General features: G+C 37.9%; 107 protein-coding genes and 3 riboswitches (2 of these 110 cut by a window edge). Of the genes, 31 read left to right on the plus strand and 76 right to left on the minus strand.

Annotated elements, in window-relative coordinates:
- From ACW0TQ_RS02050 to ACW0TQ_RS02060, 3 genes are all read left to right on the plus strand, one after another.
- Positions 1-546 carry the 3' portion of an ABC transporter substrate-binding protein gene (locus ACW0TQ_RS02050; RefSeq protein ID WP_455725290.1) on the plus strand. 453 nt of this gene lie to the left of the window's left edge, so 546 of the gene's 999 nt are visible here — the last part of the coding sequence; its start codon lies beyond the left edge, outside the window; its stop codon occupies positions 544-546.
- Positions 547-602: 56 nt separating this feature from the next.
- Entirely contained in the window at positions 603-2102 is a 1500-nt protein-coding gene (locus ACW0TQ_RS02055) for a sugar ABC transporter ATP-binding protein (protein ID WP_455725291.1), read from the plus strand.
- Between the two features lie 90 nt (positions 2103-2192).
- Positions 2193-3239, plus strand: coding sequence for an ABC transporter permease (locus tag ACW0TQ_RS02060; RefSeq protein WP_042531830.1), 1047 nt, complete (start codon positions 2193-2195; stop codon positions 3237-3239).
- Between the two features lie 44 nt (positions 3240-3283).
- On the opposite strand, the gene ACW0TQ_RS02065 is transcribed toward ACW0TQ_RS02060, so the two are convergent.
- Both ACW0TQ_RS02065 and ACW0TQ_RS02070 read right to left on the minus strand, forming a co-directional pair.
- Positions 3284-5098 (minus strand): methyl-accepting chemotaxis protein, encoded by a 1815-nt coding sequence (locus ACW0TQ_RS02065; protein ID WP_042531828.1) that lies wholly within the window; start codon positions 5096-5098, stop codon positions 3284-3286.
- Positions 5082-7157 (minus strand): efflux RND transporter permease subunit, encoded by a 2076-nt coding sequence (locus tag ACW0TQ_RS02070; protein WP_175297030.1) that lies wholly within the window; start codon positions 7155-7157, stop codon positions 5082-5084. The genes ACW0TQ_RS02065 and ACW0TQ_RS02070 overlap by 17 nt, the downstream gene beginning before the upstream one ends.
- Before the next feature lie 169 nt (positions 7158-7326).
- Here ACW0TQ_RS02070 and ACW0TQ_RS02075 point away from each other — a divergent pair, with 169 nt between their 5' ends.
- Both ACW0TQ_RS02075 and ACW0TQ_RS02080 read left to right on the plus strand, forming a co-directional pair.
- Positions 7327-7881, plus strand: a complete 555-nt coding sequence (locus ACW0TQ_RS02075) for a TetR/AcrR family transcriptional regulator (protein ID WP_042531824.1) — start codon at positions 7327-7329, stop codon at positions 7879-7881.
- Between the two features lie 693 nt (positions 7882-8574).
- Positions 8575-9564, plus strand: a complete 990-nt coding sequence (locus ACW0TQ_RS02080; RefSeq protein WP_455725292.1) for an Rpn family recombination-promoting nuclease/putative transposase — start codon at positions 8575-8577, stop codon at positions 9562-9564.
- 356 nt (positions 9565-9920) lie between these two features.
- Here ACW0TQ_RS02080 and ACW0TQ_RS02085 read toward each other — a convergent pair whose 3' ends face one another.
- Positions 9921-10706 (minus strand): SDR family NAD(P)-dependent oxidoreductase, encoded by a 786-nt coding sequence (locus tag ACW0TQ_RS02085; protein WP_042531821.1) that lies wholly within the window; start codon positions 10704-10706, stop codon positions 9921-9923.
- A 272-nt stretch (positions 10707-10978) separates the two neighbouring features.
- Between ACW0TQ_RS02085 and ACW0TQ_RS02090 the strand changes: the two genes are divergently transcribed.
- A complete protein-coding gene (locus ACW0TQ_RS02090; protein WP_042531819.1) occupies positions 10979-11752 on the plus strand; it encodes an acetoin reductase in 774 nt (257 codons plus the stop codon).
- 73 nt (positions 11753-11825) lie between these two features.
- Here the strand turns inward: ACW0TQ_RS02090 and ACW0TQ_RS02095 are convergent, their stop codons facing one another.
- The 5 genes from ACW0TQ_RS02095 to ACW0TQ_RS02115 form a co-directional block, all read right to left on the minus strand.
- Positions 11826-12149, minus strand: a complete 324-nt coding sequence (locus tag ACW0TQ_RS02095; RefSeq protein WP_042531817.1) for a hypothetical protein — start codon at positions 12147-12149, stop codon at positions 11826-11828.
- Between the two features lie 62 nt (positions 12150-12211).
- On the minus strand, positions 12212-12796 hold the full coding sequence (locus tag ACW0TQ_RS02100) for a histidine phosphatase family protein (RefSeq protein ID WP_193062879.1): 585 nt from the start codon (positions 12794-12796) through the stop codon (positions 12212-12214).
- Between the two features lie 194 nt (positions 12797-12990).
- Positions 12991-14097: a 5-methyltetrahydropteroyltriglutamate--homocysteine S-methyltransferase gene (locus tag ACW0TQ_RS02105; protein ID WP_455725293.1), complete on the minus strand. Its 1107-nt coding sequence runs from the start codon at positions 14095-14097 to the stop codon at positions 12991-12993.
- 35 nt (positions 14098-14132) lie between these two features.
- Positions 14133-14882, minus strand: coding sequence for a cyclase family protein (locus ACW0TQ_RS02110; protein WP_455725294.1), 750 nt, complete (start codon positions 14880-14882; stop codon positions 14133-14135).
- Between the two features lie 26 nt (positions 14883-14908).
- Positions 14909-15961 carry a homocysteine S-methyltransferase family protein gene (locus ACW0TQ_RS02115; protein ID WP_042531808.1) on the minus strand — a complete coding sequence of 351 codons (1053 nt, stop codon included), beginning with the start codon at positions 15959-15961 and terminating at the stop codon, positions 14909-14911.
- A gap of 117 nt (positions 15962-16078) precedes the next feature.
- Positions 16079-16179: riboswitch (SAM riboswitch) on the minus strand.
- Between the two features lie 394 nt (positions 16180-16573).
- Here ACW0TQ_RS02115 and ACW0TQ_RS02120 point away from each other — a divergent pair.
- Positions 16574-16876: a hypothetical protein gene (locus ACW0TQ_RS02120; protein WP_042531806.1), complete on the plus strand. Its 303-nt coding sequence runs from the start codon at positions 16574-16576 to the stop codon at positions 16874-16876.
- A 278-nt stretch (positions 16877-17154) separates the two neighbouring features.
- Here the strand turns inward: ACW0TQ_RS02120 and ACW0TQ_RS02125 are convergent, their stop codons facing one another.
- The 4 genes from ACW0TQ_RS02125 to ACW0TQ_RS02140 all read right to left on the minus strand — a co-directional run bounded on the left by ACW0TQ_RS02125 (position 17155) and on the right by ACW0TQ_RS02140 (position 19898).
- Positions 17155-18018, minus strand: a complete 864-nt coding sequence (locus ACW0TQ_RS02125) for a YitT family protein (RefSeq protein ID WP_042531800.1) — start codon at positions 18016-18018, stop codon at positions 17155-17157.
- 180 nt (positions 18019-18198) lie between these two features.
- A complete protein-coding gene (locus tag ACW0TQ_RS02130; RefSeq protein WP_042531798.1) occupies positions 18199-18624 on the minus strand; it encodes a GNAT family N-acetyltransferase in 426 nt (141 codons plus the stop codon).
- 34 nt (positions 18625-18658) lie between these two features.
- Positions 18659-19306, minus strand: a complete 648-nt coding sequence (locus tag ACW0TQ_RS02135; protein ID WP_212928668.1) for a phosphoribulokinase — start codon at positions 19304-19306, stop codon at positions 18659-18661.
- A gap of 67 nt (positions 19307-19373) precedes the next feature.
- Positions 19374-19898, minus strand: coding sequence for a GNAT family N-acetyltransferase (locus ACW0TQ_RS02140; protein ID WP_042531794.1), 525 nt, complete (start codon positions 19896-19898; stop codon positions 19374-19376).
- Between the two features lie 176 nt (positions 19899-20074).
- Between ACW0TQ_RS02140 and ACW0TQ_RS02145 the strand changes: the two genes are divergently transcribed.
- Complete coding sequence (locus ACW0TQ_RS02145) at positions 20075-20290, plus strand: zinc ribbon domain-containing protein (protein ID WP_042531791.1); 216 nt, start codon at positions 20075-20077, stop codon at positions 20288-20290.
- A 234-nt stretch (positions 20291-20524) separates the two neighbouring features.
- A complete protein-coding gene (locus ACW0TQ_RS02150) occupies positions 20525-21757 on the plus strand; it encodes a CynX/NimT family MFS transporter (RefSeq protein ID WP_455725295.1) in 1233 nt (410 codons plus the stop codon).
- Positions 21758-21954: 197 nt separating this feature from the next.
- Here the strand turns inward: ACW0TQ_RS02150 and ACW0TQ_RS02155 are convergent, their stop codons facing one another.
- Both ACW0TQ_RS02155 and ACW0TQ_RS02160 read right to left on the minus strand, forming a co-directional pair.
- Positions 21955-23886, minus strand: coding sequence for a fructose-bisphosphatase class III (locus ACW0TQ_RS02155; protein WP_042531788.1), 1932 nt, complete (start codon positions 23884-23886; stop codon positions 21955-21957).
- Between the two features lie 101 nt (positions 23887-23987).
- Complete coding sequence (locus ACW0TQ_RS02160) at positions 23988-24827, minus strand: AraC family transcriptional regulator (RefSeq protein ID WP_455725296.1); 840 nt, start codon at positions 24825-24827, stop codon at positions 23988-23990.
- A gap of 221 nt (positions 24828-25048) precedes the next feature.
- On the opposite strand from ACW0TQ_RS02160, the gene ACW0TQ_RS02165 reads away from it, so the two are divergent.
- From ACW0TQ_RS02165 to ACW0TQ_RS02175, 3 genes are all read left to right on the plus strand, one after another.
- Positions 25049-26188: a Gfo/Idh/MocA family protein gene (locus tag ACW0TQ_RS02165; protein ID WP_455725297.1), complete on the plus strand. Its 1140-nt coding sequence runs from the start codon at positions 25049-25051 to the stop codon at positions 26186-26188.
- Positions 26189-26338: 150 nt separating this feature from the next.
- Positions 26339-27226 carry a TIM barrel protein gene (locus ACW0TQ_RS02170; RefSeq protein ID WP_368901551.1) on the plus strand — a complete coding sequence of 296 codons (888 nt, stop codon included), beginning with the start codon at positions 26339-26341 and terminating at the stop codon, positions 27224-27226.
- Between the two features lie 107 nt (positions 27227-27333).
- Entirely contained in the window at positions 27334-28758 is a 1425-nt protein-coding gene (locus ACW0TQ_RS02175; protein WP_042531779.1) for a sugar porter family MFS transporter, read from the plus strand.
- Positions 28759-28822: 64 nt separating this feature from the next.
- Here the strand turns inward: ACW0TQ_RS02175 and ACW0TQ_RS02180 are convergent, their stop codons facing one another.
- The 9 genes from ACW0TQ_RS02180 to ACW0TQ_RS02220 all read right to left on the minus strand — a co-directional run bounded on the left by ACW0TQ_RS02180 (position 28823) and on the right by ACW0TQ_RS02220 (position 37915).
- Positions 28823-30415, minus strand: a complete 1593-nt coding sequence (locus ACW0TQ_RS02180) for a solute:sodium symporter family transporter (protein ID WP_042531777.1) — start codon at positions 30413-30415, stop codon at positions 28823-28825.
- A 34-nt stretch (positions 30416-30449) separates the two neighbouring features.
- Positions 30450-31469, minus strand: coding sequence for a Gfo/Idh/MocA family oxidoreductase (locus ACW0TQ_RS02185; protein ID WP_368901552.1), 1020 nt, complete (start codon positions 31467-31469; stop codon positions 30450-30452).
- 236 nt (positions 31470-31705) lie between these two features.
- On the minus strand, positions 31706-32011 hold the full coding sequence (locus tag ACW0TQ_RS02190; protein WP_193062877.1) for a PTS sugar transporter subunit IIA: 306 nt from the start codon (positions 32009-32011) through the stop codon (positions 31706-31708).
- A 2-nt stretch (positions 32012-32013) separates the two neighbouring features.
- On the minus strand, positions 32014-32310 hold the full coding sequence (locus ACW0TQ_RS02195) for a PTS sugar transporter subunit IIB (RefSeq protein ID WP_193062876.1): 297 nt from the start codon (positions 32308-32310) through the stop codon (positions 32014-32016).
- Between the two features lie 183 nt (positions 32311-32493).
- Complete coding sequence (locus tag ACW0TQ_RS02200; protein ID WP_193062874.1) at positions 32494-33249, minus strand: DeoR/GlpR family DNA-binding transcription regulator; 756 nt, start codon at positions 33247-33249, stop codon at positions 32494-32496.
- A 25-nt stretch (positions 33250-33274) separates the two neighbouring features.
- A complete protein-coding gene (locus tag ACW0TQ_RS02205) occupies positions 33275-34285 on the minus strand; it encodes a LacI family DNA-binding transcriptional regulator (protein ID WP_455725298.1) in 1011 nt (336 codons plus the stop codon).
- A gap of 272 nt (positions 34286-34557) precedes the next feature.
- Positions 34558-35970, minus strand: a complete 1413-nt coding sequence (gene xylE, locus ACW0TQ_RS02210; protein ID WP_042531766.1) for a D-xylose transporter XylE — start codon at positions 35968-35970, stop codon at positions 34558-34560.
- 89 nt (positions 35971-36059) lie between these two features.
- Positions 36060-36872, minus strand: a complete 813-nt coding sequence (locus tag ACW0TQ_RS02215) for a sugar phosphate isomerase/epimerase family protein (protein WP_256705666.1) — start codon at positions 36870-36872, stop codon at positions 36060-36062.
- A complete protein-coding gene (locus ACW0TQ_RS02220; RefSeq protein ID WP_042531762.1) occupies positions 36872-37915 on the minus strand; it encodes a Gfo/Idh/MocA family oxidoreductase in 1044 nt (347 codons plus the stop codon). The genes ACW0TQ_RS02215 and ACW0TQ_RS02220 overlap by 1 nt, the downstream gene beginning before the upstream one ends.
- 446 nt (positions 37916-38361) lie before the next feature.
- Here ACW0TQ_RS02220 and ACW0TQ_RS02225 point away from each other — a divergent pair, with 446 nt between their 5' ends.
- The 9 genes from ACW0TQ_RS02225 (at position 38362) to iolG (ACW0TQ_RS02265) (ending at position 47993) form a co-directional block, all read left to right on the plus strand.
- Complete coding sequence (locus ACW0TQ_RS02225) at positions 38362-39174, plus strand: DeoR/GlpR family DNA-binding transcription regulator (protein ID WP_256705664.1); 813 nt, start codon at positions 38362-38364, stop codon at positions 39172-39174.
- Between the two features lie 2 nt (positions 39175-39176).
- Positions 39177-39566, plus strand: coding sequence for a tautomerase family protein (locus ACW0TQ_RS02230; protein ID WP_042531760.1), 390 nt, complete (start codon positions 39177-39179; stop codon positions 39564-39566).
- Positions 39567-39651: 85 nt separating this feature from the next.
- On the plus strand, positions 39652-41109 hold the full coding sequence (locus ACW0TQ_RS02235) for a CoA-acylating methylmalonate-semialdehyde dehydrogenase (protein WP_042531759.1): 1458 nt from the start codon (positions 39652-39654) through the stop codon (positions 41107-41109).
- Between the two features lie 93 nt (positions 41110-41202).
- Positions 41203-42021: a 5-deoxy-glucuronate isomerase gene (gene iolB / locus ACW0TQ_RS02240; RefSeq protein WP_256705663.1), complete on the plus strand. Its 819-nt coding sequence runs from the start codon at positions 41203-41205 to the stop codon at positions 42019-42021.
- Between the two features lie 97 nt (positions 42022-42118).
- A complete protein-coding gene (gene iolC, locus ACW0TQ_RS02245; RefSeq protein ID WP_289584973.1) occupies positions 42119-43099 on the plus strand; it encodes a 5-dehydro-2-deoxygluconokinase in 981 nt (326 codons plus the stop codon).
- A gap of 29 nt (positions 43100-43128) precedes the next feature.
- Positions 43129-45045, plus strand: coding sequence for a 3D-(3,5/4)-trihydroxycyclohexane-1,2-dione acylhydrolase (decyclizing) (gene iolD, locus ACW0TQ_RS02250; RefSeq protein WP_289584972.1), 1917 nt, complete (start codon positions 43129-43131; stop codon positions 45043-45045).
- Positions 45046-45067: 22 nt separating this feature from the next.
- Positions 45068-45970: a myo-inosose-2 dehydratase gene (iolE, locus tag ACW0TQ_RS02255; RefSeq protein WP_455725362.1), complete on the plus strand. Its 903-nt coding sequence runs from the start codon at positions 45068-45070 to the stop codon at positions 45968-45970.
- A gap of 93 nt (positions 45971-46063) precedes the next feature.
- Entirely contained in the window at positions 46064-46921 is an 858-nt protein-coding gene (fba, locus tag ACW0TQ_RS02260; RefSeq protein ID WP_193062864.1) for a class II fructose-1,6-bisphosphate aldolase, read from the plus strand.
- A 61-nt stretch (positions 46922-46982) separates the two neighbouring features.
- Complete coding sequence (gene iolG, locus ACW0TQ_RS02265; protein ID WP_042531747.1) at positions 46983-47993, plus strand: inositol 2-dehydrogenase; 1011 nt, start codon at positions 46983-46985, stop codon at positions 47991-47993.
- Positions 47994-48152: 159 nt separating this feature from the next.
- On the opposite strand, the gene ACW0TQ_RS02270 is transcribed toward iolG (ACW0TQ_RS02265), so the two are convergent.
- The 25 genes from ACW0TQ_RS02270 to ACW0TQ_RS02390 all read right to left on the minus strand — a co-directional run bounded on the left by ACW0TQ_RS02270 (position 48153) and on the right by ACW0TQ_RS02390 (position 75128).
- Positions 48153-48335, minus strand: a complete 183-nt coding sequence (locus tag ACW0TQ_RS02270; protein ID WP_368901554.1) for a transposase — start codon at positions 48333-48335, stop codon at positions 48153-48155.
- Positions 48253-48603, minus strand: a complete 351-nt coding sequence (locus ACW0TQ_RS02275; protein WP_368901564.1) for a transposase — start codon at positions 48601-48603, stop codon at positions 48253-48255. Before ACW0TQ_RS02275 ends, ACW0TQ_RS02270 begins: the two co-directional genes overlap by 83 nt.
- The gene (locus ACW0TQ_RS02280; protein ID WP_341172528.1) at positions 48510-48956 is read right to left on the minus strand and encodes a transposase; all 447 of its coding nucleotides are present in this window, start codon (positions 48954-48956) and stop codon (positions 48510-48512) included. Before ACW0TQ_RS02280 ends, ACW0TQ_RS02275 begins: the two co-directional genes overlap by 94 nt.
- Positions 48957-49241: 285 nt before the next feature.
- Positions 49242-50255 (minus strand): ABC transporter substrate-binding protein, encoded by a 1014-nt coding sequence (locus tag ACW0TQ_RS02285; protein WP_455725299.1) that lies wholly within the window; start codon positions 50253-50255, stop codon positions 49242-49244.
- A 1-nt stretch (position 50256) separates the two neighbouring features.
- Positions 50257-50997 (minus strand): ABC transporter permease, encoded by a 741-nt coding sequence (locus tag ACW0TQ_RS02290; RefSeq protein WP_455725300.1) that lies wholly within the window; start codon positions 50995-50997, stop codon positions 50257-50259.
- Positions 50998-51000: 3 nt separating this feature from the next.
- On the minus strand, positions 51001-51774 hold the full coding sequence (locus ACW0TQ_RS02295) for an ABC transporter ATP-binding protein (RefSeq protein ID WP_256705655.1): 774 nt from the start codon (positions 51772-51774) through the stop codon (positions 51001-51003).
- Positions 51775-51917: 143 nt separating this feature from the next.
- A riboswitch (TPP riboswitch) is annotated at positions 51918-52027 on the minus strand.
- Between the two features lie 104 nt (positions 52028-52131).
- Positions 52132-52232, minus strand: a riboswitch (TPP riboswitch).
- Positions 52233-52882: 650 nt separating this feature from the next.
- Positions 52883-54250 carry an alanine/glycine:cation symporter family protein gene (locus ACW0TQ_RS02300; RefSeq protein WP_212928718.1) on the minus strand — a complete coding sequence of 456 codons (1368 nt, stop codon included), beginning with the start codon at positions 54248-54250 and terminating at the stop codon, positions 52883-52885.
- A 227-nt stretch (positions 54251-54477) separates the two neighbouring features.
- The gene (locus ACW0TQ_RS02305; protein WP_042531699.1) at positions 54478-55410 is read right to left on the minus strand and encodes a TIM barrel protein; all 933 of its coding nucleotides are present in this window, start codon (positions 55408-55410) and stop codon (positions 54478-54480) included.
- A gap of 37 nt (positions 55411-55447) precedes the next feature.
- Positions 55448-56659, minus strand: a complete 1212-nt coding sequence (locus ACW0TQ_RS02310) for an MFS transporter (RefSeq protein WP_368901557.1) — start codon at positions 56657-56659, stop codon at positions 55448-55450.
- Positions 56660-57018: 359 nt separating this feature from the next.
- Positions 57019-57960, minus strand: a complete 942-nt coding sequence (locus ACW0TQ_RS02315) for a sugar phosphate isomerase/epimerase family protein (protein WP_193062917.1) — start codon at positions 57958-57960, stop codon at positions 57019-57021.
- A 229-nt stretch (positions 57961-58189) separates the two neighbouring features.
- Positions 58190-59386, minus strand: a complete 1197-nt coding sequence (locus tag ACW0TQ_RS02320) for a Gfo/Idh/MocA family protein (RefSeq protein WP_455725301.1) — start codon at positions 59384-59386, stop codon at positions 58190-58192.
- Positions 59387-59424: 38 nt separating this feature from the next.
- Positions 59425-60945: a sugar porter family MFS transporter gene (locus tag ACW0TQ_RS02325; protein ID WP_455725302.1), complete on the minus strand. Its 1521-nt coding sequence runs from the start codon at positions 60943-60945 to the stop codon at positions 59425-59427.
- A 107-nt stretch (positions 60946-61052) separates the two neighbouring features.
- On the minus strand, positions 61053-61916 hold the full coding sequence (locus tag ACW0TQ_RS02330; protein WP_455725303.1) for a sugar phosphate isomerase/epimerase family protein: 864 nt from the start codon (positions 61914-61916) through the stop codon (positions 61053-61055).
- 53 nt (positions 61917-61969) lie between these two features.
- Entirely contained in the window at positions 61970-63001 is a 1032-nt protein-coding gene (gene iolG / locus ACW0TQ_RS02335; RefSeq protein ID WP_212928687.1) for a bifunctional inositol 2-dehydrogenase/D-chiro-inositol 1-dehydrogenase, read from the minus strand.
- Between the two features lie 616 nt (positions 63002-63617).
- Complete coding sequence (locus tag ACW0TQ_RS02340) at positions 63618-64532, minus strand: helix-turn-helix domain-containing protein (protein ID WP_212928688.1); 915 nt, start codon at positions 64530-64532, stop codon at positions 63618-63620.
- 215 nt (positions 64533-64747) lie between these two features.
- Entirely contained in the window at positions 64748-65689 is a 942-nt protein-coding gene (locus tag ACW0TQ_RS02345; protein WP_212928689.1) for an aldo/keto reductase, read from the minus strand.
- 18 nt (positions 65690-65707) lie between these two features.
- Positions 65708-66541 (minus strand): sugar phosphate isomerase/epimerase family protein, encoded by an 834-nt coding sequence (locus ACW0TQ_RS02350; protein WP_212928690.1) that lies wholly within the window; start codon positions 66539-66541, stop codon positions 65708-65710.
- 412 nt (positions 66542-66953) lie between these two features.
- A complete protein-coding gene (locus tag ACW0TQ_RS02355) occupies positions 66954-67739 on the minus strand; it encodes a sugar phosphate isomerase/epimerase family protein (protein ID WP_246528993.1) in 786 nt (261 codons plus the stop codon).
- A 56-nt stretch (positions 67740-67795) separates the two neighbouring features.
- On the minus strand, positions 67796-68749 hold the full coding sequence (locus ACW0TQ_RS02360; RefSeq protein WP_212928691.1) for an aldo/keto reductase: 954 nt from the start codon (positions 68747-68749) through the stop codon (positions 67796-67798).
- A 24-nt stretch (positions 68750-68773) separates the two neighbouring features.
- Positions 68774-69499, minus strand: a complete 726-nt coding sequence (locus tag ACW0TQ_RS02365) for a glucosamine-6-phosphate deaminase (protein ID WP_212928692.1) — start codon at positions 69497-69499, stop codon at positions 68774-68776.
- 154 nt (positions 69500-69653) lie between these two features.
- Entirely contained in the window at positions 69654-70979 is a 1326-nt protein-coding gene (locus ACW0TQ_RS02370) for a PTS sugar transporter subunit IIC (protein WP_289584954.1), read from the minus strand.
- Positions 70980-70991: 12 nt separating this feature from the next.
- Entirely contained in the window at positions 70992-71336 is a 345-nt protein-coding gene (locus ACW0TQ_RS02375) for a PTS sugar transporter subunit IIB (RefSeq protein WP_212928694.1), read from the minus strand.
- Positions 71326-71670 (minus strand): PTS sugar transporter subunit IIA, encoded by a 345-nt coding sequence (locus ACW0TQ_RS02380; RefSeq protein ID WP_212928695.1) that lies wholly within the window; start codon positions 71668-71670, stop codon positions 71326-71328. Before ACW0TQ_RS02380 ends, ACW0TQ_RS02375 begins: the two co-directional genes overlap by 11 nt.
- A 15-nt stretch (positions 71671-71685) precedes the next feature.
- Complete coding sequence (locus tag ACW0TQ_RS02385; protein ID WP_212928696.1) at positions 71686-73707, minus strand: BglG family transcription antiterminator; 2022 nt, start codon at positions 73705-73707, stop codon at positions 71686-71688.
- Between the two features lie 539 nt (positions 73708-74246).
- A complete protein-coding gene (locus ACW0TQ_RS02390; RefSeq protein WP_212928697.1) occupies positions 74247-75128 on the minus strand; it encodes an aldose 1-epimerase family protein in 882 nt (293 codons plus the stop codon).
- 636 nt (positions 75129-75764) lie between these two features.
- Between ACW0TQ_RS02390 and ACW0TQ_RS02395 the strand changes: the two genes are divergently transcribed.
- The 6 genes from ACW0TQ_RS02395 to ACW0TQ_RS02420 are packed head-to-tail and all read left to right on the plus strand — an operon-like array spanning position 75765 to position 80928.
- Positions 75765-76562 carry an SDR family oxidoreductase gene (locus ACW0TQ_RS02395; protein WP_212928698.1) on the plus strand — a complete coding sequence of 266 codons (798 nt, stop codon included), beginning with the start codon at positions 75765-75767 and terminating at the stop codon, positions 76560-76562.
- Positions 76563-76589: 27 nt separating this feature from the next.
- A complete protein-coding gene (locus ACW0TQ_RS02400) occupies positions 76590-78473 on the plus strand; it encodes a BglG family transcription antiterminator (RefSeq protein ID WP_212928699.1) in 1884 nt (627 codons plus the stop codon).
- 3 nt (positions 78474-78476) lie between these two features.
- Entirely contained in the window at positions 78477-78950 is a 474-nt protein-coding gene (locus ACW0TQ_RS02405; RefSeq protein WP_212928700.1) for a transcriptional regulator GutM, read from the plus strand.
- Positions 78934-79485, plus strand: a complete 552-nt coding sequence (srlA, locus tag ACW0TQ_RS02410) for a PTS glucitol/sorbitol transporter subunit IIC (protein ID WP_212928701.1) — start codon at positions 78934-78936, stop codon at positions 79483-79485. The genes ACW0TQ_RS02405 and srlA overlap by 17 nt, the downstream gene beginning before the upstream one ends.
- 10 nt (positions 79486-79495) lie before the next feature.
- Entirely contained in the window at positions 79496-80530 is a 1035-nt protein-coding gene (gene srlE, locus ACW0TQ_RS02415) for a PTS glucitol/sorbitol transporter subunit IIB (RefSeq protein ID WP_212928702.1), read from the plus strand.
- Positions 80531-80574: 44 nt separating this feature from the next.
- Entirely contained in the window at positions 80575-80928 is a 354-nt protein-coding gene (locus tag ACW0TQ_RS02420; RefSeq protein WP_212928703.1) for a PTS glucitol/sorbitol transporter subunit IIA, read from the plus strand.
- Positions 80929-80999: 71 nt separating this feature from the next.
- Here ACW0TQ_RS02420 and ACW0TQ_RS02425 read toward each other — a convergent pair whose 3' ends face one another.
- Positions 81000-81221, minus strand: coding sequence for a hypothetical protein (locus tag ACW0TQ_RS02425; protein ID WP_212928704.1), 222 nt, complete (start codon positions 81219-81221; stop codon positions 81000-81002).
- Positions 81222-81783: 562 nt separating this feature from the next.
- On the opposite strand from ACW0TQ_RS02425, the gene ACW0TQ_RS02430 reads away from it, so the two are divergent.
- Positions 81784-82608, plus strand: a complete 825-nt coding sequence (locus tag ACW0TQ_RS02430; protein WP_212928705.1) for a Cof-type HAD-IIB family hydrolase — start codon at positions 81784-81786, stop codon at positions 82606-82608.
- Positions 82609-83032: 424 nt separating this feature from the next.
- Here the strand turns inward: ACW0TQ_RS02430 and ACW0TQ_RS02435 are convergent, their stop codons facing one another.
- From ACW0TQ_RS02435 to ACW0TQ_RS02565, 27 genes are all read right to left on the minus strand, one after another.
- Complete coding sequence (locus ACW0TQ_RS02435) at positions 83033-84118, minus strand: PTS fructose transporter subunit IIC (protein ID WP_246528994.1); 1086 nt, start codon at positions 84116-84118, stop codon at positions 83033-83035.
- Positions 84119-84126: 8 nt separating this feature from the next.
- Positions 84127-84447 (minus strand): PTS fructose transporter subunit IIB, encoded by a 321-nt coding sequence (locus tag ACW0TQ_RS02440; protein ID WP_212928707.1) that lies wholly within the window; start codon positions 84445-84447, stop codon positions 84127-84129.
- A gap of 54 nt (positions 84448-84501) precedes the next feature.
- The gene (locus ACW0TQ_RS02445; RefSeq protein ID WP_246528995.1) at positions 84502-84972 is read right to left on the minus strand and encodes a PTS sugar transporter subunit IIA; all 471 of its coding nucleotides are present in this window, start codon (positions 84970-84972) and stop codon (positions 84502-84504) included.
- A 54-nt stretch (positions 84973-85026) separates the two neighbouring features.
- Entirely contained in the window at positions 85027-85905 is an 879-nt protein-coding gene (locus tag ACW0TQ_RS02450; RefSeq protein ID WP_289584948.1) for a ketose-bisphosphate aldolase, read from the minus strand.
- Between the two features lie 18 nt (positions 85906-85923).
- The gene (locus ACW0TQ_RS02455; protein ID WP_212928709.1) at positions 85924-87783 is read right to left on the minus strand and encodes a BglG family transcription antiterminator; all 1860 of its coding nucleotides are present in this window, start codon (positions 87781-87783) and stop codon (positions 85924-85926) included.
- Positions 87784-88340: 557 nt separating this feature from the next.
- Positions 88341-89030 carry a D-allulose 6-phosphate 3-epimerase gene (gene alsE / locus ACW0TQ_RS02460; RefSeq protein ID WP_212928710.1) on the minus strand — a complete coding sequence of 230 codons (690 nt, stop codon included), beginning with the start codon at positions 89028-89030 and terminating at the stop codon, positions 88341-88343.
- 105 nt (positions 89031-89135) lie between these two features.
- Positions 89136-90239, minus strand: a complete 1104-nt coding sequence (locus ACW0TQ_RS02465) for a PTS fructose transporter subunit IIC (RefSeq protein ID WP_212928711.1) — start codon at positions 90237-90239, stop codon at positions 89136-89138.
- Positions 90240-90271: 32 nt separating this feature from the next.
- Positions 90272-90580 (minus strand): PTS fructose transporter subunit IIB, encoded by a 309-nt coding sequence (locus tag ACW0TQ_RS02470; RefSeq protein ID WP_212928712.1) that lies wholly within the window; start codon positions 90578-90580, stop codon positions 90272-90274.
- 18 nt (positions 90581-90598) lie between these two features.
- Positions 90599-91051, minus strand: a complete 453-nt coding sequence (locus tag ACW0TQ_RS02475; protein ID WP_212928713.1) for a fructose PTS transporter subunit IIA — start codon at positions 91049-91051, stop codon at positions 90599-90601.
- A 26-nt stretch (positions 91052-91077) separates the two neighbouring features.
- On the minus strand, positions 91078-91395 hold the full coding sequence (locus ACW0TQ_RS02480; RefSeq protein WP_212928714.1) for a PTS fructose transporter subunit IIB: 318 nt from the start codon (positions 91393-91395) through the stop codon (positions 91078-91080).
- A 13-nt stretch (positions 91396-91408) separates the two neighbouring features.
- Positions 91409-91849 carry a PTS sugar transporter subunit IIA gene (locus ACW0TQ_RS02485; protein WP_212928715.1) on the minus strand — a complete coding sequence of 147 codons (441 nt, stop codon included), beginning with the start codon at positions 91847-91849 and terminating at the stop codon, positions 91409-91411.
- Entirely contained in the window at positions 91839-93332 is a 1494-nt protein-coding gene (locus ACW0TQ_RS02490; RefSeq protein WP_256705627.1) for a BglG family transcription antiterminator, read from the minus strand. Before ACW0TQ_RS02490 ends, ACW0TQ_RS02485 begins: the two co-directional genes overlap by 11 nt.
- A 532-nt stretch (positions 93333-93864) precedes the next feature.
- A complete protein-coding gene (locus ACW0TQ_RS02495; RefSeq protein ID WP_455725304.1) occupies positions 93865-94668 on the minus strand; it encodes an inositol monophosphatase family protein in 804 nt (267 codons plus the stop codon).
- A gap of 49 nt (positions 94669-94717) precedes the next feature.
- On the minus strand, positions 94718-95527 hold the full coding sequence (locus ACW0TQ_RS02500; RefSeq protein WP_455725305.1) for a Cof-type HAD-IIB family hydrolase: 810 nt from the start codon (positions 95525-95527) through the stop codon (positions 94718-94720).
- A gap of 395 nt (positions 95528-95922) precedes the next feature.
- Positions 95923-96729, minus strand: a complete 807-nt coding sequence (locus ACW0TQ_RS02505; protein WP_042535964.1) for a histidinol-phosphatase — start codon at positions 96727-96729, stop codon at positions 95923-95925.
- Positions 96730-96753: 24 nt separating this feature from the next.
- Positions 96754-97755 carry an extracellular solute-binding protein gene (locus ACW0TQ_RS02510; RefSeq protein ID WP_042531672.1) on the minus strand — a complete coding sequence of 334 codons (1002 nt, stop codon included), beginning with the start codon at positions 97753-97755 and terminating at the stop codon, positions 96754-96756.
- A 28-nt stretch (positions 97756-97783) separates the two neighbouring features.
- Positions 97784-98863 carry an ABC transporter ATP-binding protein gene (locus tag ACW0TQ_RS02515; RefSeq protein ID WP_193062808.1) on the minus strand — a complete coding sequence of 360 codons (1080 nt, stop codon included), beginning with the start codon at positions 98861-98863 and terminating at the stop codon, positions 97784-97786.
- Positions 98864-98882: 19 nt separating this feature from the next.
- Positions 98883-100586 (minus strand): ABC transporter permease, encoded by a 1704-nt coding sequence (locus ACW0TQ_RS02520; protein ID WP_193062806.1) that lies wholly within the window; start codon positions 100584-100586, stop codon positions 98883-98885.
- Between the two features lie 68 nt (positions 100587-100654).
- Entirely contained in the window at positions 100655-101692 is a 1038-nt protein-coding gene (locus ACW0TQ_RS02525; RefSeq protein WP_193062804.1) for an ABC transporter substrate-binding protein, read from the minus strand.
- A 250-nt stretch (positions 101693-101942) separates the two neighbouring features.
- A complete protein-coding gene (locus ACW0TQ_RS02530) occupies positions 101943-102989 on the minus strand; it encodes an ABC transporter substrate-binding protein (RefSeq protein ID WP_226894745.1) in 1047 nt (348 codons plus the stop codon).
- A 288-nt stretch (positions 102990-103277) separates the two neighbouring features.
- Positions 103278-104315 (minus strand): ABC transporter substrate-binding protein, encoded by a 1038-nt coding sequence (locus tag ACW0TQ_RS02535; RefSeq protein ID WP_193062802.1) that lies wholly within the window; start codon positions 104313-104315, stop codon positions 103278-103280.
- Positions 104316-104347: 32 nt separating this feature from the next.
- A complete protein-coding gene (locus ACW0TQ_RS02540) occupies positions 104348-105130 on the minus strand; it encodes an HAD family hydrolase (protein ID WP_212929454.1) in 783 nt (260 codons plus the stop codon).
- A 236-nt stretch (positions 105131-105366) separates the two neighbouring features.
- Positions 105367-106401: an ABC transporter substrate-binding protein gene (locus tag ACW0TQ_RS02545; RefSeq protein ID WP_042531660.1), complete on the minus strand. Its 1035-nt coding sequence runs from the start codon at positions 106399-106401 to the stop codon at positions 105367-105369.
- 424 nt (positions 106402-106825) lie between these two features.
- Complete coding sequence (gene ulaA / locus ACW0TQ_RS02550; protein ID WP_052484965.1) at positions 106826-108085, minus strand: PTS ascorbate transporter subunit IIC; 1260 nt, start codon at positions 108083-108085, stop codon at positions 106826-106828.
- Positions 108082-108378, minus strand: coding sequence for a PTS sugar transporter subunit IIB (locus ACW0TQ_RS02555; protein WP_193062798.1), 297 nt, complete (start codon positions 108376-108378; stop codon positions 108082-108084). The genes ulaA and ACW0TQ_RS02555 overlap by 4 nt, the downstream gene beginning before the upstream one ends.
- Positions 108375-110468, minus strand: coding sequence for a BglG family transcription antiterminator (locus ACW0TQ_RS02560; protein WP_212929453.1), 2094 nt, complete (start codon positions 110466-110468; stop codon positions 108375-108377). Before ACW0TQ_RS02560 ends, ACW0TQ_RS02555 begins: the two co-directional genes overlap by 4 nt.
- A gap of 415 nt (positions 110469-110883) precedes the next feature.
- Positions 110884-112179, minus strand: a complete 1296-nt coding sequence (locus tag ACW0TQ_RS02565) for a uracil/xanthine transporter (protein WP_212929452.1) — start codon at positions 112177-112179, stop codon at positions 110884-110886.
- Positions 112180-112439: 260 nt separating this feature from the next.
- On the opposite strand from ACW0TQ_RS02565, the gene ACW0TQ_RS02570 reads away from it, so the two are divergent.
- The 3 genes from ACW0TQ_RS02570 to ACW0TQ_RS02580 form a co-directional block, all read left to right on the plus strand.
- On the plus strand, positions 112440-113327 hold the full coding sequence (locus tag ACW0TQ_RS02570; protein WP_455725306.1) for an AraC family transcriptional regulator: 888 nt from the start codon (positions 112440-112442) through the stop codon (positions 113325-113327).
- Positions 113328-113555: 228 nt separating this feature from the next.
- Positions 113556-114854, plus strand: a complete 1299-nt coding sequence (gene melA / locus ACW0TQ_RS02575; protein ID WP_042531649.1) for an alpha-glucosidase/alpha-galactosidase — start codon at positions 113556-113558, stop codon at positions 114852-114854.
- Positions 114855-115051: 197 nt separating this feature from the next.
- Positions 115052-115343, plus strand: the 5' end (the start) of a protein-coding gene (locus tag ACW0TQ_RS02580; protein WP_042531647.1) for a LacI family DNA-binding transcriptional regulator. 755 nt of this gene lie beyond the right edge of the window; only the first 292 of its 1047 coding nucleotides appear in the window; the start codon lies at positions 115052-115054; its stop codon lies beyond the right edge, outside the window.

Raw genomic sequence — 115343 nt, forward strand, 5'->3', positions numbered from 1 at the left:
GAAGATATGGGTATCCAGGGAGCGAATTACATTGTAGATAAAATTGGTGAGGAAGGGAATGTTGTTGTACTGGAAGTGCCTTCGTCCGGTTCTGTATCCGAGTTACGGACCAAAGGCTTCGAGGAAACCATGGCAGAAATTGCTCCAGATATGAATCTGATGACGTATGCAACAGAATTCACCAGAGAGGATGGTTTAGCTGACTTCGCTGATGTTCTGACTTCTGTTGAGGATATTGATGCCGTTTATTCGATTGATGATGAAACCTCTGTCGGTGTCTTACAAGCTATTCAAGAAGCTGGAAGAACAGACATTCAAGTCGTCACAGGCGGCGGTGGCATGCAGGAATATTTTGAAATGATGCCAGAAAACGAAGATATCTGGATTCAATCCGCATTATACAGCCCTGTTATGGTAAAAGATGCTGTTGACATTGCGATAGACGTGCTCAACGGAGAAGACGTGGAGGAAGAAACCATCATTCCAACTACTGTCGTTGACCGGGATAACTACGAAGAATTCTTAGATGAAAATTCACCATATTAAGCAGAGGGGAGCAGGAAAGTCTGCTCCCTTTCCATCCATTTCTCAGAGGTGATGACATGCTTGTGGAGTTAAGAAATATCCAAAAGTCCTTTGGCAAAAATCATGTTCTAAAAGACGTTTCCCTTTCTATTAAAGCAGGAGAAATTTGTGCATTGCTTGGAGAAAATGGAGCGGGGAAATCAACCCTGATGAACATCTTAGGCGGTATTCATCAGCCTGATAAAGGCAAGCTTTATATAAACGGGGCCGAGGTAAATCTGACCGGTCCGGAGCAATCTATTAATATGGGAATTTCTTTTATCCATCAGGAGCTGAACTTAATTAATGATCTGCCCATCTATGAAAATATGTTTTTAGAAAGAGATTATAAAAAGGGATTCAAGCGCGTACAGCATCAAAAAATGATTCAAGAAACAAAGGAGATATTTGAACGCATGCATGTAGACCTTGACCCCCGCATGCTGGTCAAAGAGTTAGATTCTTCCTATAAACAAATTATTGAAATCTGTCGCGCGATTTCGATGAATGCTTCTGTCATTATCATGGATGAACCAACAACATCGCTTACCGATTCTGAAATCGAACGTGTATTTACGATGATGCGGCGTTTACGCGATCAACAGGTTGGCATTATTTTTATCTCTCATAAGTTAAAAGAAGTCATTGAGGCTTGTGACACATATGCCGTACTCCGGGATGGCAGGCTTGTTTCTGAAGGACAGGTCAGTGATGTAACCACAAAGGAGCTTGCCCGCTTTATGGTCGGCTATGATGTCCGGACAGATCAACTGGTCCAGCAGCGTGACCGCGGTGAAGAAATCCTGCGTGCAGAAAAATTTACGTATAATGCTGCTTTTTCCGATATTACTTTTTCCATTCATCAGAGAGAGGTTGTCGGATTCACCGGTCTTTTAGGGGACGGACGCAGTGAGCTGTTTCAATCCATTTTTGGCGCAAATGATATTTCATCGGGCAAGCTGTTCCTTTACGGCAAAGAAATTAATATCCATACCACGATGGACGCTGTTAAAAACGGAATTGCCTACCTTCCAAGAAACAGAAAGGAAAACGCCATTATTAAAGATATGAACATTCTCGAAAATAGCGCCATTGCTTCTTGGAAGAGACATGCCAAATGGGGAATCATCCAGCATTCCATCCATCAAGAGAAGCTGGCTGCACTTCAAAAACAGCTGAAGATACGGATGACTGATTCCTCAAACAGTATTCTGAATCTCTCTGGAGGAAATCAGCAGAAGGTCGTTTTAGCTAAATGGCTTTCCACAGATCCCCGTATTTTGATTTTAGATAACCCGACACAAGGGGTAGATGTTGGAGCGAAGGAAGATATCTATGATATTATCCTTCGTTTAGCTGATGAAGGGATTGGGGTTATTATTCTTTCCAGTGAAGCAAATGAAATATTAAGGCTTTGCAATCGGACGTATGTCATGTACCACGGACAGCTGCAAGGAGAATTAAAAGGAGAAGCAATGAACGAACAAGCAATAATGGAGCTGGCTACAGGCGGAGATGCTTTTATTTCAACGTCTTAATGGACTGTCCGCCATCACTTAGGCGATAAGTAACAGGTATCCCGCAGGTTGCAGCTTCTTTTTATCCGGGATCGAAAAGGGGTGTACCTTTTGACAGAGAAAAATATCAATTACTTTCACCAGTTTATCCTTTGGTTCAAGAATCGATGGTCTACTAGTCCATTGTTTAGTATTTTTATTGCGTTCATCGTAATGGTTATCTTACAAACGATTGTATTAGGCTTTGATTATCCTTCATTTGGAGAATGGTTTACGTCTTGGACTAATAACTGGATCAATATTTTACGAAACAATGCCAGTGTAGCAATTGTCGCACTGGGAATGACGTTTGTTATTATGACAGGCGGAATCGATTTAGCTGTTGGTGCAACGCTTGTAGCAACTGGCGCATTGACAATGACATTGCTTGATATTGGAGCAAACGGTTTTTTTAATGCGATTGGAATCACAGGCTGGACAGCTATTTTCATTACAATCATTGTTGTGATTCTTTTTGGATATTTGCTTGGTTCCTTAATTGGCGTAACTGTTACACGGGGAATGGTTCCTCCTTTTATAGCCACCTTAGGAGCGATGATGGTCTTCCGCAGTGTCACACAGCATTTCATGCAAGGAGCTGCACCGCGTGTACCGCCAGAATTTTTACAAATTGCCAATTTCAAAATCGGGAACTATATGATTATGCCCATCATCTACTGGATTTTGATTGCTGCTGTTATGTATTATATTTCCAAGCGCACCATCTTTGGCCGGCAGATTATTGCGGTTGGCTCCAATGAAAGAGCTGCCAGACTATCCGGAATTAACGTGAAGCAGGTTAAGTACCGGGTTTATGCGCTTTCCGGAATACTTGTAGCCATTGCTGCAATCATTCAAGTTTCTCGAATCGGCTCGATGGATTTTGCCGGTTCAGGACGGGGAATGGAAATGGACGCTATCGCTGCCGCTGTTGTCGGAGGTACAAGTATGATGGGCGGAAGAGGATTTATCCTCGGAACGGTTTATGGAATGTTGATTATTGCTGTGCTGAACAACCTGCTCAATCTCTTCGGGGTTCCTCCATTACTGCGGGATGCATTTAAAGGGATGATTGTCATTGCAGCTGTTCTGTTGCAGCGGAAGGAAAAAACCGCATGAGTCATTTCATGCGGTTTCTTTATCATTAAAATATTGAAATCCTCTTAAAACAAATTCAATAACCTATCCCAAAACCCTTCGTTCTCTTCCTCTTCTTCTGTCTCTTCGGTATCCTCTTCCGGCTGAATACTGTCTGTTTGAATCACAAATTGAACAGAATTTGTGATCTCATCATTTTCTCCCGATACGAAGGATACAGGATCAAAATCAGATTTATCATATTGTGAAATCATCTCATCAATTTCTTCCTGCATCTCATCAGGGATACTTTCAGTGGCATCATATAATTCACTGGTTCCATCCTGTAATTCATCTGCTCCGTTCGCAAGTTCATTGGAACCGGATGCCGATTCACTAATTCCATTATGAATATCAGCATAGGAAGTACTGAGCTCATTTACGCCATTGGTATAAGAAACCAGACCTTCATGGAACTGATTATAATTTTCAGCCATGGTATCTACACTTGTAATAAATTCATCCAGTCCTTCATCGATATCAATTTGGCCGACAGATTGCTCTAATTCATCGGAAAACGTACGGATATTGCTGGCAATGTCACTGGCAGAAGTTTGAAATTCAGATAATGCCGGCTCCACCGCATCAAATGATTCTACGGATTCATAGTAGACAGCTAATGCACCTTGGGCAGCTTCATAGGTGCCAACTAATTCATCAACAACCGCCGGATCTACTGCTTCACTATCATATAATGCTTGAAAATCCTCTTCTGTTAAGGTGGCTTCTGGGATGCCCTCCATAGCTGTCTGCAATGCTTCTTTCGCATCTCCATAGCCTGTTGACAGCGAATCTAATTCGTCAGCCAATGCTTCCATTCCTGCAGCCATATCTGATGCAGCTTCTGTCATCCCGCTTAACTGCTCTATTCCATCTATCCCTGTAATTTGGCCAACTTCTTCCTGTACGGTTTGAAAAGCATTATTGATTTCTTCCGATGCACCTGTTAATTCACCGCTGGAATTATTTAACTCATTTAAACCGTTCTGAAATTCAGAAGACCCATTCTCTAATTCACTTAATCCGCCAGACAGCCCGCTGATTCCATCACCAAGCTCACCTACTCCCTGGTTGATTTCACCAATGGCATCGGTTAAGCTCTGAAACTCCTCTGTGAGCGCATCTGTATCCGGACCGTCTACAGAAACAGAAGACGGCAGGCCGGAGATTTCCATTCCTTCTAATTCAAATTGATCGGTATCTGCTTGAATCGTCAGCGTCTCTTCTTCTCCCGGCATCACCGTAAATGCCACCTGCCTATTTTTCCCGGCATTGGCTATCGTTGCATCCTCCGCTTCAATATTATAAAAGTAATCGGTATTCAGCGCCTGTGATATTTGCAGCATATAGTTATCAAAGAAAGCAGTTTCTGTTTCTGCATTCTCTTCTACCTTTATTTCGATTTCTACCTGTCCGGATTCCCCAATAACCGTTTGCGGATCTACTTCTTCCCCGTCTAAATAATAGGAGATGGTGAATTTCCAGGGCAGCTCTTTGGAAAGGTCTCCTTGATAATAAAACGTATCTGAAGCCGCGTCCATACGGATTGTATCTCCGTCCTGTTCTATTTCACTCGTATCTGTTAAATTCTTGATAGATTCATAGTTTCCGAAATCCTCAATAACACCTGATTTATTCAATTCAAACGCATTTACGACATAGATATTTTCTAATGCGCCGCCTGCTTCTAAATTCGCATAAATAACCTCGTTCTTTTCCTCAATTTCCGCATCTCCCTCAGACGCAGAATCCTCAGAAGCCCCCTCTGCAAGAGCTGTATTCATAAACGGAATAAAGAACAGAGCTAAAGCGAGCCAGATCCATTTAATTGTTGTCCTCATGTTTTTCCTCCTTGCGAAACTTCATTCCTAATGATGTCTTTTGAAGCAATGTATCCCCATATACAAGCAATGCAGGCAGTAAGGTGATAACCAGAATAAATGCCAAGAGCGCACCTCTCCCCAGCAGCAAGCCGATAGACCCGACAACCGGATTAGATGATGTCATCCATAAAACAAATCCGACGATGGATAGAATCGATGCAGAAACAGCAATGGAGAAAATCTTATCATCCAATGTCATTTTTATTGCCTTCCATTTCGGCATATATCTTCTGTAATTTTTATATGTCTCCGTTAATAATATGGCATAATCCACCGTTGCTGCCAGCTGAACCGTACTGACAATTAAATAACCGATAAAGACAAGCGGTGTTCCTGTAAAATAAGGAATAGCTAAGTTTATCCATACGGCTGCTTGGATAACCAGTAGTAAAATAATCGGGAAAGAAATCGATCGGAAATTAACCAAAATCACAATCCCTACCCCAAGAATGGTTAAAATATTTACAAGCTGATTATCCTGGGACACAATATTCTTCATATCATACAGAGACGCACTTTCACCTAAGGTCAGCGCCTCCTCTCCATAATAAGCGGAAGCAATTTCCCGTATATCTTCTATCACTGCAAAAGGAAGGTCTCCTTCTGTTCCAGCTTCCGTATTAATAATAATCCGGCTGTAATGATCGGAAAGAAATTGCTCTGTCGCCTCTTCCTCTAAAAAGTCCTGCGGAATAACACTGCCGACCATGGTTGCATAGCTGATAACCGAGGAAACATGATTTACATTGTCCAGGACCTGAACCATTTCCTCCTCTTTCCCTATATCATTATTAGGAATAAGCAACACAACGGAAGTCGATTCTCCAAAAACTTCTTCAATCTGTCTCACATCAGTTCCTAGCCGGGTATCCTCCGGCGGTTCTCCCATCCCGTAGGTAAAGGTCGTGCTGCTCTGCGCCATAAAGCTGGGAACAAGAAGCAGCAGCACCAGAATAAGAACAGGAAGTCTTAATTTCAAGAGCTTCTTCCCGACTCCCTCAAAACGAGTCGGAACAAACGCACGATGCTGCGTCCGGTCAATCCAGCGATAAAACACAAGTGTAAAGGCTGGCAGAAAGACAATCACACTGATAAAGCTTAAAATAATTCCTTTAACTAAGTTCAACCCCAGATCGGAACCAATCTCAAAACGCATAAACATCAATGCCATAAAGCCAAAAATAGTTGTAAAAGCACTTGTGCTGATAACCGGCCATGATTCTTTAATAGCTGATTTCATTGCTTCTTCCGGTTTGTAATTTTTATTCCTGTAATCCTGAAAGCTATGCAGAAGAAAAATAGCATAATCCAAGGAGACTGCAAGCTGCAATATTGGTGCAACCGCTTGGGTAACAAAAGAAATCTCGCCGATAAATATGTTCGTCCCCAGGTTAATTAATACAGATACCCCAATGGCTGTCAGGAAAAATACCGGCTCCACCCATGAGCTGGTAGACAAGATAAGAATAATGATAATAATTGGAACAAGCAAGGCCGCCGCGTACATGCTCTCTGTCCCTGTCATTTCCTGTTCTGTTGCTGTATTGACAGCCTCCCCGGAAACGGCATTTCCCTCACCAATCAAGTCATAAATAGCATTGGTGGCCTCTACCTCTTTTTCATTGGCAATCGTGACAGAAAAAAGGGCATTTTCATCCTTATAGTATGTCTCCACTGTATCCGTGTCAGTTACTTCAATCGGTGTCCGAATATCAACAACATCATCCAGCCAGAGAACCTCTGTAATCCCATTTATCTCTTCCAGAGCATGTTTATACTCCATCGCTTCCTGAATCGAGACATCTCCTATCATGACCCTGGCATTTGCAATACCGCTTGAAAATTCCTCCTCCATCACCTCTAAAGCCTGCGTAGATTCTGCATCATCCGGTAAATAATCCTGCATATTGTAATTCACATCAACAAACAGAATCCCCGCTAAAGAAAGGATCATAAGTATGATAAAAAGTGTTACCACTGTCTTTTTAAAACGAATAATTAAATTTGCCACTGTCATTCCCCATTACCTTGCTGATTTCATTCATATAATCTATTATTATAACTACACACTGTCAGTTAGACAACAAACAGTTGTTTAAAATATGTACGTTTCGCAACAAATAATCATTATCTGTTGGATAACAGATAGAATTTCATATTTTGTTCATAAAAGGAGTTTATTTATCATGGCACAAAAACTAGATCGCAGAAAACGTTATACAAGGATGGCTCTTAAAAATGGGCTGATGGAGCTTTTAAAAGAAAAACCAATTTCTTCGATTACAATTAAAGAAATTTGTGAGCAGGCTGATATCAACCGTTCCACATTTTACAGCCACTATGCCGATCAATATGATTTACTGACCAATATTGAGGACGAAATTATCGATGAATTAAATCAGGCACTGCTTCAGTATGACTACACGCAGGAAAAAGAAGCGCTGGCGATGTTAAATTATTTACTCAAATATGTGTACAGCCGTCATGAGCATTTTCGGATTCTGTTCAGCGAACACGGCAATAAAAGATTCACACATAAAGTCATGTTCGCCGCACAAACGCATATTATGAATGACTTTAACGGACCAGAACATAAAATGAGCGAAACCGCTGCAAAGTATATGACAATCTATTCTATCAGCGGGAGTATTACGGTAATTGAATACTGGCTGGAAAATGGAATGAAGGAGTCACCGGATGAAATGGCAAGAATTATTACGGAAATAAGTAAGCCTTGTTGAATTCAGGGAAAGTCAAACACTTTCACTAAGCTTCTTCCATTGTACGATAACATCGAAACTTGTCCATTTTCACACCAAGAACAAACGATTAAATAAGGATCAACACCAAAATCTATGGTTGGAAAATATAATTAAATGTGATAAAAGCAACTAGCTAGCGGAGAAAATACACGGAGACTCCTATGGGAAAGCGCAATGGTCTTCGGTGGGGCGAGTAATCGCAAAAGCTCTTCGATGGGACGAGTAATCGCTGTCCCAGTCCCAGTGGGAAGACCCCGCAGAAAAAAAGCGAACTTCTTTTTTTCTACCCGCAGGGCATAAGTGCGACTATGCTTCTGTCTGCGCCTGACGGCTTGCCAATCAGCAAGTCTTCTTTAAAGGAGATGAGCTTGGGGCCCATGGAAAGCGTAGTGTATTTCCGTAGCGGTCGCTTACAGCAAATTTATATCTACTATGTCACCCATAGATTTTGGTGAAGAGCCTTAAATGATCATTTTTCGTTCTGTATAAAAAAACATAAAAAATGCAATATGAACATCCTGTTGTCATTGAAAAAGGCACAAACCTAAGTTAAAACGTCATTTATACAGCAGATTTTCACGCAGGAAATCCTATTTTACCGTTTTGCATCCCCCACTCATAGCCGCTATGATTAAAAGCAAATTTAATATTACCTGGGGGTGTGATAAAATAATGATAACCACAGTAAAAGAAAATACCGACAGCTACGATGCAAAGGATACGGATTATGACGGGCTTTGGAAAAATTTGATTGAAGAACTGTTTCAAGAATTTATGGAATTTTTCGCACCCGAGTTATACCCGGAAATTGATTTTGAAAAAGGAGCAGATTTCCCGAATATAGAACTTCTTCAATTTGTAATTAATTCAAGAAAAGGCAGAAAATATTCAGATAGGTTAGCCAAAGTGACGCTGAAGAACGGGGAAGAAAAATACGTCTTCGTCCATATTGAAGTGCAGGCTATTGGAGAGCAAGACTTTGCTGAACGCATGTTTAAGTACTTTTATCGAATCTATGACAAATATAAGCATCCGATTTATTCCATCGCCCTCTTGACGGATGCAAGTCATCAGCATTATGAAGATACGTTTCGTTATTCTTTCTACGGAACAGAATTAACTTATTTATACAATGTCTATCGTTTTTACGGAAAAGATAAGGAGAAGCTGAAAAAATCTGATAATCCATTCGCTTTAGCGGTACTTGCAGGAATCTATGTTAGTGAAAACGCCGGCAGAACAAAGAAAGACGACGAAGAAAAGTTCCAATTTAAACAGCAGCTTATCAGTATGGCACTCGAAAAATATTCGCACCGTGACACCTATCTGTCAGCCCTATTGTATTTTATCGATTATATCCTGCAGGTCCCAGCGGAATTACAGGAAAAGCTGTATGAATCATTACCAATCGCAGAAAACGAAAAGGAGGAAGGAAAATTCATGGGAATGGAAAAATTGAGAGATACCCCGACGTTTGGAAGACTGTTTAGAGAAATCGAGGAAGAGGCGACAAAAAAGGGCTTAGAAAAAGGGATGGAGGAAGCGGAACGGAATTTTGCCAAAAAGCTTTTAGACAGGAACTATTCAGATGAAGAAATATCCGAATTAACAGGTCTCGAGCTTAAGGACGTAAGCGAACTCCGAAAATCGCTTGAAAATTAATGTAAGGGTAAAACGAGCAGCTCTTTTGTTTCTATTTTTATACAGAGGTAAGTTTAAACTTACCTCTGTATAAGTGTAACTGAGGTTGTTATTTAAAGGCTGGGTGATAACCCATTTTCAAAATAACAGCTTTGGTTACATAAAACGAAACTTCACTCAGTGGGAGTTTTTCGACGCACAAATGTTTCCGATGGGGCGAGTAATCGCAGTCCCAGGATGTGCTAGCGCAGACGTCGCGAACTTACTCTGTTTCCTTAGTTCCCCACTGAGTGTTAGTCGAGTGATTCAGGGAGTTAGCGTCCGTTATCTCCCGCCTAAATAAATTTATTTTTACGCTTTATTTTGAGGCGGGAGTTTTACGGACGGTTCTCCGTGATAAATTTGCTTAAATCCGGATAACCTGTCACTGCCCAGCCACCATCTACAAGTAAGCTGGCTCCATTCACGTAGGAGGCTTCCTCGCTGACAAGGAACAACGCTGGACCTGCTATTTCTTTCGGGTCCCCGGCTCTTTCCATTGGGATACGCTCCAAATAAGCTTCATTGATTGCATCAACGTCTGTTAAGCCGGAGGTTAACGGCGTCGATACAAGCCCAGGCAGAATGGCATTGACACGAATATTGTGCTTGGACATTTCAAGCGCAGCATTTTTTGTAAGCATCTCCACACCAGCTTTCGCAGAGGAATAAGCTGCTCCGTAATGCATTGGAACATGCGCGTTTAAAGATGAAACATTGACAATTGCTCCACCGCCATGCTCTTTCATATATTTTGCTTCATGTTTTAAAGATAGGAAGACACCTTTTAAACACAAGTCAACAGTGAAATTCCAATCCTCCTCCGGCTGATCAATAATTGCTCCTGATTTCGATGCACCAGCTACATTAAAAGCTATATCCAATCCGCCAAATGCTTCTACCGTCTTGTTAACAAGGTTTTTAATATCCTCTTCTTTGGTTACATTGGTGACGACACCAAGCAGCTCCCCTTTATGCTGCTGTTCCAGCTCTTTCAGCTTTTCTTCATTTAAATCCGCTACACCTACTTTTGCCCCAGCTTCCAGCAAGTTCTGTACCATCGCATAGCCAATTCCTGAAGCGCCTCCAGTTACAATTGCAACTTTACCTGCTAATGTTGTCATACTTACTTCCTCCTTTTCTTTCTACCTTAAGCATACGCTTTTGTTTTATTATTTCAAAGTTTGCAGCTTTTAAACTTCAATTTATCGTTACATTTTAGGTGTATAAATAATCACTGAAAAATTACCTCTTAAAAGGAAACATCTTTCTAAAGATTTCCCAAAAACTTTTTCTAATTATGCATGTTTTAAACTCCTTAAAAGAGGAATAGTATAACTAGATGCAAAAAACTACATCTAATTATTTAAAGTAAATTTATTTGGAGGTCTTTTCTATGTCAAAAGTGGCAATTATTACAGGTTCTGCAGGCGGTTTAGGAAAAGGTATCGCAAAACGTCTTGGTGAAGATGGTTTCAAAATCGTTCTGCATGATATTAATAAAGAGATGCTGGACAGTACATTAAAAGAATTTAAAGATGCCGGTGTAGATTCCATTGCCGTTGTCGGAGATGTGTCTAAACGAGAGGACCAATTTAATCTTGTCAAAGAAGCTGTAGATGCTTTTGGACAGCTGGATGTTTTTGTGAACAATGCTGGAGTTGATGTTGTTTCTCCATTCCTTGAAATTGACGAAAATCAGCTGAATAAAACATTTTCAGTAAACGTAAATGGTACAGTATTTGGTACACAGGCTGCTGCGGATCAATTTATTAAACAGGATACAAAAGGGAAAGTCATTAATGCATGCAGTATCGCCGGGCATGAATCCTATGAAATGCTGGGTACTTACTCTGCAACTAAACACGCGGTCCGTTCTTTCACGCATTCCGCTTCAAAAGAGCTTGCACCATATAACATTCGTGTCAATGCATACTGCCCAGGTGTTGCAGGTACAGCAATGTGGGATCGTATCGATGAAGAAATGGTGAAATACTATGACAATATGGAACGTGGAGACGCTTATAAGCAATTTGTTGACGGCATCTCCTTAGGTCGTTCTCAAGAGCCGGAGGATGTCGCTAACCTTGTATCCTTCTTAGCTTCAGATGATTCCGACTATATTACCGGACAAGCTATTATCACAGATGGCGGAATTGTGTATAGATAATAGAGGTCAGCATTGAAAGCATTAAATGTATATAAAAAGCAGCCGTATCTGATCTAGATATGGCTGCTTTTAACTACTCAAGGATAGGAATAAAATACATAACAGGATAATCACTCGGGTGGATATCATGGATGATTTTCTTTACCTTTTCAATCTGGTGAATCATACAACGAAACTCCGCCTTATAGAGAGTTTGAAAAAATTCGCTTTCTATCGGCAAAGCCATTTCCAAAGAAGCTAACTCCAAAGGACGGGAATAGTGATTGTATTTTGTATAAGAAAGTACGTTATCCTGATTGCCGTAGTGCAGAAACCCATGTTCATGAAGCTGCTCCCGCAAACTGCTGATATATTCCTCTGCAATCAGCACCTCTACCTTCACAAAATTCATTTTCATCCATATCCCCCCTTTTTTGAACATCTCTCTAATTTAAATTGATACGTTTTTTATCGCAATGATTACTCATTTACAGGCGTAAGATGGTCTGTATTATTATAATCAACCACACGCCATTCCCCTTTTTCACAAGTAAATTTTGTAATCGATGTATTTTGGAGAAAGGTAACCCCTGTACCCAGCTCTCCTTTTGAAATCACAGACAACAGACTATTGATTAATGCGCCATGGGAAACGATAAGAACACGTTCGTCCGGATATCTCACGCACACTTCCTCTAATCCTTTTATCCCTCTCTGCTTTAAATCTTCAAACGTCTCCACATTCGGGATAGCCTCACGATCAGGGAAATAACGATTTCTATCCTCTATCGTCATCCCCTCCGCATCTCCATAAGACCGCTCTACAAAAGCCCTCATTTCATGAAGCGGCAGCTGCAGTTTCTGATTAATAATTTCTGCTGTTACCTTTGCACGAGCTAAGGGACTGGTAATTAATACAGTCGGTTCAAATTGCATTGCAGCCGCGCAGCAAACTCCCGCTTGCGATTTTCCCGTTTCATTTAAAGGGATATCTGTCTTGCCTTGAATTCTTTTTTCTTTATTCCAATTTGTTTCTCCGTGGCGTATCATACAAATCTCTGTCAAAGTCATTTCCCCACTTTCGAACTATTTTTCCAGTTACCCCTATTCTAGCACTATTTCTATCTTTATATCTATTAAGTTGTGCTTGGTTGGCATGAAAAAACAGGCTCAAGGGTTCCAATCTCCCTCAGCCTGTTTGGTTGTTTATTTATTTTCCATACAATGTGATAACGCATTTTTCTTTATAAACGTGTTTTTTATTCTCCCCATATTTCTTTAGCCGTATCCACGATATATTTCAGCTTGTTCCATTGCTCTTCCTCTGTTAACAGATTCCCATGATGGGTCGATGCAAAGCCGCATTGCGGGCTGATGCATAGCTGATCTTTTGGAACATACTGCGACGCTTCTTCAATTCTTGCTTTAATATTTGCTTTATCTTCTAATTCCCCATGCTTTGAAGTAAATACACCCAATACTACACGCGGTCCGCCATTTGGAATGTAATCCAGCGGTTCAAAACCGCCAGAGCGGTCATCATCATATTCCAAGAAGAAACCATCTACTTTTTCTTTGGCAAATAAAGTAGGGGCTATTTTTGCATAGCTTCCTTCAAATGCCCATTTCGAACGATAATTTCCACGACAAAGATGCGTGGTAATCGTCAAATCTTCTGGTTTGTCTTCCAACACGCTGTTTAGTACATACAGTGCCAAGTCAATAAAATACTGACGGTCCTTTCCATCTTCCGTTGTCGGGAAATTCTCTACATTTAACCCCGCAATATACACATCATCCAGCTGAAGGTAGCGGCATCCCGCATCATAAAAAGCTTTGATTGCATCACGATAGGTTTGGATGACATCCTCTGCATATTCTGCAATACTTGGATAAACCTCGGGATTTACAATTCCTTTCCCAAATAATTGATTCGGACTTGGAATCGTTTGTTTGGCAATCGCACGGTCTCCGACGATTTCTTTGAATTCCACAAACTCCTTAACATGCGGGTGATCCGGATTAAAGGAAACCTTTCCTGTGACACGCACATTATAGCGTTCTGTTTCTTCTCCAACAAATTGAAATCCTGTATCCGGCACATATCCTTCCACACCGTTTAGATGCTCTTGAAAATCCGTATGCCAAAAGCGGCGTCTGAATTCCCCGTCCGTAACAGCGCTTAAGCCGACTTCAATCTGCTTATCTACGATACGTTTGATTTCTTCTGTTTCAATCTGATGAAGATCCGCTTTGGAAATAGCTCCTTCTTGAAAGTTCTTTCTAGCTTGATGAATCCGTTCCGGCCGCAATAAACTTCCGACATGGTCTGCACGAAATGGTGCTTTCACTGCTGTTTTTGTCATGTTATTCCTTCTCCCTTTTTGGTAGATAGTATTTATTATGGCAAAATGGCAAACGATCGAACTGGAAAACCGCTTGCTTTTTCAGGCTTGGGACTAATATTGAAAATCACAGCTCCTTTTGCCGGCAATTGATCCAGATTCGTCAGCAGCTCTACTTGAAAAGTATCCTGCTCTAATACATAATACTCGCCGATCAATGAACCATTTTTTCTGGCATCCACAGCCGCATCCGTGTCAAACGTTTCATGACCCACTGCTTTAATCTGTCTTTCTTCAAATAAGAACTTCAGAGCATCGAGCCCCCATCCGGGTAAATGACTGTCTCCATTCTCATCCTTATTCTCAAATGCACCTTTATCCGGCCAGCGCTTGCTCCAATCTGTCCGTAACGCGACAAATGTACCCGCTTCAACCTTTCCATGCACCTCTTCAAAAGCTAAAATGTCCTCCACCGTTAAAATATAATTATGGTTTTCTCCGGCTGCTTCTGATTTATCAATCACAACGATTGGGAGGACAACTTCTTTTAAATCCAGCTCCTCTAAATAGCGCTGATCACGAACAAAATGAATAGGTGCATCAATATGTGTGCCATATTGTCCGGAAACACTGAACTGCTGTGCGAAAAACCCGTCATCATGCGTATATAATGTTTCAAACTCGGCATCTTTAAATGCGGCAAAATGCGGCGAATTAGGACCGAATGTATGTGTTAAATCTACCCATGTTTTTGATTTTAGTGTTTCTAACGCGTGTAAGATTTCATTTTCTTTGGTAACTGTCATGATAAGCCGCCTCCCAATATATTGTTTTACGCTTTTGTTTTGTAATCTGTGATATGATCCTGCAATGTTTCATCTTCACCAAATAAAAAGTGTTTATGCATATCTGGAGAATAAATTGAATTAATTGTTTCGATGCCGACAGCTTCCGCAACCGCACGCAGCATTGCCGGTGAAGCTCCACAGCATAAACCGATATAATTCACGCCGATGCTATGTGCTTGTTTCGCCCATTCTGCCAGCTCATAGCGGTTATGATATAGCGGATCCAGAGAAGTCGGGAAGGTTGTTTCCGTTGGTAAATGACAGCTGCACCCTCCATCCGGCAAGTTAAAGAAGGTTGGATTCTCTTCTGTTGTCCGGTATGGAATCGGCAGTGCTCCAACATACCCGTCTACTTTGTCACGAATCTTTTCTAAATACGGCTGCATCGTGTCCGGCCCCCGGAAACAGTTCATCCCAACAACCAAGGCGCCGTTATCCTCTAAAATCTTACATGACTCTTCCACTGTGTAACCATCACGTAAAATGTTTTCACCCATTAATCCCAAGGTAATAACTGCCGGTAAATCATATTTTTTAATTTCCTCTAAAGCAATCAATGCTTCTTCATGGTAATAAAAAGTTTCTCCGTTAATATAGTCAACATCCTCATCCTTACACCATGAAACCATTTCATTAAACATCGCTCTGACTTTATCCTTGGATTCCTGATCTTCCGGATTAAAAATATTGGTGTTCGATATATTTCCTGCAACCAGAGCTTCCTCTGTCGGATGTTCCTTTGCTACTTCCTTCGCTAATTTAATAGCATTTCTATTTAGAGGCTCTAATAAGTCCTCTTTACCGATAATGCGCATTTTTTCTCGGTGTGCGTTGTATGTAAAGGCAAGCACTACATCGGAACCTGCTTTCATGTAATCACGATAAACTGCCTTTAGCGTTTCCGGGTTATCCAGCGCTACTTCGGGTACAAAGGAGCCCGCCTGCAAATACCCTCTGCGCTCCAATTCAAATAAATATCCTTCCCCTGCAATAACTGTTCCTTGCTTTAATCGCTCTTCCAAACTTCTTTTCGCCATCGTTCCATTCCTCCTGTAAGCTTTTAATTATTTGGTTCGCTGCGGATAAGTCGATATAGACACGAAAAAACCTCTTCTTTCAGAAAGAAGAGGTTTTGAGTACGATATCAATGTCTCTTCTTATCTGCTAGCTAACGCTACTGGAATTGGCACAGTTCTTTTATAAGTCTGTTGCCGAGGCTTCGAAGGGCCAGTCCCTCCACCTCTCTGGATAAGAAAATGTATTGCTATTTATTTGTTGTAGATAACTATATATCTATTTGAATTCCATGTCAATAAGAAATTTTAAAAATATTTCAGCGGTTTTTGAATCGGTTTGAATGAATCTTGTAAATATCTCATATCATAGAGAGAAGTTCCAAACACGCACGGCTTTATATCTCTAAGCAGATGTTTAAATTCCGTAAAAAAAAGGAATGTTAATTTCATGGAGAAAAATTCATAAAATGTTCAAAAAGTATAGACACACCCGAAAAATAAGCATATAATACAAATTAATTCTAAAACATGTAGACATTATATTGAATTTATTCTTCATTATTGGTATAATTAATTCTTTCGCTTTAAGAAATCGAATCAAAAAATATATTTATCATACGGAAGGGGGCGTAGATGTTGAATAGATATTTGATGATTGCTTTAATGATTATCCTTTTGCCAATGACACAATTATTCCCAGGTGTACATCACAGCTACGTTCTCACCGATCATGAAATACTGATTGATTCCCAATCGTCACCTGATTTAGGCGTTGGCGGAAATGACCAGCAAGATAAATCATTTATAGCAAGTCCAGGTTTAGTCATTACCTTATTCTTATTAGGCAGTCTCTGTTTATTCACTACGATTGTGCGGGTCAACCGTACGAAACAGCTGCTGACACCTGTTTTCTATCAATCCAATTTCGTGGTTTAAGCCTCTTTTAATAAAAAAATTAAAAATTAAAAGAGGAGGCAAAAACTATGATGATTTTCAGATTAATTGTTATTGGGTTCTTTTCACTGACTGCATTGTCCGTTTTCACTTATCAAGGTGTTGAGGTATTTCATGCAGTTGCGGATATATTCAGAGCAAAATCATAAGCTATCGTGTACCCCTTCGTACAATAAGCTTTTTCACCCTATACTAATCAAAAGGCAGCCAATGAAATGGATTCATTGGCTGCCTTTTTTGATTTAAGAGAAGTCGATGCTTTATTTAAAATTACCGCCGCGTACTTCTGACACATCATAGACAGTTACAAATGAAGTGGCATCGATATCTTGAATCGTTTCTTTCATTTTACTTTCTTCCAGTCGTGTAATCACACATTTAATTTGTTTAAATTCCTTTTTGGAGTAGCCGCCTTCTACATGCTGTAATGTACAGGCACGTCCCAGCCGGTCGCCAATTTCTTTCATCATCTCATCTGCATGCTCGGTAATGATATAAACTGCTTTTGTACTGCTTAATCCTTCTTCAATAATATGAATGACCTTGGAAGCTATGTAATAAGCAATACCGGACATCAGGGCCCCTCTTAATCCAAACACCGTGGACACTACGATAAATACAAATAAATTCAGAAATAATATTAAGTCACTCGTTCCAAAAGGCAGCTTTCGGGATAATAATACAGCAAGCATATCAATCCCATCCAACGCTCCTCCATTACGTAGTGCCAGTCCCATGCCAAATCCAATAATGATCCCGCCGACAACAGTGACAAGCAGGGTATCTCCTTCGATTTCAATAATAGTTGGAATATGATGCATCAGGCTGGTGCTTATAGCCAAAGAAGCAATACCGAGGATAGAGAAGATTGCAAAACTCTTGCCGATTTGTTTATATCCTAAGTAAATAAAGGGAATGTTTAAAATAGCAATCAGGATTCCTAATGGCAATCCGGTCCACTGCGAACCGACAATACTTAACCCGGTTACACCGCCATCAGAAACATTATTAGGTATCAATACAGCTTCTAGTCCATACGCAGTAATGAACCCGCCGATGATAATAATCAATCCTCTTGAAAAAAGCATTGCCTTTCTTGTTTTTTTCGATTGTGCTTTCTTCATCCAATGTTCCTTTCTTCGTCATACATTTTGTTACCCTAAATTCCAATGTGTTTAGGTTCCCACATTTCACATGGAATAACCTGTACTTTTTTTAATATTATTTATTATACGCTTCTCGATTTCAAACTCAACTATTTTGCAGGTGAAAAATGTATAACGTGATAAGGACATGCTCTATCATTAAAGCTCTTTTTTAAAAACATAACTCACCTTCGAATACCCCATTCTTTTTTGATAAAACCGATGTGCATCCTGACGCTGCAAGCCTGACGATAAAGCAACAGATGAAAAATTATGTTGCTCTGCCCATTGATGGACAAATTTCAAGAGCTGTTCTCCATACCCCTTCGAACGACTATGTTCATCTGTTACTAAATCACATACCCATACAAATCTGCCATAATACAGTGTGGTCATTGGTTTAAACCCGACAACAGCAACCATTTTCATTCCTTCGTACAAAGCGGCTAAATGGTAACGATCTACCTCCACTGCTTCTTTTACAAGTTCCAGATAGCCGGATTCATCAAGATGCACTCGCAATTGACGCATTACCTTATACGCCTCCCGCCATGCTTGTTCTGTTGTTAATTCCTTTATTTCCATAAATAAAGCCCCTTCCCAATAAAATAAGCTTTGATTATTCGATTGATAATTGCTGTTTCTCTATATGCATCCCTTGTTTATCCGTAAAAAGAATAATATCTGCCTTCTCTTTCAATGGATGCATAAAATGGCTGTATTGTATTCTTCTTTCCTGATGTGATTTTTGTATATTCTCCAGATTTCGATTTCGTTCCGTAGTATCCCGACTGGAACGACGGGTTAATTCGGTCTGTCCATCCGTATAAAGGTAAATTTGCAAATCTAAATAATCAGGGTTTATAAATGCCACACTCATCCCTTCAAAAATAGTAAGTTTTTTATTTGGATCGATTAATTTACTCGGTAGATAATCTCTATCGATTGTGCTCCATTTCATACCTGCAAGCGTCATTTGTATATCACGTTCCAACGCTTCTGTATAATGAGCCAAAGGATGGCAGGCCGTCATCTTAGCCGTACGGACTTCATTTTGAAAAGTATACGTAATTTGAGTGTCTCTTCGAAGCGCTGAATGGACGATATACGGATCTGTACATATCAAATTTGCATCCTGGCAGAAAACTTGCTTCAATTGGTCTGCAAATGTCGTCTTCCCGGCTCCTCCGTGCCCTGTAATACCGATAATGATATGTTTTTCCTGCCTGTTTATCCATTCCGTCAAATCTTGTATGATATTATTCATCGTTTTCCCTCTCCATCCCTACCTTTATTTTTAGTCATTTCATACATCTCACAGCCAAACACAACGGCTAATTCATTTTCACAATACTACTGATATCCTTCCATTCATATACAAGTAAATCAAGCACGTCATCAGCAATTTGAATATTCTTTTTTTCAATCATTTCTGCACCGAACTGTTCATAGAACAAACGGCTGTCATTTTCCGACAGAACTTCAACTCGGACAGTATAGATAGACTGCTCTACAAAACATGTAAAGCCAGTTAATAATAGCATTTTCCCTATTCCTTGCCCTTGCCAGTTTTCCAGCAAGTAAACGGCTGTAATTTCACCGATACGGGCTGAATCAGCTGATTCCTTTACCGCTATATTCAAGAATCCGCCAATCTGTTCCTCCGTATCTACAGCTACAAATGTAGTGCTTTCATCAGCTTGAATGGTATCTTTCCAATTTTCTACCCTATCTTCCACTGATAATCGTTTTAAAACCCTATCTGCCATAATTCCCCGATAAGTTGTCTGCCAGCTTTCTACACTTACTTTACCAATTGCGCCTGCATCCGTAACATCTGCTTTTCTAATCAAAACCATCCTGCCCCTCCCTTAATCGCTTTACTCATTACTTTTCGCTTGCCGTACAATAGTTAGAAACATTCTAAGTCAGACTCTAATTATAGCAAATATTTTTATTTTTCCGGTAATAAAGTACGTTTAAAGGAGGTGAAACCAAGGAATAGCTTTATACGTATAAATTTATTGAAGAGGTGATGAAATTGAGAACAGGTGAAGGCTGTATGAAATGCGGAAGCCGAAATGCAGATAAAAAGGATGTATCCATGACCGGTTCAGGTTTATCCAAGGTGTTTGATGTGCAGCATAATCGATTTACGGTTGTCTATTGTCAGGATTGCGGTTACTCCGAATTTTACAATACAGAAAGTTCTACAGCGAGCAATGTATTTGATTTATTTTTTGGAGGATAATTTACTCGGAAAACAAGATAAGATAATTAAATTTGATTTCTTTCTAAGTTTTTTGCAGCAGAAAAGAAGCATGGTTCCTTGAGCCATGTTTCTTTTTACGCATAAACGCTTTATCTGCTGTTCTATATAAATATACTGTACAGACGAAAAGCATCTCTTTACATTTACTAATCTCTTTTGATAGAATGATTCTCTGTATGTTTTTAAATACATTATAAAGGAAGCCTATTTATTATGCATTTATCAAAAAAATCTTTTGCAAAAAGATACTATATCGTTTTATTACTCTTGGCAATTTTATTGATTGCAGCCACATTGCGTTCACCAATCACGTCTGTTGGTCCGCTTATTCCACTTTTCCGCGGAGAACTGGAAGCTTCCAATGCCATGATTGGACTGGTAAACACGCTGCCATTACTTGCTTTTGGCTTGTTCTCTCCCTTTGTCCCAAGAATATCTGGCAAACTTGGAATGGAAATAACACTATTGATTGCGATGGTTTTCCTGTCCATCGGTGTATTTATTCGGGCAAATGGCGGAATGGAGTTGTTGCTTTTTGGCACAATTTTAACTGGAATGGCAATCGCAGTTGGAAACATCCTGATGCCAGGGTTGATTAAGTCTACTTTTCCTTATCGCATGGGGCTGATGACTGGGATTTATTCTGTTTCAATGAATGCATTCGGAGCACTTGCCTCTGGTATTTCCGTACCGATTGCTTCCATATCCGGATTCGATTGGCGACATGCGATGCAAATATGGAGCCTCCTATCCGCAGCCGCTGTCCTCGTCTTATTACTGCGGCTGCCTGCCAGACGCTCATCTGGCAAAAAAGTGTTTGTCGACGTCAAAAGCCAGCCATCGAAAGCTATCTTCAAATCAAAGATTGCCTGGGCCGTCACCTTTTTTATGGGACTGCAATCACTGATACCATACAGTTTATTTACGTGGCTTCCGGATATCTTTATTTCGAAAGGGTTTGGGGAAAGTGAAGCCGGATGGTTAATTGCCATTTATCAAATCGGACTGATCCCAACAACATTTATTGCACCAATTATTGCCGGAAGGATGCAGAATCAGCGGCTGCTTGGCTGCAGCGCCGGATTATTATTTTTCTTTGGTTTGTTGGGAACGCTTTTCACTTCATCCCATTTAATTATTGTCTTTCTTGTATTAACAGGTGTTGGTGCCGGGACGGCGTTCAGCTTAGCCATGATGTTCTTTGTCCTGCGTACTAATTCTGCTATGGAATCTGCGCAATTGTCCGGCATGGCCCAATCTGTAGGATATATTGTCGCTTCTACAGGACCGCTTTTCCTTGGAACCATTGCTGACAAAACGGGAGGCTGGACGGTGCCGTTTATTATTTTAATGACTGCAGCTCTGATTATCGCTTTTCTCGGAACCATTGCAGGGAAGAACGAAAAGATTTCCTTTGAATCGAATAAAGAACCCGCAACAAAATAATTTATTGAGTTATTTAAATAGACGCTGCCTCTATCTATGGAGGCAGCGTCTATTTTTCTTACCACCATAAATTTTTTATCAGTATTTCCATTAAAGAAATTTGCCGGGAAGAAAGTCAATACTCTGACAACCTTGCATCCTTATAAAAAACGGGTTATCTAAATAATGACATTCAGATAACCCGTTTATCTCATTCCTCAATTAATATAACGATAATCCATCAGCTGATTCAGCATGTCAATTTCATCCTGCAGCTTAGCTCCGATGTTCGTTTCCCGAACCTTCTTCCGCTCCAGCTCTTTGTCTACGACCCGGCGGACAGATAAAACATCCGCTCCATTTAAAACAACATCCTCTTTTGAATTAAAATGCTGGTGGGCGACGAGCTGCATTCCAAATGAATTATACAATAAAGTATAGCCGGCAATCCCCGTGGTAGATTGATAGGCTTTGGAAAATCCGCCGTCGATGACAATCATTTTCCCGTCTGCTTTGATTGGGTTCTCCCCATCAATTTCCTTTACCGGTGTATGTCCATTAATAATATGCCCTTGTTCCGGATCCAAATCAAATTCTTCCAGTACTTTCTGGCACATTTCTACATTTTCACGCAAATAATAATAAGGATTTTTTTCTTCTTTATGGGATGCCTTATCGGAAATAAAATAACGCTCAAACGTCGTCATTGCCCGTTTTCCAAAGAGAGAGGAATATTCTCCTGTCCATAAATACCAAACCATATCTGTCGCTAAATCATCCGTTGTTTCTTTATCTGCAAAAGAATGACGCAAATAGGTTTCAAATTTATCCAGCAGCTCTCTCCCTTTATATGCTTTTCCTTCAATCACCATCGGTTCCATATCCCCATTTTCATCGACAGGCATACAGCCATGAATCAACAGATTGCCATTATATTTAAGATATAGGTTTCCTTTTTTCATTAAGAAATTCATATGTCTTTTCAGCTTCTCTGATTGTTGTACAGAGAGCAGCAGTTTGTCAATGATTTCTTCCTCTTCCGGCAATAGCTTGGCAGGATCAGCAGGATCCACGGTAGCAAAACATGTATTTTCCAGCGAATACGTTTTTCCATAAACGGTGATTTCCTGCTTCTCGTAATCGGTTTTCTCCAATACAAGTCTTTCTTCCATATTGAAAAAAGGCCGGCGTTTAATAATCGGACTTTCCAATTTAAATTGAATCATAGCAATCGCCTGATGAATCTTGGTAATCTGCAGTCTTTCCTGATCCGAGTTGTTCTGATCTGGATTTTTTTTCGGACGAAATGCCGGATTATCATCGTAATATCTTTCTGCTAACGTAAGTAACGGCCGCAGGTTAATGCCATAAGCATCTTCTATGATATCGAGATTATCGTAGCGGGCACAAATCCGGATAATATTCGCCAAACATACTTTGGAGCCAGCATACGCACCGATCCACAGAACATCATGATTGCCCCATTGTATATCTACCGAATGATGGTCAATCAGTGTATCCATAATTTTATCCGGCTCCGGCCCACGATCATAGATGTCTCCAACCACATGCAGGTGATCAACAACCAGACGCTGCGTTGTATACGATAAGCCGATAATCAGCTTTTCGGCCTGGCCAAGCGAGATGATTTTTTCAATAATTTTTTCATAATAAGGTCTCTTATTTGTATATTCATCTGTTTTATATAATAGCTCTTCCACAATAAAAACAAACTGTTCCGGCAGCGCCTTACGCAGCTTGGAACGCGTATATTTAGAGGACGCATAGGCAATCAGGTGAATCATATGCTGGATTTTTTCTGCATACCATTCTTCCAATGCCTGCTTTGAATTGAATTGATGCCTAATGAGCTTCAGCTTATCTTCTGGATAATAGACAAGCGCTGCAAAATCATTAATGTCTTCCTCTGATAAGGTATCTTTGAAAATATCATTTATCTTCTCTCTTACCTTTCCGGAGCCATTCCGTAAAACATGCTGGAAGGCTTGGTACTCCCCGTGTAAATCACTTACAAAATGCTCTGTTCCCTTCGGCAGATCCATAATCGATTCTAAATTGATAAGCTCGGTAACTACCTTTTCTTCCCTATCAAATTTCTCCGCTAATAAATCAAGGTATTTTGTATCCACCCTCAGAATCTCCCTTCAAATTGTGCCACATTATTTTTAAATAGTATAACACTTTTATGTAAGTATTGCAGTAGTCATACGTTACTGCAATACATTTTCCCTTAAAAAAAGATAGCTCTAAATTGCTTTGGAGACATATCCACATTTTTCTTAAATGTTGTTATAAAATGAGAAGCACTATTAAAACCACATTCCGCTGCAATTTCTTCGATGGATAAATCGGTATGATGCAGCAGCTTTTTCGCATGATTCACCCGATAGTTAATCAAATATTGAATCGGCGAGCTGTCCACCGATTTTTTAAATACTCTTGAAAAATAATATGGACTTAAGTATACATAGCTCGCAATGTCCTCCAGCTTGATATCCTTTTGAAAAGCATCCTCCATATAAGCAATCGCCTGTTTTATTTTATGTTCCATCTGCTGATCGGATGGATTAGAATACTGATTCAGCTCATATAAAATCTGTTGAATATAAATCGAAGCGAGATGCTCCTCCACATTATCTTCTTCCGTCATTTTTATAATTCTCTCCATCAAATTCAGCAAAATATGCTGCTCATAAAGCTTATACACACAGCCATTTTTCGCATAAAGCAGCTCAAAGTATGCTTTGCTAGCATTCCCAGAAAAATGGAACCAGTCAAATACCGTTCTATTTTCAATGGCTCTGTACATATGCGGTTGATGACAATCTAAAAACACAAAGGAATTGCTCTGAACAACAAAAGAGCGCCCGTCATATTGAATTGCCAGCTTCCCCTCTTTGACATAAATAAACAGGAAGCTGTCCAGTGTTTCTCTTCTAATTTGATAATTTGTATTGCAATAAAACCTGCCGGAGTTGATCACATAATAAAGTGCTTTTTTTGCAAATTCATTGGTCATTGCAAAATACATTTTCGATGGCTCTACGGTTCCTTTATCTTCAATTTGCATATGCATAGCTCCTTAGATTCAGCATACTTACTACAGCCCACGGCTGTTTGGAAAACTATTTTATAAAGTATATCAAATAAAACACCAAAATACCAAAGAGCAAGATTCTTAAATTTTAAAGCAATATTAACTAATGACTTGTCTAAAAATCTATAATAGTATTCTAGTTAGAAACAGAGTTAATAAAAACTTAACAAAAAGTTACCTAGGAGGTATTTAATATGGATGTAAGAATTGGATTAGTCGGTGCAGGATGGATGGGAAAAGCTCACAGCAACTCATTTGTAAACGCTTTAATGGCTTTCGGGCCTGAATATGGAAAACCTGTATTTGAAGTGGTATCGGACGTAAACGTGGAAGCGGCACAGGCAGCCTGCAATCAGCTTGGGTTCTCAAGATATACCACCGACTGGCAGGATATTGTCACAGATGAAAATGTTGATATAGTTGACATTGCAACGCCAAACGCTTTTCACTACGACATTGCTAAAGCTGCTTTAGAGAATGGAAAACATACTTATTGTGAAAAACCATTAACACTGACAGCAGAACAATCGGTTGAACTAGCAGAGCTTGCCAAAGAAAAAGGTGTCGTTAACTATGTTGGCTATAATAATGTAATGAATCCTGCGAACGCTTATGTTAAAGAACTCGTGGAAGCCGGGAAACTAGGCAAGATTGTTAAATTCACTGGAACATATGACCAGGATGGTTTATTAGATGAATCGCTTCCAATCACCTGGAGACATATCAATAAATTCTCCGGTTCCGGTGCTTTAGGAGATCTTGGCTCTCACTTACTAAGTATATCTCAATATATTTTAGGAGATATGGAAAGTGTCAATGCAATCTCCCAAACCGTTATCAAAGAACGCCCGGCTCAAGCCGGTTCGGAGGAATTACAAGAGGTAGAAAATGAAGATGTTATCTCTTTCTTAACCAATTATGAAAACGGTGCAATTGGAACGATTTCTTCCAGCAGAATTGCTTCCGGCCGTAAAAATCATTTAGCTTATGAAATTCAGGGTACAAAAGGGTCTGTTCACTATACGCTGGAAAGAATGAATGAAGTGAATGTTTACTTCACTTCTGATAATGAGGCAGACCGCGGCTTCCGCACCGTTCTATTAAACCCGGAGCACAAAGGGTACAGCGCATTCCATCCAGCTGCTGGAATCTCCATCAATTACAATGACATGAAAATATTGGAGGCGCATGAATTACTATCTGCTGTAACGAAAAACAAACCATACACATGTGATTTTGAATTCGGGGCGAAAATCGATCAAACCGTAAGTGCTATTTTAAAATCAGCAGAACAGAAAAATTGGGTTCAAGTAAAAAATACAGTTCAAGTATAAAACGTAACTACACTCAGTGGGGGTTTTTCGGACGGTTCTCCGTGATAAAATGAAGCTTCATTCATCAGAAGTCCTATCCCCCACTGAATAACAGTTAAACCAATCGGATCGTTACACTACGGTAACAATATATGCCAGGAGGAATTACGTATGAATATTAAATTAGGTTCCGCGCCAGATTCATGGGGAGTATGGTTTCCGGAAAATGATAAACAAACACCGTGGGAGCGCTGCTTAGACGAAATGGCCGACGCCGGCTACAGCGGTCTGGAGCTTGGTCCATGGGGCTATTTGCCAAATGAGTACAGCAAATTAAAAGCAGAGCTGGACAAGCGTCAATTAGACTTAGTAGCAACCACGCTGGTATGTGATTTAACATCTGAAACAAGTACGGATGAACTGATCCAGCAGCTGGATAAAATGAGCGAGCTGCAATTGAAATTTCCAACAGCAGAATATGTTGTGCTAATCGATGATTGCTATACGGATTTATTTACCGGAGAGCTTGTCCGCTCACCAGAATTAAATGATGCAGAATGGAAGCAGTTCGTCAACCATGTAGATAAAATCAAAAATCATGCAAAAAGCAAATATGACTTAGAGGTTGTTTTCCACCCGCATGCGCAAAGCCATATCGAAACAGAAGAACAAATTGAAAGATTGCTGCAGGACAGTGATGTGAAGCTTTGTCTGGACACAGGACATCATGCGTATACAGACGGGGATGCAGTTGCATTTATGCGCAAGCACCACAAACGTATCCCCTACCTGCATATTAAAAGCTGTGATTTGAAAGTAAGAGAAAAAATGCAAAAGGAAAACTGGTCCTTTGCCAAAGCAGTCAGTGAGGATATTATGTGCGAGCCGGAAAAAGGGGTCGTTGATTTTGAAGCCTTTATCGATGTCTTGAAGGATATTGATTTTGATGGATGGGCAGTTGTTGAGCAGGATATGTACCCTGCCCCATTTGATAAGCCTTATCCGATTGCGAAAAGAACGTATGATTATGTAGACGGACTGATTAAGAAAAGGCAGTGACCAAATAGAGAGAAAACAATCTCAGGAAAAAGAGATATCATGAAGAATTACTTCATGGTATCTCTCATTTAATAGCTATTATGGTATTAAAAATGGGAGGAAATAAAATGAGTAAACCAAAAAATAATAACCGCTATATTCTCACCGTCGTGCCGATTATCGCATTAGCAGGATTCTTATTTGGATATGATACAGCAGTTATTTCCGGGGCAGAGCAATCCGTACAAAAATACTTGATTGAGCCGCTGGGTCTAGGTTCCTTCACACATGGTTTTACGGTATCCAGTGCCTTGATCGGTTGCGTGATTGGCGGATTCATTTCTGGATTTCTAGCAAATAAGATCGGCAGAAAAAAGACCTTGATCTTAGCAGCATTACTATTTTCTGTATCCGCTTTCACCAGTGCGTATCCAGAAATTCTGTTTTTCACAAAGGATGATCCGACACTCGGCCTATTATTCATGTTTAACATCTATCGTGTTATCGGGGGAGTTGGCGTTGGAATCGGATCAGCCATTGCGCCAGTTTACATCAGTGAATTAACACCAAAGCAGAGCCGCGGTAAATATGTAGCATTGTATACCCTATCCATCGGAATCGGTGCCCTGATTGTTTATATCGTTAACTTAAATATTGCTTCTGGTCAATCACTTGCTTGGATTGATGACTTTGGCTGGAGATATATGTTTGCTTCGGAGTTAGTACCTGCTCTGCTCTTTTTCATATTACTATTATCCGTACCAGAAACCCCAAGATATCTGGCATTGAAGCAGGAATACGATAAAGCAGCCATTGTACTAGAGAAAGTAAATGGATCAAAGGAAAAAGCACAGGCTATATTAGCAGATATCAAAGAATCCGTCCGCTTTGAATCAGCTAAAAAAATCAGCATCTTTACGTACGGCAAACTTGTCTTGTTTGTCGGGATTATGGTCGCTATCTTTCAGCAGCTGATTGGAATCAATGTTATTCTCTATTATGCACCGCGTATTTTTGCAGAGCTGGGAGCAGAACAATCCGCCTCGATGCTGCAAACGGTAATTGTAGGTATTGTGAACGTAGTCTTTATGGCAACAGCGATTCTTCTAGTAGACAGCATAGGAAGAAAACCGATGCTCATCGGCGGTTCCATACTTTGTGCCTTTAACTTATTTATGGTTGCTATCCTGGCATACTTTGAAGTCTTTGGCATTTCAACATTGATCTTCATGCTGTTATATGTAGCGAGCTTCCAGTTAACCTGGGGTACAGTCACATGGATTGTTGTATCCGAGATATTCCCGAACCGCATTCGCGGACAAGCTGTATCTATCGCAACTGCATTACACTGGATTGCCAACTTAACGATTTCTTCCACGTTCCCGCCAATCCATGATGTATTAGGCGGAATGACATTCTCGATTTACGGTGCATTGAGTGTGCTTGCTGTTATCTTTATTTGGAAGTATGTTCCGGAGACGAAAGGAAAAACATTGGAAGAGTTAGAGCATATTTGGGAAGATAATAGCACTGATAAAAAGGCAGTATTGTAAAAATAGTTAATCAACACAAAAGAAAGCAAACATCTTTAACATGGATGTTTGCTTTCTAAATATATTAATTAGCTAATACAAGTGGAGAAAAGACAATATAGGATGCGACAACAACAACCAGAATCAGAATACCAACCCATCTAACATGCTTCCAAGGAGTGATATCGACTTTGTTTGTATATTTGTCGAATTGGAAATCTTCCTGAGATGGTTTCTTTTGGCTATAGAAATATAGAATAGCTAAATCTACTAAAAACAGGACACTCCAAACATATAGATAATGAATATCCGGAATAACAACTTTAGACAATGCATATACAACAATGTGGAAAATCAATGTAATCTTTGCACCGGTTGCAGATGTTTTTTTAGAATAAAAGCCGACTAGAATAATTGCTAAAAGCGGCATACTATACAACCCGTTAAACTCTTGGATAACTGCATATAATCCTTGCGGGAATAAAGAGATTAATGGTGCAACAAGAACAACAATAACACCAATGACAATCGTTAAAACTCTTCCTGCTTTTGCGATTTGACGGTTTGTTGCTTGTTTATTAATTACCGGTTTATAAAAGTCTAAGCTGAACAAAGTAACCGTTGCACTTAACGATCCAACGAAAGAACTCATAATTGCTCCAAACACTACTGCCCCAAACAGACCGGCAGCCCAGTTTGGTAACACTTCTGCTACTAATGCAGGGTAAGCAAGATCCATCTGCATGCCATCACCAAACATATTGTAGGCGATAACACCAGGAATAACTAAGAAAAACATGCCGGAAATTTTAAAGAACCCGACAATCATAGCGCCTTTTTGCGCTTCTTTTAAGCTTTTCGCGGCTAGTGCTTTTTGAACAATCATTTGGTTTGTACACCAGAAATACAAGTTATTGAACAACATTCCTAAAAATAATGTTGGCCACGGTACAATTGGCGAGTCCAGTGCACCCCAAGCATTTAATTTTTCTGGATGGCTTGTTAAAAAGTTATCCAGACCAGCGAAGAAGCTATTTTCACCAAGTGCGATGATGCCTAACACCGTAATGGTCAGACCGCCAAGAAGTAAGCCGATGCCATATAGTGAATCACTATGAGCAATCAGGGAGAGTCCGCCGACAAATAAATAGGTTACCCCAACTAAACCAATAACTGTTGAGATAATAATCACAGCTGTTATTCTGCTGACTCCCAAGTGCTGCTCAATTCCAAATAAATCATTAAAAATCAAAGCTCCAGAGTATAAAACCACGGGCATAAAGCTGACAATGTAAGTAAATATAAACAAAATAGATACAATTCTTTTGGTAAATGTATCATACCGAATTTCAATAAAGTCAGAAATTGTATTGACACCATATTTGAAATATTTTGGTAAAAATACCCACGCTAACATAACGATAGCAACGGAGGCAGTTACTTCCCAAGCCATCACTTCCATACCAGCTACATAGGCTTGACCATTTTGTCCTACCAGCTGTTCTGTCGATAGGTTAGTCATAATGATGGTCATCCCAACCGTTGTTCCGACAAGGGAACGCCCGCCTAAAAAGTAACCCTCTGAATCTTTTTTATCGATACTTCTTGTACGATAAAAAGCATAGAGATAAATCAATACCAACACAGCAACAAAACTGATAATACTAAATAAATTCATTTTATTCTCCCCCTAAAATGATATGCATGGTCCTTTAATAGTGAATATCCACCAATTTATTCCCGTCAAATGATTCTTGGCATGCTAACGCTACCTCTGTTCCGCGTAACCCATCAAGAGCAGTTACTTCAGGCTGCTGATTTTCACGAATGCAGCGGACAAAGTCCTTTAATTCATTTACATACGCTTCTGCAAATCGTTCAGGAAAATGCTGCGAGGATGGGCGGATTGCACCATGCTCATTAAATACAGCTACTTTATTTTTTTCAGGAGATGCAGCAATCCGCAGCATGCCTTTGGTTCCAATAATTTCTGTTTCTACATGGTAACCATGGGAAGCTGTACGGCCAGCCACCAGCAAAGCGGTTACATCATTGCCCAATTTCATAGTAACTGTTCCTAATTCCAATTCATTCAGCTCATTCAATTCCGGCGCAGCTTTATTCGTTCCTGTTGCCCAAACAGTCGAAATTTCTGATTTGGTCAGCCATCTGATCACATCAATATCATGGACGCTCATATCCAGGAACAGCCCGCCGCTTGGACTCTTCTTAGCAAAGTTGACAAAGCTGTCTAACCCTTGGATTGGATCAATACTATAGGAACGAATTAACGAAATATCTCCAATTTGTCCGCTATCTATCATTTCTTTCGCATATAGATAATCTTCATCAAATCTTCTCATAAATCCTAAGTGAAAAATGCGGTCACTTTTCTCAATTTCATCTATCGTTTGCTTGATATCTTCTACTTCTAAACCAATTGGCTTTTCACAAAAAATATGCAAATTCTTCTTCAATGCTAAACGAATATGCTCTGTATGGAATCCAGAAGGTGTAACAATGCAAACAGCATCTAACTCCGTTTGTTCCAGCATTTCCTCATAATTTGTGTAAACATTTGGGACTTTATATTTTTCCTTTACCTGTTTATTTACTTCCTCATCTAAATTAGAAACCGCTGTCAATTCGACTCCTTTTAGATTATAGATATTTTCTGCATGAATCAGTCCTAGTCTTCCTAATCCTGCAACACCAATTTTAAGCGTTTTCATTTGAAATTCTCCTTTGTTAAACTTATAGATATGTTCACTTACGTTGTTACTATGTTATATACTATTATAAAAATTAATATTTAGTCAAGTTTCTATCAATTTATGATTAATTTATTGTTATCTTTTGTAATCAATTGATTAGTATCTGCATGTTTAAATTCGCTGGACACCTCTTTTTTTCATAAAAAAATCCTGTAATGGCATATACCAATTACAGGATAATCTTTTTCTATGATTTATTTTTTTAAATGAAGCTCTGCTAATTCCTGCGCCATATCACAAATCATTTGAGCATTTGTCACATGATCCATCGCATGAATGACATAAATATTGATATCTGTCTGCTGCTCACGGCTGTTCAGTTGCAAAAGCTCCGTCTGTTTTTTATGAGCAGCTATCAAATGCTTTTTAGCATCAGCGATGCCTGCTTCATATCCTTTTATATCTTGTTCTTTTGCAAGACCTAATGCCTGATAAGCTAACGTTTTTGCTTGAGAAGCTTCTGTAATCAAAGGCATAAATACTTCTATATCGATCGCCATTGTTACGCCTCTCTTATCTGTTCAAAAATGCTGTAAACATTCATGCTGTTATAGTCTTTCACTGAAATTTTAGCGACTTTTGCATTTGTTGATGCTTCGTAATTCTCAGCGCTATGATGAATTTGGGGCCCTAATAATACAACATCTATATTATGCTCTTTCACGTAATCCAAGCCTTCTTCCAGACTTTTAGATTGAATATCGATACCTTGCCCTTTTTCTTGCGCAAGTTCATTTAATTTTTTTACTAATAAACTGGTTGTGATCCCTGCTTCACATACTACAATCACTTTTTCCATCCGTTACACCTCTTTTTTAGTTATATTCGTCACACTGATTCGTGCAATTAAAATATGGAAATAGAAATTTCTTGATGATTGTGCACCCTTTCACAGTGTGAAGTTTTATTTTATATTAAAGAGTTTACCCTAAGAATGCAATTTTTCTGCATACAATCATTTTTTATGAAGAGTATTACAAAATCAATTTGGATAAATTACTTCATATTGATTTTGTTCACTATGTGTTATATATGCTTTCGGAGGTTCCTGATCCGTTATTAAATAATCAATGTCATCAAAATTACAATAGGTAGTCAATGCATACTTATCAAATTTTGTATGGTCTACAAGAATAAATACTTGCTCACTTTTTTGGATTACTTTTGCCTTTACTTGTGTTTCTAAAGGAGATGAATTCGTTATTCCTTTATCCAGTGAAAGTCCTGTCGAAGCCATAAAAGCTTTATTAAAATTATATTTTTGGATTACTTCTGCGCTTTCTGTTCCGACGTAAGATCTTGTAGAACGCTCGAAAACCCCGCCTGTTGAATAAATGTTTAAATTGGGATAAGCACTGGCATCCAATGTGAAATCGAGATTGTTGGTCACAATAGTAATATTTTTATACTTGATAAAATCAAGCAATTCTACGGTAGTGGTTCCTGAATCAAGAAATATAATATCCCCATCCTCAATAAATTCCGCTGCTAATTTTGCAAGCTTTTGTTTTTCATGGAATTGCTTAACTTTCCGGTCTTGATACGGAACGGTCAGCGGTTTTGAAATAGACACCCCGCCGTAAACCTTCACCAATTGTTCTTCATCTACAAGCTCCTGAATGTCCCGTCGGATTGTATTTTTAGAAACCCCAAATCGATCTACAAGTTCATCAAGTGATACAGATTCTTTTTCTTTCACATATTCAAGTATTGCAGTTACCCGCTGCGCTTTCATCATATAGCATTCTCCTTCTAAGAATTTATTACTGCCGACCTTCCCCCACTGTCCCCCGAATCACTAATCTCGGAGCTAATACGATTCGCTGCTTCACTTTTTCCGTTCCATTTATTTCCTCTACTAAGAGCTGAACAATTTTTTCAGCCATCTCCTCCGTCGGTTGTGCAACAGTTGTTAACTGAGGGTAGCACATTTGAGCCAGAATAGAATTATCAAAACCAACAATAGATACATCATCAGGAATCATCAGACCTGCTTCCCGAACTCCTTGCATGGCACCAATTGCCAAAGGTTCTGTAGATGCAAAAATTGCCGTTGGCGGCTCTTGCATGTTAACCAGCTTCCCAGCTGACTGCGAAGCATCCATAAAGCTGGAATTATCTATTGAAATAAGTGATTTGCTCGCTTCCATTTGCTCATCCTCCAACGCCTGCTTATACCCGTCTACCCTTGCCTTTACAGATGAAAAATACATATCCTCTGTTATCATCGCAATCCGCTGATGACCTTTTTTTATTAAATAAGAGGTTGCTTCATAAGCTCCTAAATAATCATTTACTAAAACTGTATTCAAAGGCAGCGAAGGAACTTCCCGGGATAAAAGCGCAATAGGAATATTACTGTTTTTCAACTCCTGTAACGCCTTCGCATTTTTCAAGCCGGTCGCAATAATAATACCATCTACATATTTTTTACGAAGAATAGCAATATACTCTTTTTCTTTAACAAGATTATTATCTGTACTGCAAACAATTAAGCTGAACCCATATTTGCGTCCATTATCTTCAATTTTCCTGGCAATTTCTGCAGAAAAAGGATCAGCGATAGATGGAATTAATAATCCAATTGTTTGCAGCCTTTTCTGCAATGCAGGTGCAGCAATTGGCTGATAACTTAGCTTCTGTATACTTGCCTCTACTTTTTTCTTCGTTTTATCTGCAATACTGCCCGTGCCGTTCATTACTTTAGAAACGGTGGAAATAGAAACTCCAGCCTCTTTAGCTACATCATAAATTGTCGGTCGCTTCTCTTTCAAGAACATTTCCCTACTTTCTTATCATGTATCGTTTTCTTATCATTAAGTAACTTTAATTCTACAGTAAACAACCTGAGTACGCCATAGATGTAAAACGGTTCTTATTTCACTATTCTTTAAAATCATTAGAAAACTTGGTTGTCACCAGGCCTTTAGGTGACAACCTTAGTTACACTTATGCAGTAAGAAAGTTTATACTTTCTTACCTGCTAAAAAAGCCTGATATAGTCGCAAACTACACCAAGCTTTTTTTTCCATTCTATCTTGTTTCCCTACACAGCTTTGTTCTGCTGCGAGTTCGCCTGTTTATCTTCCCAATACTTTTCAATTTCTTCTAATGTTTTCCCTTTTGTCTCAGGGACAAGCTTTAGAACAAACAATAGCGCGAGTACACACATAATGCCATAGAAAGTATAAGCAAATCCTGCCCCAAATTCTAATAAAGACGGGAACGTAGAAGATATCAACAGATTCGAACCCCAGTTTGCCACAACAGTGATTGCCATAATCTGGCCTCTTACCTTATTAGGGAACAGTTCTGAGGCTAATACCCACATCAACGGACCAAATGATAGATTATAGAATGCCACAAAAATCAAGATAAAGATAAGTGCGCCAATCCCCATTTGATCAAGATATGCTAGTGCAGCAACACCAAACATTCCTACAGCCATACCAACGGAACCTACAATCATTAATAATCTTCTTCCAACTCTGTCAACTAACAGCATTGCAATTAATACAAAGATAAAGTTAACAATTCCGATGATTACCGTTTGAAACATCGATCCATCTGAACTCGCACCCATTTCCGCAAAAATTCTTGGAGCATAATATAAGATAACATTGATGCCTACAAATTGTTGAAATGCAGCTAATAAAATACCAACAATGACAACTAATTTCCCATAAGAAAACACTCGAACATTTTTTACATCAACGGTTTGTTTGATTTCTTGATAAATTGCGTTTGCCTTTTCCTTCGAGTTATTCACTTTTTCAAGTATTGTCAGTGCTTCTTGATCTTTATTTTTAGAGATTAAATACCTTGGTGTTTCCGGAACAAGGAATAACAATCCAAAGAATAACAGGGCTGGTATTGCTTCTGAAGCAAACATATACCTCCAGCCTACATCATGAATCCAGCTTAATTCCTGCCCCGCTGCGATTCTCCAGTTAACAAAATACACAAAAGACATCCCGAATATAATCGCTAAATTATTTAATGTTACCAATTTCCCTCTAATATTCGCGGGAGATGTTTCACTAATGTATAAAGGTCCAAGTCCCGACGCTAAACCTACGCCGATTCCACCGATAATACGATAAAAATTAAACATAATGAAAAGTCCCATTGTCTGGTTATCTTTCGTAAAGAATAGAAATTCAGGATAAGCCGATAACAGAGCAGAAACGAAGAATAATACAGCAGCTACTAACAGGGAGTTTTTGCGTCCAATTCTGTTAGAAAGAAATCCGCTGATTAACCCTCCGACAATACAACCAATTAACGCACTGGAAACGGTTAATCCATGTGCGAATGTCCCTAGGCCGAGACTCTCCATAAAATACACTTGCAAGGATTGCTCAGCTCCAGAAATAACAGCTGTGTCATAACCAAACAATAATCCTCCTAAAGCGGCAATCAATGTTAATGTAACAATATATCTTGTATTTTTCTTCATGTATTTACCCCTCTTCCCCTTTTTAAATACCTTCCCGGAAAGCGTTGTCATTCATATGAAGGAAACAGCGCCTTAAAAGCGCTGAAACCTTAGTATTTCTCCCATTCTTTTAACTGTTTTAATGACGCACGATAATATGCTGTAATAACACCTAAGTAGTCTCCTTCTTTCACAGGAGTAAAAGGATTAGGTCCGGCAGCTGTCATTTCCATAATCACAGGACCTGTATAACCGATTTCTCCTAAAACAGCTACCTGTTCTTTTAAATTTGCATGTCCATTACCAATAGCTTGTCTATTGGAGTCAGCAATATGATAAACGCCCAAATTTTCTCCGGCATCCTTCAACGCTTGAACAGATGAGCTTTCTTCAATATTCATATGATAAGCATCTAATAAAATAGTAAGATATTTACTTTGAACCTCATCTATCAATTTTTTTGCTTCTTTTGACGTGACTATTTGATGATTTTCATAACGATTAAGCACCTCATAAACAATAGGCATTTCGAGTTCTTCTGCTTTTTCTACTATTTGCTTTGTACTTTTCACAAGCAATTCCCAGTCTTTATCCGAGTTACCTGAACCTGTTATTTTCCCAACTTCACCATGAAGACAAATTCTACCTGCTCCCAGCTCTTTAGCCCAGATTAATAATTCCAGAAAGTAATTAACAGCATCCACTCTGACTTTTTCATCAATACTTGAAATATCAACATTATCCGGTGTCACAGATAAAGCCTTTAAGTTATATTCTTTCAGTAATTCTTTTATTTCCGCAGGGTCATCCTCTAAGTTTCCTTGCACTTCAACACCATCTACACCAATCTCTTCCGCAAGCTTTATCTTTCTCTGTGTATCTACATCTCCAAATGTCCATAAGCATAGCCCATATTCTCTCATTACATTGCTTCCTCCTTTAACTGTAATGAAATAACATCTTCTACTTTTACAGGAAGTCCTGTTTTCACAGACTCAATACTTGCCAGCGCCAAATACAATGCCCATTCTGCATTTTCAATAGATACTTTTGGCGTTACTTCTTCATTTTGTACCGCTTTCACAAAATGCTTTAATTCATCAACATATGCATCAAATAAAAGATCCTGATCATATCTGGTAGTTTGGTAGCTTGCTCCAGCTGTATTAAATTTTTGCATGCTGGATGTTTTGATATCTCCTAACGTAATCATTCCTTCCGAACCAAATACTTCCGCACGTACATCGTATCCATATTTAGCCTGAAAGCTGGCATCCGCTACCGCAATACATCCATTATCAAACGTTATCGTCACCACAGAAGTATCCAATAATCCGTTTTCCTTCAAATCCGGCCGGATAAGCGCATCTGCTTTCGCATATACCTCTACCGGTTTCGCTCCTGGATTTAAGTACATCAACGTATCAAAATCATGAATCAATGTTTCTAAAAATATCGTCCATTCCGGTTTCTTTTCTGGACCAGAAAGCTCTGGATCTCTCGTATTTGAACGAAGCAGCTGTACGTCCCCTAGCTGTCCATCAACAATTTCTTGATGCGCTTGTTCAAAACCCTTTTCAAAACGACGATTAAAACCAACTTGGACCGGTACAGGATTTTTCTTTGCAGCTTTTTTGATCGCTTTCATCTCTTCTATCGAAACTGCCATTGGCTTTTCACAGAAAACGGGCTTTCCATGTTCAATCGCTTGAATAACATTTTCCGAATGTGTTCTTGCTGGAGAAACTATCACAATGGCATCTACTTCAGAATCTTGAATTAAATCTAACGGATTTGTATAAATTTTAGCTTCTTCTCCAATATGTTGTAATACGTTTTCAGCAGATTGTGGAAATGGGTCTGCAATCGCATACAATTTCGCCCCAGGAATACGCTGCGCAATTGTTTGGCCATGAAACGCCCCCATTCTTCCAGCACCTATCAATCCTATATTTAATGTTTTCATAAAAATTCACCCCTTCTTTAGGAAAGTGTTTTCCTTATGACGATGATTATAAACAGGCTTTCAATTCATGTCAATATTAATTTATACAAAATAAATTAGAAATAAAACAAACTATACAGGAAAACACTTTCCCTTTTTTCACCTTTATTATTAGCAAAAAACTCGTATTAGCTCTTCTAATGCCCAAAAAGAAGACAAACCAAAGTCTATCTTTCTATTTCAGTATGTCATTTTTGTTCTAACAAATTTCATAAACACAATCTACTGCTCTTCTGCAGAGCAAATATCTCAATAAACATTAACTTACCCATCCTTCTAAAAGAAAACGCATCCAAAAACACCGTCACATCAACAAAACAATAAAATGCTCAAATAAATTATAAACTTTTGGTCATTTCTTGTTAACTTTTTGGATTCCTTGTGTTATACTCGATGTAAGAAAAGAGGTGATCAACATCAAATCGAAGCGTATCGCTGCATTACAAGAATATATTACGTTCAAGCAAAGAGCTTCTTATGATGAACTCGTTGATAAATTTGCAGTTTCTAAAAATACTATCCGTAATGATGTGCAGGAGTTATGTAAGACCGGTGACATTGTTAAGGTTCATGGCGGAGCAGCTGTTAATCAGCCTGCTGAAAAAAAACAGCAAAACAAAGATATCACCAAGCCTTTAACCTCCTTCACTTACCGGCAGACAAAGAATCTGCCAAATAAACAAAGGATTGCGGAACAGGCTGCCAACTATATTCAAGATGGGGACATTATTTTTATAGATACGGGAACAACCGTATTAGAGCTCATTAAATATATTCAGGACAAACAAATCACGATTGTAACGAATAATATTGATTTCATCCTGAGAACGATGCCTTATGAAAACCTTACTGTTTATAGTTTGGGAGGCGCGCTTAACCGCAGAACGCAGTCGTTTACAACGATTCAGGCACAGGAAATTCTAAAGAATTATAATATTAACAAAGCATTTTTAGCTGCTACTGCGATTTCTATCAAAAATGGCGTAACGAGCTCTATTCCTGTGGAAAGCGAATTGAAATCTTATATAGCGGAACAAATCGAGCAGAAGCTGTTGTTAGTTGATCATCAAAAATTCGATAAAGTCGCTTTAACTACTTATTGCAATCTGAACCAGCTGGATTATCTGATTACAGATCAACGCCCTGGTCAAGCGTATATCGACTATTGTAAGAATTATAATGTCGAGCTTGTTATTGCAAATCAAAATGAAGGAGTGTAGAGATGCCCCTAATTAAAGTTGATTTAATCAAAGGTCGAGAACCGGAGGAAATCAAACAAATTTTGGATGCAGCGCATCAAGTTGTTTTGGAAGCGTTTCATGTCCCTGAGGGTGATCGTTACCAAGTTGTAACACAGCATGAACCCTACGAAATGATTATGAAGGATACCGGGCTCGGCTTTGAGAGAAGTGATAACGTCATCCTTTTTACCGTCATCAGTACACAGCGGACGGACAAGATGAAGAAAGACTTTTATCAGCTTCTGACAGAAAGGTTAGAGCAGCAATGTCAGGTAGATCCAAAGGATGTCATGATTACCTTTGTCACGAATGGCGCCGGAGAATGGAGCTTTGGATTTGGCAAGGCACAATTTTTAACCGGTGACCTCTAGCATTTTTCAACTAAGTTATCTATTTTCTCTAAATTTTTCAGAGAATAAAATATAAATCTACTATATTAAAGGAGGACATATCCTAATGTCTAAAAAACTAAAGAACTTTATCAATGGTGAATGGGTCGAAAGTAAAACAGATAAGTATGAAGATGTTTATAATCCAGCAACAAAAGAAGTATTAGCACAAGTGCCAATCTCTACTCCAGAGGATTTTGAAGATGCTGTGCAGGCAGCTCAGGCTGCTCAAGAAAAATGGAAAAAAGTATCTGTAGCCAAACGTGCCCGCATTCTATTTAAATATCAAAATCTATTAGAAGAGCATAAAGAAGAATTAGCAAAATTAATTACCCAGGAAAACGGAAAAAGTGTTAGCGAAGCACTAGGTGAAGTTGGACGCGGTATTGAAAACGTAGAATTCGCTGCTGGTGCACCGACATTAATGATGGGAGATTCTCTTGCAACAATTGCAACCGATGTAGAAGCTACCAACTATCGTTACCCTGTAGGAGTTGTCGGCGGAATTGCGCCATTTAACTTCCCAATGATGGTCCCTTGCTGGATGTTCCCAATGGCAATTGCTTTAGGTAACTCCTTTATCTTAAAGCCATCAGAAAAAACACCTATTCTTGCAGCCAGACTTGCAGAATTACTGGATGAAGCCGGTCTTCCTAAGGGTGTATTCAGTATTGTAAATGGTGCACATGATGTGGTGAATGGCATTTTAGACCACCCTACTGTAAAAGCAGTATCCTTCGTAGGCTCTAAGCCAGTTGGAGAATATGTATACAAGCGCGGAAGTGAGAATTTAAAACGTGTTCAAGCATTAACTGGCGCGAAAAACCACTCTACGGTATTAGCAGATGCTGACTTAGACCTAGCTACAAAAGAAGTAATCAGCGCTGCATTCGGTTCTGCCGGAGAACGCTGTATGGCTTGTGCGGTGGTAACTGTAGAAGATTCCGTTGCAGATGAATTTATCGCAAAATTAAAAGAAGCATCTGACAACATCAAAATGGGTAATGGCCTGGATGAAGGTGTCTTCTTAGGACCGGTTATCCGCGACGAAGCAAAACAACGTACACTGGGTTATATCGAAAAAGGAATCGAAGAAGGCGCTACGTTAGTTCGCGACGGACGTAACGAACAAAATGAGGATGGCTACTTTGTCGGACCAACGATTTTTGATGGCGTATCTCAAGATATGACAATATGGAAGGATGAGATTTTTGCTCCAGTGTTATCTGTCGTACGTGTGAAAAACCTAAAAGAAGCAGTGGAATTCGCTAACCAATCTGAATTCGCTAACGGTGCTTGCCTATTCACTACAAGCGCATTATCTGTACGCTATTTCCGTGAAAACATCGATGCAGGTATGTTAGGAATCAACTTAGGTGTACCAGCACCGATGGCATTCTTCCCATTCTCCGGATGGAAGTCTTCTTTCTACGGTACATTGCATGCAAATGGAAAAGACAGTGTCGATTTCTATACACGTAAAAAAGTAGTAACCGCTCGTTACCCTGAACCAGATTTTTCATAATGCATTAAAGCAGATTACTAGATTTTAAATAAAAGATGAGGCTGGACTTGTTACTCCAGTCCCAGCCTCATTCCATATCGAAAGGAGTTCTTTATGAGTCATTTATTAAGAAAACCTGAAAATAACAAATTAGCAGACGGCGTAACACTTGTTCATGAAGTGACAGAAGAAAATTCCGACCTTCATTATGTCGGTTTTAAAGTAGTAGATTTAGAACCAAATACCAGCTATGACGAAAAGCTGACGAACTTAGAGCTTTGTGTTGTCGCATTAACAGGAAAAATCACCGTCACAGATGGCTATCGAAGCTTCTCTGATATTGGTACCCGCGAAAGCGTATTTGAACGTAAACCGACAGACAGTGTTTATGTTTCCCATAATAAAACAGTTACCATTACAGCTAACACGAAAGCTCGTGTAGCATTATGCTTTGCTCCATCTGATAAAGAGCTGCCGACCAAACTGATTAAAGCAGAGGATAACGGCGTAGAGCATCGCGGAAAATATAATAATAAACGGCAAGTACACAATATTTTACCGGACTCTGATCCTTCCGCAAACAGCTTGCTTGTTGTAGAAGTGTTTACAGAAACAGCTAACTGGTCCAGCTACCCTCCGCATAAGCATGACCAGGACAATCTTCCAAACGAGTCCTTCTTAGAAGAAAGCTATTATCACGAAATGGACCCGCCGCAAGGGTTTGTTTTCCAGCGTGTATATACAGAGGACCGTTCTTTAGATGAGACCATGGCTGTAGAAAATGCCAATGTTGTTCTTGTTCCTAAAGGCTACCATCCAGTAGGCGTGCCAGACGGCTATGCCTCTTACTATTTAAATGTCATGGCCGGGCCGGAACGCATCTGGAAATTCCATAACGAAAAAGATCATGAATGGATTATTGATCGAGACTAATCATTTTTGAATCGTCCCCCTCTCCTCTATTCTTATAGAAAGAGGCGAGGGCGATTCTCCTATGAAAATAAACCGTAATGAAAAAGGAGCGAAATGCATGGCACTTACATTTAATCAAGATAGAGAATACGATATTATTGCGATTGGCCGCGCTGCGATTGACTTGAATGCAAACGAATACAACCGTCCGATGGAAGAAACAATGACTTTCACAAAATACGTTGGCGGTTCTCCGGCAAATATTGCTATTGGCAGTTCAAAATTAGGGCTGAAAGCTGGATTTATCGGCAAAATCTCAGAAGACCAGCACGGAAACTTTATCAAACAATACATGGAGGAAAAAGGGATTGACACCTCTCATATCGTTTACGATACAGAAGGACATAAATCCGGACTTACTTTCACAGAAATTCTAAGCCCGGAAGAATGCAGCATTTTAATGTATCGTGATCAAGTAGCGGATCTTTATTTAGATTCCACCGAAGTAAGCGAAGATTATATAAAAAAAGCGAAAATCCTTCTTGTTTCCGGTACCGCACTGGCACAGAGCCCTTCTCGTGAAGCGGTATTGCAAGCAGTTCAATATGCAAAAAAGAATGATGTCAAAGTTATCTTTGAATTAGATCACCGTCCATATACATGGAAATCTGCTGAGGAAACAGCAGTATATTACTCTCTCGTTGCAGAGCTTTCCGATGTCGTTATCGGTACGCGTGACGAATACGATGTGATGGAAAACCTGGATTCAGAAGGCGACAATGAAAAAACAGTCCAGCACTTATTCCAGCATAATACCGAGCTTGTTGTCATCAAGCATGGTGTCGACGGTTCCTATGCCTATGAGCCAGATGGTACCGTTCACCGCGGACAGGCATACAAAACAAAAGTGTTAAAAACATTTGGCGCAGGCGATTCCTATGCATCTGCATTTCTTTACGCACTTGTTACAGGAAAAGACTATGAAACTGCATTGAAATTCGGCAGTGCATCTGCTTCCATCGTTGTCAGCAAGCACAGTTCTTCCGAAGCGATGCCGACTGTAGAAGAAATTGAACAGCTTATTCGCGAGCGTTCTTAAATTTAGATACGAAAGGTAGGTTGAATAAAATGGGTGAAAAAATCCGTTTAACTACTGCACAAGCATTGGTAAAGTTTTTGAATCAGCAATATATTTCTGTAGACGGCGTAGAAACGCCTTTTGTAGAAGGTGTTTTCCATATTTATGGCCATGGAAATGTTTTAGGCTTAGGAGAAGCACTTGAAAATAATCCTGGACGTCTAAAAAGCTATCAAGGAAAGAATGAACAAGGAATGGCACATGCAGCAACAGCTTTTGCCAGACAAAATCTCCGTCAAAAGATTTTTGCTGTGTCCGCATCTGCAGGACCAGGCTCAGCGAATATGGTAACAGCAGCTGGAACTGCTTTTGCAAATAATATCCCGGTGCTATTCTTACCGGCAGATACATTTGCCACCAGACAGCCCGACCCTGTACTGCAGCAATTAGAGCATGAACACAGTACAGATTTAACAACCAACGAAGCATTCAAAGCTGTTTCAAGATATTGGGACCGTATTGATCGTCCGGAACAGTTGATGAGTGCGTTAATCCGAGCATTTGAAGTATTAACGAATCCGGCAACAACTGGACCAGCAACGATTTGCTTACCTCAGGATGTAGAAGCGATGGCATATGATTATCCAGTCAACTTTTTCAATAAACGCGTTCACTATGTAGACCGTAAATTACCGACGCAGCGTGAATTAGACGGAGCAATTGCAGCCATTAAACAAAGCAAACGCCCGGTACTGTTAGTCGGCGGCGGTGCTAAATATTCAGAGGCAAGAGAGGAATTAGTAGCACTGTCTGAAAAAGCAAATATTCCCATCGTAGAAACACATGCCGGGAAATCAACCGTGGAGTTTACTCATCCGAATAATCTTGGCGGAAATGGTATTTTAGGTACCTCCGCTGCGAACAAAGCAGTGATGAACGCCGACTTGATTATCGGAATCGGTACAAGATATACAGATTTCACAACGTCATCCAGAACGTTGTTTGACTTTGACAAGACAACATTTTTAAATATCAATGTAAACCGCGGGCAGGCTTATAAATTTGACGGTTTCCAAGTGGTGGCTGACGCCAAAGCAGCATTGCAATCAATCAATAAAAATATTGGCGATTACCAATCAAGCTATGGAGAAGAAACAGCTTCCCTGAAACAAGAGTGGGAAAATGAGCGCAATCGCTTAGCTGCAACAGAATTCAATCGCAATGATTTTAAACCTGAAATCGCGGATCATTTCAATCAAGAGATTTTAAATGATTATGCAGATGCGCTAAAAACAGAATTAACACAAACGGAAGCATTAATTAGAGTCAATGATGTGGTTGACAGCGATGCTATTGTGATTTCTTCCGCAGGATCACTGCCAGGAGATATGCAGCGGATTTGGAATGCCAATGTGGCAAACACGTTCCATTTAGAATATGGCTACTCTTGTATGGGATACGAAATCGCAGGAGCACTGGGAGCTAAATTAGCGAAGCCTGAACAGGAATCGTATGCAGTTGTAGGAGACGGAAGCTTCTTAATGCTTCACTCTGAAATTGTAACAGCTCTTCAATATGATAAAAAAATCAACCTGCTGCTATTCGATAATTCCGGGTTTGGATGCATCAATAACTTACAAATGGATCACGGAAATGGAAGCACAGGAACAGAATTCCGTAATGCGAATAACGAAATCATGAACATTGATTACGCTAAAATCGGAGAAGGATATGGCTTAAAAACCTATTCTGTCAATAACCTAAAAGATTTAACAGCAGCTGTGGAAGATGCTAAAAAACAAACGGTATCCACGCTGATTGAAATAAAAGTGCTGCCAAAAACAATGACAGACGGCTACGATGGTAGCTGGTGGAATGTTGGAGTAGCAGAAGTTTCCGAAAAGGAAAGTGTACAAAAAGCTGCCGCAGAAAGACAACAAATTCTCGATAATGCAAGACAATATTAATGGAAGCTGGATGTGATGAATGATGGGAAAACAGGATATCCATTGGGGAATAGCACCAATCGGCTGGCGAAATGACGATATGCCGGAAATCGGAAAAGACAATACCCTATCGCATCTATTGAGCGATATCGTTGTTGCCGGATTTGAAGGCACAGAAGTCGGCGGTTTCTTCCCTGATGCGAAAACATTAAAAAAAGAAATAAAGCTCCGCAACTTAAAGATTGCCGGACAATGGTTCTCCAGTTTTATTATTCAAGATGGCGTGGAGAAAGCATCGGAAGCATTCCGTGAGCACTGCGCTTATTTAAAAGAAGTGGATGCTGCGGTTGCTGTTGTATCCGAACAAACCTACAGTATTCAAGGCTTACCTAAAAATGTTTTTGCTGATAAGCCCACTTTTTCAGATGAAGAATGGAATCAGCTTACAGAAGGCTTGAACGTACTCGGCGAAGTCGCTGACAGTTACGGCTTAAAGCTTGTATATCATCACCATCTCGGAACCGGCGTACAGACGTTGGCAGAAGTCGACCGCTTGATGAAAAATACCGACCCGGGACTGGTTCACTTGCTTTACGATACAGGTCACATTTACGCCTCTGATAAAGCATACATGCCGTTATTAGAGAAGCACATCGACCGGATTAAACATTTGCATTTTAAAGATATTCGGGACAATATCATGAAAACGAGCGAAAAGGACGGTCTATCCTTCCGCTCTGCCTTTCTTGCCGGAATGTTTACGGTACCTGGCGATGGCGGTATCGACTTTAAAAAAGTATATGACAAGCTGCTGGAAAATAACTACCAGGGCTGGATTGTGATTGAAGCAGAGCAGGATCCGGAAATTGCGCATCCGCTTGAATATGCTTTAAAGGCCCGCAAGTATATTAACGAAAACGTATTGAACGAAAAAGTCACAAACTAAATGAGGATGTTCACTTTAAAAGCAGTATGTTAGAGTGAACCTCTTCATGAAATGTACGGCATATTTAATTATAAAAAGAATGGAGGTGAAAGAATGACATTTGTATCATTAAAAGAGCTGATGCCTGAAGCAAAGAAAAACCAGTATGCTGTCGGCCAATTTAATATCAATACCTTTCAATGGGCAGAAGCCACATTACGCGCAGCAGAAAAAGAAAAATCTCCCGTTATTTTAGCTTCCACGGATCGTATCGTAGACTACCTTGGCGGATTTAAATTGATTGCTGCCACTACCAAAAAAATGGTAGAAGAAATGGGAATTACCGTACCTGTCGTTCTGCACCTCGACCATGGTTTATCGGTAGAACGCTGTAAAGAAGCTGTTGATGCAGGCTACAGCTCTGTTATGTATGATGGCTCGAAGCTGCCTTTGGAAGAAAATATCGCCAACACCAAAGAGGTTGTCGACTATGCAAATAAACAGCATGTCTCTGTGGAAGCAGAAATCGGTTCTGTTGGCGGTACAGAGGATGGCATCACTTCAGGCATCAAATACGCGGACCCAAACGAGTGTTATCGGCTTGTAGAAGAAACCGGAGTAGATCTGCTTGCAGCCGCGCTTGGATCGGTTCATGGCGTTTATCAGGGTGAACCAAAGCTGGCATTTGATTTAATGCAGGAAATCTCTGACAACCTGAATGAGGTTCCTCTGGCTCTGCATGGCGGTTCTGGTATTCCTGCCCACCAAATTGTAAAAGCCATTGAATACGGGCATGCCAAAATCAATGTAAATACCGAATGCAATCAAGCATGGACAAAAGCAGTACGTGACTACCTGGAGCAGCATCCAGATTCCCATAAGATCCCGGAAATTATGACAACAGGGATGAATGCAATTGAAAGAGTAGTAATAGAAAAAATGCGTTTATTTGGTTCTTCCAATAAAGCATAAGTCCATATTATCAGAACAACTGTCGCTTCACATAGACAGTTACAGACTTGGAGGAATGACAATGACAAAAGTAGTTGTAGGCATCATTGGCGCTGGACGTATCGGACAGCTGCATGCTAAAAATATTCTGCTATCCGATAAATACCAGTTAAAAGCAATTTCTGATGTATACACCGATCACTTGAAGGATATCGATTATTTAAAGGCTGTTCCTGTTATCACACAGAATGCAGATGATATTCTTAATGACCCAGAAATCGATGCTGTTTTTATCTGCTCAAGCACGGATACCCATATTGATTTTATTACAAAAGCAGCAAAGAATAACAAGCATATTTTCTGCGAAAAGCCAATCAGCTTTGATATTGAAAAAACAAAAGAAACCTTGGAAGTGATTAAAGAAACAGGCGTCAAATTCCAAGTAGGTTTTAACCGCCGTTTCGATACACATTTCAGAAAAGCACATGATGTTGTCCGCAATGGTGATATTGGTACACCGCATGTTATTAAAATCACTTCCCGTGATCCGGAAGCTCCGCCAGAAGAATATGTAAAACGCTCCGGCGGCCTATTTATCGATATGGCGATCCATGATTTCGATATGATTCGTTACTTATCCGGTCAAGATGTGAAAAACATTACCGTAAAAGCGTCTTCTCTGGTAGATGATCGTTTTTCACGCAATGATGATGTAGATACAGCCATTATCACCCTCACCTTTGCAGATGATTCTCTGGGAGTAATTGATAACAGCCGCCAAGCAGTATACGGCTATGACCAGCGTATCGAAGTATTCGGCAATAACGGCATGGTCCAGGTAGAAAATCAGAAGCCGACCAATGTAAAAGTAAGCACAAATGCTGCGGTTACCGAGGACAAGCCAATGTATTTCTTCCTTGAGCGTTATAATGAAGGATACATCGCGGAAATCCATGATTTTGCCCAATCTATTTTAGAAGATAAACCCGTCGTGGCAAAATTCGAGGACGGGCTACAGGCTGAGCTGTTAGCAAAAGCTGCGAAACTTTCCTGGAAAGAGAATCGTACGGTTGAATTGAGTGAGCTTCGTTAATATGAGATGACTTTAACTTTTAAATTGGAGCTGTCGCAAAATGCATGATACGCATTTTGCGACAGCTCCTTTTGAGATTCGCTATCTTATTTTTGGCGGTAAAAAGAAAATTGTTCGTTTTTTTGACGTACTTAAATAAGCTTCGCCTTTTAATAATTTTTAAGCTGTCTTTAATGGGTGATAATAAAGATCCAGGCGATTAGCTTGGATTTTCTTATATATTTTATTGAAATTATAACCAAATGCTAGAATCAAAAGCTCATTTTGTACATTGCCTGTTCCTCTCGTACGAAACTTCTTCAGTTGATAATCTTCCTTCAGTATGCCGAATGTTCCTTCCACCTGAATGGGAACGATTCATACGGTACAGCTTGCCTGCTTCTGTTAGAATATTTTCTTGTGCTGTTTCTCGGTAAGCCAGAAATTCCTTAGCTACATGCAGTTGACAATTCCCTTTCGCTTTCGTACATTTTTCTTTAAGCGGACAATCGGAACAGTCTTCACATTCGTAGACCGTTACTTGAGATTCGTAGCCTGTCTGTGAAGTTCGTGTATAGTTTCTAATGACTTGTAACTTCCGATCATTGGCACAGGTGTAGGGTATCTGTATTTTTGTCGTAAGCCATGTTTTCCCGATGTTTGATATCCTTTTTTGAAAGAAGCTTTTTTCTTGCGTTCATGATTTTGCAGCTTGGTATAGCCCGTCTGCTTTTGCTTCTTTAAATAGACATAATTTTCTTCGCTTTCATATCCAGAATCCGCAACAATATGACGATACGTGAAAGGGAGGTTTTCCTTTAAATATTGAAGCATCGGAATCAACGTAGCTGTGTCGTTACGATCGGAAAAGACATCTATTCCCACGATAAATTCTGCGTCTACAGCGGCTTGGACATTGTAAGCTGGTCGAATGATCAGGAGCTGCATATCCTTGAAGAAGCCAGCGAAAATTGATATTTTCATCGTTCCAATAAAAAGAAAAACACCGAAACCATAAAAAACTGCACGGAAAAAGCGTTGATCATCGTCGGCATAATGGGCTAATTAGGAGATTCGTCAAAAAAAGGACACACAATGAACGTATATTCTAATACCGTACATTACGCAGTTCGAAAATTGACTGAAAATACCTTTTCGCAGAATTTTTTGATGAGGTAATCTAGGCAACCTTATCAAGAAATTCCATTCCAGCCCTATATAATGACTTCATATAAAGTGTTACATTTCCTATTGCCATTTAGGATATTATTATTCAATATTGATAAATATATCATCGATGTTTGGAATTTCTTTAATTACTCCATATTCCTTTAACCATTTTGCTGTTTCTTCCCATGAAGCTTTTTCTTGTGATCCAAAACCTTGCTCTGATTCCATTTTTGGTAAGAGAATAGACAAGCTTTCTGTTTCTATTTCTTTTTCTAAGGGAAAGTTTCCTTCATCCTGGTGATCAAGCAGGATTTGCAGTGCCTCTTCTTCATTTTCAATCATGAAATCATATCCTTTTCGTGCAGCCCGCCAAAATGCTTCAATATTTTTCTGTTCCTCTTCCCATGTCTCGTCACTGGTAACAGCGACAATTTCATAAAAGTGAGGAACCCCGTAATCTACTGGATTAATAAAATCAATATCATAGCCTTCACTGCGCAGAACTGGCACTTCATGGTTTACATACATACCACTTACAGCATCAACCTGCTCAGAAATAAGAGAAGAACCCAATTCAAATTCCACATTCAGCATATCTACTTTTTCATAATCTCCACCGTCATGTTCAACAATTGTTTGAACAATTGCTTCATTAACAGGAATTCCAGGATACCCTACCTGCTTCCCTTCTAAATCTTTCGGAGAATTTACCGGATCATCGGAATGGTAAACAATGTGATTTAATGGCTCCCGAACAATAGCAGCCACGGATTTAACAGGGATATTTTCATTTGCTCTTGCTGCAATCACATCAGGCTGGTAATATAATCCCATCGTCACATTGCCTGAAGCTGCAAGTGACAGCGGATCTGTCGGATTTGCTGGAAATTGAATATCAACATCGATTCCCTCTTCTTCAAAATACCCTTTCTCTTCTGCTACGTATAGATAACTATGTACAGCATTCGGGTACCAATCAAGCATAATAGAAACGGTATTTGTTTCTTTTACGTTTTTATTATCCTCTGCTATAGATTCTTCCTTTTCATTTCCACAAGCACTTAAACTAATAAAGATTATTAGAATACCAACTATTATTGATAATTTTTTCATATTAAGATCTTCTCCATTTCAATATATATTTTTCTAATAAAACAACAGTAATAAACAATAAAATTCCAATCAAAGAAAGAAGGACAATCGGAGCAAATACACCCGCTCCATTAAACTGTGTCATCATCCGACGACTAAAATACCCTAAACCAGCTTGTGCACCCAGCCACTCTCCAATTGCCGCTCCAATCACGCTCATTGGCACCGCTACTTTTAGCCCTGAAAAAAAAGAAGGCAGTGCGGATGGGACTTCTAATTTGAAAAAAAGAGCACTTTTAGATGCACCTAATGTTTGAAATAATTCTTTCAGCTCTTTACTTGTTGATCGAAAACCATCGAAAGTACTGACGGTAATTGGAAAAAAGGTAATGATAATTGTAACGATAACTTTACTCCAGATGGAATAACCGAACCAAAGTACAAAAATGGGCGCCAATGCAATAATAGGAATAGTTTGTGATGCAATTAAAATAGGATAAATCGCTTGTTGTAATGTTTTAGATAGATTCATGCTTATTGCTAAAGCAACTCCCAGTACCAATGAAATCCCAAGACCAATGATAATAACAGCAAGCGTCATAGGAAGATGATGCAACAAGAGCTCTGTTTTTAATTCCCATAGCTTCTTCACGATTTCGGTTGGCGCTGGCAAAATAAATGATGTAGCGACAAACCCCGCTCCCGCTTCCCATATAAGCAAAAAGATTGTGATTAAAATAATAGAATAAAGATAATTTTTCATGCATTACACCCTCATCCGAAACTGATCTAGTAAATCATTTTTTAGCTCCGTCACTTCCTCTTTATCTAAATCGTATTGTCGTCTTGGACGTTCTAAAGGTACTTTAATTTCTTTTAATGTTGTAAATGGGGTATCCGTAATGACGAAAATGCGGTCAGACAAAAATAATGCTTCTGAAATATCATGTGTTATAAACAAAATAGTAGATTGCTGTTGTTCCCATTGTTCTAATAACCATTCCTGCATATATAACCTGGTCATTGCATCTAAGGCTGAAAAAGGTTCGTCCAACAACAACACATTAGATCCGGATAACGTGGCTCTTAAAAAGGAAACCCGTTGCCGCATCCCCCCAGATAATTCATGAGGGTATTTATTCTCGTATCCTTTTAACCCAAAGGCCTCCAGCAAGTTTTGAACAGTTCTTCTATCGAGATGATTTTCCTTTTGCAGTTCCAATGGAAGAGCTGCATTTTGTTGAACAGTCCGCCATGGCATCAATAAATCCTGTTGAGGCATATAACCAACTTTTCCAGAACGATTGGTTACTGGATCCTCGTTTAAATAGATAGTTCCGCTTTTCAGTTCCTCCAATCCGACAATTAGACGGAAAATTGTCGACTTGCCGGACCCACTTGCACCGATAATGCTTACAAATTCACCATCCGCAATAGAAAGATTCATATTTTTTAATATAGGAATTTTCCCTGCATCATTTTTGTAATAGAAATTTACGTTTTGAAACTGAAGAGCTATTTTTTTATTTTGTTCTCTCATCCTTCGTTCTCTACCTTCTTTCTAACAAAGAGTGTATTATTATGTCTTAAAAGCAATCATCAGCTAATCGAAAATGCATCCCTCCTTCCAAATAAAAAATACCCCAGACATGAAGCCCAGGGTACATACATTTCCTTATGATAGAAATTACTTTGCATGTTCCCTACGCTGGTCTCAACCAGATCAGGTTCTAAGGGTCTATATCTTACGGATAGTATCTCAACCAGCAACACTGGTCCCCCTACATTCTTATTAAATTGGTATCTCTTTTATTGAATTTATGACATAAGCATTAAAAAACCCATTCAACGAATACAGATGAATGGGAAATGAATACATAACTAGATTATTATCTACTTAAGTAAGTCATCACTTCCCTACGTTAGTCTTAACTAAATCAGGTTATAAGAGTCAAGTTTCCTTTCTCAGCGATAAAAATCGCTCCCCTAGTGATTATAGAAATATGAAATTTTTGATTCTATAAATGAACTTGTATGATTGAAAAATACGTTAAAATTCACAATGTTATTTTCATCAGCCACATCTATAGAGAACTGTAGGAAAAATAACTTAAAGTAGAATCTATTTAAACATATAAAATTATAATATGCAAATTATTCTAATTTATCTTTTAAAATCATGAGATTTGTTTGTATATAAAAAAAGATATATCCGCCTATTTTAATATGTTTTCAGGTGAAATTTGGTGAAATAATATAGGATATACAACGGTATAATAAAATAAAAAGAATAACTTTTACTGAGATACTCCTGTTATATGAGGATAGGAGCATCTATTATTTCTAAAGGTATTTTATAATAAATAAAACAGATTAAAAAGAACAGCTCAGCTTGGCTTACATAGCTGTCCTCTTGTAAACGGGACTCTTGTTACTGGAGAAGTGATATTATTTGGAAATCCTGAAGACAACCTTTTAGAACGAATAAATCCTATAGCTGCAATTAAATTCAATTATTGAGAAACCTAAAAAGTGACTTCCATGGATGCAAAGAAGTCACTTTTTATACGAATTGATTTCCCCTCAATTATTTCCTTTATATGTCCGATAGAAAATTACTGTAACTTTATCATTTATTACAGCAATCATTAACCAGCCAGCTTCTGCTTCCTCTCCTCCTCTTTTTCCTTTCTCCGTACTTCTCTAAATTTATTTGTTTCAGATACAATCACGCCGGATAATAAACAGAGCGCAATCAAGTTGGGCACTGCCATTAATCCATTGAATATATCCGCAAGATCCCATACTAACTGCACAGATTGAACCGCACCAAACAGGATAACCAGACAGAAAATGATTTTATAATAGATTGTATTTCGATCTCCAAAAATATAACCGAAGCATTTCTCCCCATAATAGGACCAGCCCAGAATAGTGGAATAAGCAAAGAAAATAAGGCCGAATACAACAATATAATTACCTAATCCAGGCAAGAAAAAGTCAAAAGCTTCTCCTGTAATGACAGGTGCTGCATCTGCTCCAAATTGCAAATGCAGCCCGCTCATCACCACAACAAGTCCGGTAATCGTACAAACCACGATCGTATCCAGAAATGTTCCTGTCATCGATACTAACGCCTGCCGCCCTGGATAATCCGTCTTCGCTGCCGCTGCCGCAATTGGCGCTGAACCAAGACCCGCTTCATTGGAGAACACCCCGCGGGCAATCCCGTATCGAATCGCTAAACCGATAGCTCCCCCGCCGACAGCTTCCGGATTAAATGCAGCCTCAAAAATAACTGCAAACGCCGCAGGAACTTCCGTAATATTTAAAATAACAATAATCAGTCCGCCAGCTATATAAAACAAAGCCAGAAATGGGACAAAGATAGCAGTTACTCTTCCAATGCCTCTCACTCCGCCAAGCAAAACTAATGCAGTGAGCGCCATCAAGATGATTCCCGTAACCCATGGGTTAATATTAAAAGTAGCTTGTAAGGAACCGGCAACAGTATTCGATTGCGTCATATTTCCAATTCCAAAGGATGCTAAAAAGCCAAACAGCGCAAACAAAACAGCTAACCATTTCCAGCCCAATCCCTTTTCAATATAATACATTGGACCGCCTGATATTTCCCCTTTATGATTGACGGTACGGTATTTAACAGCTAAGATAGCTTCACCATATTTTGTGGCCATCCCAAAAAATGCCGCCAGCCACATCCAAAATAGCGCACCAACACCGCCAAGGAGCACAGCTGAAGCAACTCCAGTCATATTACCAATTCCCAGTGTCGCCGCCATAGCAATCATCAATGATTGGAAATGAGAAATATCTCCTTTTTCGTTTTTGTCTTTATTTTTACTTTTAGAGAATGTTAATTTAAGCGCATAAGGTAAATCTCTTACTTGTAAAAATCCCAGACGCAATGTTAAAAATATTCCCGTTCCTACAATCAGTACGAGCGTAATCGGCCCCCAGACGATACCATTAACCGTATCCACTATTGCCTGTATGCTTTCCACTTCCACATCTCCCCCTTTTCAATTGTCTGTTTTTTCACAAAAATACAATTACAGTAATTGTATTTATTTTACATGAATATCATCTAAAAATCTATGAGAAAATGAAGAAGTGTAAAGTAATTTGACACGGTGTGATAAATTACTGTAAAAAGCGTATAAAGCTGGGCTGGGTGGCCTTATTCATACGCTTTATTACAATTACATTGGAAAGCTTGAACTTATTTATTAAACCCAAGCTCTTCTAAAAATGCGACACTTTTTTTCACATCGGCTAAACTGCTGCCTGCATTTCGAGGATCACGCTCCTGCTCGATCGTGATAAACCCTTCATATTTTAATTTTACAGCTAATAACTCATATATTTCTTTATAATCAATAACACCTTCACCTATAGGACACATTACATTTTCCGCACAGGCATCAAAAAAACGGATTTTTTTATTCATGACTTGTCGGTAGACATCTATATCAATGTCTTTAAAATGAATATAGTCTACACGATGATAAAGCTTTTCCAGCCATTCTATCGGATCCATTTTTGAATAAAGTAAATGTCCTGTATCTAAACAAAGACCGGCTACTTCATACGGAATGTCCTCTGTCAGTTTCAATATTTCATCCGAAAATTCAATGTACCCACCGGCATGTGGATGCACCACTGCACGAACACCGTATTCTTGCGCAGCTTTCTTTGCAATTTGGGTAATATGAGAGATCATATTACCCCATGCCTTATTTGATAATCTCTGCGCCTGATCAGGGTGGCCTGCTGCATAATCTCTTTCATCATGGCCCCAATCAATCACAATCAGATAAGGTGTCTTAAACTTTTGATTGTCTCCCGCTTGTTCTTGCGGCATCTGCGTGATTAAAGAACAAATAGCCTCTACTTGTTGAAGCAGATTAGGCAGATTGGCCTCGGAGACAAGATCATCAAAGATAGTCCCTGCTACAATCGTAAGTTCATTTTTTTCCAGTTCTTCTTTTAAAACACTTGTATCAAGGGGTAAATAACCGTACGGACCTGTCTCAACCCCTGTAAATCCGGCCAGATGCGCTTCTTTTAAAACGTCTTTCCAATCTGGAAGGTAAGGGTTCTTAGGATCATCTACGCCCCAGCAGCATGGCGCACCTGAAATGTTTATTGTCATGATTCCTTCCGCCTCCAATCATATAGCACTAGTGATCTTAAATCGCATGATGTTTCTTTGTATTTTTATTTTTTAGTAAAAGACGAGTAAATATCTTTCCCCTATACCAAATAGCGACAAGCAGCGTCGCTATCATCCCTAATCCGCCAGCAAAATAGAATCCAGATGCGATACCAAACTGGGAATTAACCATTCCTGATAAAAATGGACCAACAAATATACCTATTGCGTAGATAGATTGATACGCCCCCATGGCTGTTGCTCTTTTGGCAGGTTTAATCGATTGGATAGACATCCCCAGCAGCAGTGGAAAAATCATTCCTAAGGAAAAGCCCTGCAATCCCTGGATAACCAGAAAGATACTCTTCAGCTGTGCGAACGGAATAAGCAAGGTAGCTATCGTCACCAGCAAAAAGGCAGCCACCAAGGACTTCCCCTCTCCTAAGCGAGGAATAATCACGTTCCCCATAAAAAGCGTTGCAATCGCATGCGGTACCATAAAAGCAGCTACAATCCAGGTAATCTCACTCGCTTCAAAACCTGTCTGTAACGCAAAAGTTGATGTAAAGCCAAACATAGTCGAGAAAATAATACTATGAGCCAATATGGATAACAGAGACACTTTTAATAGCGACGGTTCGCGGATAATATGTATTAATCCCTTTAGCTTAATGGGCTCGGAGACTTTCTTATTTTTTGGTTCATAAATAAAGAAAGCCAGCCCCCATCCAATCACACTGAACACACTGCCAATCCAAAATGGTGCCTTCCATCCCCATTCCTCAACAATATAGCCGCTAAAGCTCATTCCAAGAAATTGAGCCAGCACGACAATAAAAGAAATACTTCCCATTGCTACATGAACCTTATTCTCTGAAAAATAAATAGGATATAAAACGGTAAAAGCAACCCATGATGCAGCTGCAAGTCCGGCCAGCGCACGTGCAAACAATAACCATCCAGCCCCATCCATCGTTAGAAATATAAAACAGCTGAGCATGCTGATGAACATACCAAACAGGATAAATGGTTTTCGCAGTTTTATCATGTCGGATGTTATCCCAATTGGCAGTCTGAATAATAATTGGGCCAATCCGTAACTTCCCAGAATAATTCCGATAAAGGAATATGGAATTTCTGTATGCTCCATATACGGAGATAAGGTTGGAACATACATAAATTGCGGAAACCATAATAAAAACGATACCAGCATAAATAAATTTTTGTTCCTGTTCATTGCTTTTGTCATGGATAGCCTACTTTCCATATGGATTTTAATAGTTTGCAGACCACTAATAAATTTGGTGATTTTTTAAAAATATATCTTTTCCTTTTTTATAATTCATAAATACTTACTTTAGTTATTTTAAAGGCTCATTTTTTGCTAATCGGTGTGGTTACCTTATATCATATCAATGGCCTTTTTTTCCAACCCCCATTCCACTTCATCACAGGAATGCTTTTCTAACGTGTAAAAAGCTGTCTTATCCATCCAGTTTTTCAACTCGATTTCTAAGAATCAGCTCTTTTGATTGTAATCAGATACCTATACTATTTTGCAGGTCTTGAATGGCATGTTTATCCAACTTTAGTAAACGTACATAATTTTTATTTTATTAATGTTGCTTCCAAAGAATCAATTGACGTACGCAGACCAGCATCCACACTCATCGTTAAATCTTCCATTTCCAATGAAACATACCCTTCATAGCCTACCATACTTAGATTAGAGAAAAATTCCTTCCACCATTGCTGATCATGACCACAGCCCACGGCTACATAATTCCAGGTTCTGTCCTTTGTTGCTGTTACCGGAAGCGATTCTAATAGACCATTTACATCAGCTAATCTGCTCTCAATCCGGGCATCCTTTCCATGAACATGATAAATAGCTCCTTCTAGCGGACGAATAGCTGCAATTGGATCAGCACCCATGATAAATAAGTGGGAAGGATCCAAGTTAATCCCAATGATATCTCCAACCGCTTCCCTTAATTTTAACAAAGTGGAAGCACTATAAACTAATTGGCTGGGGAATGCTTCTAATGCAATCTTCTCTATTCCATGCTTTTGAGCATAGTCGGCAAATTCCTTCCACCAGGGAATAGCAACTTCATTCCATTGATATTCTAATACAGAAGGCATGTATTCAGGCCACGAAACAGTAGAAGTAATCCAATTGGGGAATTTATCTTCCGGACCGCCACCAGGCAACCCGCTCATCATTACAATTTTTTTCACACCAAGCTTTTCAGCTAACTCAACCGTCTGATATGCTGTTTTCGTATGCTTTTCTCCTAATTCTCCAGGGCAAAGAGGATTACCAGAGCAATTCAATGCTGCAATTTCAATATTGCGTTGCTTTAATTCCCGTTTAAATTCCTCTAATTTCTTTTCATCTTCCAATAATTCATTTGTAGGAACATGCGGACAAGGAGACCAGCCGCCTGCAGTCATTTCTACTGCTTCTATTCCATACTCCTTCACCTTGTCCAACATATCCGTAAAAGATAAATCGCCCAACACATCCGTACATAACGCTAATTTCATCATTATCTATTATCCCCTTTCAAATGGAAACGGGAAGCAGGTAACCAGCCACCTGCTTCCCGTTTCATCAGCATCCATTCCTGTATCACTATGCATTATCTAATATTTTTTTAAGTTAAAATAGCCTAAACAGCTTGTCGCATAAGGTAAATGCGATACTTCATCTTTCTAACTCAAATGAAAATCTATTACTCGTATGCGCTTCTTCATTTTTCATGACTATTATTAATTATGCATGTACACTTTCTTCTGTTTCATATTCAACCCAAACAGACCCATTATCAGCGGAACGCACACAATTTTCAATCCACTGAACACCAGCAATACCAGCATCAATATCAGGGTAAATAAGTTTATCTAATGTTGCTTCATCGCCACGGTTTTTTGCGTCAATAGCTACGGCAATTCTTAGATAAATATTTGCCCAGGCATCGGATAATCCTTCTTGATGCAGGGTGCCTAAACGTTCATATTCGCTCGTTAACTCATCTAGATATTCTGTTCCCCTCACCAATGTTTGGATTGGTTCCCCTTGTACCTCATAACGCAATTCATTGGGTTTACTATCCCACCACTCTAAACTCGCTTTCGAACCAACAATGCGGATGCGCTGGCCATCCATACATCCTGCATCCACAGCAGATGTCCACATTCTTCCAACTGCACCATTCTCATAATGCATTAATACATAAGCGTTATCTTCTAATGGGTAGCGGCTTCCTACAAAGCTTTGGCGGTCACATAATAGCTTTTTGATTTTCATTTCCGGCATAATCAACTGTGACATGTAGTACGTATGCGTGGAAAGATCCCCGAGAACAAAGCTTGGCCCGGCAATTTTTGGATCAACACGCCATTTTTGCGCTGCATTCTTCTTATCTCCATCAACGGTCGCAGCATAACCATGTGTATACTGTAAATCTACTAAATGAATGTCTCCAATTTTCCCCTGTTCAATCATGGCACGCATTTGCAGGAGCATGACATTTCCTGAAAAACCATAAGTTACTCCAACAATTAAACCTTTTTCTTCCGCCAATTGTTTGATTTCCACTGCTTCTTTTGTAGTAAAAACTAACGGCTTTTCACAAATTACATGAAGACCGGCATTCAAAGCTGCCATGGTAATTTCATAATGCGTGCCATTTGGTGTTGCAATAGAGATAACTTCTATCCCATCATCCAGATTAGATTCTTCAGCAAACATTGTCTGGTAGTCCGGATAGCAGCGATCACTATCCACTCCCAGATTCACTCCAAAATCTTTTCCTCGTTCTGCGTTAATATCAAAAGCTCCAGCAACTAAATCATATGTCTTATCTCTTAATGCGCCTGTACGATGTTTGTACCCTACTTGTCCTGTTCTTCCGCCGCCAACCATTCCCCAGCGTAATGGTCTAGTAATCTTATTTTCTCCATTGATCATTTTTACACTCTCCTATACTTTTTATAAATTTTTAATATTTAATTTATTTTATTTTTTAAGTCATCACTTTTCTTACCAGTCCATATTTCTTCGATTTCTTCTAACGATTTATTCTTCGTCTCAGGAACAAATTTCCACATGAAGAAGAAAGCAAACGTACTTATCAGCCCATAAATTAGAAATGCTCCAGGACCAAACATATCATTTAACGGCGGGAATGTAGTAGAAGCTATCCAGTTAGCAGTCCATAATAACATTACTGCAATCGCAACAGCCTGTCCTCTGATTTTATTAGGAAAAATCTCTGAAACCATTACCCAGGCAACAGGTCCCCAAGTCATCTGGAATATAGCAACAAACCCTAGAATAAATATTAATGTACTGACTCCTTCGATTCCTACAAAGAAAAGGATAGCTACTGCACTTAAGCAAATGGCACATCCCGCAGCACCAAACATCAACAAAAATTTTCTTCCTTGTCTTTCAATAAGCCAGATAGCAATAAATGAAACGACAATACCTATAGCTCCAACAAGTATTGTTTGCAGCATTGCTGTTGATTGACCCACACCAAGGCTTTCAAAAATACGCGGCGCATAATACAGAATGATATTTATACCTATAAACTGACACAACATCGCAATTGTCATCCCAACAATTAAAACGCGTTTACCGTAATATAATAGTCCAACCTTTTCCGTTTTCGTTTCTAACGATGTTTTTATATCTTGAAGTGTTTCCCTTGCAGTTTGCTTAGAACCATTTAATTTCTCCAATATATTATAAGCTTTATCATAGTCATGATTTAAAGCCAGATACCTAGGTGTTTCTGGAATAAATAATAGTAGAATAAAGAAAAGCGCTGCTGGAATTAGTTCGGAAGCAAACATAAGCCGCCAGCCTGTATCATTTATCCATGCCGCGGTTTGACCATTAGCAATTCCCCAGTTGACAATATATACAACGGTTTGGCCAAATACAACAGCCATATTATAGATAATTACCATCTTCCCTCTAATATTCGCAGGGCTCATTTCACTAATATAAACTGGGGCTATCGCTGAAGCTAATCCAACCCCGACGCCGCCAATTATTCTATAAAAATTAAAAGTAGCCAATAATGCATGACTCGGCTCACCCATTGTGAAGAAGATTAATTCCGGATAAGCTGAACCCAATGCTGATAGAAAGAATAATATAGCTGCAATAACCAGTGTATTACGCCGTCCTATTTTATTGGATAATAACCCAGAAAGTAATGCACCTAAAATACATCCTATCAATGCACTGGATACTGTAAATCCATGAACTAACGACCCCAACCCCAGGCTATCAATCAGATACAATTGTATAGATTGCTCTGCCCCAGCAATAACAGCCGTATCATAACCGAAAAGAAGTCCCCCTAAAGAAGCTACCATTGCAACAAATACAATATATGAACGATTATTATTTAACATAACTATCCGATTCTCCCTCCTTTTGTATCGTGTCAGACTAATTCTAGCTGTTTTAATGTACCGTCTTTCATACTTAACAATTACTTCGAAACTAACCAAGTTCCTTCGTTTCTATTGTTTTGCGTAAGAAAATATTCGCGTTTCTGACAGATTCTGAAATTACATTTTTAACGATGCATAATTTTCTGCCCAGCAGTTTTAAATAGTTAAAGGTTTAGGCCTTCTTTAATAGATTTCAACGTTAATTCATTGGACCACTCCGGTCGATCCGGATAAGCAAATACTGCATTTGTCACGATACCAGCAAACTTCATTTCTCTTAATTTCTTATATAATGCATCAAAATTGATTTCACCCTCGCCAGGATTTAAGTGCTGATGAATCGTTACATTTGCACCGGGAGGATTGATAATATAACGCAGTCCAAACGCGGCTTTATGATTCAGCGTGTCTGCAATGAGTACATGGTCAAGCAAGTCGCCTGCCTCCTCTAGATGCTGTTCTACATCTCCAATCCCATCATCATAGAAGAAAGCATGCGGGACAGAATAGACCAGCTTGATCCAATCTTTATCTAATGCACGAATCATCCGGACTGCTTCCGTATTCAGTTCAATAAAATCATGTGGATGCGATTGGATATTTAACCTGATTCCTTCTTTTTCAAAAAGAGGCATCAATTTATCCATTGATTTCACGAACGCTGCTTCACTGTCTGTCGGACGTGTTTTATCTCCAGCAAATTCTGTATTCATCAAATCGACACCTAATTCAGAGGTAATTTCGATACAACGCTTCCAATTTCTAACTGCTGCTTCTCTTACTTCTTCTACGGGAGAAGACCATTGTTGAACAGGAAGTACCGATGAAATTTTCACGCCGGCATCGGAGCAATATCTCTTTAAATCTTTGATTAACTGCTTATCGACTTTCGGATATTGATTGAACCAGATAAAATCCTCCCGCGGGGAAAGCTCCACATACTCATAACCTAACCGGGCAACATTCTCAATCGTATCCCTTAAGTTCGTATTATCACGATAATGTGATGGATCATAAGCTAAACGCATTCTATTCATCTCCTTTAAAAAGTTTGTCTGATACTATTTTTGTTTCATCACCTTTAAACAGTATGTTCTGCTTTAGCCTCTTGATAAAAAGCTGGCTGTTCAGGCATTTCTATTGGAACGATTTTTCCTGTTTGTTTCGCTTCAATACTTGCATCCGTTGTCACTGCTACAACATAACCATCCCATGCTGACGGACCATGCACCTCACCGTTGACCGTAGAATTGATCCACTCTTGTAATTCAACATCATATGCTTCGATAAAGCGTTCTTTCCAATTTACTAGAATATCAGTGGAAAGCTTGGCTTGACTGCGCATTTGAAGGCTAGGCGGTTCCGGCAAATTAGCTATGCCCGTCTCCCCGACAACCTGACATTGGATATCATATCCATATTGACAATTAACAAAAATCTCCGTATCGATTCGTATTCCTTTTTTCGTTTCTAATAATATAATAATCGGGTCTTGCAACCCTTCTTCAGCAAGGGTTGTTCTTCTTGGCTGGATAACCTGTGTAGAAACATAATCATCCTGAATCAGCCATCTCAACACATCAATTTCATGCACAAACGAATCCGTAATTGCCATATCACCGCTAAAATTCGTAACAGAAGGTGCTCTGTGTGCACAATGCAGCATCAACGGTTCACCAACCTTGTTATTATCGACAGCCTGTTTCAATGTACGATATCCTTTATCATACCGTCTCATAAAACCTACCTGCACCAGCTGTTTCCCATATTCCATTTCAGCTTCTACGATTCGCTTACACCCCTCCGCTGTTGTCGCAAGCGGCTTTTCACAAAATACAGGTTTTCCAACTGCAATCGAAGCTAACACAAACTCTTCGTGAGTTGGCCCCCAAGATGTGACAATGGTTGCATCTACTTCATCCGCTTGAATCAAATCATGACCATTATCGTACACTTTCGCCTGCAGACTTTCGCGTTCCACAACCGCATGTGCCTGTTCACTATTTACATCGGTTACAGCGACAATCTCTCCTCCTGTCAGAGAGTGTGTAATTCTATGAATATGATCCTGCCCAATTGCTCCTGTTCCGATAACACCTATTCTTAAAACCATAAAAGTTACCTGCCCTTCCTTTATTGGATTAACATACCGATTACTTTTTAGAAGCATCACTTATTCAACATATTGAATGCGTTTTCTTTTTATAGAAGAATGAAGCTCGCTCTACTCACAAACAAATGGATACCCTTCTGTTTTTAAAGACTTATAGAAACAGAAATAATCATAGCTTTCCAATGATAAGTGATGCATTCCTTTTGTACAGCGTATATTACATTTTTTGAAATCGATTACTATTTCAAAAATAATTAATAAATAATCAAAATATACCCATGAAGTAATCATATCTATTGGTATATTATAGAGAAAGATATTTAAATTGTATTTGCATAATTCAGCCATTTTTTTGCATTTTCAGGACATGGCTGGGGAGGGCAGTTCAGACTTAGTAAAGAAATATTTGGCATTGGTAGGATGTATTTCGCCGGTAAAAAGAAAATCGTTAATTATTTCTTCCATATACAAAAGAAATATAGGACAGCTTTTTTTAAATCAAAATATATTTGAAGCATTCATTTCATTAAAAAACTCTTTCCCAGCTTTTATATTAGGAAAGAGTTTTTTAATACATGTATATATTGTTTTAGGGAAGATTTTGTATTTACCTTATTTAGCTTTCCTTAAATTCAGATTCCACCGTCCCTTGATATATCTTTCTATATTTCGCTGGAGGAGTTCGTATAATCTGCGTAAATACTTTTGTAAAATAATGCAGGCTGGAAAATCCACAAGCCGTAGCGATATCTTTAATCGACATCTTGGTTCCTCGTAAATATTCCGTAGCTAAACTCAGACGCTCTTCCTGTAAAATCTCTGTAAATGTCTTGCCCGTCTCCTCTCTGATCAACCGGGACAAATGGCGCTTCGAAACATAGAAGTCATCTGCGACCTCTGATATTTTAAGATTTTTTTGCAGATTGTCCTTTATATAAAGATTAACTCGATAAACTAAAATTTTTCTTTCATCAAAATCATCATCATTATCTTTTAAACTGGATTCCTGTTCAGGTAATGGGTAAAAGGAGTCGAATATAGCAGGCAGTAAATTAGAAGCAAGCTGTTTAAGCATATCTTCTTTCCATCTATGTTCTACTTCTATCGCAGACTGATAGAGTGCTTTCCATAAATAAGCATGTATCGCTTCTTCTTGCGAATGGATGACAGGCTGCACCTCTTGCTGCAAATCTTGTATATAATGTCTCCATTTCTTAGCTGAATCACTTTCTTTTAATTCAAATGCAAAATATAAATAATACATTCCTTGTACACTGGATATTTTATGTTCCTGATTAGGCCGCGTCAAAATAAGAGAGTGCGGAGCCAGCGGGTAACTAACATCCCTTTCCTGGTATTCTCCAGTTCCGCCAAGTACATAAGACACCTCAAAAAAACTGTGTACATGCGCTTTTGTGCCAAAATGACGCTGCCATCCTCCCCAATAATAAACTCGAAACTCAGCTCCATATATCGAAATAGAAGTAACATATTTATTTAAATCTTTTTTTCCTTCAAATAGATTTTTCATCCTTTTATACAACCTTTCCCATGAAGTTAAAAAGCTCTAACGCATTTTCTAAAAAGACAAGAAGCTTTTTAACAGCACCCGGAATCAATCGGTGTCAAGCATATATAGAAGTATTCCAATTTATATTGATAACAAGCTTTTTATCCCTTTGTGTAAGAATAAACAGAGGCTGTCACCTAAATAATAAGTAACAGCCATTCATTTCATGCAGCAGCTTACAAAGCAAAAATATCGCTGATTGCTTTATACTCTTCATCTGAAATAGCAACATCTAATGTTTGCAGGTTATTTTGCACTTGCGAGCCGTTCTTTGCTCCAGGAATAACAACATCAATGGCATCATTAGCCAAATACCAAGCTAATATTAAATGAGGAATTTCCACCTGTTTAGCTGCAGCAATCTCTCGCAGCTTCTCCACCCTGGCAAGATTCTTCCGGAAGGACTCTCCCTGAAAATGGTCAAAACCATTGCGTAAACCCCCTTCTGGGAACGTCGTATTTTCATCGTATTTGCCAGCGAGCAACCCAGAAGCAAGCGGAAAGAATGGAATAAAGGAGATGTCATTTTCTTTCGTATAATCAAAAAATGTTTGCTCCGCATCTCTTTGGATCAAATTATATAAATCTTGGACGACATCCACATATCCGTCTTTGTTTGCCTCTTTTAACTGATCCAATGAAAAATTGGAAACACCGATAGAACGGATTTTTCCTGCATCCTTCAATTCTTTCAATGCACCAACCGCCTCATCTTTAGGCGTATTTTCATCGGGATTATGAATATAAAATAAATCAATATAATCTGTTTGTATACGCTTTAACGCATCATCAACAGCTTGCTTTAAAAATGCCGGAGAATTATCAAACTGCACCTCTCCATCTACAAACTTATGAGCAGCCTTTGTGGCGATGACTACTTCTTGACGCTTGCCCATGTCTTTCACGACTTTTCCTACTAACTCTTCCGAATAACCCGGTCCATAAATAAAAGCAGTATCTAAAAAATCTACGCCGTGATTGATGGCATCCCGAACCATATCCATTCCTTGTTCATCCTTCAGATTCGGGTATAGGTTATGACCTCCAACTGCATTGGTTCCTAATCCTATCGGGTTAACAACTAAATCTGTTTTTGCAATCTGCACTTTTTGAACCATGTGTCCTCCTCCTCTAATCTATGAATGAATACTAGCTGCGATAGATTCCAGTGTCGTTTCTTTTGCTTTTCGAATCACTTCCTCCGCTGGCATTTGATAATACTCCGGACGGAACAATTCAACAGAGACAAGATCTTCTTTATAACCAATCTCTTTTACTGTCTGCAGCAACTTCTCCAGATCAATGACACCTTCCCCAGGCCAGACACGATGTTCGTCTCGAAGTACTCCGACAGGGTAATCCTCTGTATCATCGATATGTAAAATAAAGATTTTCTCTCCATCCGCCTTCTTCAGAAATTCAAAATCTGAATTCATTGCATGAAAGTGAAAACAGTCAAAAACTAAACCAACACTTTTTCTGTCTACCGTATCAATAATATCATAAGCCTGTTCAAAGGTATTAATTGTACATTCCGGATGCCCAACAAATTCCAATGCCACCTTCACATCTTGCGCTTCTGCTATGTCCGCGAATTGGTTCAACATACTGACTGCACTCACTTTAATATCTTCCTTAAGAAGCGCCTGATCAGTTACTAATGGCACCACGACCACATAAGCAGCTCCCAGCTCATTGGCGTTATCCACCATCGTTTTAAATTCTTCGATGACTTGTTCCTCGTCCTCGCGGTTATTGAAATATACCAACGCATTTAAAGCGATTGGTTTAATATGATGGTTTTGGAAATAATCTTGTAATTCTTCCATCGAATGGTCTCGCAAGTATTCCGGCAATTTATCCATTGTGCGGATCTCGATATAGTCATAGCCATGCTTCTCACAGTATTCGAGATCCTTGGCAAGGTTTGAATTCTCTAATGTAGTTGCTTGGTTATAGCAGAGTTTCATTTTTTCATCCTCCTTGTAGATAATAGGCGTCCTATCACATGTTTGCTTTTTATTGATATATTCTTTTCATTAAAGCGCTTGCATTATTTTTGGAAATATAATGCAACCTGTGAATGATTGCAATAAGTTACTATTATCTTCTTGTGAATTTATTGTTATATTTTTCAGTCTAAATCAAGGAAGAGGATAAATATTTATAATTTGATGCCTATCTTTTGTATTATGGAGACAATATTGATTAAATAATATCCATTCCATTTAAAAAGCGTATGAACTTAAGTAACGATACACTTAGTTCATACGCTTTTTATTATTAATACATTTGAAACGTTTCTTTCTATTTTGTCGAACCCTTCAATTCATTAAAATTGAGAAGTTATACTTTTTTGTATAAACCTTCTAAAAGAATTATTTACAGTTGTTCCTGTAATTCAAGTAAATTATTAAAACTAATTTGATAGCTTTCCATCATCCCGCCATCTAAAAAACTGCGATCTTGTTCTACTACATACCATTCCGTACCATTCGCCTCACCCCATTGTAATATTGGAACAAAGTCAATAATACCCGTTCCAATCTCAGCTAAAGATTCAGGGTAAGTTAATCTCTTATCTGATTTTATATCTTTCAAGTGCAAGATAGGCATTTTTTCTGGAAATCGTTTAATCACAGACAGCGGATCAATTTCAGCATATTGAACCCAGTACGTATCTACTTCAGGATAAATAAAACAGTTTCCCTCAGGCATCATCAAATAATTATAGGCAGTACGATTGTCAACTTTTGATAAAAATTCAAATTCATGGTTGTGATAGCCCACTCGAAATCCTAGACTATTGAGTCGCATAGCCAAATCAAGCAATGAACTCTTTACATATCTATATCCTTCTTCATTTTGTAATTCTTCAGGTAACGAATTGCAAAAAATATCTTTTGTACCAAACAATAATCCTTCATATATTACTTTATCTGTATCATTAAGCATTCTGTCAAGTGAGACATGCATTCCAGCTACTCTCATTTCTGTCTCTTTAAGTACTGCAGCAATATGTTCTGCACTATTACCGCGAAGTCCATCTATCTGAACAGCTTGCCATCCCATTTTTCGCAGCTCTCGTATAGTTCCACCGAAATCCACTTCAAGCTCACGTCTGAATGAATATAATTCCACAGCAAACTTATTGCGAATATCTTTCAATTTAGTCACCTCATTTTTTCTATAAAGGATTATTTAGTCTTAACTTAAATTAAGTTCTATTCTTTTAAATCAAGCCAACGAACTTCATCATCCGTTAATAAAATTTTCGTTGCATCGTAAGAGGACAATAATTCGTTACTATTTTCTGGTCCAATAACCGCCGCTGTCGGGAATGTCTGACACAATACATAAGCAAGAGAAATTTGAATAGGTGTTACCTTTTTTTTGTCTGCTAACTCTTCCGCACGTCGATATCGTTCCCAGTTGGCTTCACTATAATAAACTTCGACCATCTCTACATCATCTTTAATATCCGGTGTAAATCGACCAGAGAAAAATCCACCCGCTTGAGACGACCAAGCTAATAAAGGTGTATTTGAGTTTTGATGCCAACGTATCATCTCATCATTTGCAGACACACAATTTTCCCAACGAGGGCGATTCACTTTAGCAAGACTTAAGTTTGGACTATTAAAAGTAAAAGGCGTTAACTTATGCTCTGCCGCATATTTATTAGCTTCAATAATTCGTGCTATTTCCCAATTTGATGCACCAATGGCATAGACCAGACCCTTTTCAACCTGCTTATGAAGACTTTCCATAATAGGACCAACTTCCTTAGTTGGGTCATCTCGGTGCAAAGCGAATAGTTCGACATGATCTGTATCTAGTGTTTCCAAACTGGTATAAAGATCGTCTTCAATTGCCTCTGGAGTCACTCTAGCCACATCTGGATTTTCACGTGTCGGGTGACACGCTTTCGTATGAATAACTAGACTATCTCTATTCCTCCGCAACTTCATCCAACTTGCTAACGTTTTCTCACTATGTCGATATTGCCTTGCTGTATCAAATGAATTTCCACCTATTTCAATAAATTTATCCAGTACTGGGGCAGCAAAATCCATATTATCCGGTCTCAGGAAATCTCCTGAACCCATCAATAGATTAGAAACACTAATGGTAATATTTTTCCCATCTTTTTTCCCTTGAATATCTATATATTTCATCTGATTACGTCCCTTCTTCTTTCATTATAGTTTGCTGGCAGCTGCATCATCGATGTACAGTACAGCATGTTTTGAATTCTTAACAAGAGTAGACGGGATATCCGCAGTTGGTTCTGTATTGATTGTCAGCTCCACTATGTCTGCTTTCTTTTCACCATTTGCCATTAACATTACTTCAGCAGCCTCCGTAATATGTTGAATACCAAGTGAAATCCCTCGTGTTACATTCATTTCTTCATCAAAATATTTTACTGAAACCTTCTTAGTTACTGGGTCAAGATCGATGACGTGGCAATATGTATCCACTCTTACACCAGGTTCGTTGAAACCAATATGTCCGTTCATCCCAATTCCTAACAGCATAAAATCAATCCCTTCATGCTTCGCAACAAAGTGGTCTACTCTTTTACATTCTGCGTCCATGTCTATAGCCAAACCATCAAAAAAACAAATTTGTGAATCATCTATATTTGGGATACGATCAAAAAAATGATCAAATAGTGTTTGCTTACAACTTCCATTCGTTTCTTTACCAAGACCAACCCATTCATCAAGACTGACAAACGAGCATTTCCCAAAATCAACTTCTCCCTGATTAGCTGCTTCTGCTAAATAGTTTAAAGTCATAAGCGGGGTATCTCCTCCAGCAAAGCATAGTAAACTATCAGGTTTCTTTTTTACTATTTCAATAATATGTTTCCCTGCTGCTTCCGCCATTAATTCAGTTGTAAGAAACTTCTTAATATTCATATTAGTAATCTCCTTTTTTACTTATACTGCCTTATGAAATAATAATTTGATTCCTTCAATTTTAGAAACACTAGAAATTACAGTTTTCATAAACTTTAAGGTATTTTCTAAATTAAATAAGGTAATATTATCAATTAAATTTAAGTAGCTAGTTTTAAAAATCCAAATCAAGCTCTTGATGTGCTTTTTCTCTTTCGTTAAGAATCCTTTCCTCTTTCATTGCACTGCGTTCATACATTTTGAAAAACGGATAATACATACAAACAGCTGCCGCTAACACGACAAAACTAAGAATAACAGCTTTCCAGTCCATCGTTGCTAAATATTGAGCAAACGGAATTGGTGTTCCGCCTACATTGACCACTGGCGGCCGAACTATCCCCCAATGAAATATGAACCATTGACAAACTGCTAGAATAGGAGTCCCCATGACAAATGGGATAAACAAATAAGGATTAAAGCATATTGGCAAACCAAAAACGACCGGCTCTGATATGGTAAAAATTGCTGGAACAGCCGAAGCTTTTCCTACCGCTTTAATTTTTTGAGATTTACTAAATAATGCTAGGATTACTAAAGCTCCAGTAATCCCTGATCCGGAAAAACCCATGAAATAATCCCAAAAGTTTGGTGCAAACACATGTGGAATCGGTTCTCCAGCTGCAAAAGCAGCGGCATTTCGTCCAAGGTATTGAGTCATAAACGGCAATACAAAACCAATCAAAATTGCATAACCATTCAATCCAATAAACCAGAATAGCATTTCTAAAAAACAAATCAGGAAAACTGCATAAGGTGTATCAATACTATTAATTGCGGGCGCCAGCATGGTTGTAAATGCTTCAGGAATGATTTGCCCATTGGTCACACTTTGTACACCTGCACTTAGAAATACTGCAACAAATAAAACAACTACCATAGGAATAATCGATTCAAATGTTGCGGAAATCCCTTCGGGCAATCCTTTTAATCGAATCGTAATATTATTTTTCATAAATACATTTAACACTTCAACCGTAACTAATGAGGCAAAAATTGCGATAAACAAACCTCTTGAATCCAGAAACTGTGTATCTAAACTTCCATCAATTATTTTCGTATTTAAAATTAATGTCACCAATACCCCAGCTATTACACCGTGCAAAACAGGAACTTTCATCTGTTTTGCATGATTATATGAAATTGTGACGGCACAGTATATTGATAATAATCCAAATGTAAACTGGAATGGCAATTGCAGCATATCATTGTAATCTACAAAAAAGTTCTTTATTGCTGTTCCTTCAGGAAACATATTTCCAATTGATGAGATTATTAAGGAAAAAGAACCGATAATCAGTACTGAGATAAGCGCGATCATCCCATTCTTAATTGATGCTACATGGCGTTGTTTTTCTATTCTTGCTGCAATTGGCTCAAAATGCTTCTCCATAAAGGATATAAAGCCATCCATTTTTCGATTTTTTCCACTTCTCGACATATAGATATCCCCCTATTTTTCAGCAGACTCTAATTTCATGATAATAGCATCTTTCAAAATATTCCCGCCATTAACAGTTCCGTAATCTTGAGTATCAATAACTTGAATAGGTTTCTCCACTTCATCAGCTAGCTTTTTAAGTTCAGCAAATTTATGCTTAATTTGTGGACCTACCATAATTACATCGAAATCCTCTATATATTCCTGTATCTCTCCAGCTGGATGCGCCTCAATCCGAATATCAACGTTTTTTAATTTTTCACTTTTCACTGCAATTTCTTTCATTTTGGTTACCATTACCCCTGTTGAAGCACCTAGATTACAAACCAATAAAATATACAATCTATCAATATTCATATTCTGCTCCACCTTTATTTTCAATTTGTTTTTTTAAATCTACATACATAGATATCATTTCTTCCACCAGTGTCATCATTAAAATGGTATTCATTAATGTATCTTGAGCATGAATGAGTAAAACCGAAAAATCAGCAGTTTCTCCTTGTGCCTCTTTAACAATTAAGTTAGTTTGTACATCATGAGCCTCATTTACTTGTTTTTTTGCTGTATTAATTAATACTTCTACTTGTTGAAAGTTACCTTTTTTCGCCATCTGTAAGGCTTCAATCAACGTTGAAAATGCATCTCCTGCTAATGAAATAATTTTGAAAGAAACTTGTTCAGTATTCATTAAACTCCACCTTTTTTATACAATTGTTGCTTTTACAAGCTGATAGATTTCCTGTTTGGACCTTGCTTCTGTAAGCAAGCGAATTTTTTCTGAATTCAGTGCTAGTTGCGCAAGTCTCTCTACTAACAGATATGCCTCTTTCGATTGGAAAGCCATGGTAAAAATGACTTGTACGGGGACATTATATCGGTCATAGAAAGAAACACCTTTATTTAAAACAGTTACTCCTAAACTATCCTGTAATACACCATCTTCCGGCCCTGCATGTGCTAAAACTACACCAGGTGCGACCGTCATATAAGAACCATATTTTCTAATGCTTTTCATAATATTTTCATAATATCTCGGTTCAATACAATCCATTGCTATTAAATTGTCAGTACCAAGTGCAATTGCTTGCCGCCATGTATTTGCCTTTTCACCATAAACAACTGTTTCTGGTGAAAAAATAAAATCGGGAACAACTTCTCTACTGGCTTCGTATTCATCATTAGTGAGTACCTCTAGTAAATCCGATTCCAGTTTGCTTAGATTAGTAATATGGCCATTATCCATCATAAGCTGTATGATTTTGCTAAATTTATTTAACGGTTGAATGGATTGAACTTTCATTTTCAGCTGTAAATGCTTTTGAAGTAATTTGATATCATCCAAATAAAGGTAACTATTAATACGCAGAATTTTTTCGGAACGAATATCTGGAATATTTACCGTACTCAGCACATAATCATATTTTTCTATCGTTTCCTTATCAAGTAATCTAAGTGGCATGGTATCAATTCGTTCGAATTCGAACATTTTCTTTATTTGCGCTCCTATCATACTTGCCACGGCTGTTCCTTCTACACACACAATAAGAATAGCCGGTTTTGTCTTTTGATTTGTTTTGAACTTCTCCATTTCAGAAAAAAAATAGATGGCAAGAAAGGAAATTTCCTGATTGCTCACAGTTACTTTAATAATCGGCTCTAATTCTTTGCAAATTTGGGACGTCACAAGAAATATTTCATGATTAGTTTTCATAAATTGTTCAAATATGGGGTTTTCAATTGTTATATTTTCTCGTAATCTTTTTACCATGAATATGACATGATTCTTAATTTGCTCTAAAAACTTACTATTTCCCTTAAAGAAATCTACTTTATATACCTCTCCTACTTTTTTGCAGAGTTCTCTTGTAAATAATTCAATTTCCTCTTCCTGATTCTTACTGTCTGATTGCATAACACTATTAAGTAGGATTTTTAAGCTGTTTTTGTATTTTGGCTCTATTTTAGATAATGCATTTGATATATTTTCAAAGTCTCCTTCTACTTTAGTAACAATTTTAAATAACAAAGCTAAAAGTGTGAGATATGTTTGGTCATCCATGCCTCTATTTAAATTAGTCTCCAGCCGATGACTGATTTCAACTGCTCTCTGTAAATACTCATATTCAAATAAATTATAAAAAAACAATTCACCATGTTTCGAAACAATCCTGTCATCATTAATAAAATTATAAAATTCTCTAATATTAATGCTGCGAATCAGTATCTTAGCAAAAGTAATGCACTTCAATAATGTATCACCAGTGATATAGTGACCTTTTCTTTTTTTATGCTCTAAGTTTAAATCTTCTAGAAAAACCTCCCCTTCAATAGCTCTTATATGATTTAAGATTGTTGTTCGAGAAAGAAAAAGGACTTCTTCAAAATAAGCGGTTGGAATGACCTCTTCTGAAATTAACATTTTCAGCTTCAAAAAATTCTGGATTTCTTCTTGTGAATACTGATATTTTTTTGGCGTCATACGCTGTTTAAATATAGACAATATTGGACGAATACTTTTCTTTTCAACTAAAAATACTCCTTTACGCGGATGTCTAGTCAAAGGTTCAAGCTTATTTTCTTCCATGAATCTATCAATTTTGCTCAAACTATAACGTACGTTTCTCTCATTAGTTTCTACTTGTTCGGCAATCTTTGCTATATTCATGTAACCATCTTGCATAAGCAAAATATCAATAATCTCTATACATCGCTGATCCAATTTCATCTGTATTCACCTCCTCTTTCTTATCTCTTTCCAAGTATAATAATTTAAAAAAACGCTTTCAATAAAGGTTATAACACTTTTTGTCGTAGAATCACCGTCAAAAGATAACTATGTAAAGATTTCTCAACTAACAAAAATGAAGTGTCTTACACCTCGACACGCAAAAATAGCTCTTCCAATTTTATTATTTCTAATCTAAAAAGCACATAAAAAATGAGCCTTCTAAAGAAGACTTTTTAGAAAATAAATCTATTTGTACCATTTTCATACTGTATTCAACACATATATTTTTATAATTTAAGAGCAGTTTAGTAAAAAAATTTTTTTATTTTCAATTTATAATTTTATATTGATAATGGCTTGATTCCACTAAAAAAACCATACTTATTTGAATTATAAAATGCTTGAAATCAAAAAAGCATAGGAACTTATACATTATAATAGTTCATATGCTATGCTTTTGATAATGTAAATTTCTATATAATAAATTCTTCATTCAAAATTTGTAAATATACAGAATTGATAACCTAACCAAACAATTATTTAAATTTCATCATATACGCCTTCTGAAATACATCACCAGCTTCTAACCGGTTAACACCAAACTTCTCTTTAAAGTCTCCCGTCGTATCATGCATATCCGCAATACCACACCAAGGCTCGATACAAACAAATGGTGCAATACTATTATTTTCTTCATTATATTTAGACCAGATTCCTACAAACGGAAAGTCTGTAAATTCAACATCTACGCCACGATCAGATTTTGCTGAGACAAGCTCTATACGATCGATATGACTGTATATCATAGCATCCTTTGCAAACAGCTCTGGCTGCAGTGTTATGTCTGGAAGCTGATTACGGACTCCTTTCTCATGAACCAATGCATTTTCCAAGCCATATTCCATTACCTCTTTATTTGGAGCAGGAGTAAATTTCAATTGGTAATCCTCTAATCCTTCATTTTCTAAAAGCGGGATTCGAAAAGCGGGATGAGCGCCAATTGAAAAATACATTTCCCCGCTATTTTTGTTTTCTATTTTCCAATCAACGGAAAGCGAATCCTGGTTGAGGGAATAAGTGATTGTTGCTTTAAATTCATATGGATAAACTTCTTTAAAACGTCCATCCGAAGCTGCCTCAAATGCAACATGCTCTGTCGAATGTGAGCCAAGTTCAAATTCAACATCTCTTAAAAATCCATGCTGAGACATGTCATATGTTTTTCCGTCTAATTGATATTGGTCTCCTTTTAAACGCCCAACAATCGGGAATAATACCGGTGAAACACGTCCCCAATAGGCACTGTCTCCCGTCCACATATAGCTTAAGTTATTCTTTTTATGCTCGACAGCCCGTATTTCAGCACCATTACTTTCTATTTCAACTTTTAGCCAATCGTTTTCTATGATTTGTTTCACTGTGGTTCATCCTTTCTGGAATTAAAGAGTTGATGGAGAAGTGGTTATATACTTTAATCTTAATGTTTGGGGAGTGGGGTGTCTAGTTTGGCTTTCTAATATATAATTCCTCGTTTCAAATGATTTTTTTAATAATTCTTCTAGCTCATCATAATTTTTAAAAACAGTTTTTTTTATCCTATAATTTAAATCAATTAATTCCCTTGAAGAACTTAACCAGGGTCTACCTAATCTAACTTCCTCATTATGTTTTACTATCCATATAAATTCTGCTGTACCATAAAAAAAGAAATACAGACGCCAATTTTTAACCCTTCTTGTACTACTACTTCTATTTTTAGGAACTTTTCTTTTTTATTTAAAGAAACAGAATATCCGATATTTTCTATTATTCCTATAAATAACTTCATCAACCTCAATATAAATCAGCTTATCTTTTTCTTCAATTCTTTATGAACTATACTTATTCGACAGTTCTTCATATTTTTTACATGGTATCTTATGACTCTTCACTTACAATGGAGAAGAAAAAATAATTATTTTCGCTTTTTCATAAAACTGCACAAAACTACATATTAATTTTGAAAGCGGTTAGACATATAATGAATATAATCGAAAAATGTAGGAGGCATCTTTATGGGAAATAGTTGGTTAGATATAGAAAATAAAGTGGTCATTGTAACTGGGGGTTCATCAGGTATTGGCAGACAAATTGTTCAATCTCTTTTAGATAATAAAGCAGTTGTATATAATGCAGATTTACGTGACAATCCAATTGATCATTCATATTATCATTTTAAAGAAACAAATGTGGCTGATGAAGAGGCTGTTCGTAGTACGGTTCAATCAATTTTTGATGAACAATCTCAAATTGATGTATTAGTGAATAATGCAGGTATCAACTTACCAAGACTATTAGTAGATGCAAAAGGAGAAAAGCCGGAATATGAAATTAATATGAAAGATTTGGATTTGATGCTAGGTGTCAACTTAAAAGGACCCGTTCTTTTTAGCCAAGAAGTGTCTCGTTATTTTATCAAATCAAAAAAAGGCGTTATTATTAATATTTCTAGTGAAGCTGGGCAAGAAGGGTCAGAAGGTCAAAGCATTTATTCCGCTACTAAAGCGGCTCTAATTGGTTTCACAAGAAGCTGGGCAAAGGAATTAGGAAAGCACAACATCCGTGTTGTTGCAATCGCACCAGGAATTTTAGAGGAAACAGGATTGAGAACACAGCAATATGAAGAAGCACTTGCTTATACAAGAAATACAACTGTGGATCAATTAAATGGTGATTACTCTAAGTCCATTCCAATTCGTCGTGTCGGCCAATTAGCAGAAGTTGCTGATTTGGTATGTTATTTAAGTTCTGAGAAGTCAAGCTATATCACTGGAACAACAATTAATATCTCTGGGGGTAAATCAAGAGGTTAATCCCCGAGTTAGGTTAGGGGAGAAGTTATGGAGCTTAATAAGAAGCATTTGAAAATAGTAGAAGTGCTTATATCGGAAAATATTTCAGCTGAAAAACTTTCCCATTTATTGAATATATCGCAACGAACGTTGTCCAATTATGTAGCTCAGATTAATGATTATTTTGAAGGCACTTCTCAAATTATAAAGGAACATCACATTCTGTCGATATTCATCCTTGATGAAAGTAGGTTTTCGGACCTCTTAGAGACATGGAGGAAAGAATTAAAGAGATATGAAAGCGAATTGAATCATCGGCAGGATACTGTTTTTCATCATTTATTAAAACATCAGAAGAGCACAATTGATGATATTGCTGAAGAGTTGTTCTTAAGCAAAGGTGTTGTCAATAATATTATAGCTGAATTAAAAGAAAAGCTGCATTCTTATCCAGTGGATATTAAAGGGACACAGAATGTTGGCTTACAACTGGAAGGGAACGAAATTGCCATTCGCAAAGTAATTATTGAACAGTTCCCTAATAGTTATCACGAACAACCGCTTCCTGATCAAATTGAACATCATTTACTGAATTTAAAAAAGAAATATAACTTAGATGATTCGTCATCTTCCAGATTGCGATTAGCTACACAAGTAACAATGGCCAGGCTTGAAAGTGGAATTTTTATCGAAACAGACTTGGATATTGACCAACAGGTATTTGAATCAGAAGACTTTCAAAGTTTTCAAGCATTGAAGGAAGCAATTGCAGATAGGTATAATCTAGAAAACGTTAATCAAGAAATTTTTGTTATTGTTCTTCAACTACTTGGACGCAGAGCTTCCATTATAGATGAAATAATTAATGAAAATGAGCATTCGATGCTTGAGCGTATTATAAAGAATACGATTAAAGATATCAATTATTACTACACGATTAAAATTGATGAAGCCATGTTTAGTAAAGATATTCAGCTTCACATCAAACATTTAATTAACCGTTTGATTTTCAGTGTAAAGGTAAATAACAACTTGATGGAGGATGTACAGCAACGTTTTCCGTTTGCATATGAGCTATCAAGTGTTCTAGCCGAAAATATAAAAAAAGAAATAAATATGGAAGTTCCTATTAATGAGCTTAGTTTTCTTTCATTATATTTTAGTGTGTATCTGGAACAGTTAGAACAGAAAATACGTGACATTAAATCGGTTGCTGTTATTACAAACCAAGGCTTAAGCGCATCGAAACTGCTAACAACAAATTTACAGAAAATCTTTAGTAATCAAATTGACATTGAGGTATTTAATGAAGATGTGCTAAAAACAGAGAATATCAAACAATTTGATTTGATTGTTTCTACTGTTTGGACAAACCGTCTATTTAATAAAGTAGTCTATATCGAGAATATACTGGATACACAATTACTGAAATTAAAAATCGAGCAATTCTTAGTTTATAAAGATGTTAAGAATAAAAAGTTATTCAATCAAAGTGTTCTTGTAGATTTTATTGAAGAAAAAGATTTTTATCATGTCGATACGTTTGATTACTATGAAGATGTTATTCGATTTTTATCTGGTGAGTTAATCAAAGAAGGAAAAGTTGATGAAGAATTTACAAAGCGTATTATAACACGGGAACAAATGAAATCAACGGTTATGGGTGATTTGGCGTTTCCCCATGTGAGTCATCATCAAGACGGTATTTGTATAAAAGTTGCTTTGTTAGATAGCCCCTTAAGCGATTATCAGAATGTCACTATTGTCATCTTATTAGCTACACCGGATCAAACTGGTAATGAAGCAGTGTTAATTAGAGTATATGAAGAAGTGTTGGCGATGACCACTAATGGTTATCTACTTAATAAAATGACTAAAGATATGGATTATACTTCGTTTGCATATATTTTGAATCAAGAAATGAGGAAATAGCTTATGTTTTTTATTATGCTGATTATTATTTTAGCAGTTGGTTTTGTTGTCCAATATTTATTTGGTTTTGTCCAAATCAAGCATTTCACTAAGCATTATACGGAGTTGAGAGAAAAGGGTCGTGTAGCTATTGGAAGACGACCAGCAATTATTAGATCAGGAACGCTTGTGTTATTTCAATTAAATAATAAAAATGAAATCGAAGAAGCACGTTATATGCAAGGAGTGACAGTGTTTTCCAGATTTAAGCAATTGAAGGGATTAGAAGGAAAAAAGATGAATAAGCTCAAGGAAGAAGATTTCATAGACTATAATAAGCTTTTAAAACGTGCCATTGTTGATGCACAACATACATTTAATGTAGTGCAGGCTGGTGGAGAAATCGAACAAATTCCTTCACCAATGATGAAAGTTGTAAATAAAGTAAATAAAATGTTCACAAAGAAAGGGGTCAAGAAACATGGACTTCATAGTTAAATTAGCGGAAGGATTTATCAACCTCTTCCAAACAGGTGCAGATACGTTTATTGGGTGGATGGGATCCATCGTTCCATTAGTTTTAATGCTTCTCATCGCAATGAATACATTAATCCAATTAATTGGAGAAAATCGTATTAATAGAATTGCTCAAAAATCAGCAGGAAATCCATTATTAAGATATATGGTGCTGCCATTCTTAGGTTCATTTATGCTGGCAAATCCAATGCTTCACTCTTTAGGGCGATTTTTACCAGAAAAGTACAAGCCAAGCTATTTTGCTGCAGCAGGACAGTTCGCACATACAAGTAACGGTATTTTCCCTCATATTAACCCGGCAGAATTATTTATTTTCTTAGGTATTGCAAGCGGGATTCAACAATTGGGATTACCTATGACAGATTTAGCAATTCGCTATTTACTGGTTGGTTTAGTAATGAACTTTATTGGTGGCTGGGTAACTGACTTTACAACAAGTTATGTAGAAAAACAACAAAAAGTAAAATTAAGTAAAAAAGTTCATATAGAGGGGTAGGTGTAAAGCCATGAGTAAAAAAGTCAAAATAGTTAAAGGTTCTGGCGGGTTCGGCGGTCCTTTAGTAATCGGTGTAAATGGTAAAAAAGATAAAGTAATGTATGTGACAGGCGGTCATAAACCTGCTATTGTAGATAAAATATGTGAAATTACCGGCGCTTCTGCGGTAAACGGCTTTGAAACTTCCGTACCAGAAGACGAAATTATGGTTGCTGTTATTGACTGTGGAGGTACATTACGCTGTGGTATTTACCCCCAAAAAGGTATCCCGACAGTTAATATTATGGCGACAGGAAAAAGCGGTCCATTAAGACAGTATATTACAGAAGATATTTATGTATCGAATGTAGATGTGGATCAGGTAAGTGTTGTTGGGGAAGAGGAAGGTACTGACCAAGCTTCTAAGACGGTTCAGCAGGCTTCTTCTGAGGAAACAGAGAAGGAAGAAAAGACAGAGCAAGAAACAACCTATTCTAAAGATAAAAAAATTATGGAAACACGTGCGGAGCAAGAAAACAAAAGCTTGCTTACCAAAATTGGGTTAGGGGCAGGGAAAGTAATTAACACTTTCTATCAGGCCTCCCGTGATGCTGTAGAAACGATGCTGCACACTGTTATTCCTTTTATGGGATTCGTTGCCCTGCTAATTGGTATCATTCAAGGCTCTGGAATCGGTGATTTATTTGCTAATATTATGTCTCCACTGGCAGGAAACATTTGGGGACTAATGGTTATCGGCTTTGTATGTTCTTTGCCTTTCCTAAGCCCATTACTCGGGCCTGGCGGAGTTATTGGACAAGTATTAGGAACATTAATTGGTGTAGAGATCGGTAAAGGGAACATCCCTCCAAACCTAGCATTACCAGCATTATTTGCTATCAATACTCAAAATGCTGCTGACTTTATCCCTGTAGGTTTAGGTCTTGCAGAAGCAGAAACAAAAACAATTGAAGTCGGTGTACCATCTGTCCTGTATTCCAGATTCTTAAATGGTGTACCGAGAGTATTTGTCGCCTGGCTGGCAAGCTTTGGGCTGTATAAATAATAAATGAAAAGATAAGAGATTAATAAACTTAGGAGTGTTTTAACATGTATCAAACAACAATTAAAAGTATCGGAAAAGACGCAAAAGCATTTGAAGCAGAAAAAATGATGGTTTTATTTGGAGATAATGCACCAAATGAACTAGCAGATTTTTGCTACGTGATAGATTTAGTGTCTGTCGATGAAGATATTGCAGTAGGAGACATATTAAAGTTAGATAATGTTTCTTATCAGATCACAAGTGTTGGTGATGCAGTAAGAAAAAATTTAAATGATTTAGGTCATATCACATTGAAATTTGATGGCAGCACTACAGCGGGGCAATCAGGTTCACTTTATTTAGAAGAGAAAGAAATTGTTGATGTGAAGCCTGGCAGTACGATTACGATAGAAAAATAAACCATAGATTAAAAATAAGATTCCCCATAAGCGAACAGGAAGGCCTAAAGTTTATGGGGATTTTTTGGTTTCTATTTTTTAATAATTGTTTTATCAATAATAAAATTTCCTTGACTCGTCCTTTCAATGATTGGATAATTTTTACTTTTCAACCAATCATTTAATTTTTCAAAGCTATAACCAAGTTGTCTTCTAGTTAAGTCGTACTTTTTTTCAACATCTTTACTCGTGATATTAGGGTTGATCATTAATTCTTTTAATATTTTATTACCACGTTCATCAAGCTGTATCATTTACCTCCTCCCCTCCCTTCTAAATTTATTTTAACACCTATATTATCTCTGTAAATGCGCTTTCGTATCAATTTTTGGAAAGGGCTGTGTACAAGACTGTGATTTACTATTTATTAAATTTGACGGTGAATTGATCTCAAATAACCGAGAACCTTCCTCTGGCATAATGTAAAACAATTATTAACTAACATTGGTTATATAGGCACTGAATCTAACTATCATTCAAAAGCAATGACAATTGCTTCAAAGGTTTAAAGCATCTTAAATTACTTTATGTGATTTTGAGATTTTTGGAAGAATATGAATGATATATTGTATTTCAACTTCTTCCGTCAATTTTACACTCCATTTATTGGTCTAAATTTTTTGTCTGTATAATCTGCAATTACTCTTTCTCAGCAATTCTGTGATTAATACTCTTTTATGAATTGAAGGTCAGAAATAGCATTCTATTCTGGTCAAATTTTTCTTGACTATATTTCAACATTCAATTATTGAAATTTAAATATTGACCTGAAATGCTTTTCATACATTATGGTTTACTTTAAGGAGGAGATAAAAAATGAATGAGAAAAAAATCATCTTTTTTGATATTGATGGGACACTGGTGACAGAAGATAAAATCATACCTGAGAGCACCAAAACAGCCATCCAGTATTTACAAGAGAAAGGGCATTACACGGTGATAGCTACTGGGAGGGCGCCTAATATGTTTCAACATATTCAAAAAGAATTAAATATTTCCTCTTATATAGCTTTTAATGGACAGCTAGTGGTATGTGACGGAATCGAGGTTCATGCGGAGTCATTAGATTCAACATTTATTCATGATATTACAACATTTGCCGCTCAACATAACCATGCAATTGGTTTTGGAAACCATAAAGATCTTATTATTACACATGCTGACCATCCACTTGCGAAGGATAATTTTTTACATTTAAAACTGGACTATCCTGCAGTTGATCCAGATTATTATAAGCAGAACACAGTAAATCAGTTAAATTTATTCTGCACAGAACAAGAAGAAATCATCTATAAAGAAAAATACACAGATTATAAGTTTGTTCGTTGGGGATACTTTGGAGCAGATGTATTGCCTGCGGACTCTTCCAAAGCTATAGGAATTCAAAAATTTATCGAGTATACAGGCGCAGCTATAGAGAATGTCTATGCCTTTGGGGATGGTAAGAATGATATAGAGATGCTGTCATCAGTAAAAAATGGCGTTGCTATGGGAAATGCAGTCAGTGAATTAAAAGACGTCGCTTCTTATGTCACAACAGATTGTAATCAAGATGGGATTTTATATGGTTTACAGCATTTGGGGCTTATTGATTCTTCATTTGTAAATTATCATTTCGATTTGTCTAGAGCAAAAATTTAAATATAGTTGGATAACTTGTATTGGTCTTTTTTGAGTAGCTTTAAAGCATGGAATAATGAACCAAATCGTTCTATTAATAAAATACAGCATAAACCTTTAATTAACTGGGTTTATGACTGTATTATTTTTGAAGAGTTATCGCGCTTTGTTTCTTTTAATTTAATAGGTACAGAAACTTAGTATAAGAGTCCACAACGAAAAACCACCATCCAATGAGAATAGATGATAGTTTTTCGTAAATAGCTTCTTCTCAAATTATATGTGTTATGATTTCTAGAGCAGCGCTATTAGATGGAATATCCACTTCTAAAGCACCAATAACCATAGTATTATTTCCTACACATATGCTGCAATTTCCTTTTCATTTACCAAAATATATATCCAAAAACTAATAGGAATGTCGGTCATTCTGCATTATTTCATTTTATAATCCTGTTTTAAAATCAATTCCTGAAAGATCTGCTTCCTCTTCCTCTTCTTCCACTTTATTCTCTTCATGTTCTTTTACTGCCGGTTTCCATACAGATAATGTAATACCTGTTACAATAATTCCGACACCTAAACAAAGAAGGAAATACATAGGCTGAATCATTAACGGGACCACCAGTAATCCGCCGTGAGGTACAGTGCTGCCTACTCCAAGTGTCATGGATAGACCGCCGCCGACTGCCGACCCTAATGAGCAGGAGGTAACGACACGGATAATATCTCTTGCAGCAATAGGAATAACACCTTCTGTAATCATACATATTCCCATCGGAACCGCAGCTTTCAACGCTTCTTTTTCCATTTTTGTATATTTATAACGCGTTATCAAAAAAGACAAAGCAATGCCAAATGGAGGAACCATAGAACCGATAAACTTAACTGCCTGCGGTCCATAAACACCATCAACCAGTAATCCATCTGCAAAAAGAGACATTGTCTTATTTACGGGACCACCAAAGTCAAAACTTGCCATCGCGCCAAGAATAGAACCCATAATAAAATTGGATCCGCCTTCCATATTCTCAAGCATTGTTAATAATATACCCTGCAAAGCAGATATAGGCTGTCCAATGATAGTAATCATTAGGAGCCCGCTGATAACGGTTGTAATTACTGGAATAATCATTACCGGCATCAGCCCAAGCATGCTTTTCGGTACTTTGATATATTTTTTGACCAAAAGGACGACATACCCTACTAGGAAACCACCGATAATCCCGCCTATAAAACCACTTTCAATTTCATTCGCAATAAAACCGATGACGAGTCCAGGTGCAAGCCCGGGTCTATCTGAAATAGACATGGCTATAGCTGCTGAAATCAATGGAACCACTAACGTCATACCCCAACCGCCGATTTGATTTAAATAAAAAGGAATTGTCCCTTCCTTCTCTGCAACATCAATACCGCCAAATATTTGGCCTAATGCTATACATATTCCCGCCGCTACGATAAGCGGAATCATATAAGATATTCCTGTAAGTAAATGCTTCTTGATTACAACACCAGCCTTTTTCACCATTTCCCCTCCTATTCCGTCGCAGCATTTAGTTCATCTTCTATTTTCTTTACTAGTGCTTTAGGCGATTTCATAGCAATATGCGTAGGAATCTGGATTACTTTTTTGTCTTTAAATCTGTCTCTTCCTGTAATGCTGATGTCCGCCGCTATAATCACAACATCAGCTTCTGCAACTTCTTTTGTTGTTAACTCATCTTCAGTTCCAATTGTTCCCTGCGTTTCAATCTTCACGATGTGTCCAGCTTCTTCCGCAGCTTTCACCAGCTTTTCTTTCGCTAAATAAGTGTGTGCTATTCCCGCTGTACAAGCTGCTACTCCAACAATCTTCATACATATGCCTCCTTGTGAATTAATCTTTTTTTAATAACTGAACAAGATTATTTTCTAGTTTTCTTTTTGCAAAGCACGAATAATTTCATTTGCATTATCGGCGTTCTTAACTTGATAACAAACGTTTTCATCTGCCAGTGCCCCTGCAATTTTAGCCAAAAGCTTTAAATGAAAGTTATTCTTATCATTTTCAGTAACCGCAAATAAGATAATTGTCTGAACAGGCTCTTCATCCAACGTTTCCCATTCCAAACCGTTCTTCGATCTTCCAATCGCTATGGAAGTTTTTTGGACACCTGTTGATTTCCCGTGAGGAATAGCAATACCATTACCAATTCCAGTCAATCCTTGCTCTTCACGCTCAAAAACATCCTCCAAAAAAGTTTCCTTTGATTCGATTGTTCCGTTAGAAATCAGCAAATCAGTCAGTTTTTCAATCGCTTCACTCTTTGACTGAACATCCATTTTTAAGTCGATAGCTGTTTCATCAATCAATTCGGACAAATCTATTTCCAATTCTTCCATCACACATAGCTCCTTTATAATTCGTTAGAATAAAATAGAAAAGGAATTTTTGTATTATTTTGCTCCTAAACAATAAAGAGAAGCCTTATTAGAGGAACCAAACAAATCCATTTTATTTCTTAATACTTCCTTCGCTGCCTTATTTGCTTCCGGGAACAGAATATCTGGCTCAAAATCATCTGGTTTTTCGGCTAATGTCGTACGCAGCTGATTGAAAAATGCCCGTTTCATATCACTGGATAAATTAATTTTAGCAATTCCATACTTTGTTGAGTTGCGTATATCCTCATCTGGATTATCAGAACCTCCGTGCAGAACAAGAGGAATATCCAATTTGTTATTGATTTTTTCCAAACGGTCTAATTGAATCTCTGGCTTTAAATTTTTCGGATAAAAACCATGTGAAGTCCCAATAGCAACTGCTAACGTATCGCAGTTCGTACGTTCTACAAATTCTTGCGCCTGATCAGGGTCTGTATATAAAATTTGGGCTGCTCCTCCTTCTGAACTTCCTTCATTTTCCCCAATAGTTCCTAATTCAGCTTCTACTGAAACGCCTACTGCATGAGCAACTTCTACAGCTCTCTTCGTCAATTCAATATTTTCTTCAAATGGTAAATGCGACCCGTCAATCATTACAGATGTGTAGCCATTTCGAATCGCCCGCAGTGTCCCTTCAATGGTTCCGCAATGATCCTGATGAATGACAACGGGAACTTTTGCTTTATGAGCAGCTTCTCTTGCATAAGCAACAAAGTCATCTCCTACCAGATCAAGCTCATTGGGATGGATTTGAATAATTGCCGGTGAATTTTTTTCTTCGGCAGTTTCTATAATCGCTCTTAACAACTCACTGTTGGAAACATTGTAAGAACCCACTGCAAATTTATTTTTATATGCTACGTCTAGAATTTCTTTCATTGTCATTAACATTTTTATTCCTCCAATATATCATTGTAAATTTTCCATAAATTCTTCATATGAATTTGTAGATAATAGATTTTCAACTGTTGATTTATTTTTCATTAATTGATAGATTTCTCGATAAATATATTCATATTTCAATTTATCTTTTTCGCTTAAAATGAGTAAAAATACTAAACGAACAGAACGTTCTCCCCAGGAAATTCTTTGCTGATTTACTCCAATATAAATGTAAGATTCTTTTTCATTTGTTGAAAAAAGCGGATGTGGTAATGCAATTTCATTACCGATATCTGTGGGAGACAGATTCTCCCGATCCAGTATGCCATTGAAGTAACGCTGCAGGCGAAAATGATCAACCATCTTCTCTAAAAAATTTTCTTTTGTTGACTCATTGAGATAGATTAATTTTTCCTCACTCACCCGATCTTTTAATATACCGAAAGTGATATTTTGCTTGATGGAGGCCAAATCATCTGCCTGCAGAAATTCATTGACTACGATTACTTTTTTATTGATATTTTTAATCGGTAATTGGGAAATAACCAAGGATACATTTTCAGGCAGCTTGTGCAGTTCATCGATAGAATAAATGTCAATCACTTCAATCTGTCTAAAGTGGTTCTCAATCTTCTGTTTACTTAGTGTAGCCAGAACGTGATTTTCTTTGAAAATAACAGCTGCCTTGATTTTCAGATCATTCATCCTTTCAATAGCTGCTTCAATATGAAGCGCAATATACCCCACCTCGTTTTCAGGAATATGGACAGAAACTCGGCTGCTTATTAACTTTGAAAAAACAACAGCCATTTGATATGCTTGGATATATTCTGATTTAATAAAGGATAAAAACGGATTATTTATTAAAGCTTTATATGTTAATGGATAGATTATTCTTTTTATATGAGCCTGCAAACCATTAACCAGCTGGTGATCTTCCCAAAAATCATACCCATATTTATCACCTAAAACAGCTAGTGATTCATTAATTTGTAAGTCGATATTTTTAAACAGATGATTATCCTTTATCCCATTGGAATCAGGAAATACCTTCCACCCTATTAGTTGAACCGCTAGAAATGAAGATTCTCTTAAAAGTAGTTCGCCATCTGGCAGACCTTCTTTTTTCAAAATAGCTTGGGCTGCAGAATTCTCTTTCAATGATTGGTCGTCTTGACTCAGGTCTAATTCAAATTTAGAAATGGCTTTTTGATTTAAACGATATTTTTGTATTAAAACTGCCACAATCAGCATAGACTTAACTTGTATATTTAGGGATACACCATATTGTTCCAAAACCTCGTCTAAATGCGCCATGGTATCGTCAATTTGTCTTTCTTCAAACCACCATTTTGTAAAAAGCTCTCTTAATTCATGTCTTAATTCATCTTTTGTCGCAAAATCTCTTTTTACAAAATGAGCTAATAATAAACGTTTGTCTATTTCATTCCCAATCATACGTATGCCTGAGAATGTCTCTGTTTCAAGCGTAATCTCAAGTTGCTGACTGCTTATCAACTCAGTGATTCGATTCAAGTCAGAATTAATCGTCTGTGCAGAAACATGTAAACAATCCGCTATTTCCTGATAAGACATCCAAGAATCCGCTTCCATTAACAATTGAACAATATAAAAAGCACGTTGATTAAACTCAAAATAATCCTGTTTCTTAAAAACCTCCATTTTTCCTTCAAGCTTATAGCCCAGACGGTTATTTGAACTTATTTCCGCATCTGCAAGGTAATTTTCATTTAAATACCGAATATCACTTCTTATTGTCCTCGTGCTTACTCCCAACTTTTCACTAAGCACGTCTCCACCAACATATTTCCCCTCCTGTTCATACATTTTTAATAACTGGAGTAAACGGGCATGACGCTCTTTCACTTAGTTCGCCTCCTAAATTCATTATAAATACACCTTAATTTCCACCGCTATACTGAATCGTTTCCTGACTATCAAGGAAGCGTTTTCAATAATTGCAAATATACGCTTCGTCAAATAAAAAGTAATTAGATAGTGTAAATAAAGGTTGTCGTATTCTATTTTGAATGATATAGAAATAAATTGAGAAATAAATTGTGCGCAGACTGAGAAGGTAAGCATTTCCACATTGCTCGTCTAATAGAGAAGATTATCAGGATTTCTATTAACCGGCGTATTTATCTGAATACACGACAGATATAAAAAGACATCCCTTAGGGTATCTCTCCTAGGAAAGTTCTTTCATTTACTATATGTGTAACTACAGTCATTTTTTAAGTTTTTCAATACTAATATCTCTTTCATATTCTTTCTTTTATGAATAGTATACTTGTACCTTTAATGTTTCTTCTGCAACTGGTATTTTGACATCATGAAACTCCAAAATATACTTTTCTCTAATGAAAAAAAGACCATTTAACAATTTGCTATGCAAATTCTTAAAATAGCCTCTTTACGTTTTATGATAATACTTTCCCTGTCATTTCCTCATAATCATTACGCATTATTTCCCATGATTTTTCAATATCTTCATTTAGTCCAAATAAACCGCTTCGACCTACAATATAGATATCAGGACCAGCCGCATCAATTCTTTTAAATGATTTGCGATTAGATGAACCATCCATTTCAATGACGTATTGATAACCTTTTTCTTCCCGTAATTCTCTTAATGCCACAATTTTATCTAAGGTGCTTTCGATAAAACGTTGCCCTGCAAACCCTGGATCAATTGTCATAATTGTAATCTTATCGACTAACTCAATATAAGGGTTAATGGCATCAATTGGGGTTTCCGGATTCAGCACCACTCCTGCTTTTAGCCCAGCATCATGTATTTGATCAATTAATCGAAATGCTAAACCATCAAGTACTTCTGCATGCATACAAATCCATTCACACTTCATATCAACTAATTGTTGCACCCAAAAGCTTGGATCTTTTACCATAAGATGAGCAGACATAGGTAAATCACTTATTTTACGCACTTCTTCGATAAACCATGGAGATAGCGTAATATTAGGTACATAATGGCCATCCATAATATCAATATGGTAAGAGTCTACATGATTATTTAAAAAAGTAATTTGTTCTTTAAATTTATCTAAGTCCATCGTCATTAGTGACGGTGAAAATTCTACTTTTCTCATATTCTACTAATCCTCCGTTTATTTACGATTATATTGAAAAGTTCTCCAGTATCCCTTTAGTCTCTATAGCTTTTTTCAGTGTTTAGAAAAAGTTTCATTATTATATTAATAAATTTTAATATCATCTAAATCAATATCTTCTTCTTCCACTTCTGTTTCTACGCTCGCTTCGTCTTTAGATACATCTTTCTTGATTAAAGCCAATGTTACTCCCGTTACAAGAATATTGACTAATAGTGCAATAACTCCTGACATCGGATTAGTCATCGTTGGTAACATTAATACTCCGCCGAATGGTACTGTTGCATCAGCTCCTAACATCATCGATACTGCTCCACCTGCAGCTCCGCCAACAGCTGTTGCAATCACACAACGAATGATATCATTCATAACAATTGGAATGACACCTTCCACAATATTAATAAAGCCCATTGGAACTGCCGATTTTAACGTCTCTGTTTCTAATGGTTTATAGATTTTTTTTCCAAACAATTTTGCTATAAAATATGCTAATCCAAAACCGACCGGTGTTGCTGTGTTTACTAATTGTAATGCTGTAATCGGGCCATTGAGACCCTCTGCCTGCATGGTCAATACAAAGGCAAATACAGTTTTATTAATTGGACCGCCGTAGTCAACCCCGCTCAATATACCTACAACGCCACCAAATGCTAATAAAGAAGAAGATCCTAAATTATTTAAAGCACTCGTTAACATTGATGTAAAAGCAGCAATCGGTACACCAATAATGTAAACCATGATTAAACCGCCAATAATAGAAGTAAAAAATGGAACGATTAACGTCGGCATTAATCCTTTAGCCCACTTAGGCACTTTAAAGTATTTTAAAATACTTATAGCAAGATAACCTGATAAGAACCCGCCTAAAATTCCGCCAATGAAGCCAGCTTCAATGGCATTAGCAGTTAAACCGATAATAAAACCTGGAGCGATCCCTGGTTTTCCAGCAATGGAGTATGAAATCCCTGTAGAGATAACTACCGGTAATAAACCGAGACCTGCTCCTCCCATTGTTGCTAAAGCATCCCAAATGGAAAACTCACCTTGTACCAATATATCCTGGCTTGTACCTCCAAATCCCATACCAATTGCTATTAAGAAACCTGCTCCACAAACGATTGGAATCAGATATGAAATTGCCGTTAATAGATGACCTTTAAGGTTTAATTCTCTAAAAAATTTCTTCATTTGCCACCCTCCTATACCATTCTTTGATTACTTTATCCAACAACTTCTTTTGCTTTTTCAATTAGTTTGTTTGGTGACTTTACAGCAATCTCTGTTGATACTTCAATAGTTCGCTTCCCCTCAAAACGTTCTTGCCCAGAAACTTTCACATCCGCTGCTATAATAACAATATCAGCTTCTGCAATCTGTTCCGCTGTTAATTCGTTTTCTATTCCAATAGTTCCTTGTGTCTCTATATGAATTTGATGCCCTGCTTTCTTTCCGGCATTTTCAAGTTTTTCTTGTGCAATATACGTATGAGCAATCCCTACAGTACATGCTGCAACTCCTACAATTTTCATCCTTTTCTCTCCCTTATATTAATTACTAAAAGCTTCTTTCGCTTCTTCCCTCTTTGAAGCATGGAGTAATTTTTTGATTACTTCATCATTACCTAATTTTCTTGCAAATAAAGATAATAATTTCAGATGATTTTGCGCACCTTCATTGTCGTTTCCTACAGCAAAAAGAATGATTCCTTTCACGCCATTTCCATCCAGTGTTTCCCATGGAATTTCTTCTTCACTAATTCCAATAGCCACTCCTAATTTCTGCACAAAATCACTTTTTCCATGAGGAATTGCAATGTAATTTCCGATTCCTGTCTGTCCTTCTGCTTCTCGATCATAAATATCTTTCATAAATCCTTCTATATCTGTGATATACTCATTTTCTAAAAGTAAATTTGCCAATTCTATTAATGCTTCTTCTTTACTTTTAGCATTCATATTTATTTTGATCGTATTTACATCTATAATGTCTTTTACATCCATACTTTCCCCTCCATTTAATAAAAAGTTTATTGATTTTTATTTACTACCTCTTCTGCTTTCTCAATAAGTTTATTTGGTGATTTCACAGCAATTTCTGTTGGCACTTGAATGGTTCGTTTCCTTTCAAAACGTTCTTGTCCAGAAATTTTTACATCTGCTGCCAAGATAACAATATCAGCTTCTGCAATCTGTTCTGCTGTTAATTCGTTTTCTGTCCCAATAGTTCCTTGTGTCTCTATATGAATTTGATGCCCTGCTTTCTTTCCGGCATTTTCAAGTTTTTCTTGTGCAATATATGTGTGAGCAATTCCTACAGTACATGCTGCAACTCCTACAATTTTCATCATGTTTCCTCCTCTAAAATGTAATGATTTCTTTATATAAACTTGATGGTTCTTCGGCATTTAATAAACGGTTTAAATAATCTTCATCTGCTAAAGATCTTGTAAATAAAGAGATTTTTTTCTTTATTTCCTCTTGTTCATCTGCCTTTAATAAGATAATAATGATTAGTCGAATATCTTCTATATTGTTATCCCAACACAATATTGGCTTTGTTAATCTAAGAAATACAATTTGACTTTCCTCAAGCAGATTACTTTCCATATGCGGCAGCAAAACATGTTCTGCTATTAATGGGCTTCCAACCTTTTCCCGCTCGTTCAATTGATGAATAATAGCTTGTCGTTGCTGATAAGAATGATGCGGACAGGCGATGGTAGAAATAAAATCATATACCTGCTCTTTCGTTTCTAAAGTACTATTGAAATAAACTTGGTAAAATGAATTATCGTTCATGATAAATCTCCTCTATTTTACTTTGAAGCCTTTTTTGGTCATCCATTGTAAACATGGCACTTACTAATAAAGAGTGAACAAATATTGGGTCTCCAATATGAACCGTGCTTAGAATCAGTTCAATATCAGCATATTTTTCTTTAAACATTTGCATATTTCGGGAAGCTACGACATCTACAATTTCTAATTCAGGAAATTTTTTAGCTACTTTTGCTTTTAAGAGTTCTGAAGTTCCAATTCCTGTTGTGCACATGATAAGCGTTTTGATAGGGCGCTGATGCTGGCTTGTCTCAATAATTTTTGCGAAATATAGCGTGATAAAACCATTTTCATCATCATTTATTACCGGCAAATCAAGCTTCTCACTTACTAGCTCAGAAACTTTTGTTACCCCTGCGAATATTTCTTCATAGGTTATTTTAATTTGACTTAACAAATTGTTTTTAATTCTAATTTTATGTTCTAATCTATTCAGCATTGGTTTAATATGGTTAGCCAAATCTATAAAAATCGATTGGCTATCTATATTTATACCTAATTTGGTGCCCATTTCATCAATATACAATTTAGTCACTTTAATAACTTCTGAGGAAAAAGTTGACGTGGAACCAACAACCCCTTGCATTCTCGATGACACCAAGTATTGATAAAGAAAATAAATTTCAATTTCCGGCAATGTATTATTCAAATATTGTTCAATATGATGGACCGTAGTCTTCGCAACCTGATATAAAATATTATTTTCTCTCATATTCTCTATTTCTTCAGGGGATACCGCATCTGGAAACAATAGATATGGATTTTTCCTTGAACGACTTAACAAGATATAAAGATGCGAAAAAATATTTACGTTATATGGATAAGGGATTGTTATATTTAAATCTTTTTCAATGCTCCTTATTTGGTCTAAAATAAATAAAACGTCATATTTATTAAAATTAAGTTCCGGGTTATTTTTTAAATCATCAATATCAATAATATTAAATATTTCAATAATGTCCTTAATTGCCTTTCTAATGTTAATTTCTTCTCCTAATATAGCCAGCTTTCTATTTTTTCGTTCTAACACCAAGCTGTACTTTTTAAGCTCTTCACTCATTATTTGTTCATCATTCGATACAACGGAGTCTCCCACATAATAGTTGCTATACAAGTGATAGATATTTATAGGTTTCGGAGAAGACAATAACAATTCTTCCATAATTCGTTTACGCCTCTCACGAGGAGAAAAAGCGTCTGCTTTGTATTGTTTATTTCTTTTTTGATAATTAATAAATTTTTCGTAATCCAATTTGTAGCCTCTCCCTTTCTCAGAGAGAATTAAAGAACCGCTTTCATATTCATCATTAATTTTTTTTATTAAACGATAAACTGTTTTTTGAGAAGCGTTTAATATTTTAGCTATATCATCTGATGTAACGTAATCTTGATTTTTGGAAAGAAACAGTAACAGTTTTTGTTCACGATTATTTTTTGAACTCACAGCACCCCTCCTTGTCATATTTATATTAACTTAATTTGCAGAAAACGCTTTACTGATAATTGACCGTTGCAACGGTCAATTATCTGACATCCTTTAGAGTTAAGGTAAATGAAATCAGCATTAAATAGAGGCAAGGAAGGATTTCCTTGTCTCTATTATCGCTATTTTAACCAATATTATAAGAATCCATAAAATGGGTTTTATTGTAAAGGGAAATACAATAATTAAAAAATATAGGATAATTAACAATAATTTAGTTTTATTTTAGAGGGAAAGGTTATCATATTCTATTTTGAATGATATAGAAATAAACTGTGCATAGAATAAAAGGAAGGATTTCCACATTGCTCACATCATATAGGAGATTATCATAATTTTCATTAACCGGCATATCTCTTTTTATGTACTCTCTCTAAGTACCCGCCAGAAATAAAAAAAGACATTCCTTAGGAAATTTCCTTCCTAGGAATGTTCTTATGTCCAATTACTATCATATTCTTTCCTTTTGAATAGTATACCTGAAAATTTATCATCAAAAACCATGGATAGAAGCAAACGCCTCCTTCCACTCCTCATCAATCTTTCCATTCGTACAAGTGAAATTCGGAAATTCAAAGCGAACATCCCTTCCATCCAATTGGTAAACACTCCCCCCTGCTTCCTCAACAATCAATCTGCCTGCAGCAATATCCCAAATATTCACACCCCATTCCCAAAATGCATCCAAACGTCCAGAAGCAACATAAGCACAATGCAAGGCAGCTGAACCGAAAGTACGGACATTTCGAGTCAACGGAGCAATTTTCACATATCCCTCTAAAACATGATTACGGTCACTTTCATATTTAGCTGGAACTCCAGTTGACACAAGGCTTTCCGCTAAAGAACCCTGCTCGCTTACATGAATTGCTTCTCCATTTAATGTTGCTCCTTTTCCACGTTCAGCAATAAATAATTCATTTGCAACAGGATCATAAATGATGCCAAAAGCAGCTTCCCCTTTACAATATAAAGCTACTGAAATCGTATATCCCGGCAATCCATGTACATAATTCGTCGTTCCATCAATTGGATCAATTACCCATAGATTAGGATGCGTTTCTAACATTTCTAGCATTTTATCATGACCTATCTCTTCCACTGTTTCTTCTCCAAAAACAGCATGCTCTGGGAAATCCCTCTTTATTTCCTCGGTTATATATTTTTCTGTTTTCTTATCCATTTCTGTAACTAAATCCATATCGCTGCCCTTTGTTTCAACAGTGAATCTAGAATTCACCTTATCTACCAGTCTTCTCCCTGCTATTATGACGATTTCACATACCTCTTCAAACATGGCATCACCTTCTCTTCAGAATTTGAATTGTATCAATAATCTACTTTTATCACTTTAAAGCAACAGAATGACTTATATCTTCAATAATGCTTTGAATAGCGTGATGCTCATGATGAACGGTTTCCCGAAAGTTCTGCTGCTTCAATAAATCAATGGCATTTTCAACCACATAAGCTGTATCAGCTGTTTGTAACATGGTCAAATCATTTTCATGATCCCCGACACAAGTGGTATGTAAGTCGGTTCGTTCTATATATTTGAGAAGTTCTTTCACAGCGTTTCCCTTGGAAGCATCCTTTGGTAAAATTTCTAAATAAATTTTATCTGAATAGACCATATCACAAGAAACATCACTGGATTGCACTAGCTGTTCACATTTTTTTAAATTAGCAGGATCATTTGAAATAACAAGAACTTTTGTCACATAGCTTGTATCAAAATCAGCACCTATTTCCTTAACCTTCACTTTATCTTTTTTCTCATTCTCTTTAACCAATTCATTGTAATCTAGTGTATAGGCCCTTTTATTTTGATAATAATTTATTCCAATTGAATGACCTTCATTCAATGTTTGTAATTGGTTAAATAATGGTGTGAATTGAGTAATCTTTTGTTCAAATATACGCTGTTTTTTCTGATTATCATAAATAACAGCCCCATTATACAAAATAACAGGAAGTGCAATTCCTAATTCTTGCATATAAGGATAAACAGATTCTTCAATCCTTCCGGTAGCAATGGTAAACAATCCGCCGTTCTTTATAAATTGCTTGATAGATGATTTATTCTCCATACTTATTTTCTGCTTTCCATCAAGTAAGGTGCCGTCTAAATCAGAGATTAATAGATGATTATTCATTCCATCGCGTCCCTTCGCAATTCTTTTTTACTATATAAATTAAAATTAATAGCTACCGCTACAGAAAAACACTACGCTTTCCGTGGGCTTGAGCTCAGCCTCCTCGAAAAAAAGAAGTTCGCTTTTTTTCTGCGGGGTCTTCCCTCCGCGCTTTCCCACAGGAGTCTCCGTGTTTTTCTTCCGCTAGTTACTGTTTTCAATCATCATTTTGTCATTTTTATAAGAAAACAAAAGTGTAATTTCTTACTTCAATTTATATAGACTATTTTATTTTTATCTTCATCAAACAGATTAAATAGGTTATCTTATATTCTTGAACGATAACATCCTAATTTTAGAAAAAACCGCATCCGCTAAAGAATGAGCGTATGCGGGTTTCTTCATACTCCACACAATTAAAGTGACACCGTATATCTTTTCTTGTTAACAAAATACACCATTTCCTGAAAGCCAATTTGTTTTAAAGTTTCCTGTACTTCTAAGTAATCATCCCCTACTCTGGAAGGTACGTGAGAATCTGAACCAAAAGATATATCTACACCGTAATGGCATGCCCTTTCTAATATTTCATGGGAAGGATACCATCCGCCGCAATCCTTATTTTTACCGGATGTATTCACTTCAATAGCAACACCTTCATCTGCAATGACTTTTAATGTTTCTTCTATCACTGATGTTTTGACATCATGAAAATCTAATAAATATCCTTTCATCGCATCAATATGTCCCAAGACTTGAAACATACCGCTTTTGGCAGATTGCTGAATCGAATGGTAGTAGGTTTCTTTTTCCTCGAGACGTTCTCCCTCTGTTAAATAATCCCATCTGCCTTTTTGAAAAATACTTTTATCGTGAACATGATGGACAGAGCCAATGATATAATCAAATGGGTATTTTTGATAAATGCTTCTATACATATCTGCATATTCAGGAAAGTAATCACTCTCCATTCCAAGCAGCACATGAATTTTATTCTTATATTTTTCTTTCAGCGTCAACACTTCATTTACGTATTCATCCAGTTCGCTCTTCGCCATTGCAATTCCCGGATATAGCTGATCTTCCTTCGAATAAAAATAAGGAGAGTGATCTGAGATTCCAATATAATGTAAACCACGATCTATTGCAGCCTTAATGTAATCCTCTATTTTTCCTTCTGCATGCCCGCACCTATCATGGTGCGTATGTAAATCAAAAATTATATTTGTCACTTCGCATCTTCCCCCTTACTCTCTAAATTGGATAACTTCTTTAAAATCAGAAATTAAATTTGATCGGCTTTCCACTGCTTCTTCCTCATCAACAGGTATAATCAATAATTCATCCAACGATACGGACTGTGGCGGATTTACTGCATTCACATTGGTCAGCATATGATAATTTCCTATTCTTTGTCCTATTTCCTGTGCTTCCTTTGTTAATGACCAATCGATAAACTCCTGTGCAGCCTCTTGGTTTTGGGCATCTGTCGTCATAGCGATGGCTTCGACTTCATACGTTGTCGGTTCTGTCGGGTAGATAATATTCAACTCATTAAATCCCTCATTCTTCAGGCGCATGGCATCGTGAGCAAACATAATCGTTGCAGCACTTTCCTTATAACCTATAAACCTTCCAGTTGAATCTTCTGCCAAAGTGTAATCAGTTACATTTTGATTGATATTTTGCAGCACACTTCTTGTTCGCAAATCTCCATATAATTCATCAAAGAGAGCAATCGTAAGGTACCCTGCTTCTGTTGATTCTGGATTTGGCAATGTCAGCCAGTTCTTATATTCTACCCGTTGCAGATCACTCCACCGCTGCGGGTTACTTACCCCTTGTTCCACATGCCATTGACGATTGGTTACAATGGCCAAGACCCCTACACTAATTCCAGTCCAATACCCTTCTTCATCCTTATATATTTCGTCAATTTCTTCTCTATAGTCCGAAATATATGGTTCCAAGAGTCCTTGCTGTTTCGCCTCTTCCATTAAAAAAGACGATCCCCCATACCAAATATCAAATTCCTCTTCTCCATTCTCCAATGATTGAAGAATTTCAAGATTACTTTTTCTTTGAAAAGAAATATGGATACCCGTATCCCGTTCAAACTGCTCTGCAATTCGGATCATATAAGCTGTATCCATTCCAGTATAAACCTGTAATACTTCTTTTTGCCCAGCCTTGCTGCAACCAGAAAGAAGGAGAAGGACTACGAACAATAGCATTGTTATTTTTCGCATAGCATCTCTCCCCTCCTTCTATTTAACCTTATGCCGGTACAACATGCAACGAACGTTGTGAAAATGTCAGGTTCACACTATCGCCGTCATAATAAACTTCTTTCCCGCCTGGATCAGCAACAACCGCATGCAATTGAATACCATTAAAATCTAACTCGTACTCTTGTATCTGTCCCATAAATACACTTTTTAGAACTTTCGCAGGCTCTGTTCCCTCCTTACTAAGATTGATTGCTTCTGGCCGAACAACCACAGAAACAGATTGCCCTTCATGAAATGTATCTGCATCCTGCTGTAAAACTTCGATGGTAGTTTGTTTCGTTTTTACAAAGAGACGATCTGATTCTTTCTTATCTACAACGCCTTCTAAGAAGTTTGCTGTCCCAATAAAATCGGAAACAAATTTTGTTTTTGGTTTTTGATATACTTCCATTGGCGGTCCTACTTGTTCAATATGCCCCTCATTCATAACAACAATACGGTCACTCAAACTCATCGCTTCACTTTGATCATGTGTGACATAAATTGCTGTAATGCCAAGTTTTTTCTGGATACGGCGAATTTCATCACGCATCGTAATTCGTAGTTTCGCATCTAAATTGGATAACGGTTCATCGAAAAGTAGCACTCCAGGCTCCATTACCAATGCCCGGGCAAGCGCAACACGCTGCTGCTGACCGCCAGATAATTGGTTTGGCATCCTGTTTTTATTCACATGTAAGTTCATAATATCCATGACTGGTGTCACCCGTTTTTCAATTTCACTTCTACTTAACTTTTTTAGTTTTAATCCATAGCAGATGTTGTCATACACGGACATATGTGGAAACAATGCATAGGATTGGAACACCATTGTGCAGTCTCTTTTATTTGCAGGGATATTTTGAACATTATCCTCTCCAAACATAATTACACCATTCGATAGTTCTTCAAATCCGGCAATCATACGCAGTGTAGTTGTCTTTCCGCATCCGGAAGGACCTAGTAGTGTTGCAAATTCTCCTTTTTCAATATGCAAACTGACATCGTTAACTGCTGTCATTGTCTTTCCTTCATCATCGGTAAATTGTTTCGTTACATTTTCCAGCTTTACGGATTTTGCTGACATATGTTATCCCTCCACGTATTTAAGTCGTCACAGAATCTTTTGAAGCAATCTCTGCACCTGTTTGTTGATCTTTTCTTAGCTTCCACTTACCAGTAAATAAAGAAGTTAATCCATTTAAAATTAACATCGCAACGATCATTAAGATAATCAATAATGTACAATACGCACTTGCAACGCCAATTCTTCCTGACTCTACTTGCGCTAAGATAGAAGCAGTAATCAGGTTATATTTTGCAGAAACCAGGAAGATTACAGCGCTCATCGCTGTCATACTTTTTACGAAAGTGTATACGATTGAACTGAAAAATGCCGGTCGAATCAAAGGCAGTACGATTGAAAAGAAGGTCTTCGAACCGCTCGCTCCCAAATTTGTTGCTGCTTCTTCTATCGAAGGATCTATCTGCTGAAGGGAAGTAATACCGGACCGAATCCCTACTGGCATCGCACGAACAATAAATGCAGCAATAATAATCAATGCAGTACCGGTAATGGCTAATGGCGCCTGGTTAAACGCCAAAATGTAGGAAATACCGATTACAGTCCCTGGAATGGCCATGGAAAGCATGCTGATTCCTTCCATTAATTTTTTCCCTGCAAATCTTTTACGAACAATCAAGAATGCAAGAATCATTGCAAATAATCCTCCAATTGGCGTCGCAATAATGGATAGTCGTAACGTATCTGTCACTGCTTTTTGACCGATAGAAAACACATAATTATAATGATCTAATGTAAAGCTGTAATTGACGCCCCATAGCTGAATAAATGATCCGATTGGAACTAAGATATAGAATAAAATAACCGTTCCCGATAAACCGAAACAAATGGTAATCATCACCCGGCGAAACATACCTTGGGAAATCATTTTCCGAACTCCAGTCGGTTTCCCGGTAACGGTGACATAATTCTTCTTCCCAATCCAAAAATTCTGGAGTACGTATAAAATAACTGTTGCACTAAGTAAAACCATTGCAAGAGCTGCCCCAGCCTGCATATTATAGCTTCCGACTGCCTGCATATAAATCTCTCTTGCTACTGTATTATAGTCTCCCCCAATGGTCATTGGGTTCCCGAAATCAGCCATCGACTGAATAAATACAAGTAAAAAAGCATTTCCGATTCCCGGAACAGATAATGGTAACGTTACTTTCTTAAATGTCTGCCATTTCGTAGAACCAAGATTATCACTTGCTTCCTCCAGAGAAGGGCTAATCGATTGTAACAGCCCTGCCAGAACTAAGAAGGCTACCGGGAAATAGGTCAGGGTTTGAACAAGAATCAAACCATGTAATCCATAAATATTTGCTCCCTCTATTCCCAGCAATGTCTCAGAAATAAATCCTCCTCTTCCAAAAAGCAGAATCGCTGATAAAGCAATAACAAATGGAGGAGAAATAACTGGTAAAATGGCAATTCCATTAAATAATTTCTTAAATGGAACCTTGATATAAGCTAATGTATAAGCAAAGAAATAAGCAATCGCTGTTGATAAAATAGAAACAATGACTGCTAAAACCAATGAATTCGTTAAAGCACTGGTTAACTGTCCGCCAGCAAATACCCTTTTATACCCTTGCCAATCTATTTCACCATTTGATATAAAACTAGACAAAAAGATTTGGAAAAGCGGATAGACAATAAAAACAATGAGCGTCAGCATAACCAATACAACAAGTAATAACAACATTGGCTGTTTGACTAATCTGCGTATGTTCTCCTTCATAAAAAGCTTTCACTCCTTTTATGTTGAAAAGGGAGCTGACAGCCCCCTATTTTCAACGTTTTCTATCTCTAGTTATTTACTTCATTATCCCAACGGTCAAGAATTTCTTGACGACGCTCTCCAGCCTCTTTCGGGTCTGAATCTAACAGGTTAATCTCTTCTAAATCTGGAGCTCCTTCAGGCGGAGTTGCATCGGGATGCGTAAGGCTCTGGAAATTATCTGTTTCTTGACCAACTTCCTGTGCTCCCGGACCTGCAGCCCAATCGATAAATTCTTGCGCAAGCTCTTCATTTGGAGCTCCCTCAATAATACCTACCCCTCCAATTTCAAATCCTGTTCCATCATCCGGGAAGGAGAGAACAATATCGTCAAATCCTTCTTCTTGATATTTAACAATATCATGTGCAAATAGAATTCCTGCTCCTACTTCATTTAGTCCAACCATTCTGCCTGGCGCAGAGCCACTAGTCGTATATTGCTGAACTTGTGGGTGAAGTTCTTTTAAGTATTCAAATCCTTCCTCATCTCCGCCTTTCGCACGCAGAATGGAATATAATGCTGTATAGGCTGTACCTGATGAGCTTGGATGCGCCATTACTATTTGGTTTTGATAAGCAGGGTCTAACAGATCCTCCCAGCTTGTCGGTGCTTCCAGACCATTATCATCCAGGAAGTTCTGATTTGTTGCAAAACCAATTGCACCTACATAAACGCCTGTCCAATAGTGATCCGGATCTTTATACTCCTCTGGAATATCTGCTGCTACCGGCGAATCATACGCATGTAACAAGTCTTCCATTTTAGCAGCCTCAAATGTATCTGCCGGCCCGCCGTACCAAATATCTGCCTGCGGATTATCTTTTTCCGCACGTACCTTTGCCAAGATTTCTCCAGCTGACATACGAACCATATCGACATCAATTCCTGTATCCTGTTGGAACCTTTCAATTGCAGCAATCGCATGATCCTCTTGGAATCCAACATAAACTGTTAATGTTCCGCTTGGACTATCTCCGCCTTCTGCCCCATCTGAATCATTTGATCCGCACGCAGCTAGCAGAAAAACAGCTAATAATATAAATAATAAATTTATAGATTTCTTCAATGTTCCTACCTCCTTTTTTCTTATGTCTTAAGTTTATGTGTATGCGCTTCCACGTTCAACACCAAATGAATTCCTTTTGAAGCGGTATAGAATTGGTATGGAGAATTACATTTAAGATTCATATTTTATGGGAAATACTAACGCAGAGTAGTAAAGCTATAAACAAAAAGAAATCCGGCCTGCTTCTAAAATTTTTAATAGAAGTTTGAAGCAAGTCGGATTTCTTTTAATTATTCATGCTATTAACATTTTAATTATTCACTTCGTTATCCCAACGATCTAGGATCTCTTGACGACGTTCCCCAGCTTCTTTGGGATCTGAATCAATTAAATTAATCTCTTCTAAATCAGGTGTTCCTTCAGGCGGCGTTGCATCTGGATGCGTTAAACTCTGGAAGCTATTCGCTTCATGCCCGACTTCTTGAGCACTTGTTCCTGCTGCCCAATCCACAAATTCCTGTGCCAGTTCTTCGTTTGGAGCTCCTTCAATAATCGCAACCGCTCCTATTTCATATCCAGTCCCTTCTTCTGGAAAAGAAAGAACAATATCATCAAAACCTTCCTGTTGAAACTTTATAATATCGTGAGCAAATAAGATCCCTGCACCAACTTCATTTAAACCAACCATTCTTCCTGGAGCTGATCCACTGGTTGTATATTGTTGAACCTGGGGGTGAAGTTCCTCTAAATATGCAAAACCTTCTTCGTCCCCACCTTTTGCACGAAGAGTAGAATACAGTGCTGTATAAGCAGTGCCTGAAGAACTTGGGTGCGCCATGACGATTTCATTGCTATATGCAGGGTCTAATAAATCATCCCAGCTTGTCGGTGCCTCTAAACCATTCTCATCTAAGAAATGTTGATTAGTTGCAAAACCAATAGCACCAACATATATCCCAGTCCAATCTCCCTCAGAATCTTTGTATTCTTCTGAGATATCTTCAGCAACCTCTGAATGGTATGAATGCAGTAAATCCTCTGTTTTTGCTGCTTCAAATGTATCTGCTGGACCTCCAAACCAAATGTCTGCTTGCGGATTATCTTTTTCCGCACGCACCTTTGCTAAAATTTCTCCTGCCGACAACCGAACCATATCAACATTAATTCCAGTTTCTTCTTGAAATTTATTCACTGCTGCCAATGCATGATCCTCATTGAAAGCCGAATAAACTGTTAATGTTCCGCTTGGACTATCCTCTTTATCTGCTCCGTCAGCTTGATTTGAATCATTTGACCCGCATGCAACAAGCAGAAAAAGAACCAATAGTGTAAATAATAATTGAATCCATTTCTTCAAAGTTATTCTCCTCCTTTTTTATATGACTTCAGTTTATTTGTATGCGCTTACACAAACAACACCAAATATTCTCCTTTTGATACGGTATAGAATTGGTATGGTAATATAAAACATGAATGTTTAATCGTTGACTAACTTCTTCTATTAAAGAATTAGTTGTATAAACTGACATACTACTCTTTCATCTATTAGCAGTTGTTCAACAAAATAAAAAAGCCGAATAAATTCAACTTCAAAAATAAGAATGCTGAACCATTCGACTTTACTCACATAGAACTATGATATGTTTTAATTATTCACTTCATCTTCCCAACGGTCAAGAATCTCCTGACGACGTTCTCCTGCCTCGATTGGATCTGAATCAATTAATTCAATTTCTTCCAAGTCAGCTGCTTCCTCCGGCTCTATCGCATCTGGATGAGTTAAATTATTAAATGCATTTGCTTCCTGACCCACTTCCTGCGCATTCGCACTTACAGCCCAATCAATAAATTCTTGTGCTAATTCTTCATTTGGAGTACCGTTAATAATCCCGACTCCGCCAACCTCATACCCTGTTCCTTCTTCCGGAAAACTTAAGACGATATTATCAAAGCCTTCTTTTTGGAACTTAATGATATTATGTGAGAATAGAATTCCAGCTCCTACTTCATTCATCCCTACCATTCTCCCTGGAGCTGAACCGCTCGTTGTATATTGCTGAACCTGATTATCCAGATCTTTCAAATAGTCAAAACCAGCATCATCACTGCCTTTAGCACGAAGAATAGAATAAAGCGCCGTGTACGCCGTACCTGAAGAGCCTGGGTGAGCAACGACTACCATATCTTTATATGCTGGATCTAATAAATCATCCCAGCTTGCAGGTGCCTCCAAGTTATGTTCATCTAAAAAGTCCTGGCTTGTCGCAAAACCAATAAGCCCTAAATAAATCCCTGTCCAATATCCTTCTTCATCCCGGTATTCTTCAGGGATTGCTTCTGCCTCTGGGGATTGATATGGCTGAAGTAAATCCTCTTCTTTCGCAGCAACAAATGTATCTGCTGGACCGCCGTACCAAATATCTGCCTGTGGATTTTGCTGCTCAGAGCGAATTTTAGCCAATATTTCTCCTGTAGACATACGAACCATATCAACATCAATTCCTGTATCCTCTGTAAATTGATTAATTGATGCAATGGCATGCTCTTCTTCAAGACCGACATAAACAGTCAATGTACCATCGTTTTCTGCTCCACCAGTTTCTTCTGTATCATCAGAACCGCATGCAGCAAGAATCAATCCTAAAAATAAAAATAGCGGTATTATCTTTTTTGTAGTTTTCATACGATGAATTCCTTTCTTTCATTTTCTTTACTTTAATTCACAACTCCAAGCTTCTTCAGTCCGTTAAAAATTCCATTCTCCTCAACGGTTGTTGTTTGAAAATCTGCATATGGAACAAGCATCGAGTCCGCATTTCCCATTGCCACGCCTGCTCCAGCAAATTGCAGCATTTCCTTATCATTCATTCCATCACCAAAAGCAATCACTTCAGAAGGTGATAGATTCAAATGTGCTATCATTTTTTTTACTGCTTCTCCTTTATTCACGGAAGTACGAATTAGATCATAGGACTCTGTAGAATGTTTGATATTAACTTTAGACAGCTGATAACCTTCTATTAAACTAAAATCTCCTTTGCTGTCAAACACATTGATTGCCGTCGCAGCTACAATCTGATCAGCAACATCTTCTGTAAACAGTTTAAATTCCTTCATTTGCGAAACTTTACTAAAATAAATAACGTGTGCATCCTTTAGAGAAGTAAAATAATTATTTTCTGTGGTATAAAGCGCAAGTTCACTTTCTCCTTGGTAGGAGATAGAAATCATTTTCTCGACATCCTCTTTACGCATCGCAGCTTTAAAAATCATTTCATTCTCGTGCATTGCATAGGATTCATTATAAGTAATCGATGAGGTGATTCCAAAGTCATTTGTCAAATTAACAATATCCATTAAAGGTCTGCCAGTACATAGAAATACTTCTATACCTGCTGCTTTTGCTTGCCGAATGGCTTCCTTGGTTGAAGCATCGTAAGTGTGGTCTGGCTTTATAATCGTTCCATCAATATCTAAAAAAATTGCACGGTAGCTCATTTTGGCCTCCTTTTTTAGTTCCTTCCTCTAAAAGATAGATGAATTCTTATGCTCTTTTCTAATTATTACTATACTTTAAGACTATAATCATTTCATGGAACGCTCCACACCAAATTATTTCCGTTTAAAATGGTAGAACTTTAGCTTATGAATATTGCATCAAACATTCAGATAAAATTTCTAATAAGATATAAAGCAATGTCTTTGAGTGATTAACTTACATTTTCTTTATATGACTATTGATCATAAATTTCATTCTCCCATTTTTGAATAATCTCATCACGTGATTCTGCCGCATCGCTTAAATCAAAATCTATTAAATGATAATCTGAAAGTTCTATAGCTTGTTCCGCATCCGCAGCTTCTGGATGGGTTACATTATTATAGTTTCCAAAATCTTGTGCTGCTTCTTGCCCTGCTGGTCCTAATACCCAGTCAATAAATGCCTCAGCCAATTCAGGGTTAGGAGCATCTGCAATCTTAGCTACTGCAAATAATTCATATCCTGCTCCATCAACCACAGTAGGCTCTAAATTATCAAATCCTTCTTCCATACTTTTAACAGAATTATAGTAGAATAAGATCCCTGCTCCCGCTTCTTCCATTCCCACCATCCTCGCCGGAGCGACCCCGCTAGTTGTATATTGTTGTACTTGTCCATCCAATGCTTCCAAATAATCATAAGCCTCTTCTTCATTATCAAAGTACTGCAATATATTATAAAGTATTGTATAAGCCGTACCGGATGAAGCTGGATGAGGCATAACGATTTCCCCTTCATACGCTGGATCAAGTAAATCTTCCCAAGTTGTAGGTGCTTCTAGTCCATTGGCATCTAAGAAATTTTGATTCACTACAAAACCTAAAGGATTAACTAACATTCCAGTCCAATATCCTTCATCGTCCTTGTATTCATCTGAGATATATTCCGCTGTAGGCGATACATATGGTTCAAGCAATTCCTCTTCCTTAGCTACTTCAAATGTTTCTGCCGGTCCGCCAAACCAGACATCTGCCTGCGTGTTCGCACTTTCCGCACGAACTCTTGATAGAATTTCCCCAGCAGATAACCGAACCATATCAACTTCAATTCCTGTTTCTTCTGTAAAAAGGTTCATTGTTTCGATAGCACGCTCTTCATCCGAACCAGCATAAACCGTTATTTTACCTTCTAACTTATCATCTGGCTCATCACTAGAATCGTCACTTCCACAAGCGGCTAGTATACTTACGATTAATAATAGAGATAACCTCCAAATACTTTTTCTCATTACGTCCCCCCTCCCTATATATTCTTTAACTATTGTTTTAATATGTATTCTTTGTTTAGAATAGCAGTCTATTAAATGGTTTATTGCTACAGGATTATGCTAAAAGCCAAAGCTTCAGTTACCTCATACCTTTACTTCCAATAACCTATCCACTCTTCCGCTCTAGCCATTGAATTAACTCCCTTGTTTTCATTACTTCCTTATATTATGTATATAACTCTATATGTACACGCTTACAATATCAATAGTAATTAATTTCCTTTTTAAATGGCAGTAAATTGGTATTGAATATTTACTATAGACTATGTAATTTAAAATAGATGCCTTAAGGTATACAAAACAAAAAATCCTCTTTTATTATGCAGGTTAGAAATTTTCATCATTTTTCTCTGCTTAATAGAAGAGGACATATTAAATTCAGTTATTACTGCACCAGCCACCCAATCAAAATCCCAATCAACTGCAAATCCGTATCTCCAAATGTCGTTCGCGTATAACCTAAATCCCGCAAATAACTTAACAACGGAATCGGCAAAATAGTAATAACCATCCCATGCACGATACTCATACAAACCAGCGCCTTGATTCCTCGTAACTTATATGCAATAACTCCCGCAGCGCCGCCGGAGAAGAAATGCGGAATGACGCCTGGAATAATAATCGTATACTGCACTGCGGCCATGCCAAACATTACACCAAGTCCGCCCAAAAAGCTGAGGATAAATCCAACCATTGCAGCTAATGGAGCGTAATTAAATAATACCGGCGCATCTAACGCTGGAACGGAGCCCTTGATCCATCTGCTTGAGACTCCTTCAAACGCCGGCAGAATTTCCGCAATCATCATCCGTACACCGGTCAGAATACAGTACATTCCAGCTGTAAACCACAAAGATTGCACAATCACAAAAATGATAAAATTTTGATCATTAAACAAGTATTGAATCGCATCTCTTTGCGCAAAAATAGCCGCAATAAAAAAGAGCAGAAATGAAAATATACTAATGATCAGCACATGATCATACATAAAAGGCTCCAGTTTTCGGATGAATTTCGGAAAATCTGCTTTTTCTTCTTTTCTTTTAAATAGACTGGTGCTTAACATACCTGTCATATAGTAGCCAACACTATTAAAATGACCAATCGCAATCGAGTCATCCCCTGTCACACGTTTGACAAACGGCTGAACCAGCGCAGGCATGCAGGACATCATCAGCGCTAACACGAAGCCGCCGAAAATATACAGCCACCAGCCATATTGCGAAGCATGTAAAACAGCAACAATCACTGCGGACATAAAAAGGACCTGATGTCCTGACAAAAAGACATACTTCAATCTTGTAAAGCGTGCTATTAATAGGTGCCCGACCATTCCAATCGAGATGGTTATCGCAATTTCTCTTCCGTAATTAATCTGTACTAATGCCGTTATCGCTTCATTATGCGGAATCATGCCAATCATATTAAAGCTGTCTTGAATCATCACTGCTAAATTGGAAAGGGACACATTGGCAGCAGATGCTCCTATCTGTAACAATGTCACCCCTACCATTACTTTCACGGTTCCGCTGAGAACCCGAAAAAAACCTGCTCTGGCAAGTAATAGCCCAATACATGTTATCGCTCCTAATAAAATCGCAGGCTCCCCGATAAACCCCCTTGTAAAACTTTCAAAAATATTCATACACGTTCACGCCACCGCTTCACAGTATTTGCATTTTCCAAGCTTTCTTTTACTAAGGCTCTATCTGCAATAAAGGAAAGTCCAAGAATTTCTGTTTCTTTTACCTGCAAATGCTGTACCACCTGCTTTGCCCCGATAATCAAATCTGCTTTCATGAAGGAGGCGGCACTTACATCCGATTGTTCCACAATGACGTCATCTAATTCCCATTCTTGAAAATGCTGTTTTACTTGAAGCTTTAAAACAAGGCTTGTCCCTAAACCGCCTGAACAAACAACTAGCACTTTTTTCATTTGCTACCCTCCTCATACTCCAACATCCATTTCCATACCACGTCGATATTTCTTTCATGGCGCAGCTTGTCTAATAACTCCTTCGAATTAACAACCTCCAGCATCATCTCCACTGCAGTGACATGCTGGATTTTATCTTTGGCAGCAAGCAAAATAATCCACCATACTTTTTCCTCTGTTCCGCCGAAAGAAATCGGTTCCTCCAACGTCATAAAAGCAAAACCCGTTTTCTTAATCGCTGTACTGCTCAAATGAGGAAAAGCAACGCCTGGCGCCACGATAAAATGATGCTCCTGTTCATTGATGATTTGAGCCACTTCCGTTTCATATGTATGCTCCACGACATCTTGTTTTACTAAAGATTGATTCAATATAGATAATACTTCTCTCCAATCAGAGACTTTTTCTCTTAAATGGATACACGAAGGCGCCGTTAATGAAGTAACCTCCGAACTCATTGCCCCTTGATTCCCGCTGAAATACCGGTATAAATCATTGAACAATTCTCCCTCATTCAACACCACCGTGTGCTTTTTAACAGACTGATAGATAGTCATTACTGTCTCGACAATCGGCAATTCGGTGTTTGCCTGATAGGTTCCTCTTCCAATAATCCGCTCCAGATTTTGCTGATCAGCTATCGACAATAACGGATTTACTTTCACATGATTGACTTGCAGCTGCTGGGTAAATGGAACTGTTGTAACAATCAAATCAGCATCTTTATCTGTCAGCCCATACGCCTCTTTTACGGAAAATTGCCCTGTTATAAATACTTGCGGGAACAATCTTCTTACTGTCCGTTCAAGCAGTCTGGATGTTCCGAGGCCAGAGCTGCAGACAATCGCAATTCGTTTACTCGGCAGAAACGGTTCCTGCTCTAATCCGGCACATAAGTGTACTACAATAAAACCAATCTCATGTCTATGAAGTGTCGTTAAACCCCAATGCGGATTTTTTTCAATAAACGCTTTTACTTGTTCAATATATTTACGATACTCTTTTTCCAGATTATCGAAATAAGGATTATCAATGTGAATATGATACTTCATGCGATACATTGCTGATTGCAAATGCGTCGACAGGCCAATAATAATATTCTCCCGATTGCTTAAACGAAAGCGGTTCGCCTGCTCGAAGGTCTCTACAATCTCCCGCGATAGTGACTGGCACTTCAGCCAATAATCTCCTTCCCCGCTTAAACGCCTTGCCCCCAGCAGATGCATGGATATGTAAGCTAATTCATTGGAGAGCTGAAGAGATGCATCTTCCAAGCCCATTAATCGCCTAAACTGTTCTCGTACTGCAGTAAACTTTTCATCCTCAAAGATTTTTAATTCATCATCTTTATCAAAGTCTGCAATAAATTGCCCTGACTGGATTCTTTTCCATTGAACAGCGCAATTCAGAAACAGCTCGTATTTACTCGCATCGATAAAAGCAATCCCGCTTAGCTCCTCTACCTGCTCAATCCAAGATACTACCCCATGAACATCCACATCTGAAATCATATCTTCTAAATCCGTTTCATTCATGGAAGCGGAGATTCGCCTTGTTACATACAGCTCCAGTATCTCTTCCTCTGTCCACTGTTCTTTCAAAAAATCTAAAAATAACATGCGTTTATTGTTCTCTTCCCCAACCAGCGAAATTTGTTTATTCTCTCTGGACAGCATTAAATGATAATCTTCCATTTCCGTCTTTAACTGATTATAATCATTCTGGAGCGTATTCATACTAATCTGGTAATCCTCACATAATTCTTCCACATGGATAGATGAATTTAGTAATAGAAGCTTTTGCATATCTTGCCGGCGCTGCACTGCACTTAAATAATCCTTCTGCTTGTACATTGCCTCCTGAAGCACCTGCTTCTGCTTCTCTCCTAAAATCAGCCGTGCCCCATACTTGCGATGTCTCTCCAGGCTAAACCCTGCGCCAATGTCCATCAGCCACGTCTCGATTTCAAGTAAATCCTGCCGAATCGTCCGCGGCGAAAGCTGATAGGCTTTATTCAAGTCAGCTAAGGAAACAAACGCTTCTTCTTCAATTAACCGTTCTAAAATTTTCTTTTGTCTGGATGAAAGCATGTTATCCCCTCCACATCACCGAAACCTCTCCAGCTCCTATGTACATTTGATTTAAAATTCCGAAAAAAATAAAGAGATAATCTCGGAAATAAAATGAAACCCCTATCATTATTTTTGATAGTATATCATTTTTCGACAAGGAAATCTATATGATAACTTTTAAGTCAGAATGGTTTATACCTGGTGTGAAAGTGCCTGGGAAATAGGATTTCTATCATTAAAATCCCTCCTGAATAAGCTATTAAGTTGAATAGTTTATGCTGCTATCCCATGCTGTTCGCTAGAAACATGGCTTTTGTAAACATTATTTTCTTAAACAAAGGAGCTGTCTTCCCATACAAACCATTCAGTTAGCGACAGCTCCTTAAAAAACGTCCATTGATTTATTCACCGCTTCTTTATCTATAACCTGTCCTTATGTGCGATTCCAATCAAAACCATTCTCAAGTATAAGTGCTAAAATAATACCTACTAATAACCCGCTGCTTAACAACGGACGAAGAAAGTCAGGCAAGGTATCGAAATATGAAGCAGGGAAGGTCATAATAATGATACCGACAAATAAGGGAACAGCCGACCGATAAATATTGAGCGTATTAAATTCAACCTGACGAAAGAAACTTAATGATGAATTGAACAGCTGTAAATAAGAAACAAATAATACTGCACTGCCTATACTCAACGGCAGCATAGAAAAAAAGTGCCCGATTGGCGGAATAATGCCCATTAAGAAGAACATGAAACTGCCGAGAATAAAAGGTAACCGCCTAATGATCCCTGTCTGATTCAAAAAACCAATGGATGAGACATACGGCGCATACGGGACAAGTCCAAGCACCCCAGACAGCCCGGTAAAAATCCCTGTTATCGTAAATGAGGAACGGTATTGGGAATCGCTTGTCTCTGCACGATAGATACTATCCGTCCCTTTTAACGCTCCAAACGTATTCGCTGTATTCAGCAGACCAGCTAACACTGTCGTTATAACAATACCCGTATCCCACGTTGGTTTACCCAGCGGGAATAATGCCATACTCGATGAGGCAGTTTGGCTAATCGCTCCCTGTTGCTCAAAAGTGAGATTAAATGCAATCCAACCAATAACTATTCCGATTAATAACCCGTAGCGTCTAATGCTTGCTGGAGCTTTAATACTAATAATAGCCACAATGATTGCAATCATAAAAGACAATAGGGAAATAGATAAATTAATTTGAGCATTTTCCGCCTCGTTTCCAAAAGGTATACCCAGCATACCTTTTAAAAATATCCCGATTAATTGGCATCCAAATAAAAACATAAATACTCCCATAACAGCCGGGTTAAATAATTTGGCAATATAAGGTCCTGCTCCGCTTACACCAATAATCACTGTGAGGATTCCAGAAATAATAATGCCTGCTGTCAAACTTCCTCCAAGCACATCTAAAGGCATTCCTTGTGCCGCAGCAGTAGAAGTCAGCGTTAAGATAACGCCCCACCAAAGCCCCGATTGCCCTTCCATTATTGCCCGTTTATGTCCGACCAAAGCCTGTACCATACACGCTATTCCAGTCACAATAAACGATAATTGAAGTAAGCTGGCAATTCTTTCTTGGGAAAGCTCAAAAGCCGCACCAACTGTGATTGGAATTACAACAATATTTGTAAAAATAAAAAAGAGCCATTGAAGACCCGAAAACCAATTGCTTGATTTGAATAACTCCTTCATCTTTAGTCCTGCCTTTCCTGCATTAAATAAAACAATTCTTATCCATATCCTTTTTACCGATAGTTTGGTTATACTCTTAACCCTATCAGAAATGGGTTCTTTTTTCATTAGGCTATCATCATTTATTACCTATCTTCACCAGTTACTTGGCAGATAGATATAAGTTATTTCGTTTTTCTCTGAACAAGAGATTTGTCAGTCACTCATCCTCCAGTAAGATAACCCATGTTAAAATGTAAAAAAATGAAGGAGGTATTTCCTTGTATAAAGATATCAGCCACAACTCATATGGATTTCGTTTTCAAAGAGCTTATCAAGATAACGTAGCAGATTTGCATGCGATTGGCTTCGAACATCATCAAAACCCCGCTAATTACAGCTGGCATGGGCTGGAAAGAGGCGAAAAGGATATTATTATCTTTCAATATACGCTGCATGGGAACGGTGCAATATCCATCGGGGATACCACGCATGAATTAACAAAAGGAGATGCTTTCTTTATTGATGTTCCGAGCGATCATCGGTATTATCTCCCTGCTGATGCAGAGGAATGGGAATTTATTTTCTTTACCATTACTGGTACAGAGGCAGCGAAGTTATATCAGCAAATAACGAAAAAGCATGGTCATTTATTCCAATTGTCCATTCATTCAAGCCCCGTTAATTATATTTTTAATACCTTAAAGAGAATAGAAACGGCAGGGATTTCTCATGGCTACAAGGCTTCCTCCTGCGCCTATTCTTTTCTGATGGAATTTCTCGGATACTTAGAATATAACCAGCAGCAATCTAAAGCAATCCCTCCTTCTATCTCAAAGGCAATCGAATTTATAGAGAATCATTATAGTGAAGATATTACATTAGATGAAATCGTCAGCGTATCCGGCTTATCCAAATATTATTTCACACGCCAATTTGTAAAGTCTATAAATGAGACGCCAATCCGTTACCTGACAAAAATCAGAATGAAAAAGGCGCTTCACTTATTAATTACTGAAAAGAAAAGTATCGAGGATATTGCAAAAGAAGTCGGGTATACATCCAGTAATTATTTTAGTAAAGTTTTTAAGCAAACCATTGGAGAAACCCCAAGTAATTACCGACAAAACACAGATATCATGCCAGTTAACCAATTATTTACCGATTAAAAGAGAGCAATATATTACTTATTTTCAATTTATTTTACGATTGAAAACGCTTTACGCATCTATTAATATGTAGATAAGCAATAGCAATTTAATCGTACTCAAAAAGAGACCTTGTTTCTTTTTTTACTCTTTTTCAGTAAAACAATTTACTAAAAAGAAGCAAATATGGATTCATCAGAAAGACATTCTCATATTACATTTTGATTCTACTTTAGGAGGAAATAGCTTATGTCCAAAATTACATTTTTAGGTGCGGGAAGTACGGTTTTCGCAAAGAACGTATTAGGTGACTGCATGACAGTCGATGCGTTGCAGGATTTTGAATTTGCTTTATTTGATATAAACGAAGATCGGCTTCAAGATTCTGAAATGATGTTAAATAACCTGAAGAAAAGCTTGAATGCTACAGTTACGGTAAAAGCGTATCAGGATCGTAAAGAAGCATTACGCGGCGCAAAATATGTCATTAATGCGATTCAGGTAGGCGGTTATGATCCTGCTACCATCACAGATTTCGAAATCCCGAAGAAATATGGATTGCGTCAGACCATTGCAGACACCTTAGGGATCGGAGGAATCTTCCGTAACTTAAGAACCATCCCTGTCATGCAGGAATTTGCACGTGATATCAAAGAAGTTTGCCCGGATGCCTGGTTCCTTAATTATACGAATCCGATGGCTGTTCTAACGAATATCATGCTGAAGGAAGGCATTAAAACAGTCGGACTTTGTCACAGCGTACAGGTTTGTGCAAGAGATCTGCTGGAGTCTTTAGAAATGCCGACAGATGACGTGCAGTGGAAAATCGCCGGTATCAATCATATGGCCTGGCTGTTAGAAATCACGCGGCACGGTGAAGACCTCTACCCTGAAATTAAAAAACGTGCGAAAGAGAAGCAAAAAGAAAAGCATGATGATATGATTCGTTTCGAATTAATGGATAAATTCGGCTATTATATTACAGAATCTTCTGAACATAATGCCGAATATCACCCATACTTTATTAAAAGTCAATATCCTGAATTAATCGAACGATTCAATATTCCATTGGACGAGTATCCGCGCCGTTGTGTGAATCAGATTGAAGATTGGAAAAAAATGCGTGATGACTTAGTAAACGACCAAAACCTGACACATGAGCGCTCTCGCGAATATGGCTCTTATATTATTGAAGCGATGGAGACAGACAAGCCATTTAAAATTGGCGGAAATGTATTAAATACAGGACGTTTGATCAGCAACCTGCCAGAAAATGCAGTCGTGGAAGTGCCTTGCTTAGTAGATGCAAGCGGGATTGCACCAACGTATGTAGGTGATTTGCCGGAACAGCTCGCTGCATTAAACCGGACGAATATCAATACTCAATTATTAACCGTAGAAGCTGCGTTAACGAGAAAGAAAGAAAAAATCTATCAAGCTGCAATGCTGGATCCGCATACATCCGCGGAACTATCCATGGATGACATTACCTCATTATGTGATGATTTGATTGAAGCGCATGGAGATTGGCTTCCAGCGTATGAATAACTTAGATTCCCTCTCCTTGCTATGGTAAGGAGAGGGAATCCTAAAAGCTTTCTTGTAGTATACAGGCTGATTCACTTTGTTTTTCCAAGAACATCATAAACGCTTTTTCTATTTGTATTTCACCTTGTTGAAAGCGTTTAACTCACCTGATAGTATATTAGCATAGTAAAGTTTAGTAAAAAAAAGGTGGGGAACCTATGGCAACAATTAAAGATATCGCAAGTAAATCAAATGTCTCTATTACAACCGTATCAAGAGTTTTAAACCATGACACATCCTTATCTGTAACGGAAGAAACACGCCAACGGATTATCGAGGCAGCTAATCAATTAAATTATCAAACGGTTCGCGGCAGAAAAAAACAGCTTCAAAACTCTAGTCCGACTTATAAATTTGGGATACTGATGTGTCAGTCCCTTGAGGAAGAACTTAGTGATCCGTATTTCTTATCCATCAGACATGGTATTGAAAGTCAATGCAAGCATTTCA

Source organism: Oceanobacillus sp. M60 (assembly GCF_053839645.1).

Bases quoted from the DNA above. Each gene is read 5' to 3' on its own strand.
- iolG (WP_212928687.1), bottom strand. From the start codon at position 63,001: ATGGTTTTAAGAATAGGTGTTATCGGAACAGGAGCAATTGGGCAGGAT.
- ACW0TQ_RS02425 (WP_212928704.1), bottom strand. From the start codon at position 81,221: ATGATACAGCTTGATGAACGTGGTAATAAAATATTAAAAGAATTAATG.
- ACW0TQ_RS02360 (WP_212928691.1), bottom strand. From the start codon at position 68,749: ATGAAATATATAGATATTCAAGGGAAAAAAGATGGGAAAAATATTACC.
- ACW0TQ_RS02540 (WP_212929454.1), bottom strand. From the start codon at position 105,130: ATGAGCTACCGTGCAATTTTTTTAGATATTGATGGAACGATTATAAAG.
- ACW0TQ_RS02320 (WP_455725301.1), bottom strand. From the start codon at position 59,386: ATGATCAATGGAGAAAATAAGATTACTAGACCATTACGCTGGGGAATG.
- ACW0TQ_RS02385 (WP_212928696.1), bottom strand. From the start codon at position 73,707: ATGAAATTGGATCAGCGATGTATAGAGATTATTGATATTTTGCTTATG.
- ACW0TQ_RS02450 (WP_289584948.1), bottom strand. From the start codon at position 85,905: ATGTTAATGACAATGAAAGAAATTCTAGACGTAGCATATAAAAATAAA.
- iolG (WP_042531747.1), top strand. From the start codon at position 46,983: ATGACAAAAGTAGTTGTAGGCATCATTGGCGCTGGACGTATCGGACAG.
- ACW0TQ_RS02280 (WP_341172528.1), bottom strand. From the start codon at position 48,956: ATGAAAATATCAATTTTCGCTGGCTTCTTCAAGGATATGCAGCTCCTG.
- ACW0TQ_RS02560 (WP_212929453.1), bottom strand. From the start codon at position 110,468: ATGCTTTCATCCAGACAAAAGAAAATTTTAGAACGGTTAATTGAAGAA.
- ACW0TQ_RS02105 (WP_455725293.1), bottom strand. From the start codon at position 14,097: ATGACAAAAACAGCAGTGAAAGCACCATTTCGTGCAGACCATGTCGGA.
- ACW0TQ_RS02495 (WP_455725304.1), bottom strand. From the start codon at position 94,668: ATGTTTGAAGAGGTATGTGAAATCGTCATAATAGCAGGGAGAAGACTG.
- ACW0TQ_RS02330 (WP_455725303.1), bottom strand. From the start codon at position 61,916: ATGCGTTTAGCTTATGATCCATCACATTATCGTGATAATACGAACTTA.
- ACW0TQ_RS02500 (WP_455725305.1), bottom strand. From the start codon at position 95,527: ATGAATAATCATCTATTAATCTCTGATTTAGACGGCACCTTACTTGAT.
- ACW0TQ_RS02535 (WP_193062802.1), bottom strand. From the start codon at position 104,315: ATGAAAACTACAAAAAAGATAATACCGCTATTTTTATTTTTAGGATTG.
- iolC (WP_289584973.1), top strand. From the start codon at position 42,119: ATGGCACTTACATTTAATCAAGATAGAGAATACGATATTATTGCGATT.
- ACW0TQ_RS02285 (WP_455725299.1), bottom strand. From the start codon at position 50,255: ATGAAAAAATTATCAATAATAGTTGGTATTCTAATAATCTTTATTAGT.
- ACW0TQ_RS02130 (WP_042531798.1), bottom strand. From the start codon at position 18,624: ATGGAAATAAAGGAATTAACAACAGAACAAGCATGGCGGGAGGCGTAT.
- ACW0TQ_RS02085 (WP_042531821.1), bottom strand. From the start codon at position 10,706: ATGACAACATTAGCAGGTAAAGTTGCAATTGTAACTGGAGGCGCTTCA.
- ACW0TQ_RS02370 (WP_289584954.1), bottom strand. From the start codon at position 70,979: ATGTCGAGAAGTGGAAAAAATCGAAAAATGGATGGCTTTATATCCTTT.
- ACW0TQ_RS02290 (WP_455725300.1), bottom strand. From the start codon at position 50,997: ATGAAAAATTATCTTTATTCTATTATTTTAATCACAATCTTTTTGCTT.
- ACW0TQ_RS02440 (WP_212928707.1), bottom strand. From the start codon at position 84,447: ATGAAGATTGTTGGAGTAGCAGCTTGTACAGCGGGAATAGCACACACT.
- ACW0TQ_RS02215 (WP_256705666.1), bottom strand. From the start codon at position 36,872: ATGAGAGAATATGGGCTATGCTTATGGACATTTGGAGATGTAGATACA.
- melA (WP_042531649.1), top strand. From the start codon at position 113,556: ATGTCCAAAATTACATTTTTAGGTGCGGGAAGTACGGTTTTCGCAAAG.
- ACW0TQ_RS02190 (WP_193062877.1), bottom strand. From the start codon at position 32,011: ATGGCGATCGATATAGAAGTATTTATGCCTTTGATTACAGAAGCTTCT.
- ACW0TQ_RS02200 (WP_193062874.1), bottom strand. From the start codon at position 33,249: ATGATGAAAGCGCAGCGGGTAACTGCAATACTTGAATATGTGAAAGAA.
- xylE (WP_042531766.1), bottom strand. From the start codon at position 35,970: ATGAAGAAAAATACAAGATATATTGTTACATTAACATTGATTGCCGCT.
- ACW0TQ_RS02395 (WP_212928698.1), top strand. From the start codon at position 75,765: ATGGGAAATAGTTGGTTAGATATAGAAAATAAAGTGGTCATTGTAACT.
- ACW0TQ_RS02435 (WP_246528994.1), bottom strand. From the start codon at position 84,118: ATGGTGAAAAAGGCTGGTGTTGTAATCAAGAAGCATTTACTTACAGGA.
- ACW0TQ_RS02475 (WP_212928713.1), bottom strand. From the start codon at position 91,051: ATGGATGTAAAAGACATTATAGATGTAAATACGATCAAAATAAATATG.
- ACW0TQ_RS02115 (WP_042531808.1), bottom strand. From the start codon at position 15,961: ATGGCGAAAAGAAGTTTGGAAGAGCGATTAAAGCAAGGAACAGTTATT.
- ACW0TQ_RS02170 (WP_368901551.1), top strand. From the start codon at position 26,339: ATGAATATTAAATTAGGTTCCGCGCCAGATTCATGGGGAGTATGGTTT.
- ACW0TQ_RS02445 (WP_246528995.1), bottom strand. From the start codon at position 84,972: ATGGAAGAATTGGAAATAGATTTGTCCGAATTGATTGATGAAACAGCT.
- ACW0TQ_RS02180 (WP_042531777.1), bottom strand. From the start codon at position 30,415: ATGAATTTATTTAGTATTATCAGTTTTGTTGCTGTGTTGGTATTGATT.
- ACW0TQ_RS02230 (WP_042531760.1), top strand. From the start codon at position 39,177: ATGCCCCTAATTAAAGTTGATTTAATCAAAGGTCGAGAACCGGAGGAA.
- ACW0TQ_RS02220 (WP_042531762.1), bottom strand. From the start codon at position 37,915: ATGAAAACATTAAATATAGGATTGATAGGTGCTGGAAGAATGGGGGCG.
- ACW0TQ_RS02075 (WP_042531824.1), top strand. From the start codon at position 7,327: ATGGCACAAAAACTAGATCGCAGAAAACGTTATACAAGGATGGCTCTT.
- ACW0TQ_RS02080 (WP_455725292.1), top strand. From the start codon at position 8,575: ATGATAACCACAGTAAAAGAAAATACCGACAGCTACGATGCAAAGGAT.
- ACW0TQ_RS02150 (WP_455725295.1), top strand. From the start codon at position 20,525: ATGCATTTATCAAAAAAATCTTTTGCAAAAAGATACTATATCGTTTTA.
- ACW0TQ_RS02510 (WP_042531672.1), bottom strand. From the start codon at position 97,755: ATGCGAAAAATAACAATGCTATTGTTCGTAGTCCTTCTCCTTCTTTCT.
- ACW0TQ_RS02375 (WP_212928694.1), bottom strand. From the start codon at position 71,336: ATGAATATTGATAGATTGTATATTTTATTGGTTTGTAATCTAGGTGCT.
- ACW0TQ_RS02565 (WP_212929452.1), bottom strand. From the start codon at position 112,179: ATGAAGGAGTTATTCAAATCAAGCAATTGGTTTTCGGGTCTTCAATGG.
- ACW0TQ_RS02545 (WP_042531660.1), bottom strand. From the start codon at position 106,401: ATGAGAAAAAGTATTTGGAGGTTATCTCTATTATTAATCGTAAGTATA.
- ACW0TQ_RS02315 (WP_193062917.1), bottom strand. From the start codon at position 57,960: ATGAAATTAGCGTTATGTACGGATGTGTTGGGCGATTTATCTTTTACG.
- ACW0TQ_RS02340 (WP_212928688.1), bottom strand. From the start codon at position 64,532: ATGAAAAATCTATTTGAAGGAAAAAAAGATTTAAATAAATATGTTACT.
- ACW0TQ_RS02120 (WP_042531806.1), top strand. From the start codon at position 16,574: ATGTTGAATAGATATTTGATGATTGCTTTAATGATTATCCTTTTGCCA.
- ACW0TQ_RS02405 (WP_212928700.1), top strand. From the start codon at position 78,477: ATGTTTTTTATTATGCTGATTATTATTTTAGCAGTTGGTTTTGTTGTC.
- ACW0TQ_RS02065 (WP_042531828.1), bottom strand. From the start codon at position 5,098: ATGAGGACAACAATTAAATGGATCTGGCTCGCTTTAGCTCTGTTCTTT.
- ACW0TQ_RS02090 (WP_042531819.1), top strand. From the start codon at position 10,979: ATGTCAAAAGTGGCAATTATTACAGGTTCTGCAGGCGGTTTAGGAAAA.
- ACW0TQ_RS02350 (WP_212928690.1), bottom strand. From the start codon at position 66,541: ATGAAACTCTGCTATAACCAAGCAACTACATTAGAGAATTCAAACCTT.
- ACW0TQ_RS02135 (WP_212928668.1), bottom strand. From the start codon at position 19,306: ATGAATAATATCATACAAGATTTGACGGAATGGATAAACAGGCAGGAA.
- ACW0TQ_RS02520 (WP_193062806.1), bottom strand. From the start codon at position 100,586: ATGAAGGAGAACATACGCAGATTAGTCAAACAGCCAATGTTGTTATTA.
- ACW0TQ_RS02420 (WP_212928703.1), top strand. From the start codon at position 80,575: ATGTATCAAACAACAATTAAAAGTATCGGAAAAGACGCAAAAGCATTT.
- srlA (WP_212928701.1), top strand. From the start codon at position 78,934: ATGGACTTCATAGTTAAATTAGCGGAAGGATTTATCAACCTCTTCCAA.
- iolB (WP_256705663.1), top strand. From the start codon at position 41,203: ATGAGTCATTTATTAAGAAAACCTGAAAATAACAAATTAGCAGACGGC.
- ACW0TQ_RS02140 (WP_042531794.1), bottom strand. From the start codon at position 19,898: ATGGTTTTGATTAGAAAAGCAGATGTTACGGATGCAGGCGCAATTGGT.
- ACW0TQ_RS02310 (WP_368901557.1), bottom strand. From the start codon at position 56,659: ATGACAAAAGCAATGAACAGGAACAAAAATTTATTTATGCTGGTATCG.
- ACW0TQ_RS02145 (WP_042531791.1), top strand. From the start codon at position 20,075: ATGAAATTGAGAACAGGTGAAGGCTGTATGAAATGCGGAAGCCGAAAT.
- ACW0TQ_RS02185 (WP_368901552.1), bottom strand. From the start codon at position 31,469: ATGAAAACGCTTAAAATTGGTGTTGCAGGATTAGGAAGACTAGGACTG.
- srlE (WP_212928702.1), top strand. From the start codon at position 79,496: ATGAGTAAAAAAGTCAAAATAGTTAAAGGTTCTGGCGGGTTCGGCGGT.
- ulaA (WP_052484965.1), bottom strand. From the start codon at position 108,085: ATGAATATTTTTGAAAGTTTTACAAGGGGGTTTATCGGGGAGCCTGCG.
- ACW0TQ_RS02295 (WP_256705655.1), bottom strand. From the start codon at position 51,774: ATGAGAGAACAAAATAAAAAAATAGCTCTTCAGTTTCAAAACGTAAAT.
- alsE (WP_212928710.1), bottom strand. From the start codon at position 89,030: ATGAGAAAAGTAGAATTTTCACCGTCACTAATGACGATGGACTTAGAT.
- ACW0TQ_RS02305 (WP_042531699.1), bottom strand. From the start codon at position 55,410: ATGACAATAAACATTTCAGGTGCGCCATGCTGCTGGGGCGTAGATGAT.
- ACW0TQ_RS02160 (WP_455725296.1), bottom strand. From the start codon at position 24,827: ATGCAAATTGAAGATAAAGGAACCGTAGAGCCATCGAAAATGTATTTT.
- ACW0TQ_RS02070 (WP_175297030.1), bottom strand. From the start codon at position 7,157: ATGACAGTGGCAAATTTAATTATTCGTTTTAAAAAGACAGTGGTAACA.
- ACW0TQ_RS02365 (WP_212928692.1), bottom strand. From the start codon at position 69,499: ATGAATATTAAGAAGTTTCTTACAACTGAATTAATGGCGGAAGCAGCA.
- ACW0TQ_RS02235 (WP_042531759.1), top strand. From the start codon at position 39,652: ATGTCTAAAAAACTAAAGAACTTTATCAATGGTGAATGGGTCGAAAGT.
- ACW0TQ_RS02485 (WP_212928715.1), bottom strand. From the start codon at position 91,849: ATGAACGATAATTCATTTTACCAAGTTTATTTCAATAGTACTTTAGAA.
- ACW0TQ_RS02470 (WP_212928712.1), bottom strand. From the start codon at position 90,580: ATGAAAATTGTAGGAGTTGCAGCATGTACTGTAGGGATTGCTCATACG.
- ACW0TQ_RS02555 (WP_193062798.1), bottom strand. From the start codon at position 108,378: ATGAAAAAAGTGCTAGTTGTTTGTTCAGGCGGTTTAGGGACAAGCCTT.
- ACW0TQ_RS02195 (WP_193062876.1), bottom strand. From the start codon at position 32,310: ATGGAAAAAGTGATTGTAGTATGTGAAGCAGGGATCACAACCAGTTTA.
- ACW0TQ_RS02095 (WP_042531817.1), bottom strand. From the start codon at position 12,149: ATGAAAATGAATTTTGTGAAGGTAGAGGTGCTGATTGCAGAGGAATAT.
- iolE (WP_455725362.1), top strand. From the start codon at position 45,068: ATGGGAAAACAGGATATCCATTGGGGAATAGCACCAATCGGCTGGCGA.
- ACW0TQ_RS02165 (WP_455725297.1), top strand. From the start codon at position 25,049: ATGGATGTAAGAATTGGATTAGTCGGTGCAGGATGGATGGGAAAAGCT.
- ACW0TQ_RS02380 (WP_212928695.1), bottom strand. From the start codon at position 71,670: ATGAATACTGAACAAGTTTCTTTCAAAATTATTTCATTAGCAGGAGAT.
- ACW0TQ_RS02175 (WP_042531779.1), top strand. From the start codon at position 27,334: ATGAGTAAACCAAAAAATAATAACCGCTATATTCTCACCGTCGTGCCG.
- ACW0TQ_RS02400 (WP_212928699.1), top strand. From the start codon at position 76,590: ATGGAGCTTAATAAGAAGCATTTGAAAATAGTAGAAGTGCTTATATCG.
- ACW0TQ_RS02430 (WP_212928705.1), top strand. From the start codon at position 81,784: ATGAATGAGAAAAAAATCATCTTTTTTGATATTGATGGGACACTGGTG.
- ACW0TQ_RS02055 (WP_455725291.1), top strand. From the start codon at position 603: ATGCTTGTGGAGTTAAGAAATATCCAAAAGTCCTTTGGCAAAAATCAT.
- ACW0TQ_RS02125 (WP_042531800.1), bottom strand. From the start codon at position 18,018: ATGAAGAAAGCACAATCGAAAAAAACAAGAAAGGCAATGCTTTTTTCA.
- ACW0TQ_RS02465 (WP_212928711.1), bottom strand. From the start codon at position 90,239: ATGAAGAAATTTTTTAGAGAATTAAACCTTAAAGGTCATCTATTAACG.
- ACW0TQ_RS02110 (WP_455725294.1), bottom strand. From the start codon at position 14,882: ATGACAGTTACCAAAGAAAATGAAATCTTACACGCGTTAGAAACACTA.
- ACW0TQ_RS02515 (WP_193062808.1), bottom strand. From the start codon at position 98,863: ATGTCAGCAAAATCCGTAAAGCTGGAAAATGTAACGAAACAATTTACC.
- iolD (WP_289584972.1), top strand. From the start codon at position 43,129: ATGGGTGAAAAAATCCGTTTAACTACTGCACAAGCATTGGTAAAGTTT.
- fba (WP_193062864.1), top strand. From the start codon at position 46,064: ATGACATTTGTATCATTAAAAGAGCTGATGCCTGAAGCAAAGAAAAAC.
- ACW0TQ_RS02345 (WP_212928689.1), bottom strand. From the start codon at position 65,689: ATGGTTCAAAAAGTGCAGATTGCAAAAACAGATTTAGTTGTTAACCCG.
- ACW0TQ_RS02480 (WP_212928714.1), bottom strand. From the start codon at position 91,395: ATGAAAATTGTAGGAGTTGCAGCATGTACTGTAGGAATTGCTCACACA.